This window comes from Flavobacterium cupreum, from assembly GCF_003996965.1.
GTDB classification, from domain to species: Bacteria; Bacteroidota; Bacteroidia; order Flavobacteriales; family Flavobacteriaceae; genus Flavobacterium; species Flavobacterium cupreum.
Map to the genome: position 1 here is coordinate 346,028 of NZ_QWDM01000003.1, position 103,538 is coordinate 449,565.

84 protein-coding genes and 3 pseudogenes (1 of these 87 cut by a window edge) are annotated in these 103,538 nt (G+C 35.4%); 32 read left to right on the plus strand and 55 right to left on the minus strand.

All coding sequences use genetic code 11. From position 1 onward, the window contains the following. The 12 genes from bglX to D0817_RS06330 all read right to left on the minus strand — a co-directional run. A protein-coding gene (gene bglX / locus D0817_RS06275) for a beta-glucosidase BglX (protein ID WP_127337550.1) crosses the window boundary here: on the minus strand, positions 1 to 159 show its beginning. Its footprint begins 2,142 nt before the window's first position; 159 of the gene's 2,301 nt are visible here — the first part of the coding sequence; the start codon lies at positions 157 to 159; the stop codon falls past the left edge of the window. A 10-nt stretch (positions 160 to 169) separates the two neighbouring features. After that, positions 170 to 883: a carboxylesterase family protein gene (locus D0817_RS06280; RefSeq protein ID WP_127337551.1), complete on the minus strand. Its 714-nt coding sequence runs from the start codon at positions 881 to 883 to the stop codon at positions 170 to 172. Positions 884 to 893: 10 nt separating this feature from the next. Further along, positions 894 to 2,282 (minus strand): glucoamylase family protein, encoded by a 1,389-nt coding sequence (locus D0817_RS06285; RefSeq protein WP_127337552.1) that lies wholly within the window; start codon positions 2,280 to 2,282, stop codon positions 894 to 896. 71 nt (positions 2,283 to 2,353) lie between these two features. Beyond that, on the minus strand, positions 2,354 to 3,331 hold the full coding sequence (locus D0817_RS06290; RefSeq protein WP_127337553.1) for a LamG-like jellyroll fold domain-containing protein: 978 nt from the start codon (positions 3,329 to 3,331) through the stop codon (positions 2,354 to 2,356). Positions 3,332 to 3,348: 17 nt separating this feature from the next. Continuing rightward, positions 3,349 to 4,803 (minus strand): RagB/SusD family nutrient uptake outer membrane protein, encoded by a 1,455-nt coding sequence (locus D0817_RS06295; RefSeq protein ID WP_127337554.1) that lies wholly within the window; start codon positions 4,801 to 4,803, stop codon positions 3,349 to 3,351. Positions 4,804 to 4,807: 4 nt separating this feature from the next. Then, complete coding sequence (locus D0817_RS06300) at positions 4,808 to 7,822, minus strand: SusC/RagA family TonB-linked outer membrane protein (protein ID WP_127337555.1); 3,015 nt, start codon at positions 7,820 to 7,822, stop codon at positions 4,808 to 4,810. Between the two features lie 244 nt (positions 7,823 to 8,066). After that, positions 8,067 to 10,811 carry a helix-turn-helix and ligand-binding sensor domain-containing protein gene (locus D0817_RS06305; protein ID WP_127337556.1) on the minus strand — a complete coding sequence of 915 codons (2,745 nt, stop codon included), beginning with the start codon at positions 10,809 to 10,811 and terminating at the stop codon, positions 8,067 to 8,069. Between the two features lie 99 nt (positions 10,812 to 10,910). Next, a complete protein-coding gene (locus D0817_RS06310) occupies positions 10,911 to 12,095 on the minus strand; it encodes an acetate/propionate family kinase (protein WP_127337557.1) in 1,185 nt (394 codons plus the stop codon). 369 nt (positions 12,096 to 12,464) lie between these two features. Then, positions 12,465 to 14,558 (minus strand): phosphate acetyltransferase, encoded by a 2,094-nt coding sequence (pta, locus tag D0817_RS06315; RefSeq protein WP_127337558.1) that lies wholly within the window; start codon positions 14,556 to 14,558, stop codon positions 12,465 to 12,467. 60 nt (positions 14,559 to 14,618) lie between these two features. Further along, positions 14,619 to 15,689 (minus strand): magnesium/cobalt transporter CorA, encoded by a 1,071-nt coding sequence (gene corA / locus D0817_RS06320; protein WP_127337559.1) that lies wholly within the window; start codon positions 15,687 to 15,689, stop codon positions 14,619 to 14,621. Positions 15,690 to 16,633: 944 nt separating this feature from the next. Next, positions 16,634 to 18,094, minus strand: coding sequence for a hypothetical protein (locus D0817_RS06325; RefSeq protein ID WP_127337560.1), 1,461 nt, complete (start codon positions 18,092 to 18,094; stop codon positions 16,634 to 16,636). A 12-nt stretch (positions 18,095 to 18,106) separates the two neighbouring features. Further along, complete coding sequence (locus tag D0817_RS06330; protein WP_127337561.1) at positions 18,107 to 18,331, minus strand: hypothetical protein; 225 nt, start codon at positions 18,329 to 18,331, stop codon at positions 18,107 to 18,109. A gap of 1,255 nt (positions 18,332 to 19,586) precedes the next feature. Between D0817_RS06330 and D0817_RS06335 the strand changes: the two are divergent. Further along, positions 19,587 to 20,059, plus strand: a pseudogene (locus D0817_RS06335) (IS982 family transposase); the annotation flags it as partial. Here D0817_RS06335 and D0817_RS06340 read toward each other — a convergent pair. The 10 genes from D0817_RS06340 to D0817_RS06380 all read right to left on the minus strand — a co-directional run bounded on the left by D0817_RS06340 (position 20,046) and on the right by D0817_RS06380 (position 35,741). Beyond that, entirely contained in the window at positions 20,046 to 20,315 is a 270-nt protein-coding gene (locus D0817_RS06340) for a GNAT family N-acetyltransferase (protein ID WP_127337562.1), read from the minus strand. The pseudogene D0817_RS06335 and the gene D0817_RS06340 overlap by 14 nt on opposite strands. A gap of 487 nt (positions 20,316 to 20,802) precedes the next feature. After that, the gene (locus D0817_RS06345; RefSeq protein ID WP_127337563.1) at positions 20,803 to 22,098 is read right to left on the minus strand and encodes an HlyD family secretion protein; all 1,296 of its coding nucleotides are present in this window, start codon (positions 22,096 to 22,098) and stop codon (positions 20,803 to 20,805) included. A gap of 2 nt (positions 22,099 to 22,100) precedes the next feature. Beyond that, the gene (locus D0817_RS06350) at positions 22,101 to 24,359 is read right to left on the minus strand and encodes a peptidase domain-containing ABC transporter (protein WP_127337564.1); all 2,259 of its coding nucleotides are present in this window, start codon (positions 24,357 to 24,359) and stop codon (positions 22,101 to 22,103) included. Beyond that, on the minus strand, positions 24,353 to 25,516 hold the full coding sequence (locus D0817_RS06355; RefSeq protein WP_127337565.1) for a JmjC domain-containing protein: 1,164 nt from the start codon (positions 25,514 to 25,516) through the stop codon (positions 24,353 to 24,355). Before D0817_RS06355 ends, D0817_RS06350 begins: the two co-directional genes overlap by 7 nt. Continuing rightward, positions 25,516 to 28,380 (minus strand): lantibiotic dehydratase, encoded by a 2,865-nt coding sequence (locus D0817_RS06360; RefSeq protein ID WP_127337566.1) that lies wholly within the window; start codon positions 28,378 to 28,380, stop codon positions 25,516 to 25,518. Before D0817_RS06360 ends, D0817_RS06355 begins: the two co-directional genes overlap by 1 nt. A gap of 84 nt (positions 28,381 to 28,464) precedes the next feature. Then, on the minus strand, positions 28,465 to 29,619 hold the full coding sequence (locus tag D0817_RS06365; protein ID WP_127337567.1) for a lanthionine synthetase LanC family protein: 1,155 nt from the start codon (positions 29,617 to 29,619) through the stop codon (positions 28,465 to 28,467). A gap of 15 nt (positions 29,620 to 29,634) precedes the next feature. Next, positions 29,635 to 32,037, minus strand: coding sequence for an erythromycin esterase family protein (locus D0817_RS06370; RefSeq protein ID WP_158286303.1), 2,403 nt, complete (start codon positions 32,035 to 32,037; stop codon positions 29,635 to 29,637). 244 nt (positions 32,038 to 32,281) lie between these two features. After that, positions 32,282 to 32,458 carry a hypothetical protein gene (locus D0817_RS25650; protein ID WP_158286302.1) on the minus strand — a complete coding sequence of 59 codons (177 nt, stop codon included), beginning with the start codon at positions 32,456 to 32,458 and terminating at the stop codon, positions 32,282 to 32,284. A 623-nt stretch (positions 32,459 to 33,081) separates the two neighbouring features. After that, positions 33,082 to 33,264, minus strand: coding sequence for a hypothetical protein (locus D0817_RS06375; RefSeq protein ID WP_127337569.1), 183 nt, complete (start codon positions 33,262 to 33,264; stop codon positions 33,082 to 33,084). A 764-nt stretch (positions 33,265 to 34,028) separates the two neighbouring features. Further along, on the minus strand, positions 34,029 to 35,741 hold the full coding sequence (locus D0817_RS06380; RefSeq protein ID WP_127337570.1) for an AraC family transcriptional regulator: 1,713 nt from the start codon (positions 35,739 to 35,741) through the stop codon (positions 34,029 to 34,031). Positions 35,742 to 36,096: 355 nt separating this feature from the next. On the opposite strand from D0817_RS06380, the gene D0817_RS06385 reads away from it, so the two are divergent. The 7 genes from D0817_RS06385 to D0817_RS06415 all read left to right on the plus strand — a co-directional run bounded on the left by D0817_RS06385 (position 36,097) and on the right by D0817_RS06415 (position 43,092). Beyond that, entirely contained in the window at positions 36,097 to 36,807 is a 711-nt protein-coding gene (locus tag D0817_RS06385) for a hypothetical protein (RefSeq protein WP_127337571.1), read from the plus strand. A gap of 11 nt (positions 36,808 to 36,818) precedes the next feature. Further along, positions 36,819 to 37,082, plus strand: a complete 264-nt coding sequence (locus tag D0817_RS06390) for a hypothetical protein (RefSeq protein WP_127337572.1) — start codon at positions 36,819 to 36,821, stop codon at positions 37,080 to 37,082. 53 nt (positions 37,083 to 37,135) lie between these two features. Further along, on the plus strand, positions 37,136 to 37,996 hold the full coding sequence (locus D0817_RS06395) for a helix-turn-helix domain-containing protein (protein WP_158286301.1): 861 nt from the start codon (positions 37,136 to 37,138) through the stop codon (positions 37,994 to 37,996). A gap of 42 nt (positions 37,997 to 38,038) precedes the next feature. After that, positions 38,039 to 38,887, plus strand: a complete 849-nt coding sequence (locus D0817_RS06400; RefSeq protein ID WP_127337574.1) for an RteC domain-containing protein — start codon at positions 38,039 to 38,041, stop codon at positions 38,885 to 38,887. 277 nt (positions 38,888 to 39,164) lie between these two features. Further along, entirely contained in the window at positions 39,165 to 39,482 is a 318-nt protein-coding gene (locus D0817_RS06405) for a helix-turn-helix domain-containing protein (protein ID WP_127337575.1), read from the plus strand. A gap of 81 nt (positions 39,483 to 39,563) precedes the next feature. Further along, a complete protein-coding gene (locus tag D0817_RS06410; protein WP_127337576.1) occupies positions 39,564 to 41,000 on the plus strand; it encodes a DUF3945 domain-containing protein in 1,437 nt (478 codons plus the stop codon). Between the two features lie 19 nt (positions 41,001 to 41,019). Then, complete coding sequence (locus tag D0817_RS06415; protein WP_127337577.1) at positions 41,020 to 43,092, plus strand: type IA DNA topoisomerase; 2,073 nt, start codon at positions 41,020 to 41,022, stop codon at positions 43,090 to 43,092. A gap of 119 nt (positions 43,093 to 43,211) precedes the next feature. Here D0817_RS06415 and D0817_RS06420 read toward each other — a convergent pair whose 3' ends face one another. The 7 genes from D0817_RS06420 to D0817_RS06450 form a co-directional block, all read right to left on the minus strand. Further along, positions 43,212 to 43,835, minus strand: a complete 624-nt coding sequence (locus D0817_RS06420; RefSeq protein WP_127337578.1) for a hypothetical protein — start codon at positions 43,833 to 43,835, stop codon at positions 43,212 to 43,214. Positions 43,836 to 43,893: 58 nt separating this feature from the next. After that, positions 43,894 to 44,121 carry a hypothetical protein gene (locus D0817_RS06425; RefSeq protein WP_127337579.1) on the minus strand — a complete coding sequence of 76 codons (228 nt, stop codon included), beginning with the start codon at positions 44,119 to 44,121 and terminating at the stop codon, positions 43,894 to 43,896. A 217-nt stretch (positions 44,122 to 44,338) separates the two neighbouring features. Continuing rightward, positions 44,339 to 44,776 carry a hypothetical protein gene (locus D0817_RS06430; protein WP_127337580.1) on the minus strand — a complete coding sequence of 146 codons (438 nt, stop codon included), beginning with the start codon at positions 44,774 to 44,776 and terminating at the stop codon, positions 44,339 to 44,341. 60 nt (positions 44,777 to 44,836) lie between these two features. Further along, positions 44,837 to 45,598 carry a restriction endonuclease gene (locus tag D0817_RS06435; RefSeq protein ID WP_158286300.1) on the minus strand — a complete coding sequence of 254 codons (762 nt, stop codon included), beginning with the start codon at positions 45,596 to 45,598 and terminating at the stop codon, positions 44,837 to 44,839. Between the two features lie 187 nt (positions 45,599 to 45,785). After that, complete coding sequence (locus tag D0817_RS06440) at positions 45,786 to 46,454, minus strand: hypothetical protein (RefSeq protein ID WP_127337582.1); 669 nt, start codon at positions 46,452 to 46,454, stop codon at positions 45,786 to 45,788. A 214-nt stretch (positions 46,455 to 46,668) separates the two neighbouring features. Further along, entirely contained in the window at positions 46,669 to 46,908 is a 240-nt protein-coding gene (locus D0817_RS06445) for a hypothetical protein (protein WP_127337583.1), read from the minus strand. Positions 46,909 to 46,995: 87 nt separating this feature from the next. Then, complete coding sequence (locus D0817_RS06450) at positions 46,996 to 47,289, minus strand: hypothetical protein (RefSeq protein WP_127337584.1); 294 nt, start codon at positions 47,287 to 47,289, stop codon at positions 46,996 to 46,998. Between the two features lie 609 nt (positions 47,290 to 47,898). Between D0817_RS06450 and D0817_RS06455 the strand changes: the two genes are divergently transcribed. From D0817_RS06455 to D0817_RS06465, 3 genes are all read left to right on the plus strand, one after another. Further along, positions 47,899 to 50,922, plus strand: coding sequence for a SusC/RagA family TonB-linked outer membrane protein (locus tag D0817_RS06455; RefSeq protein ID WP_127337585.1), 3,024 nt, complete (start codon positions 47,899 to 47,901; stop codon positions 50,920 to 50,922). 16 nt (positions 50,923 to 50,938) lie between these two features. Continuing rightward, the gene (locus D0817_RS06460; protein WP_164502521.1) at positions 50,939 to 52,357 is read left to right on the plus strand and encodes a RagB/SusD family nutrient uptake outer membrane protein; all 1,419 of its coding nucleotides are present in this window, start codon (positions 50,939 to 50,941) and stop codon (positions 52,355 to 52,357) included. A gap of 119 nt (positions 52,358 to 52,476) precedes the next feature. Continuing rightward, positions 52,477 to 55,026 (plus strand): S9 family peptidase, encoded by a 2,550-nt coding sequence (locus tag D0817_RS06465; RefSeq protein WP_158286299.1) that lies wholly within the window; start codon positions 52,477 to 52,479, stop codon positions 55,024 to 55,026. 62 nt (positions 55,027 to 55,088) lie between these two features. Here the strand turns inward: D0817_RS06465 and D0817_RS06470 are convergent, their stop codons facing one another. The 4 genes from D0817_RS06470 to D0817_RS06485 all read right to left on the minus strand — a co-directional run bounded on the left by D0817_RS06470 (position 55,089) and on the right by D0817_RS06485 (position 58,211). Continuing rightward, positions 55,089 to 55,373 carry a DUF6520 family protein gene (locus D0817_RS06470; RefSeq protein ID WP_127337587.1) on the minus strand — a complete coding sequence of 95 codons (285 nt, stop codon included), beginning with the start codon at positions 55,371 to 55,373 and terminating at the stop codon, positions 55,089 to 55,091. A gap of 101 nt (positions 55,374 to 55,474) precedes the next feature. Continuing rightward, positions 55,475 to 56,959: a MauE/DoxX family redox-associated membrane protein gene (locus D0817_RS06475; RefSeq protein WP_127337588.1), complete on the minus strand. Its 1,485-nt coding sequence runs from the start codon at positions 56,957 to 56,959 to the stop codon at positions 55,475 to 55,477. Between the two features lie 133 nt (positions 56,960 to 57,092). Further along, the gene (locus D0817_RS06480) at positions 57,093 to 57,683 is read right to left on the minus strand and encodes a helix-turn-helix domain-containing protein (RefSeq protein ID WP_158286298.1); all 591 of its coding nucleotides are present in this window, start codon (positions 57,681 to 57,683) and stop codon (positions 57,093 to 57,095) included. Between the two features lie 63 nt (positions 57,684 to 57,746). After that, positions 57,747 to 58,211 carry a DUF7793 family protein gene (locus D0817_RS06485; protein WP_127337590.1) on the minus strand — a complete coding sequence of 155 codons (465 nt, stop codon included), beginning with the start codon at positions 58,209 to 58,211 and terminating at the stop codon, positions 57,747 to 57,749. Between the two features lie 190 nt (positions 58,212 to 58,401). Here D0817_RS06485 and D0817_RS06490 point away from each other — a divergent pair, with 190 nt between their 5' ends. Together D0817_RS06490 and D0817_RS06495 are read left to right on the plus strand one after the other, a co-directional pair. Then, positions 58,402 to 58,836, plus strand: a complete 435-nt coding sequence (locus tag D0817_RS06490) for a DUF1896 domain-containing protein (RefSeq protein WP_127337591.1) — start codon at positions 58,402 to 58,404, stop codon at positions 58,834 to 58,836. After that, positions 58,823 to 64,165 (plus strand): annotated as a pseudogene (locus tag D0817_RS06495) (helicase-like domain-containing protein). Before D0817_RS06490 ends, D0817_RS06495 begins: the two are co-directional and overlap by 14 nt. Before the next feature lie 72 nt (positions 64,166 to 64,237). Here D0817_RS06495 and D0817_RS06500 read toward each other — a convergent pair. The 4 genes from D0817_RS06500 to D0817_RS06510 all read right to left on the minus strand — a co-directional run bounded on the left by D0817_RS06500 (position 64,238) and on the right by D0817_RS06510 (position 66,923). Beyond that, positions 64,238 to 64,867, minus strand: a complete 630-nt coding sequence (locus tag D0817_RS06500; protein ID WP_127337592.1) for a hypothetical protein — start codon at positions 64,865 to 64,867, stop codon at positions 64,238 to 64,240. 147 nt (positions 64,868 to 65,014) lie between these two features. Continuing rightward, on the minus strand, positions 65,015 to 66,019 hold the full coding sequence (locus D0817_RS06505; RefSeq protein ID WP_127337593.1) for a lysozyme inhibitor LprI family protein: 1,005 nt from the start codon (positions 66,017 to 66,019) through the stop codon (positions 65,015 to 65,017). A gap of 255 nt (positions 66,020 to 66,274) precedes the next feature. Beyond that, positions 66,275 to 66,403, minus strand: a complete 129-nt coding sequence (locus tag D0817_RS26415) for a hypothetical protein (RefSeq protein ID WP_262708216.1) — start codon at positions 66,401 to 66,403, stop codon at positions 66,275 to 66,277. After that, a complete protein-coding gene (locus D0817_RS06510; RefSeq protein ID WP_127337594.1) occupies positions 66,396 to 66,923 on the minus strand; it encodes a hypothetical protein in 528 nt (175 codons plus the stop codon). The genes D0817_RS26415 and D0817_RS06510 overlap by 8 nt, the downstream gene beginning before the upstream one ends. A gap of 135 nt (positions 66,924 to 67,058) precedes the next feature. Between D0817_RS06510 and D0817_RS26200 the strand changes: the two genes are divergently transcribed. Further along, positions 67,059 to 67,535, plus strand: coding sequence for a transposase (locus D0817_RS26200; RefSeq protein ID WP_238160829.1), 477 nt, complete (start codon positions 67,059 to 67,061; stop codon positions 67,533 to 67,535). A 143-nt stretch (positions 67,536 to 67,678) separates the two neighbouring features. After that, the gene (locus D0817_RS26205; protein ID WP_238160830.1) at positions 67,679 to 68,554 is read left to right on the plus strand and encodes a transposase; all 876 of its coding nucleotides are present in this window, start codon (positions 67,679 to 67,681) and stop codon (positions 68,552 to 68,554) included. A gap of 226 nt (positions 68,555 to 68,780) precedes the next feature. Here the strand turns inward: D0817_RS26205 and D0817_RS06520 are convergent, their stop codons facing one another. The 7 genes from D0817_RS06520 to mobA form a co-directional block, all read right to left on the minus strand. Beyond that, a complete protein-coding gene (locus D0817_RS06520) occupies positions 68,781 to 69,539 on the minus strand; it encodes a DUF2971 domain-containing protein (protein ID WP_127337595.1) in 759 nt (252 codons plus the stop codon). Positions 69,540 to 69,582: 43 nt separating this feature from the next. After that, a complete protein-coding gene (locus D0817_RS06525; protein WP_127337596.1) occupies positions 69,583 to 70,548 on the minus strand; it encodes a hypothetical protein in 966 nt (321 codons plus the stop codon). Positions 70,549 to 70,705: 157 nt separating this feature from the next. After that, a complete protein-coding gene (locus D0817_RS06530; RefSeq protein ID WP_127337597.1) occupies positions 70,706 to 71,377 on the minus strand; it encodes a DUF4145 domain-containing protein in 672 nt (223 codons plus the stop codon). A 157-nt stretch (positions 71,378 to 71,534) separates the two neighbouring features. Then, positions 71,535 to 72,254: a hypothetical protein gene (locus tag D0817_RS06535; RefSeq protein ID WP_127337598.1), complete on the minus strand. Its 720-nt coding sequence runs from the start codon at positions 72,252 to 72,254 to the stop codon at positions 71,535 to 71,537. A gap of 484 nt (positions 72,255 to 72,738) precedes the next feature. Beyond that, positions 72,739 to 74,745: a conjugal transfer protein MobC gene (gene mobC, locus D0817_RS06540; RefSeq protein WP_127337599.1), complete on the minus strand. Its 2,007-nt coding sequence runs from the start codon at positions 74,743 to 74,745 to the stop codon at positions 72,739 to 72,741. A 15-nt stretch (positions 74,746 to 74,760) separates the two neighbouring features. Further along, positions 74,761 to 76,065 (minus strand): conjugal transfer protein MobB, encoded by a 1,305-nt coding sequence (gene mobB / locus D0817_RS06545; RefSeq protein WP_127337600.1) that lies wholly within the window; start codon positions 76,063 to 76,065, stop codon positions 74,761 to 74,763. 1 nt (position 76,066) lies between these two features. Next, the gene (gene mobA, locus D0817_RS06550) at positions 76,067 to 76,504 is read right to left on the minus strand and encodes a conjugal transfer protein MobA (RefSeq protein WP_127337601.1); all 438 of its coding nucleotides are present in this window, start codon (positions 76,502 to 76,504) and stop codon (positions 76,067 to 76,069) included. Positions 76,505 to 77,236: 732 nt separating this feature from the next. Here mobA and D0817_RS06555 point away from each other — a divergent pair. The 5 genes from D0817_RS06555 to D0817_RS06575 are packed head-to-tail and all read left to right on the plus strand — an operon-like array spanning position 77,237 to position 80,226. After that, positions 77,237 to 78,004: a ParA family protein gene (locus tag D0817_RS06555; protein ID WP_127337602.1), complete on the plus strand. Its 768-nt coding sequence runs from the start codon at positions 77,237 to 77,239 to the stop codon at positions 78,002 to 78,004. A 4-nt stretch (positions 78,005 to 78,008) separates the two neighbouring features. After that, positions 78,009 to 78,425, plus strand: coding sequence for a DUF3408 domain-containing protein (locus D0817_RS06560; protein ID WP_127337603.1), 417 nt, complete (start codon positions 78,009 to 78,011; stop codon positions 78,423 to 78,425). A gap of 7 nt (positions 78,426 to 78,432) precedes the next feature. After that, positions 78,433 to 78,699, plus strand: a complete 267-nt coding sequence (locus tag D0817_RS06565; RefSeq protein ID WP_238160831.1) for a DUF3408 domain-containing protein — start codon at positions 78,433 to 78,435, stop codon at positions 78,697 to 78,699. Positions 78,700 to 78,701: 2 nt separating this feature from the next. Continuing rightward, a complete protein-coding gene (locus tag D0817_RS06570) occupies positions 78,702 to 79,337 on the plus strand; it encodes a conjugal transfer protein TraD (protein ID WP_127337605.1) in 636 nt (211 codons plus the stop codon). A 34-nt stretch (positions 79,338 to 79,371) separates the two neighbouring features. Then, entirely contained in the window at positions 79,372 to 80,226 is an 855-nt protein-coding gene (locus D0817_RS06575) for a hypothetical protein (RefSeq protein ID WP_127337606.1), read from the plus strand. 261 nt (positions 80,227 to 80,487) lie between these two features. Here D0817_RS06575 and D0817_RS06585 read toward each other — a convergent pair whose 3' ends face one another. Then, entirely contained in the window at positions 80,488 to 81,210 is a 723-nt protein-coding gene (locus D0817_RS06585; RefSeq protein ID WP_127337607.1) for a hypothetical protein, read from the minus strand. Continuing rightward, the gene (locus D0817_RS06590) at positions 81,167 to 87,451 is read right to left on the minus strand and encodes a P-loop domain-containing protein (RefSeq protein WP_127337608.1); all 6,285 of its coding nucleotides are present in this window, start codon (positions 87,449 to 87,451) and stop codon (positions 81,167 to 81,169) included. The genes D0817_RS06585 and D0817_RS06590 overlap by 44 nt, the downstream gene beginning before the upstream one ends. A gap of 192 nt (positions 87,452 to 87,643) precedes the next feature. On the opposite strand from D0817_RS06590, the gene D0817_RS06595 reads away from it, so the two are divergent. From D0817_RS06595 to D0817_RS06650, 12 genes are read left to right on the plus strand one after another with little or no spacing between them, the layout of a single operon-like run. Beyond that, on the plus strand, positions 87,644 to 87,949 hold the full coding sequence (locus D0817_RS06595) for a DUF4134 domain-containing protein (RefSeq protein WP_127337609.1): 306 nt from the start codon (positions 87,644 to 87,646) through the stop codon (positions 87,947 to 87,949). A 10-nt stretch (positions 87,950 to 87,959) separates the two neighbouring features. Further along, positions 87,960 to 88,289: a DUF4133 domain-containing protein gene (locus tag D0817_RS06600; protein ID WP_127337610.1), complete on the plus strand. Its 330-nt coding sequence runs from the start codon at positions 87,960 to 87,962 to the stop codon at positions 88,287 to 88,289. After that, the gene (locus D0817_RS06605) at positions 88,286 to 90,793 is read left to right on the plus strand and encodes a TraG family conjugative transposon ATPase (protein WP_127337611.1); all 2,508 of its coding nucleotides are present in this window, start codon (positions 88,286 to 88,288) and stop codon (positions 90,791 to 90,793) included. Before D0817_RS06600 ends, D0817_RS06605 begins: the two co-directional genes overlap by 4 nt. 24 nt (positions 90,794 to 90,817) lie before the next feature. Continuing rightward, positions 90,818 to 91,450 (plus strand): DUF4141 domain-containing protein, encoded by a 633-nt coding sequence (locus D0817_RS06610; RefSeq protein WP_127337612.1) that lies wholly within the window; start codon positions 90,818 to 90,820, stop codon positions 91,448 to 91,450. 3 nt (positions 91,451 to 91,453) lie between these two features. Beyond that, positions 91,454 to 92,449 carry a conjugative transposon protein TraJ gene (gene traJ / locus D0817_RS06615; RefSeq protein ID WP_127337613.1) on the plus strand — a complete coding sequence of 332 codons (996 nt, stop codon included), beginning with the start codon at positions 91,454 to 91,456 and terminating at the stop codon, positions 92,447 to 92,449. A 21-nt stretch (positions 92,450 to 92,470) separates the two neighbouring features. Continuing rightward, the gene (gene traK / locus D0817_RS06620; protein WP_127337614.1) at positions 92,471 to 93,094 is read left to right on the plus strand and encodes a conjugative transposon protein TraK; all 624 of its coding nucleotides are present in this window, start codon (positions 92,471 to 92,473) and stop codon (positions 93,092 to 93,094) included. Positions 93,095 to 93,105: 11 nt separating this feature from the next. After that, positions 93,106 to 93,534, plus strand: coding sequence for a hypothetical protein (locus D0817_RS06625; protein ID WP_127337615.1), 429 nt, complete (start codon positions 93,106 to 93,108; stop codon positions 93,532 to 93,534). Positions 93,535 to 93,552: 18 nt separating this feature from the next. Then, complete coding sequence (locus D0817_RS06630) at positions 93,553 to 93,840, plus strand: nitrogen regulatory IIA protein (protein ID WP_127337616.1); 288 nt, start codon at positions 93,553 to 93,555, stop codon at positions 93,838 to 93,840. Then, positions 93,827 to 95,158: a conjugative transposon protein TraM gene (gene traM, locus D0817_RS06635; protein WP_127337617.1), complete on the plus strand. Its 1,332-nt coding sequence runs from the start codon at positions 93,827 to 93,829 to the stop codon at positions 95,156 to 95,158. The genes D0817_RS06630 and traM overlap by 14 nt, the downstream gene beginning before the upstream one ends. Positions 95,159 to 95,183: 25 nt before the next feature. After that, positions 95,184 to 96,077, plus strand: coding sequence for a conjugative transposon protein TraN (gene traN / locus D0817_RS06640; protein ID WP_127337618.1), 894 nt, complete (start codon positions 95,184 to 95,186; stop codon positions 96,075 to 96,077). A gap of 24 nt (positions 96,078 to 96,101) precedes the next feature. Then, the gene (locus D0817_RS06645) at positions 96,102 to 96,662 is read left to right on the plus strand and encodes a conjugal transfer protein TraO (RefSeq protein WP_127337619.1); all 561 of its coding nucleotides are present in this window, start codon (positions 96,102 to 96,104) and stop codon (positions 96,660 to 96,662) included. A gap of 11 nt (positions 96,663 to 96,673) precedes the next feature. Next, the gene (locus tag D0817_RS06650) at positions 96,674 to 97,117 is read left to right on the plus strand and encodes a DUF3872 domain-containing protein (RefSeq protein WP_127337620.1); all 444 of its coding nucleotides are present in this window, start codon (positions 96,674 to 96,676) and stop codon (positions 97,115 to 97,117) included. 125 nt (positions 97,118 to 97,242) lie between these two features. Here D0817_RS06650 and D0817_RS06655 read toward each other — a convergent pair whose 3' ends face one another. The 9 genes and pseudogenes from D0817_RS06655 to D0817_RS06700 all read right to left on the minus strand — a co-directional run. After that, entirely contained in the window at positions 97,243 to 97,452 is a 210-nt protein-coding gene (locus D0817_RS06655; RefSeq protein ID WP_127337621.1) for a hypothetical protein, read from the minus strand. Between the two features lie 8 nt (positions 97,453 to 97,460). After that, positions 97,461 to 98,000 carry a hypothetical protein gene (locus D0817_RS06660; RefSeq protein WP_127337622.1) on the minus strand — a complete coding sequence of 180 codons (540 nt, stop codon included), beginning with the start codon at positions 97,998 to 98,000 and terminating at the stop codon, positions 97,461 to 97,463. Positions 98,001 to 98,424: 424 nt separating this feature from the next. Next, the gene (locus tag D0817_RS06665) at positions 98,425 to 99,231 is read right to left on the minus strand and encodes a PRTRC system ThiF family protein (RefSeq protein WP_127337623.1); all 807 of its coding nucleotides are present in this window, start codon (positions 99,229 to 99,231) and stop codon (positions 98,425 to 98,427) included. Next, positions 99,228 to 99,953: a PRTRC system protein B gene (locus D0817_RS06670; RefSeq protein WP_127337624.1), complete on the minus strand. Its 726-nt coding sequence runs from the start codon at positions 99,951 to 99,953 to the stop codon at positions 99,228 to 99,230. Before D0817_RS06670 ends, D0817_RS06665 begins: the two co-directional genes overlap by 4 nt. Before the next feature lie 2 nt (positions 99,954 to 99,955). Beyond that, positions 99,956 to 101,131, minus strand: coding sequence for a hypothetical protein (locus tag D0817_RS06675; protein WP_127337625.1), 1,176 nt, complete (start codon positions 101,129 to 101,131; stop codon positions 99,956 to 99,958). A gap of 17 nt (positions 101,132 to 101,148) precedes the next feature. After that, the gene (locus D0817_RS06680; RefSeq protein ID WP_127337626.1) at positions 101,149 to 101,367 is read right to left on the minus strand and encodes a PRTRC system protein C; all 219 of its coding nucleotides are present in this window, start codon (positions 101,365 to 101,367) and stop codon (positions 101,149 to 101,151) included. Between the two features lie 17 nt (positions 101,368 to 101,384). Next, positions 101,385 to 102,020: a PRTRC system protein E gene (locus D0817_RS06685; protein ID WP_127337627.1), complete on the minus strand. Its 636-nt coding sequence runs from the start codon at positions 102,018 to 102,020 to the stop codon at positions 101,385 to 101,387. Further along, complete coding sequence (locus D0817_RS06690; RefSeq protein ID WP_127337628.1) at positions 102,004 to 102,378, minus strand: hypothetical protein; 375 nt, start codon at positions 102,376 to 102,378, stop codon at positions 102,004 to 102,006. Before D0817_RS06690 ends, D0817_RS06685 begins: the two co-directional genes overlap by 17 nt. Positions 102,379 to 102,705: 327 nt before the next feature. Continuing rightward, positions 102,706 to 103,386: pseudogene (locus tag D0817_RS06700) on the minus strand (DUF932 domain-containing protein); the annotation flags it as partial. Positions 103,387 to 103,538 lie beyond the last annotated feature (152 nt).

Consider the following 103,538-nt stretch of genomic DNA (forward strand, 5'->3'; position numbering starts at 1 on the left):
ATTTAACTGTCCCAGTTTTTCGTCTAAAGTCATTTTTGAAATTAACTCGGCTACAAACTCAGATTTCGGTTTAATTTTTACTGCATTTTTAGTGTTCTTTTTTTGGGCATAACCCAAGACAGCACATCCTAAAAACAGTAAGACTAATTTCTTTTTCATTCTATTGTTTTTATTTATTTGTATTTATTTTAATCTGTTTAAACATCCAGCTGTAAATTTCAGGATTGTCATACACTCTTGTCCAGCTGTCGTGACCGGCATCATCAAAAATGGTCAGTTTAACATCTTTGGCATTACACTTTTTTAGTTCTTTATAAATGGTGGCAGCGTAATCTACGTTTACAACATCGTCCAGTAAGCCATGGTAAATTCTTGTTGGAATATTCGCAATTTGACAAGCGTTTTCCAACTCAATCAAATCGACAAAACCTGAAATCGGCACAATTGCCGCAAACAGATCGGGATGCGAAAGCGCTAAATTCCAGGTAGCCCAGCCTCCTGAACTTAAACCTGTAACATAAATTCGATCCGGATCGACACTATTCTCTTTTTGAACTTTTAAGATCAGTTGGTAAATAGATTCAATATCCCAATTTTCATCTTCTTTACATTGCGGAGCCAGGACATAGGCATCCAATACATGTGATTTCAGATATTTTAAAGGGCCGTTAATTTTTACTTTTTCAAGATCTGTCCCTTTTTCCCCATCACCGGATATAAAAACGATTAAAGGCTTTTTATCTTTTGTACTGGCCGGTTTGTGCAATGCATAACCAAGCTCGTAATTCGTAACCACAACGGTTTTAAACTTTCCGGTTGTCTCGGTTTGCGCAAAACTAATTGTTGAAAACAGCAGGATTATGAATGTTATTTTAAATTTCATTTAATGAATGTTAGAATCCATATTTAGTTGAACTAAATCCAAGTTTGATTAAACCTTGTTTGGTGTCTGACGCATTCATAAACAGCTTCCATAACAAACCACTTCTGTAGTTTTCGATCATAGGTGCAATGGTTCCCTGATCGATTGCCAGATAGCGGGCGGTTACCCAATTGTATTGTGGTGAAAAAGCATCATAAGGGCCTGCAATTCCGACATATTTTGCTTTATTGTCATCGTATAAATAATGCAAAAATTTCATAGACTCTATTGGTGTATATGGAAAAGAAGATAAGGCAGCAGTTGGTGAAATAACCCCGTTATCGTTGTTCGGCTGATGTGCCGTGTAGCCTGTGGTGCCATCCGGATTACGAGTGTAACTTGCTGTTAATCCCCAGCATTTATCGGAGTAATCCTTAAAGCCTTTTGGATTGGCAACACTGTACTGAACCATTATCTTTGCATGGTTTTGTGTCAATGCCCAATAATCAGCATATTTATCTTTTAGATTAGTTGGATCCAAACCTAAATATGAATAGTGGGACCAGAACATTGGCCCTACATTTCCTGTCGCGCCATTGTAATTTAAAATAACCGGAATTCCGTACTGAGATCCGGCATTCACAATTGCTCCGCTTCTCGCCCATGCTTTATGATAGGCTTCGGCAGAAATCGGGTGTGTTGGTGAAGAAGCTGCCATTACATAAGTAATAAGACATTCGTTATATCCTTCTAATTTAAAGTTCATTTCCCAACCATAGTTTGGTGACCAGTGCCAGTATAACGCATCCTGTCCCTGAGTGTACCAGTCCCATTCTACGCCTTTCCAAAGCACATCGGCTTTGGCGGCCAATTCTTTTTCGGCTGTACTTCCGTTTTTAAAATATTCTCTGATGGTGATTAAAGCCTGGCAGACAAAAGAAGTTTCTACTAAATCTCCTCCGTTATCTTTTGTTCCGAACGGAATTACTTTTCCTGCCTTATTATCCATCCAGTGTGGCCATGCACCGTGAAAACGGTCTGCTTTTTCAAGGAAATTCAAAGCTGTGGCAAGTCTAGAAACAGCTTCGGCCCTTGGCAAAAAACCTCTTTCTACTCCTACTACAATGCTCATCAATCCGAAACCGGAACCACCTGTTGTAATAATATTTGATTCAAAATTCGGATCTTCGGTAAGATATCTTTCGCGGCCAAGTTTTGAATTAGGATCAGCATAGTCCCAAAAATATTTAATGGCATCTTTTTGTACCTGATCCATAGCTTCAGCGTCTGTAAGAGGCTTGGTTGGTGTGGTCGGATTTGTTGGTAATGGTGTTCCTCCGCTATTTCCTCCATCTGGTGAAGAAGAGGAACAGGACATAAAAACACTTAACAAAAGGGGGATATAAAAACTGCTTTTCATTTTTTTAATTGTGATATTAATAGTAAAAAATACACCCGGAATTTTTTCATCCGGGTGTATTATAAAGATTTCTATCTTTTATCTTTTTCAAGTTTATACAAAGCTGAAACTTCATTACTTGCAAGAGCCGAATCATAAATTCTGAATTCATCCATCAACCCTGCGTAACTAGTAGCCCAATCTTGTTGCGAACCATTGTTTAACGGAGGTGTTGTTTCGAACTGATGATTTCCAAAAACAACTTTACCATTTGTGCCTGTCATTTGAAATGCACCATATTTTGGAGCATTTTTAACGTTAGCATAAGTACCCGGATCGTCAGCATACCATATGGCAGTACCTACAACTCCTTCTGCAGGAGCAAACGGGAAACCACCTACATTTGCACTTGGTGCACCGTTTGTATAACAATTGATAGTACTGGTTTTAGAATCGTATGCCAAAACAACATGTACCCATGTATTTAGGCTATTATCAAGGTTTACGATAACACTTTGTCCTTTCCACATTACTCCGGTTCTTCCGTTCTCTACACCAAGTTTTAATCTTAGTCTGTTTGGATTTGCGGTATCCGGATTTTCTAAAAACAAATTAATTCCTCCCCAAAATTCAGTTGGTCTCACGATTGAAAAGATACCCTGTGCCCCTTTTCCCTGTCCGGGGCTTCCGCCGTCCGGAACTGTATTCGCCGTATTCATCCAAAATGAAATGGTGTAATCATTTAAAGCGGTGATTTTTGCAGTAGCATTTCCTACAGCATAACGTGCAACAGCGCTGGAACCCTGATATGCATTTCCTTTTACACCGTCCGCATAAGCTACATTCATGCCTTCGAGACCTGTAATATTGCTTTTGCTATCGTTTAAATTGCCATCAAAACTAAATTTAGAAATCAGGTGAGTTGCAGCAACTTCATCAGAATTCTCATAACCTCCAATTGATTCATACGGAATTGGAGCATTGTCCTTATCTATACTATCTTCGCAGCCCACAAACACTGTTGCAGCCAAAACAAAAGAAACCAGGAAAACAGATTTATTTTTTTTCATTTTTATGGTCTTAAAAATTAATAAAGAGGATTTTGATCTGACAGACCGGCTGCTTGTTTGATAAAGGAAGCCGGAATAGGAAACACTTCGTTTTTACCTTCAGTAAAAACTTTTCCATCAATGGCAAAGGCAGCTTTAGCCTGACCTGTACGAACCAGATCAAAGAATCTGTCGTGTTCAAAAGCCATTTCCACTCTTCTTTCTCTCCAGATAGCCGTTCTGATATCACCCTGAGACGTATAGGGTGTATCACCTAAACCGGCTCTTTTTCTGATTTGGTTTAATAATGGAATAGCTTCCGGTGTCTGACCTAATTCATTCAGAGCCTCTGCTTTCATTAATAAAACTTCGGCATATCTTAAATATTTAATATCTACATCTGTTTCCCATGCATCTGTATAGGCAGAAGAATAGGCTTTGTAGTTATAGCGTTCGTTTTCAACTGTAGTCGGAATTACTCTTCCATCATACAAGGTTGTTCCTCTAAAGATAATAGTTGCATTTTTTCTTACATCACCCGGCTCGTAAGCGTTTACTAAACTTTGAGATGGCGTATTGAAGCCCCAGCCCCAACCACCGGCACCACGGGCACCCTGTGTGTTAGAATAGCCTTCAATTCCCTTAGCCGGTACTGAACCCTGAGCATAAATTTCAAAAATAGTCTCTGAATCAAATTTACCCGCTACTCTAAACATACTGGCGTAGTCATTAACAATTGAGTACCCTGTAACTTTATTACAGTTATCGACTACTTTCTGCCAGTTTTTCTGATACAAACTTACTTTTGCCAATAAAGCATAAGCAGCTCCTTTGGAAACCCTTGATCTCTCATTTGCAGCATATGCCCCTTTTTCAGGTAATGCGGCAATAGCATCATTTAAATCACTTTCGATAAAAGCGTAAACCTCTGCTTTTGTTTTGCGGGTTAACTGCATAATACGATCAGAATCTGAACCCGGAACCGGCAAGTGATCTACGATTGGAACTCCTCCATAACATTTCACTAAAGTAAAATACATAAAAGCTCTTAGAAACTTTGCTTCACCAGTTAATCTGGCTCTTAAAGCCGGGCTGGCTTTATCTAATTTCGGAAGAATATTTAAGGCCTGATTACATCTGTTTATTCCATCGTAATTAGCGTTAAAAGTACTTTCCGCAGAAGGGTTTGAAGCATTATACGTCAAAGCATCCAAAACATCCTTATCTGTTCCTGTGTCTCCCGGAGATGATCCTTTGTCGGCATCATCAGACGTGATACTTGACAAACCGATCCATCCGAATGAGGTCATGTCCCAGTTCAGGAATTTATTATAAATGGAGGTTACAAACTGGCTTGCTCCCGCGTCATTATTGTATAATTCAATATCATCTGTAGAAACCGATTCTGTTTGATCTACATCTAAATAATCGTCTGCACATCCTGTAAAAAAGAATGCTGATACTACAAACGCTGCTATATATATCTTTTTCATAATTTTAAAATTTTAAGTTAACTCCCATTACAAATGATCTCAAAGTTGGATAAGCATCCAATTCAACTCCCTGAGTTCCGTAAGGATTTCCATCTCCATTTAATTCCGGAGAGAACCCTGAGAATTTTTGTGTAATAAATGGATTTATAGCATTTACATAAATTCTGCAGGAAGTAATGAAACTCTCGCTTGGCAATGGCAATTTGTATCCAACGGTAATGTTATTGATTCTAAAGAAATCACCTGATTCTAAATAATAAGTAGAAGCAACCGGTACCTGATTGAATGGTGCAGGATTTGAAGCTGTCACATTGTTAAGTGTCCAAAAATCAACAGCAAGAGACTCTTCGATGTTTTCTCCTGCAAAACGCTGTGCTTTTTTACCATTGTAAACTTTTGCACCGTTGGTTCCGTAACCGTCTACAGAGACATCAAAGTTTTTGTAATTAAATCCTAAAGAAACTCCGTAATTAGATTTTGGCATGCTTGATCCTACATATTTTCTGTCTGTAGTGGCATTTAAGGCATCCTGAGTTACTTTATCGCCTGCAGCATTGTAATACAGCATTTTTCCATTTGATGCATCAAAACCGGCATAATCGTAGATGTAGAAACTTCCTAATGGCTGACCAATAGTAGTGTTATCTAATAATTTAGTATCTTGTCCGTTACCTAAACCTCCTCCAATAACCGGAGATAAAATAACATTTTTTAAACCTGTAAGTTCATTTTTATTATTCGAAAAGTTTCCGCCAATGAAATAGCTGAAATCCTCACCAATTTTATCATCCCAGCGTAAAGAAATTTCATAACCTTTGTTCGAAACCTCCCCTACGTGTGCCGGAGATACATTTGTTATTCCGGATGTCGAATATGGTTTTGTATTTAAAATGATGTTGTTTGTATTTCTGTCATACACATCAAGGGTTCCTTTTAATTTGCTCTCTAATAATTCGAAATCCAAACCAACAGAAGTCTCTTCTGTAACTTCCCAGGATAAACTTGGGTCAATTTGTGAGTTAATAGTCGTTCCTTCGTTTAAAATAGAACCACCTAAGTACCCATTTTGACCAGAGGTGTAACTTGCTCTGTTTAATGGTACATTTTGATTTCCTAATTTACCCCAGCCTCCTCTTAATTTCAATAAACTAATAACTTTTGAATCTGCTAAGAAAGCTTCTTTAGACATCACCCATCCTAAACCAAAAGCAGGAAAGGTACCCCAACGATAATCTTTACCAAAATTTGAAGATCCGTCACGTCTTACCGTTCCGGTAACTAGATATTTATCCATCAATTTATACTGGAAACGTCCAAGATATGACGCTAGTTTTACTTCATTGAAAACTTCATCTTTATAGCTCGTGATATTTGCAGCGTATTCTACATCTTTCAGCGCCCAGTAGTTCGCATCAGAATTTACATTTTTTCTTTTAATGGTAAGTTTTTCTCTGGCGCCTTTCACGCTTGTTTCAATACCTGCTACTACTTCAATATCGTGAATATCGTTAAACACCTTGTTATAAGTCAGGTAGTTCGCTAAATTCCAATTGTAATAATCTTCTCTTCCTTTGGTTAATAAATTAATATTAGCATTTGGGAATTCTTTTTCATAATCACTTGCTACTTTATTAGGATTTGCAGCAAGCCAGACATTTTTGGTGTCTTCAAAATTATATTGTTTCCAGGTATAGTACTCTCCATTAAACTGAGAGGTAAATTTTAACGATTTTAAAATATCATAATCTAATTTTAAACCTCCCTGCAAAGTCATGCTTTTTTGTTGTTCATCAAAAAAATCAAGTTGTGCAACCGGATTTCCAACATTGTTAAATGCTGATCCTGTTTCGTTTGCAAAGCCGTTTGCACCCACTCTTGGCACTCCATATTTTCCATCAGGAAAAAATACAGGAACTATTGGTGATTGTTTGTAGGCATTTGTAAAAGCTCCTAAAGGTTTCGGAGTAGATTTTGTAGACGTAAAACTGAAGTTTTGATTTAAGGTCAGTTTTTTAGAAATTTTGTACTCATTATTATTTCTAAAAGTGGTACGACCATAACCTAATCCGTTTAGGATTGCTTTTTCTTCGTAATTTCCTAAACTGAAAAAGTATTTCACATTTTCAGAACCACCGGAAACAGAAACGTTGTTTTGTGTATAGGATCCACTTCTTGTAATTTCGTCAAACCAATCTGTATTTACAGGCTGATCTTGTGAAAAAGTAGTGTTTTGCAAAGCGGCATTCGTATAATAGGCATACTTATTACTGCCCGCCATTTTAACTTTTTTAAGTGGCTCTCTTACACCTGCAAAGCTTTCTACTTCTACAGAAACTTTATTATCACCTTTACCTTTTTTGGTTGTAATAATGATAACCCCATTGGCTGCCCTGGTACCATAAATAGCAAGTGCAGAAGCATCTTTTAGGATATCATAAGAAGTAATATCATTTGTATTAATATTATTGATATTCTCGGTTTGCATTCCGTCAACTACATATAGGGGAGTTCTTCCTCCTAATGCAGTTCCCAAACCTCTAATAACAACAGAAGGTGTACTTCCCGGCAAATCTGACGAAATTACCTGAACCCCTGCCGCTTTACCCTGAATGGCCTGCGATGCATTCAATACTTTTGTTTTAGTAATTTCCTCCGATTTGATCGAACTAATTGAGGTAGTATTATCAATTCTCTTTCTGGTACCGTATCCAATTACGACTACTTCTTTTAAGGCAGTATCACCGGATTCTTTTAAGGTAATGGTTATTCCTGAAGTTGCAGGCAAGGAAACAGGTTCAAAACCCAACATAGAGATTTTTAACATCTCCCCTTCTTTGGCAGCAATAGTAAAGTTACCATCGAAATCAGCATCAGCAGAAGTTCTTGACTGAGGTGCACTAATAACAGCTCCCGGAACTCCCATTCCGCTGCTATCTAATACTTTTCCTTTAATTGTCTGCCCGGACATATAAGCAGGCAGCAACAAGAGCGCTAAAAAACTAAAAATAAAATTTTTCATACAGTTTGTAATCGTTTAAGTTAGTAGAGCCAAATTAAACAATTACAACGTTGTAGTACATCAAACAGCACTACTACACAGCTACATCACTACATCAAAAAACGTTATTAAAGAACTATAAATAAAGACTTTAACCCATTTTAATTTTTCATTAACATAACGTTATGATGTAGTAATGATGTATTGGAATTATATAAAAAAAGAATGGTAAAATTAAACTATGTTTAAAAAACACATACGAATCTTACACAGTCAATAAAAATTTTGACAGGTTTTCGTCCTGGGTGAGGTTTAATTTTTTTCTTAAGCGGTATCTGTGCAATTCTACACCTCGGAAAGAGATGTTCATCAGAGGTGCAATTTCCTTGGAAGAGAGGTTCATTTTAAGGTAAACACAGAGTTTTATATCTTTTGGGGTAAGGCTTGGGAATTTCTTTGTCAGATTAATAATAAATTCATTGTGAATCTGGTTCAGATTGGTTTCGAAAGTTTCCCATTCGTGTTTGTTGACTTCATTGATTTTAATGGCCTTTTTAATTTCACTTTTCAGTTTATTAAAATCTTTTTCAGAATCCAGAATGTTCTGTATGTTTTCAATCATTTCACTTTGCTTGGCTATCGACAGGGATTTTCCGGCAACTTCAGATGATTTTGTCTGTAATTCAAGTTCCAGGATGTGTTTTTCATATTCCTGAACATTTAATTCATTTTCTGCTTTCAGCTCCATCTCCAGAATTTCTCTCTGATGCTTAAGTTCCTCTGCCTGCAATTTTAATTTTTGGGTGTATCGAAGTTTGTTCCATTTGTAATACAAAAACAATACTGACGCAATTACAAATAAATAGAGCAAAATCATCCAAAATGAAAAATACCAGGGCTGGGCCACTTTAAAAGAAAACGCTTCTACTTTTTCATAACTGGCGCCATCATGTTTATAAATCACGATAGAATGATAACCGCTGCTTAAATTATTCAGTAAAATTACGCCATCAGAAACAGGCGTAAAATCTTTGCTTTTATTTAGTTTATAAAACAAGTTCGGCTTGCTGGCACCGTACATTCCGGAAATCACATTTATTTTTAACTCTTTATTGAATTTTATTTTAGAATCATCCGCAATTAGGACATTATCACTAAAGGCTTCTACTCTTAAGGCTTTATGCTGCTTGTTTTCATACTTTAACTGAAGGGAAATAAATCCGTCATCGAGATTTAAAAGGTAATGATTGTCGTTTTTAAATATTCTCAAATTTTCATTGATCAGCTTTCCTTTATAATATTTCTCCTGAATAATATTCCAGACAAATTTATTTCCGGTGGCATAAATATGATATAAAATCCCGTTTTGAAGTACCATAAAATGATCTTCATCTATGGCCACAACATCTGAAACATTTCTGAAATTTGCATTAAATAATTCGTTTTCTTCGAGTTTATTGGTGATGGAATTATAAGTGTACCAGGAATTATCGATTAGAAAGAGTATTTCCTTTCTAAATTCAAAAATCTTAATGCCAAAATCATTTTTTATTTTGGCTTGCTGCGTGACATTCTCTACTTTTTTTGTTTTATAATCATCGTCCAGCAAAACACGATATAAACCGCGATAATTATCCGCTGCCCAGATTTCATTTTTTTTATTCTGGGCTACATATTTTATGGGTTTGGTCAGATCCTTTATTATTTTGTAATGTGAAAGGTTTGATAAATCATCATACACCAGAATACCGCTGTAAGTGGACTGAAAATAGGTATTGTTAATACTGCTTTTGGATAAATTCCAGCCACCGCTTACCCCGTTAATTTTAGAGAGGGCACCATTATCATACGAAAATGTTCCGTCATTATGTCCAATAATATAGGTAGTACCGATTTTGGTAATGTTCCAGCCCTGTCCCTGCGTATTGGGCAGCATATTAAACCTGCCGGCTCCAAATTCAAAAATGCCGTGATTGGAAGCGATCAGATACCCGTTATTGGTGGTAGCCACCGAATAAACAGATCCTAATATTCCTGAATTATCATAGAAAAAGGATATCGGAGAATTGACTTCGACATGGGCAATTCCGTTGTCAAGGCCCAGCCATAAATCATCTTCCTTATCAAAACCAATACTCAGAATCGAATTGTTCATTAAAACATTATTGCGGTCAATGTTTTTATACAAATTGGAATCTAAGTCTAAAATTATAACACCCTTATTTCCGGTACCGATTATTAGTTTATTGCCTTTAATAAATTTGGCAACATTTATAGTGGTTGATTTTAAGGTTTCGTTCAATGGATTATTCCAGGGCCTGAGTCCATTCTTTTCAACTACAAAAACCCCTTTTTTCTGTGTAAAAATATACGTTTGGTTTTTGTATTTTTCGATAGCGTGAACTACCGTATTTTTGAGAACATTCCATCCTTTTGGATTTGCAATCTTTTTGCCGTTCATCTTAAAAATACCGTCCTGAACAGAAGCCACGTAAAGGTTTTTGTCTATAAAGAAACAATAGGATATCAGAAATGGAAATTTTATTTTTTTAATGGTTTTTCCATTGTAAATAAAAACATCATTGAAAGACTGAAAATAAAGCGATCTATTGAACCTGAATATTTTCCAGATTTCTTCATTGTCTTTTTCATCGAATAAGCGCAGGTTTTTGGTAATCGACACGTAATGCATTTTGCCTTCTTTACGGTACCAGTAACCAAATTCCTTATATGAACCGGAATATATTTTATCGCCTTCAATCAAAATAGAACGAATAATCGTTTTATTCGGCAAAGTGTATTTCTCCCATATGACACCATCGTAGCGCAACAGGTAATGATTATTGGCAAAATACATGGCATTGTCTTTTCCCTGTGCTACATTCCAGATCTGATTATCGCCCTGATAATCTGATTTACTGTAATTTTCAACAAAGGGAAGTAATTCTTGTGCCTGAATTTGTGAAGCTATGAAAAAGAAGAAAAGTAATTTTAAAAGTATCGATTTCAAAATATTCGGATTTATATTCAAAGATACTGACAAATATTTAATTTCTGAATGTAAAAAAAGCTCCCGGAGCGGGAGCTTTTTACGCATAAAATATATTTTTTAATTCTGAAGCAGCTGATAAACCTGACTGGCAATTTCATATTCCTCATCTGTGGGAACAACTAAAACTTTAGCTTTAGAATTGGGGGTATTGATTTCCCTGATTTCTTTCGAACGGACTGCATTTTTTTCATCATCCAGTTCAATTCCGAAATAATCCATATCCGTACAAACCAGTTTACGCATATAGGAAGAGTTTTCTCCAATTCCTGCGGTAAAAATAATCGCATCCAAACCATTTAAGGCAGCCGTATAAGAACCAATTGTTTTTTTAATTCGGTACGCATTCATCAGCAAAGCCAATTGACAGTCCTTATTTCCTTTTTCAGCTTCCGATTCGATATCGCGCAAGTCACTGTAGCCTGTGAGGCCAAGCATACCGCTTTGTTTCAGCAAAATTGCATTCACTTCATCAGCCGTATAATTTAGATTCTTGATCAGATAAAAAATCACCGACTGATCGATATCTCCGGCACGGGTTCCCATTATTAAACCATTTGACGGAGAAAAGCCCATCGTCGTATCAATACATTTTCCGTCTTTAATAGCCGCCATGCTGCAGCCATTTCCTAAATGAATGGTAATTATTTTTGAATTGTGCTCTAAAAAACCAATTGCTTTTTCAGAAACATATTTATGACTGGTTCCGTGAAAACCATACACCCGTACTTTATTTTCTGTTAAAAGGTAGTTCGGAATGGCATATTTAAAGGCTGTTTCGGGCATTGTCTGATGAAAGGCGGTATCAAAAACAGCAATTTGCTCTGCCGAATTAAAAATTTCCTCTGCCACATTAATTCCTTCTAAATTGGCAGGATTGTGCAAAGGTGCCAGTTCGAAAAGCTGTTTGATTTTTAATTTTACTTTTTCATCAATTTTTACGGTATCTGTAAAATCACTTCCGCCATGAACGACGCGGTGACCAACAGCCGAAATTTCCGAAGTCGATTTTATAACTCCTTTTTGCGGGTCTAAAAGCATTTCGGCTACTTTTTGCAACCCTACTTTATGATTCGGAATAGGAAGTAGTTCTTCTAAGGAATCCGATGCCGTTTTAAACGCAATATTTGAAATTTCCAAACCAATTCTGTCAATCATTCCGGAACAAATTACTTCGTTTTCCGGCATGACCATTAATTGATATTTGATGGAGGAGCTTCCTGAATTTATAATTAGTATTTTCATTTTTTTTTAAAGGTTCTAAGGTGCTAAGTTTCTAAGCTGCTGAGCTTCTTTTTTTTAAAATTTTACTTTCAACCTGAGCGAAATAGAAGGCTGGTGAAACAAAAAGGGCTTCGACTTCGCTCAGCCTGACATATCTTTTTTAATTTTATTGTTACCCTGAGCGAAATCGAAAGCTGGCCAAACAAAAAGGGCTTCGACTTCGCTCAGCCTGACATATCTTTTTTAGTTTTATTGTCACCCTGAGCGAAGTCGAAGGCTGGCCAAACAAAATGGGGCTTCGACTCCGCTCAGCCTGACATGCTTTTTTTAAGTAACAATCATAACACAAGACAAATAACTCATAACTCTTAACTAATAACTCATAATTAATTAAAGTCCCTGTGCCTGAATCGCTGTAATTACAACTGTGTTGATAATATCGTCCACAGTACAACCACGGCTTAAATCGTTTACGGGCTTGTTTAAGCCCTGTAACATTGGTCCGATGGCCAAAGCTCCGGTCTCTCTCTGAACAGCCTTATACGTATTGTTTCCGGTGTTTAAATCCGGAAAAATTAAGACACTTGCCTGACCTGCCACTTCAGAATCCGGCATTTTACTTTTTCCAACGGTAAGGTCAACTGCAGCATCATACTGAATGGGTCCTTCAATTTTTAAATCAGGACGTTTGGCTTTTACAATTGCAGTGGCCGCTCTTACTTTATCGACCTCATCTCCTTTTCCGGAAGATCCTGAAGAATAAGAAAGCATCGCTATTTTAGGTTCAATTCCGAAAGCCAGGCTTGATTCTGCCGACGAAATTGCAATTTCTGCCAATTGTTCGGCGGTTGGGTTTGGATTAATGGCACAATCTCCAAAAACGGAAACCCTGTCTTCCAGACACATAAAAAACACAGAGGAAACTACCGAAGAATTAGGTTTTGTTTTGATGAATTGCAATGCCGGTAAAATGGTATGCTGGGTGGTGTGTGCAGCTCCTGAAACCATGCCGTCTGCATGGCCTTTGTATACCATCATGGTTCCGAAATAAGAAACGTCTTCCATTAAATCCCTCGCCATTGTAATACTTACATTCTTGGCTTTTCGAAGCTCGTAATACGTATTGGCATAATCTTCATAGAGTGTAGATTCTATCGGATTGATGATATTAACTTTCGAAAAATCAAAAGTAATTCCGAGTTCCGCAACTTTACTTTCAATTTGTTTTTTATCTCCTATAATCGAAATATCTACCACATCCATATCTAATAATCGTGACGCTGCCATAATAATCCGGTCGTCATTTCCTTCCGGCAGGACGATATGCTTACGATGCTGTTTGGCTCTTTTCACCATATTGTACTGAAACATCTTTGGCGTCATTCCTTCTGCCACAAAAGTGATCAGTCTTTCCGACAAAGCGTCAACTTTTACATATTTTTCGAAAGTACTGATCGATGTTTCTATTTTATGCGTGTTGTTGGCATAGATTTCAGATCTGATACTGCCAATTTTATTGGTAATGTGGTAAGTTCCTCCATCCACTGCAATGATCGGTACAACTGCGGAAAGTCCTTCGATAAGTTTTAATATACTTTGTTCCGGGATTATATTTCCGGTAAGGATAATTCCCGAAATCGTCGGATAATTGGCAGACTCGTTGGCCTGTAATGCCCCTAAGATAATATCCGAGCGGTCACCCGGTGTAATGACCAAAGCATTATCCTGCAAATGTACCAGATAATTATGCAATTGCATGGCACCAACACTGTAATGTCCGATTTCATTGTTTAAGTACGTTTCTCCAAACAGTACTTTAGCATCCAGTAGGTTGACAATTTCCTGCATGGTTGGATTGTTAAGACTTGAAATCAGCGGAATGGTGTTTATCAAAACATTGGAAGGCAGACTTTTTTGGAGGCTTTTAGTCACCAGATCGATGTTTTCCGGCTGTACTTTATTCGCAAAAACAGACAGCACCTCAACTTCTTTTATTTTAAAGGAATCATAAACCAGATGCAGGCTGTCTACCAGTTCATCAAGCGTTTTTCCTATTCCGGATCCAATAATTATGGTTGGAATTCCGAGGTTTTTAGCAATTAGAACGTTGGTATCCAGTTCTATTGAAGTTCCTTCTCCCGTAAAGCTGGTTCCTTCTACCAGAACAAAATCAAAGCGTTCTTCAAGGCGTTTGTACTTTTCTATGATTAAGTCTAAAACCTCCCCTATCTTCCCTTTATTTTTCTTCTTGATCAGTTTGCTTTTCGTGATTGCGTATGCTTCTTCAAACTTAATATCAAGATTAAAATGGGAAAGAACGGTTTCAATATGGTTGTCTACCCCGCCATCTACAAAATCTTCAACAATCGGCCTGAAATAGCCCACCTTAGCGGTTTTCCCAATCAAAATACTCATTAAACCAAGTGTAATAATTGATTTCCCGCTATTCTGATCACTGGTGGCTATATATATCGCTTTACTCATAATGAATGTTTGATGTTAACAAATGTACTTAAATCGTCGTTTTTAAACTGGAAACAAACGTTAAAACCAACGTCTTTTTTTGAAATAGATAATCAGGGCAATGACCAATAAAAACATACTTCCCATAACGATAAAATAACCGTTTTTAGAGCGAAGTTCCGGCATATAGTCAAAGTTCATCCCGTAAACTCCAACAATAAAAGTCAGCGGAATAAAGATGGCCGAAATGATCGTCAGCGTTTTCATGATTTCATTCATTTTACGGCTTTGTTCCGAAAAATAGAAATTGGAAGCACTTTCCAGTGAACTCATATCAGATTCAATCTGTTCCAGAAGCTCTAAGCTTTTCTGATGCAACCTGATAAAAAAGTTAAAGGTGTCTTTTTGGATCAAAGTACTGGTATCATCGTCTTTAATCGTTTTTAAATAAAATAACGAATCCCGAAGCGGAATTATGGAACGTTTTAGAAAATTAAAATTATCCCTGTGGTTTTCAATCTTTTCCAATATAATCGGGTCAGCTCCTTTTTTGGTTAAATTGATTAATTCTTCAATTTTTTCTTCTTCATCTTCTATTGTAATGTAAAAGTTTTCGATCACGGCATCTAATAACAAATAGAGTAAATAATCTACTTTTTTCGTTCGTACAATTCCGGCATGCGTGCGAAGTCGCTCCCTAATGTGCGTAAAGAAATCGCTTCGTTTTTCCTGAAATGAAATAAGAACTCCATCCTTGAGGATAAAACTAATCTGCTCAACGCTAAGATTATCCGAATATTCGGAAGGCAGCAACGATTTTATATTAAAAAATAAAACATCCGGCTGTTCTTCCAGTTTCGTTCTTTTCGTAGTATTTAAAATATCGGCCAGTAAAAAATCATTTAGTTTGAAATGCGCTCCGATGGTTTTAAGCAGACCAATATCATTTAAGCCATGAACATTAAGCCAGTTATTCCTGGTATAATCAAAGCAGGAATTTAGTGCTGCTACGGTAAATTTTTCATATTCAACAACATCTGCATCATCATATACAAAAAGCTGCATCTCTGTTGCATGCTCTTTATGGGTTCCTGTGTACTCTAAAGTAATGTGTTGCAGCTTGCGCCCTTTCTTATATTTAATCTTTCTCATTCAAAAATATTTACCTAGTAATATTACAAAAAAGAATTTGAAAAGGAAATGACAATTGTCAGTTTGTCTCTTTATAATTGATAAAAGGGCATAAAAAAACCGGGCCATTTCTGACCCGGTTTTCAATCTTAATACTTTGTACTAATTCTTAGTACTAAAGAATTATTTTACTTCTTCAAAATTAACATCATATGTATATCAATACTTTACAAAGTAATGGTACAAATAAGGTACAAAATAAATCTAATTTATCTATAAGAAATAGTATACTGAGTAGAAAAAAACAAACCTATTAAATGAAAAATTTATCCCTCATCTAAACTTAGAAGGAATGAATTCCAACCTTTTACCTGAAGATTTGAAACTCTTAGCTGAAGCTTTTGAGGATGTTTTTGAGGATGTTTTTGTGATGTAACAGTACCTAAACTCAACCGCATGACCTTTCAAAAATGATCAGCTAGATTCTTTTTCAATCTTTTATACCTTGACAAGATTCTCCATCTCAACCCTTGTTGCAATAGGGATATAAAGATCTTGTGTGTTATCAGTCGTCTCAATAAAAACTATAAGGGAATATCCGATAGTGCTATTATACTTTACTTCTCGTTTAAGTTGTCCACCAACCTGAAGCTTGAGGATAGATAGCGAACTTGTTGCAAGAAGCTTTATCTGCAACAGTTCCAGTCCAATAATCACTGTGTATTGATCGCTTGAAAACATTGTCTGCCCCTAGTGACCACCTTTCGCTTGGACTTTATTCAGTATTTATACAGTATCTGCTTTTTAAACATAAATCTTAATCAGATAAAGGCAAACCCATAAAGTTTTAAAGCCGACATAAGCCGGCTTTTTATTGTGCCCGAAAAGACACTAAAATATATCGTTTTTTACAAGATAAATTATTTACGACATTTATATTTTAACTCAACTCTGTATTTCTTAATCTAGCTGCTCTTTTTTTTTACTCCGTTGCTCTGTAGCAGAAAAAAGGAGTAGCCGAACTGAAGCTGCGAGAAATTATTGTTGATATTATCCAGCTCATGGATCAATTTATACCTCAGGAACAGTTTCCCGGTGCTTGAAATGTCAACATTCACATCAACGTTAAAACTGTTCAGCCATTTATTTTTCGATGTCAGTTTCGAGTCTTCAATTGATTTCAGATTAATATTCGAATCAAAAGTGTCAAACCAAGAAAGCCTGTCCCCCAGAATAAAACTTACCCTTTTCTCCGGCAGCAGGTGAAAGTTACATTCAATTGGAATCTCCAAATTGCTTAAATAAGTACCGGTTTCTTGTAATGCGGTTTCCTTAATCCCGCTTCTTCCAAATAGGAACCCGGCGTTGAGATAGACATTGGCTTTGGCATTCTGGTTCTCAAGGGTCATCAGGTTGGCAATGCCACCGATTGCAAAATTTTTGTGCTGGTATAGTGAAAGGGGCGAATAATAATTTTCCGAAGAAAGCACATTTCCATTCTCGTCTTTTTCCTCATAGGTTTGAGGAAGCAGAAACTTATTATTTTTCTCAATTTTGGAATACTGGAATTTCGCATCAAAAAATTGGAAAAAACCGACTCCTTCAGCTAAAAAAAACGGAGGAAATAAAAGGCCCCAACACTTATTTCTCATATCAAACCTGCTAGTCTCTACATTGAAACGCTTATTGACTTCGGTCTGTATGATACCGTTTGGACTTGCTTCATCAAATACTCCGAAAAAATCAGTGTAGACTGTAGCCTCAAAAAGTTTCGATGATTCTTCTTTATACAGCTTGGCCGTTTTCTGGTTTTCATCCAGTAATACCAGCTGGGGAACCGGACTGATGTCATTTGCATTCACATCTACCTTCTTCACATATCGAATGACATCCGATGCGCTTATAAAAAGACTTCTCTTTTCGGCATCCTTATTATACTGAACCGGAGCTACTCCTTTGTTTCCATTTGCTGTAGCAAAAAATGCTTCCTCGAATCTTTCATTGCTGTAAAGCCTGTTGTCGGCAAACTGGCCTATATTTTTTGTTGCGCTGATACCTATGGAGAATTTATTATTGAAGGATACATCAGCACCTTTGACTTTACCGTTTACCTGTATTTTTTCTATAAACCCTCCATAAAAGGAAATTTCAACATTCACATCTGTAAGGGTGCCTGAAGGATTGAGATTCTTAAGATCTTCAGCTTTTTTTTTATTGAAGTAGACATTAATGAGATCTTCCTTTAAGTAGATTGTGGCAACTTGAGGTCTTTCATCCTCTGAGTTAACATACGACACAATCTGAGTAAACAGCAAAGCGATAGAGTTAGAAAGCACTGCAGAATCTATTGCATTGGCTGCCTTCAAATTATTTTTATCTGTAGCGTTATATCCAACTACTTCAATAATCTTAGGCTTCAGTTTCACTTCAAATTCAACCTAGGTCAGCGGCTTAAGTTTAAAATCTGATTTCTTCCCATCATAGGTCAATGTAAAATCATACAGGTTGTCGGCATCTAGTTTTACCTCGAGAATCATATCATATGAAGTAGGCTCTGTCCCTGCTTTAAAAAATGCAGCGATAAGGTCTCTCTTCACTAAATATTTCTGTGAAAACATACTGTAACACAGCAGCATGCAAATTAAAGTAATTATTCTTTTCATAAGGTCTAGTTTTTGGTTTATCTAAAATCTCTCGCAACCCCGCTTTTTTTGAAGAAGGAAGCTGCTACTCTAATTACTATGCTGCATAATCAAAAGTTTTAATCTCTTCACACCCTATAATCCCTTTTCTGCTTACTGCTTTTTCTAAAGCCGAAAAACTAAATCCGTCAGACTAATGTTTAAATAACTTATTTTTTAGCAATGAAAAATTGATTAAAAACCCTATTAATCGTTTAAATACTAAACTTCATATATTCTATAAATGACGTATTAATATTCAAAGGAAACTTAATCAGTAGAAGCTGATCCAAGCTTATTTCGATTCAATTTCATCACAAATAAAAAGGACAAAATATAGACAACCCATTTCTAGCATTTTTTGGGCTGGAGCTAAATTAGTTCTTTCACCTGCTTTCATTTACCATATCGAAATTAACTATAATCTGCGGATGCAAATCGCGTATAAATACTTGTTTTCTAAAAACTTTAAAATTCCAAACAACCTGATTTAAAGATTTCTAAACCGTAGATGATTATAGATGAACACCTTTTGAATTTAGCAGACAAAACATCATCAGAAATTATCTCTATGAGGAACATATTACAGGATTTACCTGAATTTAGAAAGCTACATGCAACAGATTAACTATAATACACTTGAAGGATTGCATTATTAGGATTATTAATATCGGAAGGTTGATGTTAAATTATGCGATCCAGCCTTAAGGGCAAATTGGCGAAAGCTGCCACAATCTTTATAAAATCTTTAAAATAATAAAGCGGTTCATCTAGTTTAAAACTTGCCTCAAACGGTATTTCGAGGCTAAACTGTTGCAGTTGGTTCATCGTTAGAAAGTTAATTGGTCGTGCTAAATTAAAAATTCACATACACTATTGCTAATTAACATATTAAACATAAAACCGCATAAAAAGTCAATAGATTTATTGGCATTTTAATCCTTTTTTTGACAGAAATTTTATATTTGTACGAAAATTTGAGATTTAAATTTGTACTGTACCTATGGGTGTATCAAGTTTAAAAAAAATCTAAAAACACAAGTAATTGCTGGGATCTATATATGGTTAGCGGTACCTCTTTCTCCGCGGAATAAAAAGCCCGTGCAAATACAGGGGGTTTTCTTGTTTTGATCCCAGAAGGCCAAAAGCATGAAAAACTAACCTTTTTCATTTTTTTCAAAAAGCCTCAAAAAGATGTCTTAAACCAGTAAATCCAAGGATTTACTGGTTTTTTTGCTTTATTCCCAATATGTTAGAGAAAAGTAGATTCAATAGGCGTCTTCATAAAATTGGAAAGCTTCTTTATGAGCTATTTGAGATTGTAAGTTCTTATTTAAAACCTTTTGCTGTGAAATGCAGTATATAATTGATTCTTTTCCAGTTGCGGTTTGTAATAATATGAGAATCACAAATTGCAAAATACTTAAGGAGAAGAAATGGAGAGGTTACACAGCAAGTATGAAAAGTTGTTTTTACGGGGTTAAAGTACAATTAGTGACCACAAAAGATGGAATACCAATAGCTTTTCATTTCACTCCAGGAAAAACAGCCGATGCAAAAGCACTTGGAAAAATGATAGATAAATTACCAGCTGAAGCTTCTATTTACGGCGATAGTGCGTATTTGGATTACAGTTTAGAAGATGCAGCATTTCAGAGAAAATGTGTGTTTTTGAAGATTCAAAGAAAATCAAACTCTAAAAGAATAGATGATGATTTGCAATAATTATAAATGCTCCTTCGCTGGGAATATTTAATAATTCTGAAGCATCAAATTGGACTTTCACACCAATTTTCGTTAAAACATAATTAGCAAAATCAGCACCCTCGAGATTGCTTCCCTCTTTTACAATAGTATTTAAATCATTGATTTTAAATACTTTCATTAAATAAGAGGAAAATCCAGGGATAGGAATTTTAGAAATGCCGGCTGCTTCAGAAAACTTTTCTTTGGATATCAAAGGCATGCGTATAGTTGTTAAGGTTGGATATGAAAATTAATAATAAAATATATTGAAAATAGCAATTGGTTATTCTTTATTTGAAATTAGTGCTGGTGCGTTAAAAAAAATTAAAATCATCAAAAATATTATATTATTAATCATTGACATTTTGATTGTTTTTAAATTCATTTAATAATTACCTAAAAGGAGTTTTGTCAAAATCTGATGTGATTAAAATTTGCATAATCTGATAGATTGATAATTCGCTTTTTTCATATTTTTCACACATACGCAACAATTAAATAGTTTCAAATGGCAATCCAAATGTGTATTTTGACAGCTTTTTATGAATATCCCTAATTTTTTATTACTGAATTTTGTTTTATCCATTTAAAGAATGTTACAATAGGGAATATTGATAATCATCACTGAAATAATCGATATTTCTTATAATATGCTCACTTAAAATATTCCTTCTTTTTTTAATTTTTGCCAATTCCCAAAACCTAATCTATACCTGTTCAAAAATACTTTTAAACTGATATAAGATTCTTTCGATTAAGCGTAAATCTTCTGTAACAATTTCAGCACTTCCTTTCATTTCCTGCTGAAATACGATTTCTTTTTTATAAGAAGTCTGTAATCCGTCAGGAAGGGCTACATCCAATAATAGATTCCCATCTTTATCGGGAACTAATGAAATATTCTGAATTTTGCCTTTTAAAACTCCAAATTCTCTGTCTGGGAAATTAGCTAATCTTATATTAACCTTTTGTCCCAATTTTATTTTTCCTGAGTTCAAAGCAGGTGCTTTAACTTTTCCGATAAATCCATTTTTAGTGACCGGAATAATAGAGAAAACATTATCACCAACATTTATAGTTTGGTTTTCTGTCCAAACCTGTAAAAAAGTAACCACTCCACTAATTGATGATTTTAGTGTATAAGTCATTTCCCAATCTTTTATTACTTTTTTAAGTTGGTAAAAAGATTGTGCCATGTTACGACCAAGGTTAACTTCCTCTTTAGTGCCGCTTATCTGCGAATTTTGACTTAATTTTGAATTGTCAATCAAAGAAGACCTCAACTGAGAAATAGACGATAAAAGTCCCTTGTAGTTCTTCTGAGCCTGAAGATAAACTAATTTTTTAGCTTCCATTTCCTGGGCCGAAATAATTCCTTTATTGAATAAGGTTTCAAAACGGGAAATTTCATTTTTCTGCAACTGCAATTCGCTTTCGTTAATAACTTTTTGCTGTTGTAGAATTTCCAGTCTTTCCTTGATCTGCACTTTTTCTGAAACCTGCGCTCTGTTTTCAACCTGAAAAGGCTGTAATTCTTTGTTTAATTGTTCAGCCTCATAATCTTTTTGAAAAACGGCAAAAGCAGTTTCAATTTCTCCCAATTGCGCATTTTTTAGCAAAGGAAAAGGAAAAGCTTTTTTTGAATCGTTGATATTATAATTATTAACGATTTTTTTTAATAAAAAAACATCATTGTAATTGGCTGTGCTTTCAATAATGGCCAAGGTACTATTTTTTGAAACTATCGATTTGTCTTTGACCAGAATAGCTTCGATTCTACCCGATGACTTTGAGACTATCTTCTCTGGTGGAATATTGGTTGTAATGACAATTTCGGTATTTACAACGTCCGGATATTTGATAAACCAGGACACGAAAAAAAGCATAAATATAATAGCAAATATCACAACAGTTCCCCAGCGTATCATCCAATGCGGTACTTTTGTTAGAATGTCCTGAACTTCTTCACTTCTTAATTCAAATGTAGTATTATCTTCAGCCATAATTAATTTCCTAATTGTAATTGATTTCGAACTAGCTCAAAATAATTTCCTTTTTGTTCTACTAAAGCGGAATGAGAACCAATCTCAATGATTTTTCCTTTATCCAAAACTACAATTTGGTCTGCATTCATAACTGTACTTAATCGATGTGCAATGACAACGACAGTTTTGTCTTTAAAGAAAATATCAAGTTTTTGCATAATTTCTTTTTCGTTATTGGCATCCAAAGCAGATGTTGCCTCATCAAAAAACAATATTTCAGGGTTTTTATAAACCGCCCTTGCAATAAGTAGTCTTTGTTTTTGTCCTGTACTCATTCCTAATCCTTCAGAACCTATCTTTGAGTTATATCCAAGAGGTAAACTGCTTATATATTCTTTAATATTAGCTACATCCGCAGCGTAAGCCAATCTTTCTTTATCAACCTTATCAACACCAATAGCTATATTATTGGCGATAGTATCACTAAAAATAAATCCTTCCTGCATTACTGTTCCAATATTTGATCGCCAGGCTTTTTGGGAAATGTTTTTTAATTTAGTACTCCCTATATTTAGTTCACCTTCATTAGGTTCATAAAATTTAAGAAGCAATTTCATCAATGTTGTCTTTCCACTGCCACTCGTTCCTACAATTGCGGTTATTTTCTTGGCTGGAATAATTAAACTGAGATTCTTGAGAACAGGAACATCAGAACCTAAATAACGATACGAAATATTATCAATTTTAATATCATCATTAAAAGGAACATCATTAGTTTGCAGAAATTCATGATCAGTTTCATCTTCTTTATCATGAATCTCAGATAACCTGGCCAATGCTATTTTTGCATCCTGAAGTTCTCTGACAAACTCTATAATTTGTATAATAGGCCCATTTAAACTCCCTACAATAGAGCTGATAGCCAACATCATACCAAGTGTAATCTCCCCTTCAATAACCAATTTAGCAGAAAGAAAAATTATTAAAATATTTTTCAATTCATTAATGACAGACGACCCAATAGTTTGGGTCTGCTCTAAAACTAAACCTTTTATAGAAACCTTAAAAAGCCTAGCCTGCACATATTCCCATCCCCAGCGCTTTTGTTTTTCAGCATTATGCAATTTTATCTCCTGCATTCCATTAATAAGCTCCATAACTTTACTTTGTTCTTCTGAAACTTGCGAAAATCGTTTGTAATCTAAATCCTTTCTCCTCTCTAAAAATAAAAGAATCCAGCCGAAATAGAGAATACTTCCTACAAAAAAAACAAAAAATATTTTGATGTTATAATAAGCTAAAACTCCGCCCATAACGAACATATTAATTACAGAGAACAAAACATTCAAAGATGAAGAAGTAAGGATTTTCTCAATTCTTCGATGGTCATTAATACGTTGCATAATATCTCCAGTCATTCGGACATCAAAAAATGAAATGGGTAAATTCATTAATTTAATGAAGAAATCAGAAATCAGAGAAATATTTATTCTTGTGGAAAGATGTAATAATATCCAACTACGGATAAGCTCCAAACCAGTTTTTCCTGCAAAAAGAAATAATTGTGCGAAAAGAATTAAATAAATAAAATTTATGTTTTGGTTCTGTATTCCAATATCAACGATACTTTGGGTTAAAAACGGAATGATTAATTGTAAAATACTACTGGCAAACAATCCGATAGCTAATTGCACCAAGAATGATTTGTATCGCAAGACATATTTTGACAGCATTTCAAATCCGAATCCTTTACGATCTTGTTCAAATTCCGATTCAAAAAATTTTGGAGTAGATTCAATTAATAAAGCAATTCCATCTTGGGTAAAATCAGTAGCATTATTTCCAATCCAAGATTTGGTAAATTCTTCTTTGTTATATTCCAGTAAACCACGTCCAGGGTCTGAAACTTTAAATACCTGACCTAACGACAAATCAAATTTAAATCCAATTCTACCTAACTTCTTTTTGATTTTTTCAAACTTTAGCTTCTTTACTTCATATAAAACTACATAGTGATTATTGTTCCAATGTAAAATGCAAGGCATTGGCATTTCATCAAGTTCAACTACCGATAATTTAGCCCCCAAAGTTCTAAATCCAATCTTCTCTGCAGCATCACTTAGCAGTAATAAATTACTTCCCTCACGGGTAGTTTCACTGTAATTCCTCAATTCCTGAATATTTACATTTTTACCGTAGTATTTGGAAATTATTTTTAAACAAGTTGGACCGCAATCCTTAGAATCTGCCTGAATAAAATTTGGGAATTTTTTTAACATATTCTATAGATGATACCTTCTTGTAATAATAAATAAAGTAATTCTTCGGATAATTCTTCTTCAAAATGAACTTTCATATTCTCTAAGTTAAGAACACTATCATTATTGAGAAACAGTTTTAAATTAGAAAAATCACCTTCAATTTCGACTTTTTTAGTTCCATATAGAATTAAACTTGTACCCTGAGAATAATTAATATTCGCATATTTTCTAAACTTAAAATCCGTTTTCTTAAAATCAACTTCTTCAAAAATACTATTTATAATATCTGTGTATTGGTAAAGTTCACTATATCTGTTTCTACTAATCAGTGTTTCTAAAAAAACAGTTAGTTGAGTTTGATCTAAACTATCTGTAAATAACTTTTTAATCTCCGTGACAGAAGACTGTTTAGTAATATTTTTACGAAAATTACTATCATTATTTTTGAGTGTTGTATGCATCAATTCAAAAAGGTCTACGAAAGTCTGAGGAAACAAACTTATAGTAAGATGGAGTGATGGTTCATCATTTGTATATACTTTGTGAGATACCCCTCGAGGCATATAAATCATATCTCCTGGCTGCAATGTAATTTTAATGCAGGAAGTATTTTCTGGGAGAGTATGGTTTATAGAATTCTTCAAAGGATAAACTTCCTTGGAATACTCATATAGCTCCCATGTTTTAGTTCCTGCTAATTGAATAATAAAAATTTCGGAAGTATCATAATGGAGAGGAAAAGCTTGACAATCTGACGGCGTGAGATATAAATTTGATGAAATATTTTTAATATAACCTATTTTTTTGCTAATCTCTATTTCAAGATCAAGGATATTACGACTGAACTTGGATATGTTATCAATAATAATAGAAGCCCCATCATTGAAAAGTTCCATCATCTTACCTATATTAATTTGATCTTCATTATAGAATTCATCATGAACACTATACTCTTTCTTAAGAATCTGTTTATCAATTTTAGAAACTCTCAAATTCTTTTCAGTCAAAATAGTAGATGTCAAAATTTCATCTAAAATTGAAGCAGATATTATCGAGTCATAGTAGCTAATGTTATTTCTTTGAATGTGCAGTGTCTTTTTGCCATAATAGTTCTCCATAAAATCCTGTAAACTAGAAGGGCTTATAATTTTTTCTAATAAATTATCGTTTATCATTACTCTATGTTTTTAGTTGTATATTTTAATTGATTCAAATAGCATTTTGCTAAATAGTACATTTTAAATTCATGAAATCTTTGATTCTCATTAAAAACCCTATTCACACCCATATGTAAAATAGCTGATATATAACTGTATTTTACCAGATAGCTATTATCCAAGGCATTATTAAGAACTATTTTAAATTCTGAATCATATAAAAAGTTCTTATAATCAAATAGATCTATTTCAGATTTAATTTTAGAAAAGTCTTTATTAAAAGATTTTCTCATATCTGCATTTAAATTAAACTCATTAGAAAAATAAAGTATATTATTCTCGCAAAACAATATCATTTCCTCAATATTAAGATCAAAAAACTTTAAATAATATTTTAGTTTCAGCACTGAGATAATAAATATTTCTTGTATCTCTAAGTCTTTCTTTAAAACATTTTCCAGTGTATCTATACTGTCTAGAGTGAAAAAATTCTCAGTAAGCAACATTAAATCCATTCCTCCATACCTGTAAAGTTCCTGTTTGTAAGGGAGTATCTGATATTTAATTACCCAATTCTGAACTTTTAATTGTTCCAATTTTGAGATAATAAATTTCTTTACTGCTGTTGAATTAGTTTTAAATCGTACTCTTAAATGATTATCAGGATTATTGTATCGAACAAAAAAGAACTGCTCTACTTTATTTTTCGAAATAATTTGATCATATATATAATTTAAGATTTCATTTTCTGCATATGTATTGCAATACAACTCAAAATACAGCCAATCTGCTAAAATTGGAGTATTATTAAACTCTGAAACATCTTCTGAAAAATTTAGATTTGTCTTTTTATTTTCAAATAGAGTATTTTTAACACTAACCATTAATTCATGAGAAAAATTATCATTATCTCTGGTAACTGCTGGGACAAACGAATCATACAGAAATTCTGTTACATATAATTTCTCCGTCTCTTTTAACCGTTCGAATAATAAGACTAAGTTATCTTCTCTTTCTAAGTCTATGATTATATTTCCTTTTGGGTCCTGCAGAGTTACTTTTGAAGTAAAAGAGTATCTTTTTATTATGCTCCATAAATAGTCTTTAAAATCTTTAAGATTCCAATTATCATGAACAAGCATAATTTGGGCAGGATGAAGTAGTATGTCATCCTGAAGATAAATTCTTGGCACATATTGCATTAATGTATCTTTATACAAATTAAAATCAAAATAAACAGAGTAAATCTCACCATCTTGTGATCTTAACTCATTTAAAAATTTATAAATTTCCGAAGAGGATGTTTTGTGGTTAATTGCTGAAGTAACTCTAGGAATAATTTCCTTGTTGTATTTTTTTGAGATAAGGATAAACTTTTTTCCATCATAACGTATAAAAATATCAGACAAGGGAATACTATTTGAGTTTACAGTACCCGAAGTATTTAATGCTACATTGTAATCATAATACTGTCGTTCTGCAAAAAGATTAATGCTTCTTGAATTAGAAATCATGTTGATTTCTGCAATAATTTTACCTTCATTAACCTTTTTTTCGTAGTTAACAATATCTTCAATCACTTTGTCAGTAACGTGACCAAACCTTGCTATTAAATTTATTGCAGAAGCTTCACCTAAGTGTTTAAAATAAATTATTTCTTTTCCAGTTTCTTTACAAAACAGAACTTCAAAAACAACTGTACAAGTTGCAGGAAGCCTTTTTCTGTTGTTTTCTATTTCTTCGCTAGCTTTTTTTGGCAATAAGAAGTGAACCTCACCTGTTTTAGCTAAAACAATTTTAGTAAGCAATTCCGAATTTAAAGTTTTATTTTTTTTGCTTTTAATTGAACTGTAATTTAAACCTGAATATGGATTAAATACCTTACCCAAAGGAACAAAACCATCATCAAAATTATGGTAAAATACACTTCCAAACTCAGTTAAACGTTCATTAATTGTATTACTTTTATTGTAATGGAGACAAAAATCAATGTAGTTTTTAATTTTATCTTTTATTTTTGAGTCTAGCACTCCAAAATTTTCTTCGAAAGAGGTTACATTATGCAATTGAGATCCTATATTATCTTCTTTTAAATCAGTATCTTGTTCCTTTATATATTCCTGAATAAAATTATCAAAATCATCAGATCTTTTCAAATGATGAACATTTTCACTGATTAAGGCAGACTTTATTCCTTTGAAATTAATTTTTAATTTCTTGTTATATGGAAAATAACTTACTTCATTAATGATAAGGCCAGCATTAATTATTTCTAAAAGGAAGTTATCTATTTCAGATTCCAGGAAACCATTTTCTAAAAGATCAATTACAACTTCTGCAATTTTAGCTCCTCTTTCAAATTTATTTATTAACCATTCTATATTTTCATCATAATCAATTTCAACAAAACTGGACTCAAAAAGTCCATTTGATTTAATCTCATATTTATAGAAACTGATTTTAGACTCACTTAAAAAGTGAATAGAGGGATTAGTGAAAAAAGAATAGTTTCTCCATTCCTCTTTTAATAAATTCTGAACTTTCTTTAAATAATAAAAACTATCAAAATCAACCTTTAATGAAAGAAAATCAGATTTAGATATATTTGTATTATCGCCCCATTTCAAACAGCTAACGCTGCTGAAAGTACCGAAAGGGACTGGATTAAAATGCGCTCTGGAAAAATATTTTCCTAGTGTGGAACTAATCTTAGCTGCTTTATTTTTTTTAATGTCTTCATATAATGTTCTTGAAGAAACCAAGAGAGATAAATGAAACAATTTATTTTCAGAGAAAAATTTAATCAAATCATCTCTATTTTTTTCATAAGACTGAATTGGTAAAGAAACTGCCCTTATAACTATGTGATCAAAAAACTGCATTTATATTAATTACTGATTTATAATGATTTTGTATCAATTGATAAAACACTACAAAGGAATGTCTAAAAACCTCGTTATTTTTTATCAGTAGATATTTAAACAGTTTAGCCAATCCGGCTTTATTCTATCATCTAATGAGAGTAAAACCAGACCTAATCCGGCTGACCCCTCTAATATATTCGTCTCCCCCAAGTAACCTTTATGATTCATCGCAAGAAAACTGGTGAAATCATTGGTTTGATCTCGTAAAATATCAAGCCATATACTGATGACACTCTGGTAATCTGACTCACTTCTTTTACCTGCCAGATAATACTGCATTATAATACCAGTAGTTCCATGACAGATACCGAAATCTTTAACTCCTGAATCGGTTAAGGAGATTTTTTTTGTAAATTCAATTAATTCAGCGCCTTCGATCTGCAATTTAGCATCTTTAAAAAACAACCCTGCGTTATATAGTGCATTACCTATTCCAAGATCTCCTTGACACCAAGATAGTCGAGATTGAGCAAAAGTTTTATTTTCTGTCAGGTAATGATTCGGATAAAATTGTTTTGATTTATCATTATAACCTTTGAATTTGTTTAAATAATCGATACATGTTCTAATTGATTCATCAAAATTATTTATTTGAACTTCTAAATTTTGTTTGATGTAAAGCATTATATTTATTACTCCTGCAATACCATGTGCCATACCAAAATAAATATAATGACACTTGTCTACACCATCTTCTCTAATCAATACTCCTTCTAAATTTTTAGATATTTTCCCGATTAATTCTGTTATATAATCAATCAAAATTCTTTTTATACTCTCATCTTTTGTTTGCTTAAATCTTTCAACAAAGTACATAGAAATACCTAAAGACCCATGCAAAAAATCATAGTCATCTTCATTAGCTTGTCCTGTCAATTCTTCTAGCAAAATTTCATCGAGTGACAAAAAGTAATCTTCATCTATATCAATTATCTCATTATTAATCCTCAATAAAACCCATCCATAACCTGCTAATCCTGAACAGAAAGATGGTAGAGAGACATTATCTGAGATGATATCATTAATCCTTTCGATAATTTTTATTAATTTTTCCTGAAACTCATTATTATTATCAATTTCTAAAAGTGAATTATAAAACAATGCAATCCCTGAAAGACCATTAAGTATACCTATTCTGTTTTCTTTGGGTACTGTTGCCCAAATTTGTTTTTCAATTTCAAAAACTATGTTCTGCATTTTCTTTATAAATATTTAAAACTTGATGTCTTCATCTTCCAAAAGAAAGTTATTATAATCCAAATTAACGGGATTATCTTTGATTTTAATATCTAATTTCAAACGGTCAATCGGGCGGGAAATTACCTCAACGTTATTGGTTAATATGTCTACCGACATCAAATCATAGTTAGTATTCAATTCGCTCAAAAGTTTCTTGTCTTTTTTGGATAAATATTTGTTTTCTACTTTTTCATTACAGTAATTCATAAAATATTTTCCATTCACTAATTTAAATGTCTCGGTAATCTTATGAGTTGATTCTATTATCACATTTTCCTGATCATTAGGTTGATCTGGATACAATACCACAAAATGTTCGAATTTCAATATAGCGAAGGACATTACATCTATATAAATATATCCTGTAGCTGACTTGGCAGGAGGGTTTCCAAAGCCAGTTGAAAATACATCGGGAGCTTTATTGATAAAGCTGATTACATAAACTTTTCTACCATTATACTCTATGATTTTTTCCTTTTGTAGATCAAATGAAGACGTCTTATAAAGTACATTTTGGTTGCTTAATAAGATGCTTCTAAAAATAATTACACCTAAATAACCAATTCCTTTCCAATTTTCCTTTGATTCAGTATTTGCAATATTCTTATATTGAAGTATCTCTCCAAAATAATTACTTGCAGGATCTTGAGAGACTTTAAAGCCATTGGGACTATAAGTATTTATAAAAGCTTTTTCATTAGACGTGAGACCACTTTGTTTTTTGGTTTGTGCTCTAAAAAAGAATTTCTGATTAAAAGGTGCCTGATAATAATTGTACTGGATAGCCGATTTAGCCTTTTTTAAGATTGTTTTCGCGGACAAATTATTCATTTTCTTTCTTGAAGAAGAAATCAAAACCTCATTCAAAGAAAATCCTATATCAGTTTCTTTCTTGAGCTTAATTTGCAATAATTCCTTATTGGATTTTTCTAACTGTGAAACTGATAGTGTATCAGAATAATAACCCATTGCTGAAATAATCAATTTATCATTAAAACTACTTTTTGGTATTGTAAAATGAAACATCCCTTTGTCATTGGCTACTACACTTTTATTACAATTCATTAGGTAGACATCTGCATTTGGAATAATTTTATCACTTTCTAAATCTAAAGTTTCACCAGATATCGAAAAATTCTGACTATCCGCAGAAGAAATGTCACGAGTTTTATAAGAGCTCAATGGAGGAGCAAATGCTGTTTTTATAAAAATCAAACCATCAAAAATGGAATTCCAATTTGCTTTTAAAGGCATATTTCCAAGTGCGGAACAATAATATTTTCCCATAAATTTTTTATCAAAATTAAGAAAGATTTTATCGTTGCTATCCTGAGCAAGAGTTTGCTCAACACTTTTTGCAGGTGGTGTTAAAATAGGATAAGACTTACCTTCCGCAATTCCGTATTCTCCTTCAAAACTCGAAAAAGCAATACTGTATATTTTACTTTTGAAATGATTCTTTAAAAACTCACCCATTGGATGTGCATCTCCAAGCATTTTTACATCTTCAAAAGTCGAAATGGGATTAACTGAATTTGTTTGCTCCAAAGCGACTTGCCTCTTTAGATAATCTTCGGTTATATCTGTATAATCAAAATCCTTGATACGATTTGAAAAATGATAAGAAGCTCCCCAACAAACCATTTTTTCGTTGGGATATAACTCTGTTAAAAATATAAGGTTTCTTGCCATCTGAGCATCTCTGGGATTTTGAAAAGCAATTTTATAGCCCTGTAAAACTTTGATATCAAAATCAACTTGAGCAATCTGACTCAGCACGACCTGCTTGATCATTTTCTCATCTTTACTAAGATTATGCATCTTTTGAAATGAACTTAATAGCAATTCATATTGTTGATATAAATAGATGGAATCTTTTTTATTATCAGCAAATTCTTTCAAATCCTTATCAATAAAAACTTTTTTTATTGTATTATATGTTTGATCATTAATAATAATTTGACGATCATTAAAAGTTTTTCTTAGATCATCAATAAAATATTTCTTAAACAATTCTCCTTTCTCTTGCGAATCAAAACCTATGATTTTAATTGAATCTTTTAAAATAGCTCTACGATCAATATGATCTAACAATTTTTGAAACGATTGAGTTGTTGACCATAAGGAATAAATGCTTTGATAATAAATTGATGAAGTTGCTTTCCCTGTAGAATATAATTTCCACGCCTTATAATTTTCATACATCCCGCTTTCAAAAACGATTGTATTAAACTTTCCTTTATTTGTTAGGTATTTAATAATTTTGACCTTTTCCTCGAAAGTAGCTCCATCGCCATGACTTTGTTCTCCTAATAAAACGACTTGCTTGTTTTTTAGAATTTTTTCCAAAAAAGAATAATCATTTTTTTCACTCATCGAATAGAGTTTAGAGCCAAAAGAATATTGGGCAAACATAGAAGTTGAATTCATTACAATTCCTGCAAAAATCATAAAAAACCTTATACAAAAAGTATGTGGAATTACTAATCTAACTTTCTGCAATAAAGTAGCACCTAACGAAAAAATATCCATAGAAAATAGTAAATAACATGTTTAAAAAAAGGAACTACCTAAATAAAGGTAGTTCCTTTAAACAATTGGTCTTTTTGTTATAATTATTTTATTGAAGATATGGCTCCATGTCACAGCTTGAACAAGATAGTGTAACTGTTTTTTCATTCCAACATTGAGTTGAATCACTACAGCTCCATAAAGATAGAAAACCACCTTTAACTGCTTTTTGCTCTTCTTTAGAAACTTTTTTAACTTTTAAATTTTTTAATGCTAATTTTTTCATCGTTCTTTTTTTAGATGATTAATAAATAATTTACATTTCTAAAATATTCACATTTTTCTCTAATTTTTCATCACGTGCACTTGATAATTATTAAGAAAACTATAGTGAGATTATTTTTACCAAAAGTAAAATTATAAATAACATAAAAAAATTTTAAGAATAAAAATTTTAAGAAAATACATTGTATTTTCTTAATTTTATAAAATAAAATATTTTTTTTAAGATATGTTACTAAGTTCTTTTATAATTTTTTACTTTTTCCTCGAAAGTAGTCTCATCTCTATGCGTTTGCTCTCCTAAATAAAACAATTTCCTTTATTTTCTAAAAGAGAATAATCATTTTTGCATTGATTAGATATGATTTGGAACTAAAAGTCTCCTGAGAAAACATAAATGTTTGAGTTCATTAAAAATACTGGTATAAATAATAAAATGTACGACATAAAATTATGTGATAAAACAGCTATAATTTTTTGCCATAAATTAGTACCCAAGCAAAGAATATTAATCAAGAGGATTTTAATATTCAATTTATAAGAAGGAAACTACCTAAATGAAGGTAGTTCCAATAAATAGATTTTATAAGTATTACCTTATTTACAAAACATTAATTGATTAAATCATTATGCTTGCCCAAAATCACAGCTAGAACAAGATAATGTAACTGTTTTTTCGTTCCAACATTTGGTTGAATCGCTACAGCTCCATAAAGATAAAAATTCTGCCTCTTGTCCACCTTTAACTGATTTTTGTTCCTCGTTGGAAACCTTTTTAACTTTTAAGTTTTTTAATGCTAATTTTTTCATCGTTCTTTTTTAGATGATTAATAAATAATTTACATTTCTAAAATATTCACATTTTTTTCCAAATTTTTTTATCACGTGCACTTGATAATTACTAAGGAGACTAAAGTGAGATTATTTTTGCCAAAAGTAAAATTATAAATAACATAAAAAAAAATTAAGAATAAAATTTTTTAATAAAACATAAAGTATTTCATAAAATAAAATATTTTTTTAAGATAAAAAATTAATATTAACCAAGTTAAGTTGGAGAAATATTTATCTCGTTTTTTTAACCCGATTTTGAAATCTTATTTGTTATATTCAGATTTATATATAGCCCGTTGAGTATAATTATTGAAAATTTTCTTAATACATAGAACATGTTTTTTATTTATAAAAAGAAAATAAAGAATATTTTATCTATTATTGGTCCACTCAAATATATCTGAAATTGACATCCAAGAGAACTTGAATTTTACATTTACGAACGTAAGAAGACTATTTATCAATATATATTTATCCGCGTTAAAATCCAAATTATATTAATTTAAAAGAATGAAATAGAGAAGTTACTGATTTAGAATAAATTCCCAGAGTTTTAATCCGTATTAGGTGCTATTATGCTCGTTTTTTTGAATTATAATACCCTAATATTACATCTAAAATAAAAAAAGTGCAATTACCTTATATTGTTATAATAGAAAATTCTAGTATAATTTTAATTATTGGTAAAACTGTTAATTAAATAGTAGAATAGTTTTTAAGTAACTTTTAATTAAATTATTTTAATTGGATTTCAAATTAGAATTCTGTTTTTCATCTAAATGAGTCATTTCTTCTTTTTTAATTTCCTGAATGAAAAAGGAAACTGGCATTCCGGTTCTGGCAAAGAAAGCGTTGGTGAATCTTTGTGTACTGCTGAATCCCACTTCCTCAGCCAAAGCTTTATTGGTATACTTTCTAACTGCTTTATCATTTTGCAGTTGAGAAATTAAATAGTCTACTTTGAGGTCATTAATGTAATCGACGAACTTTTTTCCTCTATAGTGATAAATTATTTTTGACAGATACTTTACATTTGCGCCAAAGGCTACAGCTAATTTGCTAGAAGTCAAGTCTTTTTCGAGGAATTTGTCGTCCTTTTCAAATTTCTCCAATTGCTTCAACAATGTTTTTATTTTATCCTGATTTATATCAGCAATTACATTTGTTATTTGTTTCTCTTCAACTTTGGGGGATTTACCTTTAGTCATTAGTTCTTCGTATTTTTGTCTGTATATACGCTTATTTCTTATATTCCGGTATAGTAAAAGGATTAAGGAAAAAAATAAGAAGGCAATAACCAAACCCTGAATCAAATCATTGTGTTTTCTTCTGTTAAGAATATTTTCTATACTTTTTTTATCTGCCAACAGCTTTTTGGTGTCATACTCTTTATGGATCTTATGGGATAGATATCGATACCTGCGATCTAATATCCTGTCTATGTTTAGTAACTTTTGTATGTAATAAAGCTGGTTGTTCAGATCGTCTTTAGACTTATAATAACGTATCATCAGCTCATAATTCTCACGAAGATCTGGCCGAATATAATTTTTAGTTTCAATAATCTGAACTACTTTTTTAAAGTAAGGCAATGCTGTTTCATATTCATTTAACTGCCAATAGCTTTTGCCAATGTAAAAATAACCAACAGCCTGGTTTGCAAAGTCCTTCTTTTCTTTTATAATAGCTAAAGAATAGTTGATTTGCTTGATAGCCTCCCTATAATTTTTGAGCGCATATTGATTAATTCCTTCAGAATGAATAAAATAAGAATCCATCGTAGTGATACCCAACCTTTTTCCTTCTGACAAACCCTTTTTATTTGTTTGGGAACATAAGCCATAATTCCCAATTCTGTTGTAGCACAATCCAAGTGAATGAAGTGAGTTTAGATAACCTCTTGGATCTTCTTTTTCAAAAAAAGCAATGCATTGCCGAAATAACGATATGGCTTCATCATAAAAACCTAGATAATATTTTATATGGCCTATTGTATACTTTACTTTATGAATTAAATAATTGTCTTTGGTTTTTGAAATAAAATCATTTGCAATGAGGTAATTGTCCAATGCCTGATCATGTTGTTTCAGTCCATAGTAAACGATCCCTTTTGACAAATAAGCAGAACCGATAAGATTATTCTCCTTAGACTGCTTAGCACTGTATATCATGCTGTCGGCATAAATGAGTTTTAGTTTATCGGGTGAATGATGGAGGTAATTTTTGTATCCATTGACTATCTCCTCGAAATTTTTTTCAGACTTCGATTTTAATAAAAATGATTTTAAATACAAGGACTGCCTGATAGTATCACCTTGCGATTGGTCAATCCTATCATAGAGATAGTCATAATCTTTACGTAGAAGTGAGTCCGGAATTTTAAAGGCACTTTCTTGTGCTGTAATCTGATTTCCCAGGCATAGGAAAAAAACGAGTAGATATTTTTTAATCATAGGTTAAGATAAAAGTGTATACTATTTTATTGTAAGATAATTTCTAAAGAAAGGGGTTTTGTCTTCCAGAAATGTTCTTGAACAGTTTTTCTAAAAAAAAGAACATCAAATATAATATAAACAATTGATAATGAGATGAATATTTTTAAAAAATAGGGTATGGATTTTCCGAAAATCGATATGCTATTTTCCGAAAATCGACAATACATCTTTTGCGAGATTGAAATCCAGCTTCTAGCTTTGTCCCGAATTCAAAAGCAAAAATGTTTGGCATCGTGCTAAATAAAAGTTCTGCTTCCCGGGGAAATGAACTGGCGAAAAAAAAAGTAGCCGGTCACATTTAACAAATTTAATCATGAAAAATTTATCATTATGGGTACTTACCATTACAATTCTGTCGATTTCCTGCACAAATGATTTTACAGCGGATAGCGAATTAAAAGAAATTAATTCCCTTGAGGGCTCAACCTCTAAGCTGAGTAAATCCAATGTATCCAGTTTCGCTAAAAATTCACTTACTCTGCAAATCGATCAGCTGCTATCACAATTTTATGATCAGAGTACTTTCGATTCTGAATCAATTCTTTCAATTAATCAGGCGATCCATCCCACTGGAAATACAACAGTATCATTGGTTGCGGGTAATTTAAACCTGACCAATTCATCAATCGATGCAATCAGAAATGCAGTAAACCAATCGCAGGGACTATTTGAATTAAACGTCGATAATCCTTCTATGACAGCAGCAGGGAAAGCCAGTCTGTCAAACTTTATTGAAAACATTATGGAATTCAATAATGGTGATTACCAAAGTATGCTCCAGTCAATAGCACTTTATCAATCTAATATTAGCACTGATACTTCCTATACATCGGAAGATAAGTGTGTCATACTCGCTATATCTTCGATTGCAGGCTCTTCCCTTTTTTACGAAAAAAAGCGTGGGGATAAAGATTGGGACACAGCTATTGGTAACAGGGATGATAATTTTATCCCCACAGATGAAATTACTTTTAAAACGGTAAGAATGGCTTTGCTGTCCGGAATTATTCAAAATAATTTATAAAAAGAGAAATCATGTATCTATCACCCAAGATTGAAAAAAGAATCGTAACTGTTTTTTGCGTGTTTTTAATCATTTTTAATCTTATCGAGCTTTATTTCATTTATGAGCTGTCGAAATTTGATGAAATGATTGGTTATCCATCCATAAATGAGGTTAAAACCCGTAATGTACGACCGCTGGCTTTTCTGTTTTTTACAGATAACCTTGCCAACTTATTATTTGTGTCCGTTTCCTTGATGTGGATATTAATGTCCAATAGTTCCTATCAAGACTGATGATCCAAAATTTTCTTTAGGGTTTATCACAGCAAATGTTTAAAATTAATGTTTTGATAAAGAAAAGTTTATTATACCGGCATTCAGACCTGCAGGTCTTTACTTTTGAAAGGTTTTGTTCGAAAGCTGCACTGGAACAATATTTTAACAGCAGTTACTTCATTATAATTTTGATAAATTCAGGATGTATAACCTTGCGGGCAAATCATGTGGAGTATTACTTATGCCAAAGTGAACTGCTTGTAATACCGGTTAGAACTTCTTGCGAGATTGTATTGATGAGTGAAACATTGGAGATTTCCCTACTTTCTTTTACACCAGGTTTTATCTTTAAGAATACAATAAGAAAGCCAAACATAGGTTTCTTTGAATTTTTTATCGCAAAATTTCCATCGAAAATAAAGCTCAAGGATGAGGATTCTCTTTTGCTGAATGATTTGTTTGCTTTAACAGGAAACAAAAGATACAAAACAAATGAATATCCATTTTATAACGAAGTACTGTCGCTGAGCTTCAATCTTTTGTTGTATGTGCTTGCTTCAATATACAGCAAAGATTCCTGTAATGTAAAAGAAAAACATACCCGAAAGGAAAAACTGGTATTCCAATTTTTACAACTAGTAGAGCTTCATTGTGCAAAAGAGCATAGTGTCAAGTTTTATTCTGATGCATTATTAATAACAAAAGGACACCTTAGTAAAACCGTACAGCAGGTCACCAATAAGACCGTTAAGCAGTTTATCGAAGAAGCACTTATTTTGGAAGCTAAAATTTTGCTTCAAAATGATGACTTGACCATTTTGCAGATTATTGAGGAATTACATTTTTGTAATTCCTCATCTTTTAGCAATTTTTTTAGAAAATCAACTTTCATGTCCCCCTCGGAGTACCGTTTAAGGCTGAGATCTGAATGAACCTGAAAGATGGAATTATATTGTTTGCATAATATTATTAATATGATACAATCCCCTTACAAAGATGTCCTTTACAGTATCGTAAAAAAAGAACAGGAAATCAGTTTGGAATCCGTGCATGTAATAGACGAGTCCTATCGTATGATTATTTTCCTGCAGGATTTATTGTCAGGAATGAAAAAGCAAGTTTTGGAGCATCATTTTACAGAGGCAAATGAAGAAATCGAATTCTTCAGAATTATTAAGCCACAAATACTTGGAAAGTTGATTTACTATAATAAAGTGTACAGGATAGAAACATCCTGTCCGGTAAATGGAGGAAAAATGTATTATAAATATTTTTCCGGTGAATTGCAGCATTTGAAGAATGAATATAAAGAACATATTTGCAATTCTGATTTTTACCGGTATTATCGGTCAGGGAGAACCGACAGAGACCATGACTTTTTTAAATTAGGAAAAATAAATCTAAACACTGGTCTTAACAGTTTTATTTTTGAAGTTGATACTCAATTTTCTACTTACTATGATTATAAAGTTTCCCGTATCATAGCGGATGAACTGCTCTACAATTACCTGATTATCAAAATTAATCCTGTTGACAAGCCCGATATGGTTTTGCAGAATGCTGAATCCACAAAAGATGTTTTCTGGACAGAATCGAAAAATGCACTGATAGAGTTGATTTATGCACTTTATGTATCGGGGGCAATTTCTAACGGTAAAACTGGAATCCGCAAAATCAGCTTAATCTTTCAAATCGTGTTTCGTATCCAATTAGGAGATATCCACCATGCTTTTCACCGTATGAAAGAACGCTCAGGTAATCGCACTTTGTTTTTAGACCAGCTCAAAACTTCCTTAGATCAGTATATGGATAAAGATCTATAAAATTCATACATATCATTCTTAGCTAAAGCAGTGTCATAAAAACACTGCTTTTTTTATTACCTGCCCATATCCACCCATTGGCAGAATACTCCTGCGGCCTTAGTTTATCAACCAACAAAAATGAACAAACGTTGATAAACAAGCCATTGTTTGTTTTTCTGAAATCTCAAAAAAAATACTTTTCAATTGGCAAGCCTTGGCAGAAAATGTCATTAATGCGTTCCAATTTTGCATAGATCATTAATCGAGAATTAGTAATTGATAAAACATAGCTATTATGAATATCGACAGAATGGAATTTATGTCATGGATGGAGCGTATAATGGATCGCTTCGATATACTGGGCGAACACTTTGAAAATACCCAAAAACAAAAGAGCGCTATTGATGGGGAAGAATTGCTGGACAGTCAGGACCTGTTTATGATGCTCAAGGTCAGCTCACGTTCTTTACAGCGTTACCGATCCTCGGGTAAGCTTCCTTATTATACCATTAGCGGCAAACTGTACTATAAACTATCTGATGTAAACCAGTTTGTCCGCGATAGCTTTTCTGCTCCACTTAGAAAACAGATTAAGACAATTCCGGACAAATAAAGCCTCAAAAAGACTTGAACAGTCTGGCTATTGAGCTTTGGTTTACTTTCGATCCTACTTTAACAAAACTGAAAATATATTATGAGTGAACAAGAGAAACCCAAACAAGAAACTCCAGAGCAACTGACAGACATTCTTTTAGTACTGGACCAGGAAAAAATGAAAATTGTGGATGTAAAAGGAATTGATAAAAATGGAGAATTGGAAACAGTTCCCGCTGATAAAAAAAATCAAAATCAATTTATGCGGGTTGATAAACAAGGAGATTTGCTGTCCAACTTCTTTTCCAATTTCTTTAGCCAGCTAAAAAATCCGACCCGTTTCAATTTTTTCAAAGTGCCACAATTGCTGTCTGTAGGTATTGCTGCAGAAATGCAAAAACAGATTGATAATCCAAAGCCCGAAGGCGAAAAACTAATGAAAGAATATGAAGTTAAGATGGAATTACAAAAAGATAACAAAGTAGAAAATCATAAAAACATGGAAACAACACAAACAACAACAGAAACAAGCGAGTATCGTTTTAAACCAGAACAAATCGATTGGGATACCATGAACAATCTGGGGCTCAGCAAAGAAAAACTAGAAAAGATGAATCTGCTTGAACCGTTACTTAAAGGCTACAAGTCAAATGAACTGGTTCCCATCAGCCTTAATTTAGGAACTGCTATCACACGAATGGATGCAAGGCTGTCATTACAGTCAAATGAAGAAGGACAGGTTGTAGTTGCCATTCACGGTATAAGGAAAGAACCAACATTAAATTTTCCATTTTTCGGGCATGAATTTAGCAAAGAAGATAAGGACAACCTGCTTAAAACCGGCAATATGGGGCGTGTTGTAGATCTTACCAATCTCAAAACAGGAGAACCAGTTCCCTCAATTATCAGTGTAGACAGGCTTACCAATGAATTAGTAGCCCTTCATGTGGATAAGATAAAGATCCCGGATGAAATCAAAGGAATCAAACTTAATGAAGAACAAAAACAAACCTTACTGGAAGGCAAACCGCTTTACATCGAGGGGATGATCTCCAAAAAAGGGGATCCATTTAATGCTACTGTCCAGTTTAATGCCGATAAACGATATGTCGAATTCCAATTTGACAGAACCCAGAGTACTGGTCAAACCCAAAATAACCAGCAGCAAAACCAAGAAGTTCCAAAAACCATACGAGGGAAAGAGCTCAGTGAGCAGCAGTACGAACAATTTGCAGCAGGAAAAACCATTTATGTAGACGGATTGGTGGATAAACAAGGTAAAGAATACAAAGGGTATCTGACTTTCAATAAAGATACCGGTAAAGCCGGGTTTTCATTTAGTAATCCTAACAGTGTGAAGGTTCAGCCAGCCGAAGAACATAAAACCCAGACAGCTGTTAATTCCGAAGGTAAAACCAATGAGGCGACTAAAAATAGCACAGAACCACTAAAATCAGGACAGAAAGAACCTGACAGCAAGAAACAACAGGAAGAGCAAGACAACACACCAGCCAAGAGCAAAGGTAGAAAAATGTAATCATAAAAAACATTAAGATATGAAAGCAGTGATTACTGAAAAACCAAGTGTTGCCCGTGAAATAGCCTTATTATTAGGCGCAACAAATAAGGAAAACGGTTTTTTTACAGGAAATGGTTATATAGTCACTTGGGCTTTAGGGCATTTAGTAGGACTTGGTTTGCCTGAAGATTATGGATTTTCAGGCTTTCAAAAAGATGTCTTACCAATATTGCCTAAGCCTTTTCTGTTAAAAGTTCGAAAAGTAAAAAATGAGAAAGGCTATGTTACTGATACAGGTGCTGCAAAACAGCTTAAAATCATCGCACAGGTAATAAAAAGCTGTGAAAGCATTATTGTGGCTACTGATGCCGGACGTGAAGGAGAATTGATTTTCCGTTATATCTACCAATACCTGCAATGTAAGAAACCATTTGAACGGTTGTGGATTAGCTCTCTTACTGAGAAAGCCATCAAACAGGGATTTGATAATCTTAAACCAGGCAGTGATTTTGATGGTTTGTATCTGGCCGCAAGGGCAAGAAGCCGTGCCGATTGGCTTGTAGGTATCAACGCCTCGCAGGCACTCAGTATTTCTGCAGGTAATAGTATTTATACATTAGGAAGAGTACAAACACCAACGCTGGCTTTAATCTGTAAACGATATTTGGAAAACAAAAGTTTTACAATTCAGACGTACTGGCAGCTGCAGCTTAGCCATCAAAAAGAGTTTATTAACTTTATTAGCCTCTCCAAAAACAAATGGGATGATAAAAAACAAGCTGATGCTATTTTCAAGTCCATTCAGCGAAGCAAAACTGCCAATGTTACTTCCGTAGAAAGTAAAACCATTACAGAGCATCCGCCTCTTCTTTTTGATCTAACGGGCCTACAGAAAGAGGCCAATAAAAAGCTGAACTTTTCAGCAGAAGAAACGCTCTCTATTGTCCAAAGCCTTTACGAAAAGAGATTCATCAGCTATCCAAGGACCGGAAGCAAATATATCCCGGAAGATCTTTGGGATGAAATTTCTAATCTGGTCAGAGCATTGGAAAACAAACCCTCTTGTAAAGAAGCCTTTGCCAGAATAAAATGGGGACGATTGAATAAACGCATAGTTAACGACCTGAAAGTGACCGATCATCATGGACTTCTTATTACAGAGAAAATACCCTCTGTATTACCTGCTAAAGAAAATTCTATTTATGATATGATTGCCCTACGGTTATTAGAAGCGGTTTCCGAGGCTAGCATAAAAGAAATTACAGACATAACGTTAAATGTTTTGCATTATGATTTTTCTTTGAAAGGTTCTAAAGTCATGCAGGCAGGATGGCGTGCCATTAAAGGAAGTTTTTTTGACGAAGACAGTGAACACATTCAGGAGCTGCCAGAACTAAAAGTTGGCGATGAAGTTAAAATCAAAGAAGCCGTTGTACTGGAAAAGAAAACGAAGCCTCCTGTTTTATATACAGAAGCGGGGCTTTTATCTGCTATGGAAACTGCCGGAAAGGAAATTGAAAGTGAATATGCACGAAAAGCGTTACAAAATATTGGAATAGGTACGCCCGCGACAAGAGCTGGTATCATAGAGATACTTTTTAGCAGAAAGTATATTCAGAGGCAAAAAAAATCCCTGATACCAACTGAAAAAGGACTGCAAGTGTATAATCTTGTGAAAGATAAAAAAATTGCAGATGTAGCAATGACCGGCGAATGGGAATTGGCTTTAGAAAAAATAGAACATAATCAAATTGATTTTGATGTCTTCCAAAAGGAAATTGAAGCTTATGCAACTTCTATCACTGCAGAACTTCTTAATGCTTCCATAGCAACTGAAAATTTACCTGCTCTTATTTGTCCTAAATGCAGAAACAACCAATTACTCATCAAAGATATACTTGTCAAATGTCCCGATGACAATTGCAAATGGATACAGTTTCGTAATGTTTGCGGAATCCATTTGAGCATAGCTGATATAGAGAAATTGGTCAATGAAAAAAGAACCTCCCTTATTAAAGGAATGAAAAGTAAATCTGGTAAAAAATTCAATGCTTATATTGCGATTGCTGGTGATGGGAAAACTGTCTTTGAGTTTGAAACAACTAAATAGCTTTAAACATATTCGCAGCTTACTATTATTAAATGTTTTGATGATAGAATATATTAAATGATATAAAAGTAAATAGTTACTTAAAATTCAAACAACTCTTTTACTCGTAAAGCACTCCGTTACCTATCGGCTATATTTTTTCTTTGTAAATCCAATTTATTAATAGCTTCTTCTAGTATTTTGGTTTCAGTCTTATCAAGAATTGCTTGTTCATATTCCTGACTAAGATTTGTAACAATAGAATTGTTCTTTGATTCATATAGATATCGAATTCCATCTTTTTTATTTTCGCCGGCTTTGCTGAGTATGGATTCAATTGCTAATTGCGAAAGTTTCTCAGCAGTTACTTTTCCGTCAATATTTTTCCCAATTGATGTATAAATAACTGTTTCAACATTTTCGAAATCTCTAATATACTTCACTACAACTTGGTTATTTGTTGGAGTTATAACTTCTACATATTTTTTATCATCAAAATTATGTCTTTCTCTCCTCCATAATATTGATTTTGCATGAGATAAATCGGTAGAATTCTCTAAAACTAGAATAACAGCTTTAACTTCATTTCCTGTCTCAAAAGGAATTAATGTTGGTGCACCACTCCTAGAGCTACTAGTGCGTGCAAATTCAACTTTGAATGGAGTTTTACAATTTATTCTATCGATAATTATAGGCTCGATTTCTTTTCCAGGATTGTCAATTAGAGAACCATATGCTAAAATTCCAATTTTATATTTAGTCATAGTTTTGCGATTTAATGAGTAAGATTAATTGGTCTAAGATAATAGCTATAGCTTAATTCTAATCATGATTAAATTCCCAATCATCCCCGTAAGTTTCATTATCATCAAAATCATCGTCATTACCGCTATTATTAGTTGGTGGAACATAACTATAATCGTCATCATCATCGAAATTAGTATTAGAATTATTTTCTTGACGAGACTTATCGTAAGCAGAATTATTTGGATTTAATTGATTAGAGCGATTATCCTTATTAGCTTTATTTGGATCGGAATTATTATTCATTTTTTTAGTTTTGATATTAACAATATTAATAAAAAAAGAAATATGATGAATAGTTTTTTATCTGAATATTGAGACTATAGCTTAACTGCTAAAACCTTAATCTTGCGAATCACTGTTATTGCTAGTATATTTATTTAGTTATTTCCCAGTGATCATCAATAACGATGTTTTTTTGCTTATAATTTCCAGTAAGATTTTTTACTCCTTTTATTAACCCCTAACCAGCAATTCCAGTTAAGATTGGAACTGCAGCTACAACTACGATTCCTGTTGCAGCACCAGCGCCAACAAAGCCACCAATAGCGGCTAGCCCAGACATTATTCCTGCACCAGATAAACCAGCAGTTCCTAACCCGCCAACTACAGCTGTAATACTTCCGAATCCAATTCCAGCTCCACTTACAGTTCCAAGTCTTTCAGAAAACTTTTCTTTTTCAGCATTACTTAATTTAGAATATTTGACAAAACCTAAAGTAATTAATAGTCCAGTTTGTTTTATCATTTCATTAGTCGGAGTAGTTTGATTGTTTAATAATCTTTCCAAAGTTGAAATCGAGCAATTTATTGCTTTTGAAACTTTTCGAACCTCTAATTTATTTTGACTTAAAAATGATTTTAAAACTTGACTGTAGTTATCAGGGGTAATTCTTTCCATTTATTTGTTATTTAACTTTATGAGTAATCCATCTATTTTGAATCCAAGAATACATTGCTTTTATTCATAAAATTCTCTTTTTAAATCTTCGGGTTCTATACATAAAGAATGACAGTTTTCTCTTTTAGAGTCATCATACATTAGAATCAATTGAAACTTTACATTGATTTTTTTTGCTAAAAGTATTATATAATCATAGGATTCTTTTTTTAAGCTTCTCGGAGTAAGATCAAATTCTTTATTTCTAGTGATAAATTCATTTGCTAGTTTTTTTGACAAAAATAACATAATTACTTTTGGAGTCTTTTCAAAGCTTACAATATGATAAGTTCCAGTTAATTCTCCATTATTATGCTCCATAAGTACATAAAATGGTTCTCCAATAATATGCTCGTTTGGTAAAAATATCTGCTTTAAACGACTTCCAACCAGATTGAAAAAATTTGGAAGATCATCTGTAGTCATAAGAATTATATCGTGTTCCGATGCATAACTTTTTGCTCCAGATTGAAAGCCACTATTAGATATAAATACACCAGTTATGTTTTGTGATTTTGAAATTTTAGCATGAAAATCTCTTATTTGGTTTATTGCTATCGGTGAGGAATGTTTTTTGCATTCAATTGCCACTCTATGGCGGACTCTCGCTTTTACAAATTCATATAAAATGTCAATCTCATCCGTGTAACCATTCCTCAGAAGCTTTACATTTCTTGAAATTACAACTGGTTCTTCATCCGTGTTTGTTTCTAATATCAGAAGTAGCCTATATACTTTTTCAATATAGTCTTCAAAATCCTTACCTTTTTTATAGTTTTCCACTCCAATTTTAAATATTTGTCGTTCTCTTTTAGCTGGTGATTTTTTAGGAAATAACCAAAATATAAGAGCTTATTGAATTATAGGTACGACTATTCATCAACATTTTATATTACATTTTTTAACATAACGAAACTTGTTGAAATAGTGGCCATTTAATAATTATTTATAAGTCACAGTCTATTTCTAATTATTTTCCTTTCTTACTTTTCTTTTTAATTTCTTTCATCACATCAATTTTAACCCATTTGTTATCTTTTTCAGAAAACTTCACAAAATCCGGAATTTGATAAGTAGTCTTGATCTTTTGATCTTTTAGGAAATCAAGTACTTTGTCTAATGAGTGTTCAATAACTTCGTCACTTAGATTTCCTTTTAGTTCAAAACTGAAACTTGTGTTTTCATCTAAATTAACTTTTAAACCAAATGTTATGTCTTTCTCTTCAACAGATGCAGAAGTCACTTTACTGATTTTCTTTCTCTTAATTTTATCTCTAGCGAAAAATATAGTTTCTTTAATAATATCCCAAGCTGCATTTGTCGCTAAACCTTTTAAAAGTTCAATAATTAAAGGTTGATTTATTACTAAAAATGTAATTAAAGTATAGCTTTCAATATTATTTTGCGCAATCCCACTATAATTATATGAACTCAATTCAAGTTCCGCTTTTTTTAGTATTTGATTTATATCTTCAATCTCTTCATTTTCAAAGACTCCTAGATATTGTAAATGGATAACATTATCGCCGGTTTTAATACTTTTTCTTCTTTCTGCAACAAGATTTTCCTGTTGCTTGAAAGTATCACTTGAAATTATCTTTTTCAGTAGTTCGCTTGATTTCTTTCTATTTTCGTTCATATTTTCTTCAATTGATTTAATTTTTGCTGCTTAACACTTATAATCTAAATAGTAGAGACATTGTTGACTATTTATTTCTACCTCCAAATTTATATTTCATATCATTATTTTTTATTGAATATTATAAAAATACAAAACAATTATAATTATCTATTACGGTTTTCCGTATAATAAAAAAAGATGCTCTTTCAAGCATCTTTATATTTTTTAGAAATTATTTCATTTTTACAAAGCTATTCGCAACCTCTTGAATTTGCTCGTCTGTCAACTTTCCAGTTGCATTAAAATCTTGAACTTTTTCGAATGATATATTCAATCCACCATTTCTAACCCGCACCCGATAATATCCGAAACTTAAATAATGCTCAATGTAATATCCGATTTCTGAATTCTTGATTCTAGCAAGGTTTGTTATAGCTTGAACTGCACTAGTATCTTTAGTTGTTTTTTGCATAGCTTAAATTTATGATGTTAAAATTATTCGAAGAATAAAGATGCTGACCAGCGTCTTATTTTATGAATATATTTTTTTAAGTCGAAATCAAGGCAACTCTTTTTGTTTCTGTTCATTTCCTAATGCCCCATCTAGATTCGCATAATAACTATCAAAATCAAACATTATATCAAATAACTCTTTTGGATGTATTCGCATTCCAGTTGCTATTTCAATAAAAGTACTTAATCTGCAATCTATCTTATTATTTGCTGCATTGCTAATTTTAGCCTGACTCGTATTGCATTTTCCAGCTATTTCGGCATATGAGGTAACTCCTTTTATCTCCTTTATTTTTGCAGCTACTAATTCCTTAATTCTTTCAGTTTGAAACTCTTCCATAATTGCACTTTTATTCTGCAATTTGTATTTTATAATGAATTATTTCATTACCGAAATCGGTAATTTAAAATATTTTCTTATATTTGTCATTACATTAAATATGAAAATGTAATTTTGCGATTCTTCAAAACAATATTGAAGCATTCGCTTTGAATCTCGTATAGGAAAACTGGCGTTTTTAAATACCACGAGAAGATAAGTAAGATGCTCACGCTTATGGCGTGGGCTCACTTATTTGTGGTAAAGGTACCGCCAGTACCTCCTATACAATATAAGCTGAGTTCCGCGCCTTTTTTTAGGTCTTAATTTTTCTCTGCTTTATTCTTAGCAATCTTCTTTATTTCATTAGTGTTGCATAAATTTTTTTGTCTAACAATTAATCATTTGCCTGCCTATGAAATAACCTTTGTGATATTTACTGCCTGTACTGTTTAAATTTATTTGAATTAGTAAAACAGTATGGGCTTTTTAAATCTCATGCTACTTTCTCATTTTCAACAAGGTTTCCTGTTGAAACTAAACAAAAAAAGGCCCTCTATCCACTGTTGACGCACGAATAGAGAGCCGGAGAATAAATAAAACATTGTTTCACTTAACTAATCCAAAATTATGAAAATTTTTTCATTTTACAAGGGTCGGATACTTCCTTGGTACACGTTTGTTTCAGTAATTTACCTGTGCTGCTATACCACAAGAGCCAATCCAACACTACTAAAATTGCCTAACCAGCAGCAACAAATTACAGGAACCATTACAGATGGTGTGATACCTTTGGCAGGAGTTACCATAAAAGTAAAGGGAACTACAACAAGTGTAGTTTCTGATTTCGATGGTAAATACGCTATCACCGCAAATACTACTGATATTCTTATCTTTTCCTATCTCGGATATAAAACCCTTGACATTTCCATTGGTAACCGCAAGATTATCGATGTAAAAATGCTTGATAACACTACTTCATTACAGGAAGTGACTGTAAATGCGGGCTATTATTCTGTTAAAAATAGTGAACGGACTGGAAGCATAGCCAAAATCACTTCCAAGGATATAGAAAAACAACCAGTAACAAATATACTTGCTACCATGCAGGGTCGTATGGCCGGGGTTGAGATAATTCAGGATGGAGGTACTGCAGGAGGGGCTTTCCAAATAAAAATAAGAGGACAAAACAGCCTGCGTACAGATGGAAACAGTCCACTTTATATTATTGATGGTGTTCCTTATTCCTCGGAGACAATAGGCTCCACTGAGACCTCTACAATAACTGCCAGCCAGACAAGCCCTCTTAACAGTATTAATCCAGCTGATATTGAAAGTATTGAAGTGCTTAAAGATGCTGATGCCACGGCAATATATGGCTCCCGAGGTGCAAATGGCGTAGTACTTATTACCACTAAGAAAGGAAAAGCCGGGAAAACAACAGTCACGATTACAGCTTCGTCAGGTATCGGTAAAGTAACAAAAATGCTTGACCTGATGAACACCACACAATATCTGGAAATGCGGCGACAAGCTTTTGTGAACGATGGAATTACAGTTTATCCAAATTCCGCATATGACATCAACGGAGCATGGGATCAAAATCGATATACTGACTGGCAGAAAGAACTTATTGGCGGTACAGCACAAATTAACAACACCCAATTAGGAATCGCAGGAGGTTCCAGTTCAACCCAATATCTTTTAAGCGGAAACTACCGAACAGAAACCACAGTGTTTCCGGGAAATTTTGGATATAACAAAGGGGCTGTTCATTTCAGTATGAACCATGTATCTGATGATAAAAAATTTAAATTAACATTTTCTGGAGGTTACACCTCTCAAAAAAATAACCAGCCCTCCACTGACCTAACTGGTATATCACGATCATTAGCGCCCAATGCCCCTGCTTTATATGATATTGATGGAAATTTAAACTGGGAAAACAATACATTCGAAAATCCTCTGGCTTCGCTGATTAGTAAAGGAGTAATAAAAACCAATGATCTTTTGGCCAATGCAGTGCTCAGTTATGAGATTATTCCCGGTTTGGAATTCAAGACAAATTTGGGTTTTACCGATCTTAAGAATAATGAAGTGCGTACGATGCCTTCCACAATGTACAATCCTGCTTATGGGATAGGTAGTAGTGAATCAATATTACTCACTAATACAACGCTAAGACAATCCTGGATAATTGAACCGCAACTGCGTTGGAACCGAACATTTACCAATGGAAAAATGGATATTCTGATTGGCGCTACTGCACAACAGCAAAAGAACAACCGTCTGTATCAAATGGGATATGGATTTGCAAGCAACAGCCTGATAAATGACCTTTCTTCGGCAAATTCTGTTTTTACATTTACCAGTGATGAGACTGTCTATCGGTATCAGGCTTTTTTCGGAAGGATCAATTACAATTGGCAAAAACGGTTTATTGTGAATTTAACCGGACGACGCGATGGATCAAGTCGTTTTGGTCCGGGTAAACAGTTTGCTGTTTTTGGGGCTGTTGGAGCAGCATGGTTATTTTCTAACGAAAAATTCTTAAAAGAGAATAATAGCATCCTGAGTTTTGGAAAACTGCGTACAAGCTACGGAACAACAGGAAATGATCAAATCGGTGACTATCAATTTTTAAATACCTACACATCCGCAGGAACGCCTTATCAGGGAACCATCGGATTAAATCCAGTAAGACTGTTTAATCCTGATTTTGGCTGGGAAATCAATAAAAAGTTTGAAGCAGCTCTTGAAACCGGTTTTTTTCAAGACCGTGTTTTTCTAACTACGGCATGGTACCTCAATAGATCCTCAAATCAGCTTGTTGGTATACCATTGCCGGGAACCACGGGCTTTTCATCCGTAAATGCAAATTTGGATGCTACTGTAGAAAATACAGGAATAGAATTGACGCTAAGAACGTTGAATATTGACCATAAAAATTTTGATTGGACATCAAATTTTAACATCTCAGCATCAAAAAATAAATTGATATCATTTCCCGGATTGGAGGCTTCCACCTATGCTAATAATTATGTTATTGGAAGTTCCTTAAACATTACAAAAGTATTTCACTATACCGGACTCAACACACAGACAGGTATTTATGAATTTGAAGACGTAAATGGAGATGGTCTTATTACAGCAGACAAGGACAGAAAGACAGTCGCTGATTTAACCCCACAGTATTTTGGCGGGATACAAAATCAATTTCGGTTTAAGAATTTACAGTTAGACTTTCTTTTTCAATTTGTCAAACAGAAAAACTACGATTATATCGCTAATGTACCAGCGGGGGCTTTTTACAATCAAACGGCAGCTATGACAAATTCATGGCAGCAGTCAGGTGATAACACTCCTTATCAACAGAGCACAACAGGCACAAATGGAGAGGCAGTAACATCATTTTACAATTACAGGTCAAGTGATGCTGCTATTGTTGACGGATCTTATATACGCTTGAAAAACATTTCCCTCAGCTATGATTTACCATTAAAGATGGATAAAAACTTAAAATGCAGACTTTTTTTTCAAGGACAAAACCTTATGACATTTACTTCTTATAAAGGCGGTGATCCCGAGTTTAAATACGCTGGGTATTTACCACCATTAAAAATGTATACCGTTGGTGTCCAATTGACTTTCTAACATAATACTTCTAAAAATGAAAACTATATATAAAACCTTTCGGTCTTTTTTAAATGAAAACCGGATAAGAATTAACACTTTTCCAATTTTGGTTTTGGGAGTTGTAATTACGTTGTTAATTTCGTGCGATAATTTTGTAGAAGTTGATCTTCCGGGTTCACAGCTTAATGGTGAAACAGTTTTTGAGGATGCGACTACTGCAAATGCTGCGATGGCTGGTGTGTATACGAAACTACGTGATACAGGATTATTGACCGGCCGCTCTACGGGTTTATCCTGTAGATTAGGATTGTATAGCGATGAGTTGGATTATTATCAGGCTAATGATCCCAATTACTTCTATACAAATTCGCTTTTTTCCGCCGAATCCGGAATACAGGATTTATGGAACCAAAGCTATAATGTGATTTATAGTTCAAATGCAGTAATTGAAGGCGTTTCAGCCTCAAAATCACTGTCTCAAAATGATAAGAATCATCTTAAAGGAGAGGCACTTTTTGTCCGAACGCTTATTCATTTTTATCTGCTCAATCTGTACGGTGAGATTCCTTATGTAAAAACAACAGATTATGTCCAAAACAGTAAGGTACATAAAATGCCAGTCTCTGAAGTGTATAATCAAATAGTAAATGATTTATCGGAAGCGGTTTTATTATTGCCTGAAGATTATATATCCTCAGAACGGGTTCGACCCAACAAAGCAGCAACTCATGCCTTGTTAGCCCGCGTGTATCTGTTTATGGGATTATGGGCAGAAGCTGCCAATAGCGCTTCAGCTGTTTTAAATAATCCCCTTTACACTTGGGAACCTGATTTAGACAAAATATTCCTTAAAGGATCCACAACAACTATTTGGCAGTTTATACCTGATAGTAATACGGCGAATTCTGCTGAAGGCAATCTGTTTATTTTTAATTCAGGCCCGCCTGCGAGCGTGGCATTAAATAATAATCTGATGAGCTCATTTGAGAGCAATGATCAGAGAAAAACGCATTGGACCAGAGCAATTACTGACGGAAATTTAACATGGTATCATGCCTATAAGTACAAGCTAGATTCAGGTGCAGGAATTTCCAGCGAATATTCGGTTGTTTTTCGTCTTGCAGAGCAGTATCTCATTCGTGCAGAGGCACGAGCTAGACAAGGTGACCTTATTGGGGCAAAAGAAGACCTGAATAAAATACGCAATACCGCAGGACTAAACGATACAAACGCTCTTACTTCAGCAGAAATTACAACAGCAGTACTTAATGAGCGCCGTTTCGAATTCTTTACCGAATTTGGGCACCGCTTTTTTGATTTAAAAAGGACAGGCATTCTGGACACCACATTAGCTTCAAAACCCGGATGGTCACATGACGATGCCCTTTGGCCACTGCCTGCACAAGAGCTGCAGGCAAATCCAAATTTGAACCCGCAAAATTCCGGTTATTAATTCAATCTGAAATGAAAGAAACGAACATAATAAAGCGGAAAAATGCTCATTTGAGTATTTGCGAAATAATAGTCTGCATCTTTTTTTTGATTTGCAGTACTTCAATAGCAATAGCGCAGGTGAGACAGAAAAAACACCTAAGTGAAAATGAATATTATAAATGGGGCAATTTAAGAGTTACAGCCTTATCTGGAACAGGAAGCTGGGTGAGTTATAAAGTGAGCTATGAAAATAATACAGATACCCTCTTTGTTAAAAGTACGGTTGGAAATAAAATATATTCTTTCCCAAATGGCAGCAGCGGTATATTTTTAAATGCAGATATTTTCACCTGCATGATGCCTGACCAGAAATTAAATATTGTTGATCTTAATTCCGGGAGAAAAGTAAAAGTACCTGATGTAAGCCGATTTGAGGTTGCTTACAGTGGAAAGTATATTATTACTCTAAACCAGACTTATGGTCTTAAAAGCAACATGCAAATCAGGGATAAAAATGGAGAGATACTCGATAGTATCAATGGTGTTTCAGAATACATCCTTAATAGTAAAGCAGATGCTTTAGTCTATAGTAGTGAGTTGTCTGATAATCAAACTGTGGGGCTTATAGATTTAAAAAAATATGCCAGACATACTGTCATTTCTGGAAAGCAGCATCGTTTCCACACGCTCACATGGCAAAAAAATGGAGATGCAATAGCTTTCTTCAAGGAAACAGACAGTATTACAAAAAATAATAAGTTGTATTTATGCCAGTTATCGAAGCGAAGAATAATCCAACTGATACAGCAGAATTTTAAAGAAATAGCAGAATTGAATCTTGTAAAAGATTTGGGATTAAATATCTCCGATGATGGCTCAAAGGTATTCTTTGGTATTAAAAATAAGGAACTTGCGCCTTCTGTAAAGGAAAACGAGGTAGAAATATGGAATGGCAATGCGCCCTTTGTTTATCCTTTGGAAAAAAAGATTGGAAACTTTCAAGACATTGCCAAACTCTGGGTTTGGTTTACAGAAACCAACAGTTGCCAACCAATATCCTCAAACGATCTGCCATACGTACAGTTAACTGGAAAGCAGGATTACGCGCTCCTTTCAAATCCCAAATCGTATGCTCCACATTACAAAGAGTATGGAGATGTTGATTATTATATTACGGATCTAAAAAAGAACACCCGTTCGCTTTTTTTAAAGCAGCAGACCACAGACCATAATGACCTTATTATTTCTCCTTTGACAAATCAAATTGCCTATTATCGTGATGATAACTGGTGGCTGTATAATCCTGATAAAAATAAAAGTGTTAATCTTACGAGCGGCATCGCAACAGTATGGGATTCAAGGAATGATGCTCTAATGCCTCCTATTTCACCTTATAATTGTCCCGGCTGGAGTTCAGATGGCAAGTATCTATTGCTTTACGACACCTTTGATCTGTGGATAGCAGACCTTGCACAAAATACCTGCAGAAGAATTACCCATGGCAGGGAAAAAAATATTGTTTTCAGGATAAGCCAGTTTGAATTTTCTAATCTATTTTCAGCAAAGTATGATGGAAAAAGTACTGCGGTATTTGATTTGTCAAAAGATTTAATTCTGGAAGCTACCGATAAAGATGACTGTTCTAAAGGATACTTTATTTGGAATACCAGAGAAGGAGAAAAACCATTGGCTTTTAACGAGAGTGCTATTGATCAAGTGCATAAATCAAAAAATGGCTCTTACGTCTTCATTGAGCAGAAATTTGATAAGTCATCTGTTTTGTTATTTAAACCCAATAAAAGTGCAAAAAGTACAGAAGTATTTGCCAGTAATCCACAGCAAGAGCAATACAATTGGGGCAAATCAGAACTAATCCATTATAGAAATAAAAAAGGTCAAGAATTGAAGGGGGTATTATTATATCCGAGCGATTATGATAAGGAAAAGAAATATCCAATGGTAGTAAATATTTATCAAACCAAGTCAGGCATACTGCACGAGTATACGAATCCTTCCCAATACAGTGAGGAAGGTTTCAATCCCACCAACTATACTTTGAATGGCTATTTTGTTTTGCTGCCGGATATTGTTTATGAATTGGGAGATCCTGGCCCTTCAGCCACAGACTGTGTTATAGCAGCAGTTAAAAAAGTAATTGATTTTGGATTTGTAGATCCTCAAAAGATAGGTCTCATAGGACACTCTTTCGGAGGATATGAAACAGATTTTATTATTACACAAACGGATATTTTTGCAGCAGCAATATCAGGTGCAGGAATAAGTGATACTGTTTCGTGGTATTTTAGCATGGGCAAAGATATTGAAATACCTCAAGCCTGGAGATTAGAAAATCAGCAATTTAGAATGGGTAAATCTTTTTATGAAGATGCGCAAAGCTACTTTCGCAATTCTCCTTTAATAAATGCAAAAAATATAAAAACACCATTACTGCAATGGTCAGGAAAAGAGGATACAAATGTTTGCTGGGAACAAAGTGAGGCTTTTTACATAGCACTGCGAAGACTCGAAAAAGAACATATGATGTTGGTATATCCTAATGAATCCCATGCCATTTATAAAAGAGCTAATCAAATAGACTTAACAATACGAATACAACAATGGTTTGATTGTTATTTAAAAAAGCAGCCTGCCGCCTTATGGATTACTATGGGTACAAAAACTAAATAGAATGATAAATATAATGCAGTTCCAGAATCCGGAACTGCATTACATTTCAATCCAATTGAAAATTATTGGGGTCTAAACAATTGAAGATTACAGGGAGCAGCAGCAGATGCTTTTCTATATACCTGAAAGTTACTGCTACCGTTGTTGTACATACAAGTAGCACCATTAGTGGGAGTACAATCTACCTGTACTTCCTGACAGCTGTTTGGTTGTGGATTATGAATATAACCCGAAATTAATACTGTGTCAGTTTTGCTTTCTTTTGACACATTTGTGCTTACAGCACCTGCGCTTGCCAGAGCAAATGCTGCAATTGGCAATACTAAAGCTTTTACAATAGTTCTCATAATATTAAAATTTAAATTAATGATCTACTCTTTTTTACAGGTTTTCGATCTTACCCCTGTTACCGGGCCCGGTGGCAATGAATCAATTAATTGATTTATTTTTATTTTCTAATAGCTTTTTTAATGGTGTTTCCCAATGAAAACCGCTGCAGGACCAAACCTGAAATGGTATACAGACTGGAATCATTAACTAGAAAATATTTCATCTTTGATTTTCCAATATTGTAAATATAAAAACTGGAAACATATTCATTTTTAGAGATGTCATAAACATCAATTATGGAGGCCTGATCCCAAACCTCTTTACTTTCAAATCTTCCCTTAAGGGAGGAATTCACAAAAAGTAAATTTTTAAAAACAGCCGTGTTTTTGTTTACCGTATAAGGAGGTGCTCCCAATTTGGTATCACCTGACAGCTTTATTTTTATTACTTTTAATTTAGCTTTTGTGGTGGTATCTATTGTATTACCTCTGTAGCGTACCTTCAATTTATCATCAGTAACAATATATTGGTTCCTGTAATAGTAGGTATAAACAAAACGTTTAAGTCCGTAGCTATATTCAAATGTACCGTCAGTATCAAATATGCCGTCAATTTGTTTTTCCAGAATATCGGGATTATATGTAATGCTGATATTGTTATTAAAGTATAAGACTCCCATCAAATTCTCCCCTGTATTTTTTTGCTGGCCGCGAATGGCGATACTATTGGAATCGATTACAGCTGCTTTGGTAAAAAAATGATTACCGTTGTAAATAACCCCTGCCTTCCAGTCTGTTATTTTACCTTTGTAAATTACAGGAACCATACCATCATACAGGTAAAAATAAGGGGCTTTTATTCTTACTTCTGCTGATCGAAACGGAAAATCATCTCGATCTAATTGTATGGTATACTGCTTTTTGTTTTTGAAAACAGTATCAAAAACTTGTATTTGTAAAGGGGCAGCAAAATTCCCTAAATATATTTTTCCATTATCAGAACCCGCCAGATAAAATGAGGGGTTTTGTAAACTGGTTTGGTCCATTTTTGTTATGGCATATTGGTCAAAACGTCGGATAAATGGATTTTCTTTGGCAATAATATCTTCGGATGTAAAGAATAATACAATCATGATTCCAATCGCGGCTATATCGGTAATCAACAGTACTCTTAAGGTTCTCTTCCCATGGTTCAATAATAAAATGGCCACTGTACCCAAGAGAATAAAGACACAATTAAAAACAAGGTGTTCGTGCCATCCTAACTTTTCCAGAATACCACCGCATGAACAGGGAATAAAAGAACTATAATTTAAAATAATGATAATATAAGCAGTAAACATTGTCATCAATCCAACTGCCAGATATAAGGCCGGCAGTCGGAGTCTTGGTATACTAAGTAAAATCGAGATCATGATTTCTACGAGCAGTACACCAAAAGATACATAAACTGCAAATGCACTTAAGAGCGGCGACTGCCCTAATTGTGTTTGAAAATTTTGAAAATCCAAAAATTTGCTTCCTGCTGCATAAACAAATAGCAGTATATACAGGAAACAAACTACTTCTACAAAAATATACTTATGGCGCTGGCTAAATTTCATGATAAAAGTTATTGGTGATTTGTGATGTAAAATTCTATAAAACAAATAAATAACACTTGTCAATTCAGGATAATCGTATGTCAAAAACGGACAGCAAAGCCCATGACTATAATTTTTCAAAAGAAAATCTTATTTATATGTTCTTAGCCGGCCTCTTAACGCGGTTGGGTGCATAATCAAATTTTTTCTTAAATGATTTTGAAAAATTAGCATAGGTTGAAAAACCGCTTATGTAGGCTATTTCTTTTAAAGGCAGAATACTTTGTTCTATTAAGAGATGCGCTCTTTTAAGTCGCTGTTCATTATAAAACTGGTATATAGTTGTCCTGAATAATTCCCTAAAGCTCTGCTTTAATTTGAATTCATTGATGCCGAAAATTTGCGATAATTCCTTTAAGGACGGCAATGGGGAATCCAAATGTCCTATAATGTAATCGTAAACATTCTGAATCAGGCGGGCTTCCAATGATCGAATTATAACATCTGAATTTTCGGGTAAAGATTTGATCAAAGCTTTATAATCTTCTTTGGTTTCAGTTATGTGATTGTGAGTGTGGTTTTTATTGATGTATCCATCAGGGAAGATTGCCTCTTTCATTTCTTCTGCTAACATATTGATCAGAACCGCTAATCCCTCTAAATTATCGTCATTTTCGGTACGAGGTATACGGTACGTAAAATTACCTACTGACATCTCCAGAAGCATATGGTATATGTTTCTCATTCGCTGTTGATCTATTTCCCTTTCCATATCCAGAAATTGAGAATCGATGCAGAGATTTATGAGCTATATGAATGTATTTAAAAATTCCATCGCCTTTAATTTTTCTGTAAAGACCTTGACCGGAACTTCAGCTGTATACCTTTTAAGATAAAAAGACGTTATGACTGATGAAACTCCTGGATTAACAACGATAACTACGGCTTTGGTGAGCATAAAACCATATTGGGCTAAATAATCACGGCCTGCTTTGTCAGAATCTGTTACACCTCTCATATCTAAAAATAAAGGGTAGACTTTTTTCGCCTGTAATTGTAATCTCGTTGCAACAATATTTTGCGCAGCTGAAAGATTAATAACTGTTTTAGACTTGAATTCTAAAGATATAATGCTATTGCTGATTGACAGGATAAAAAGTTCATTTTCATAAAAAATCATGCATTTAAATATTCTGTTCCAAGTTGCAAAGTAGGAAGAATTAAAAGAAGAACACTTACAAAAAAACGGCAAAGTTAAATCGTTTACAATCATTTTTATTTAATAACTGCGCATAAAAAAAATTAGCAAAGAGAAAGCTAGTGCTTCCTTTGCTACCATTTAAACCAGTCAATTAAAGCCGTTACCAGTCAAATAATGCCTTAAAAATATTCAATAGCTCCTTCGTTATATTTTTGCTTTTGTTTTAATAAAGTAAATTTACCATCCCTAATACTCATTATTTATGAAGGCAGAGAATAAAATATCCTATTACGCACTACGATTAAAGGAATTGCTCAACAGCAGTTTTCCTGAGTTATCCACAGACAAAGAATTTATTGAACGACGTGGACAATTAGCTGCTAAAGTCTACAATGATGCTTTTATAGCAGGCAATAAAATTGAGCAGTGCAATGAGATTGCTGAGTATGTACTATTTGAAGGATTGCACTTCTCCAAATTCGACACTGTTTTTAAAGTGGTCTGCAGCGAGTTCGACACGATCATGGCTGATGAGGAATTAAGACCATTTGCCTTAAAAATGCTGCCTGTCAGCATCCCTGTATTTGAACAATACCAACTTACGGATGACTTTGCGGACAGCCCTGAATTTGAACTGCTCTACACCGAACTCACCGGCACTATTCAAATCTGGATAGAAGATAATGGCCTTCAATAAACGAGAACATTTAAAGAAGAATATTGAGGCGTTGCAGCTTGTTTTCCTGCTGGAGAAAGAAAAACGCCAAGCTACTGAAAACGAGCGCCAATTACTCATGAAATATAGTGGTTTCGGTGGTCTTAAATTTGTCCTCAATCCGGCCGATAAGGCAGATGACCTTCACCGCTGGGTGAAATCTGAACAGGATTTATTTGCACTTACCCAGGAACTTCATCAGGTTTTACGTGAAAATGCGCTTGACGAAAAACAATACCATCGTTATCTCGACAGTATAAGAGCTTCCGTACTGACGGCTTTTTACACCCCGCCTGCAATCATTGATGCCATTGCAAATTCCTTTCTAGAAAACCAAATTCCTATAGAGCGCTTCCTGGAACCATCTGCAGGAAGAGGATCCTTTATCGAAGCCTTTAAGAATGAAGGTATATCACATATAGCGGCATACGAAAAGGACTTACTCACAGGAAAAATACTAAAACAACTTTATCCTGATAATAACATCAGGGTTGCCGGATTTGAAGAAATCCCGGACAGCGGTAAAGAAACCTATGATATCATTGCCAGTAACATTCCTTTTGGGGATACATCGGTTTTTGACCTTTCATTTATACGCAGTAAAAATTCTGCAAGAATGCAGGCTGCCCGAAGTATTCACAATTATTTCTTTATAAAATCAGTTGATATGCTCCGTGACGGCGGGATATTGGCATTTATTACTTCACAAGGAGTGCTTAACAGTGCCAAAAATGAACCAATACGTGAGGCTTTGATGCAAAGCTGTAATCTGGTTTCGGCTATCCGTTTACCCAATAATTTGTTCACCGATTATGCCGGTACCGAAGTGGGCAGTGATTTGATTGTACTGCAAAAAAACAAGTCTAAATCAGGGATTTCCCAAATCGAGCAGCAATTCTGCAAAGCCTATATTACTTCTGAAAATATCAACAATAACCTGCTTTTTGCAAAGGGACAGCGTATTGTACATACTTCATTGTATGAAGGAACCAATCAATATGGTAAACCCTCGTGGATTTATGAGCATAAGGACGGCGTGTAAGGAATCGCAAAAGATTTAAAAAAAATGCTGTCTGATGATCTCTCCAATTATTTTGACCTGGACTTATATAATGGACTTAGGGCAGAAACTATTTCTACGATTCATATATCTGAACCCATAATACCAATAATAGATATTGAAAAAGAGAAACTGGATAAAATCCATTTTGTAACCCCAAATGACTTTTCAGCAGCTTCCCAATTGAGCCTTTTTAGTTTTTATGAAAATACTCCTGTAATAAAAAGTACACCTCAGAAAAAGAAAAACTTTCCCCAATCTAAACGCAAAATAGTTCCACCAGTTCGACAGGGAAACTTATTCGATTTACCCATCAGGCAAAATGAAACTACGCCATCAGTTCAAAAAGTACACAATGGTGAAAATAAACAGATAATGGGGGATTTGTTCTCTGATACTGCTGAACTAAAAACTTTACCTATTGCCGAAGTAAGTATTTATCAAGACAAATTGAAGTCTTTTTATAGAAATGAATGTCTGGTGCTTCACAACGGGCATGTAGGCTATCTGAAAGATATAAATACGGAAGAACAAAAAGCATTATTTCATCCCCTTACCCTTGCACCAATTCAAAAAATAAGAGCTGAATCCTATATCAACGTTCGTGATGCTTATCAGGAATTGTATGAGAAAGAAGCTCAAATACAAACCGAACACAAACAGGAAAGAGAAATATTAAACCATTTCTATGATGCCTTTTCGAAGAGATATGGAAGCCTGAACAGTGCAGAAAACATCCAACTTATTAAGACAGACAGTGCCGGAAACGAAATTCCATATCTCGAACGTGTAGTTGGCGGTGTGGTCCACAAATCGGATATCTTTCATCATCCAGTCAGCTTTTCAATCACTGCCATGACAACCGATAATCCTGATGAGGCATTAACCGCGTCACTCAATAAATATGGAGCTGTCCGTTTGGATTATATGTCGCAGATCAGCGGGTTATCGACTGATAATCTGAAAGAGGCACTTCACGGACGTATTTTCTATAATCCTTTGGAAAAAGAATATGAAATAGCAGAACGGTGGATTGCAGGAAATGTAGTTGAAAAAGCCCAGGCAATACAAAACTATTTAGAGCTAAACCCAGACGATACCCAAACCAGAGAAAGCCTTCACGCTCTTGAACAGGCCTTTCCCAGACGTATTGAATTTGAAGAACTGGATTTTAATTTAGGCGAGCGCTGGATACCAATGGGAATCTACAACCATTTTGCTTCGCATCTGTTTAATACGGATGTACGCATTTATTACAACGAGAATACAGATGATTTCTCAATTAAATGTGATACCAAAAATATACATATTACCGAGAAATATGCTATAAAATCGCAAAGCCGGTCTTATGATGGAATTACGCTGCTTAAACATGGTCTGGTCAATACCACCCCTGATATTACCAAAAAAGTAATGCATGGTGACCAAGAGATAAAAGTACGGGATATGGAAGCTATCCAGATGGCCAATACGAAAATTGATGAAATCCGTAAAGCGTTTTCCCAGTGGCTGTATGCCCAGAATCATGAATTTAAAAAACGTCTGACCGATAAGTACAATGATACCTTTAATTGCTTTGTCCGTCCCCAATACAATGGCAGCCATCAGGACTTTCCCGGACTGGACAGAAAGGCATTGGGGATTGAAGACCTGTACTCCAGCCAGAAAGATGCAGTATGGATGATCAAACTGAGCGGCGGAGCGATATGCGATCATGAAGTCGGTGCCGGAAAAACGCTCATCATGTGTACCGCCGCTCAGGAAATTAAACGTCTGGCACTGGCACATAAACCCATGATTATTGGGCTGAAAGCCAATGTTCATGAAATAGCGGAAACCTACCGAAAAGCATATCCTCATGCTAAAATATTATATCCGGGCAAAGAGGATTTTACACCTCAAAAACGCATGCGTATTTTCGGGGAGATTAAAAACAATGACTGGGATTGTATTATCCTGACCCACGACCAATTCGGGATGATCCCACAATCGGCTGAAATGCAAAAAGAAATATTGCAGACGGAACTCGATAGTGTTGAAGAAAATTTATCGGCCCTTGAATCCCAGGGCAAAGAAGTATCACGCGCCATGCTCAAGGGCGTTATCGTACGAAAGCAAAATTTGGAAGTCAGGCTAAAGACCCTGCAGCACGATATTGAAAACCGCAAGGATGATGTGGTCGATTTTAAGATGATGGGCATTGACCATTTATTGGTGGATGAAAGCCACCGCTTCAAGAACCTGATGTTTAATACCCGCCACGATCGTGTGGCGGGACTCGGAAATATGCAGGGAAGCCAAAAGACGCTGAACCTTTTGTTTGCCATTCGAACCATTCAGGAACGAAGCGGAAAAGATTTAGGGGCTACTTTTCTTTCCGGGACCACCATTAGTAATTCGCTTACTGAATTGTATCTTTTGTTCAAATACCTTCGCCCGCAGGCATTGGAAAAACAGGGCATTAATTGTTTTGATGCCTGGGCAGCTATCTATACAAGAAAAACTACTGATTATGAGTTTTCAGTAGCCAATAATATCGTTCAGAAAGAACGATTCCGTTTTTTTATCAAGGTACCGGAACTGGCCCAGTTTTACTCAGAGATTACCGATTATCGTACTGCAAAAGATATTGGCATCGACCGGCCGGAAAAGATGGAGATACTGCACAATATACCGCCAACACCTGAGCAGGAAATATTCATCAAAAACCTGATGGAGTTTGCCAAATCAGGAAACGCAACGCTTCTTGGACGTGCTCCATTATCGCAAAGTGAAGAGAAAGCGAAAATGTTGATTGCCACGGACTATGCCCGCAAGATGTCGCTGGATATGCGGATGATTAGTAAGAAGTATGATGACCATCCCGATAACAAAGCTTCCCATTGTGCGGCAAAGCTGGCCGAATATTATTTTCGTTTTAATGCCCAAAAGGGAACCCAGTTTGTATTTTCCGATTTAGGCACCTACAAACCCACTGAGTGGAATGTATATTCGGAAATCAAACGCAAGCTGATACAAGACCAAGGCATTCCTGCCAATGAAATACGTTTTATCCAAGAGACGAAAACCGACAAGATGCGCAAAGAATTCATCAGCATGATGAACGAAGGAAAAATCAGGATACTGTTCGGATCAACCGATATGCTGGGGACGGGAGTCAATGCTCAGAAGCGAGCTGTAGCAGTACACCATCTGGACACGCCGTGGCGACCAAGTGATTTAGCCCAGCGGGACGGCAGGGCTATCCGTAAAGGCAATGAAATTGCAAAATTCTTCGCAGATAATAAAGTCGATGTGATTATTTACGCCGTCGAAAAGTCCTTGGACAGCTATAAATTTAACCTGTTGTATAATAAACAGCTGTTTATTGATCAGCTCAAAAACAACAGCCTTAGTAAGCGTACCATCGATGAAGGTGGTATTGATGAAAAATCAGGAATGAATTTCTCAGAATATGTCGCCATACTCTCCGGAAATACTGATTTGCTGGAAAAAGCCAAACTGGAAAAAAAAATTACATCACTTGAAAACGAAAAACAGGCTTTTACCCGTTCCAAATCCATGTCAAGATATAAACTCGAAGACTGCATGGCAACTGTTGAAACTTCAAAATCGATGGTAGAAAGATTTTCTGTTGATTGGCAGAACCTAGAAAAACGCATTCTTGCAGATAGTGATGGTTCAAAATTAAATCCGGTTGAGCTTACCGGCCGGCCTGCAAATGCTGATATAAAACAGATTGGAGAAAAACTTAATGTGCTTGCCATTAAAACCAGAACAGAGGGATTGTATGAGGAAATCGGTACTTTGTATGGGTTTACACTTTTAGTAAAAACGGAAATGTCGGAAAAAGAAGGAATGGATATTAGAGACAACCGATTTTTTATTCAAGGTGAAGGAAATATAAAATATACATATAATAACGGGCAGATTGCAGGCGATCATAAACTTGCTTCGCTGAATTTTTTGAATGCATTGGAAAAAATACCCGGATTGATCGAAGCCGAGCAAAAGAAAATTACGGCTATTGAGAAAGATATTCCTGTACTGCAAGAAGTAGTAAACAGTGTATGGACTAAAGAGAATGTACTTGGTGAATTGAAAAATGAATTGGCGGCAGTTGACAGGAAAATACAATTGTCTATCACTCCAGAGAATAAAGAACTCATAGCTGATGAGTCGAAAAAAACAATTCAAATTGATTATGTTCAGGTTCAGGAAAACACTCCTATACGCTTAAAGACTATCTAATTAGTAATTAAAGTGCTTAACTTGTGTTACTTGTTGAATCATATATTCTGTTGGTGTTAGCTGATGTATTTTTTATTTAATCACATAAATTAAATTCGGAGCACCTCCGTCATGTTCTCCAACAGCTAAATAAAGAGGTGTTTTAAAATTCAATTTACTAAATACTTTTTCTTTATCTGCTCTCAAAAACATTTGATATGCTTCAATGTATGAACTTGATTCGAAAAGGTTATAAATATCCATTACATCATCCCAATCGTCAAAGTCGTCTTCTTTTCCTTGTATTTCTCTAGTTAAGTCGTTAAGCAATGGAACTATACAAGCAGGAAAGCAAGAAATGTTTTCTAAATAAGTAATCCTTTTATCCATAATTTCAAACTTTGGAAACTTATCATTGATATAGTTAAAATCAATGGCATAAGATTCAAATTCTCCTCCGTAAAGGCCACTATGTTCAAAATAGATCATATTGAATTCCTTTTCTATCTCTTTATTATATTTCTCGTTTAGCCAGTATTTTTCAATGTTTAATTTTAAATCATTGAACATTATATTGATATATTGTTCAGAATCATGATTCTTCCACATATTGAAAAATTCAGATTGAACTTTGTTTTCTGTCTCTTTTAGACATTCAACCACCTTTATTTCTGATTGAATTTCTACTTCTCGTAATCTTTCTAAAATTGTTTTGTTTTCCATAGGTTTTTAAAAATATAACCGCTAAAGTTCGGATGCTTCTATCTATTGTGGGGTTTTGAAAATGAGTACTTTCTGCTAAACGTAAAAGTGATAAAAAACGCGAATTCCACTAAATCCCCAATCTCGCTAAGCTGCTGGCAGCAGGTTTTATTCGGTTAGTCTGCTTAAAATTTCTTCAAGTTCTAATGTTCTTTCCCTTATTTTATTCATAAAGTTTGTAGCCGTAATAAATATTCCCTCTCGTCCAATTTTAAATTGTAAGTCCTCAAAGGAGTACACAAAATCCTTTTCCATCTCAAATTGTTTAATCCAATTAACTTGCGTTTCTATGAGTTTCTGTTTTTGTTTTTCGGAGAGTTTTTTTAATAAAGATTGATAAATATTGTCCATCTCTTTTTCCCATAGTTCATTATGTTTTTTAATACATTCTCCCCATTCAAAATTGGTAGTCCATTCACAATTAGTAAATGATTTGTCAATCCAATGTTCTTTTTCGTCTGTACTTCCAGCGGAAAATCTACCACTTCTACTTTCAAGTTTTTCGTCTAAACTGTCTAAGATTTTTGGGCCGTTTTCAATTACCCAATTTGCATTTCTAATATCATAGTCCATTCCATGTGCAGCATAGTTAAGCGTATGAATAATATCTTTTAAAGATTTTGTTTCTGCATTGTTAATGATTTCCTTGTTGTGTAATGCATCGATGAGTTTCGAAATTGAAAATTTATTACTTTCAATACTATATTTATCTGCTAAACTTCTTAATCTTTTTTCAACTTCTATTCTAAAACCTACCAATGCTAACTCTTGATTCTTTTCAGCTATTTCAATAAAGGAATATGTTTCTGAATTTGAAATTGAATTCATTTCATTTTCAGGCTTAATCAAACCTGCTTTTTTTGCTTCATCTTCAATTTTTTTCAAATCTTGAAATTCTACTTTTAGCCCTCCAGGAAGTTCAACAGACTTAAACAAAGGTTCCAACCAAGGAATTATTGCTACAATAATCAAAGTAATAAATATTGCATCTATCTGTAAATCAGGAAATATTAAATGCGTTAGTCCAACAAGAATTGCAGAAACTGTTATAAATATTTGTGTTTTTCTTTTTAATGTCATATTTCCATTTTCTGCTGTATGCTTTACTGCCAACGTCTCGTGGCTTTTAGATCTTGAAGGGTTTTAATTAACGTAAACTTTAAAAATAACGTTTATTCCACTAAATCCCATGGCTGTTACAGGAAGTAGCTTTTTTAAGTCATCGTGTTTTTATAGTAGTAGAATCACCATTTCTTTCTATCATGTCGGTGGGCAATTTTGGTAGTTCAGGTTTTTGTGTTTCTATCTTAGGTGGCTGGCTTTTTGATTTGTCATCACTAGTTATCATAAATCTGAATTTAGAAATTATTATTTTCTTTCCAAATCTGGAGTTTCACCTTTTTCAATTCTGTCCACTGGCATTCTTGGAGCTTCAGGTTTTGGACTCTCTGTTGGTTGAGTCGTTGGTTCATTTGTCTGTTTGTCGTTGTCAATCATGAATCAAATTATTAATTGTTAAAAATATTAAATTAAAAACTACAAGAATAAATGATATGATTATATACTTTCTTGCTAATTGTAAATCTAATGCTCTTTTGTCATTTATTATGGTATGATTATCAGAAAAGGTAATTATTTTTTCAACAATTTTTGTTTCAAAATCTTCTCTCTCTTTTTCTTCAACTTGTTCGTTATAGACCTCTAGTTTTTTTTGGACATCACGATAATCACTAAGAAGACCAAAATTTTTGTATTCAAAGCCTTTTAAAAGATTATTATTTGATAAGAAAATAAAATACAAAGAAATCAAAGTAGTAAAAGTAGAAAGTATTAGGTTGAAAATTATCCAATAATCTGCTTTGTCAAGGTGTTTAAAATTATTATTTTGAATGATATACGATGTTAGTCCAACAATAATAGTAATGCCAAGTATAGGGTTGTTAATAGCATTATCAAGGTCATTACGTCTTGAAAGTTCTCGGTCTAATTTACTTTTATAAAAATTATAGTCTTCCATTAAGATTTTTGTAAGTTTTGTAATGTCTCTTATGCTATTTCCTGTAACGTCAGTCTGTGAATAAACCTCCGTTTTATTAGTAACCAAATATAGCAAAAGAATTGCATTGAAAAGAGAAAGGTTGTATCTTTAATAATGCAACATATCACAGGAATTCCCCGTAATCAAATGTGTTTTTCTTCTTTAGAAGACACTATTTCAGCAGATAATCCCATTCGTTTTATTGATGCTTTTGCAGAAGCTGTTGCCCTGGAATCTCTTGGTTTTACGGTTCAAACACTTAAAACCGAAGGCCGTCCCAGCTACAATACCAAAGTGTTTCTTAAAATCTATTTATACGGTTATTTAAATGGCCTTAGAAGCTCCCGGAAGTTAGAAAAAGAATGTGTCCGCAATATAGAATTACAATGGCTTTTGTGTGCAATAGCTCCCAATTATCATAGTATATCCGATTTTAGAAAAGACAATCCAACAGGACTTAAAAAGCTATTCAAACTCTTTGTTTCGTTCTTAAAAGATGCCGAGTTGATCGCAGGAGAAACCATTGCTATTGATGGTACAAAAGCCGGGCGCACAATAGCAAGAAAGCCAATTTCAATCAAAAGAAAATAGACCAGCATCTGGAATATATTGAAACTAAAACCCAAGAATACCTTGATGCTCTGAAGGAAAATGATACCAAAGAAAATCAGCCTAAAATTCAAAACATCCAACAAAAAATAGAACGATTAAAACAAAATAAAATTCGCTATGAATTGCTGGAAGAAAAGCTAAAAGCCAGTGGCGAGCCTCAAATAAGCACTACCGATAGCGATGCCAGAGCTTTGTTGGTACAAGGGCAAGTGGTTGAAATTTCATTTAATATTCAGGCTGCAGTAGATGCCAAACACAATCTTGTAATAGCTACGCATACTATCAACAAAAATGACCGCAGTGCCTTGTCGGCAATTGCTATTGAAGCTAAAGAGAATTTAGGCATTGAAACCTACACGGCTTTGGTGGACAAAGGCTATCATAACGGTAAACAAATAGAAATCTGCAAACAAGCCAATATCACTACCATTGTGGCACAACCCGAGCAGGGAAAAAGTAACGAAAACGGTACGACCAAGGATTATTTGGTAGCCCAGTTTCAATACGATCAAGACACCGATACTTACACTTGCCCACAGGATGAAACGCTTAAAACTACAGGAAGCTGGCACAAGAAAACCACGGAAAGAGACAGTTATGAGTTTAAAAAATACCGAACACCTAAATGCAGGGAATGTCCCGTAAAACATTTATGTACTAGTAGAGCAGGCGGCAGAGAAATCGACCGAAGCCAATATGCTGATGCAGTAGAAGAAAACAACAAACGCTATCATGCAAATGCGCAGTTGTATCGCAAGCGACAGGAAATCAACGAGCATATCTTTGGAACTATCAAACGGCAATGGGGGTACAATCATACAAATTTAACGGGATTGGAAAAAGTAAACGGAGAACATAGCTTGATTATGTTGGTCTATAACATTAAACGCAGTATCAATATTCTTGGAGTTCCCGAGCTGATTGCCAAACTCCAAAAATGGAACTCACCTTACAAGGTAAAAGTCTTGTTTTTACTAAAAGCGATGTATTTAAAGTAGAAATTAGAGTGCTTTTTTTATCAAACCAAGTTGGCAGCCTGAAAATTACGCCCCGTTAAATGACTTCTATTTGCGTTCTACGGCAAGATAATTTAAAGATTTAATTGAAAAATGAGGTTTTTTCACAGCCTGACGTTCTGGCACTAGAAGAGGTTTTGGGGTTTTGAAAATGAGTTTTTCGGCTAAAAAATCACTCAATAGACAAAACGATTATTACCAGATGTATTTATTCTCTTTCCATATCGAATGTAGTTTCAGCTATTTTCGATTTCCATAATTTTATTTTTTTGTCAGATGCAAACTTTCTTATTTTTTCTTCGTTTTCGACGTTTATATTTGCGCCCAAGACTATTTCATTTATTGCCGAATGAGGAACTTTGAATAAATAAATATCTAAAGGTTTTCCATTTATTAAATGTTCACGAGAATTCAGAGTAGAGATTATTCTAACTTCTTCTTCATATTTCCAATCTAAACTTTTCGTTATATATGGTTCAAAATTGAGCTTTTCTTGTCCTAAAATCATCGGAATTTCAACTCTTTTTTCGGAATATATAACTTCTCTAATAGTTTTGGAAGTTTCTTTATCAGGACATAAATAATTTGTAAAGAAATTGTGTTGTGAATCAAAGCCAATACAAAATCCTTTGTGAGATTCAGTATAATGAGCCCACATAAGTGAGTTTTTCCAATTTTTAGACAGTGATAAAATGCCTATATCTTGATTCACTTTTCCATACTGAGTTTCGTATAAATTGCTTAAAAAATTTGAGTCAAATTTTTCTCTCACTATTTTTCCCTTCATTTTATTTGTATTTGTAGGAATTAACGAATCTATTAAAGCATTTAATTTTTCGATACTGGGTTTTTGTGGCAAACACTCAAAAGGATCATTTAAATCACTAGCTTGAGTAAATCTTAATAATTCATTTTCAAGATAACTTATTCTGCTAGTTGGCAAATATTTATAGTAGTTTTTGCTCATTTTTTTCTAATATTGCTTATAGGAAGTGTTAATTGTAGTGCTTTTAATTTTTTCCTAATACTTCTTTATGATCATGTTTTTCCTCAACTTTTATATTTTTTGATGAACGAACGCAATCATTGTATTTTGAAATCCCATTTGATACTATTCGACCAAAAATCTGAAAAACGTTTTCCATGTCGGGGGAACATTGTTTTTCTTCAGTGTAAATGGTGAAAATTACTCCATCAGGCGGACAATCTTCACAAACATTTGTTATTGGAGAACATATAATTGTCAAGTTTCGAGTACTTAACGTTAATCTTTTACATAGATATTTATCAAACTTTTTCGACTCCATTATAGCTGTCTGTATTTGAAAATATTCTTCTTCCTCAGATTCCATGTTAAATAAAGATTCAGGAAACTGATCGTTAATTTCTAAATCATCTCTCAATATGAAGAATTTTTCAGAGGATTGTAACTCTCCAATTTTGGAATTCCTATCATGAATATTTTCTAAATAAACACCAACTGTAAATTTTGTTTCATCAATATTGAGAAAATAATTTGGTCTCTCTACTAAGTCTGTAAGTACACCTAGAAGTCCAGAACTTAAATCTTGATGACAAAGGTCATTTTCTGAACCTCCTAAAATGGGACATGTATTTGAATTTAGCGATTGAATGGAATTATCAATGTATTCGTAAATTTTAATTTTTCGACTATAAAGGTTGCGTAAGTTTTGTAGTTCTTCTGAGGCTTTTAAGTGTTCTAATATTGAAACAGGAAAATTTCTTTCTTTTTTTAATCGTCGATACTCAATATACATACAAATAATAACCCCTATAACTGCATATATAAGATGATTAAATCTGTAAATTGCCGGTTCGGAATTAATCTCTTTTAGAAATAATCCAAAATAGGCTCCTGAGATTATTAATAGAATTGATTTAGAAATTGAAATAACAATGGAATCTGCTTTTTCAAATTGAAAGTAAGTTTCTAATTTATTGTAAAGTTCATTCATAAGTATTTGTGTTTTAGCATTACCACGAATGCCCCCTTGCTAGAAGAGGTTTGGGTTGAATTAAGCCTTATTTTCGAATTTGCAAAATCATTGCAAATACAGAAACAACTTTTCATTGAGTCAATTGCACAAATCCGTTGTAGCTATTATGAGTCGTTTATTTTTTTGTTCGAATTTGTTTTTTCATTTGAATTTTCATTGCTTTATGATGTAATTCGTACATATCATCGATTGTTGATTCCAAAATTTCAATAGCTAATTTGATTTCATCAACACTTGGTTTTGATAGTTCGTGAAGTGCTTCATTTCCAATAAATCTTAATTCATGTAAACTAGTTGCACTACTCTTTGTCAAAAAGCCACTTTCAAATAATCCTTCAATTTTACCTTCTAAATTTTCCTTTAAAACATCATTACCTTTTCTGTCTTTTACCATAATTCCCTTTATGGCTTTATCAAGACATATACCTTCAATTAATGCACGTAATCCTCCACAACAAAGAATAAGTTGTTCATTATTAAAAGCATCAATAGTCTCGCGATATAAGCTTTTTAGCTTTATTGTGAGATTACTAAAATTCTTTATTGAAATGCTATTTGGACCACGTTTAGGATAAAGCTCTTGCATATACTGTGGAATGTCATCATACGATTGTATTTGCGGATTTGTTTCCAATCTTCTGAATGAAATTTCATCGCAGCCACTACATTGTATAATTTGATAGTCAATTTCTTCCCACCAACCTTCGCCGTCGTCATATGAAGTTTTTTCTTCTTTCACTACAACTTGATTAGTAGGTCTACTACATTTATTACAATAACTTTTCATAATGGTTTTTTGCTAAAAGATTTATAACGTTTTGGCACTTGCCGTGGTTAGGACTTTTAAAACCAAGCATCTCGGCTAAACGAAAATACAAATTAAAACGGTAATTTCACTAAATTCGCAAACCGCTACAGATGTGTCTTGTGTGTCGTTGCTTTTACTATCCTATTTTTATGAGGCAATATTTAAAGGTTGTTTTCTCAATTACTGAAAAATCTTTCCAAGTTATTTCATAATCTTTTAGTAAGTCCAATTTATAAAAATTTTCTTTACTGCATGTCCAATGTTCTTTTGACTTAATGTTACACCAAACTTTATTTTCATTAAATATGAATCTACTTTTATCAAGTTTGCTATAATTCCAACTTAAATCAGAACGATTAAGAATTACGCCATTATGGAATGAAAAATGTTTGTCAATATTGTCTTTTTTAAAAACATTTTTTTCAAAATATGCATTATCATTAGTTAGAATTAAAACATAACCATATTTATAATTCAAATTACTTGATTTATAATTTTCAATTCTATAAATATCTTTTCTAAAGCTATATCTTCCTGCGTCTTGTGCGCCATGTTCCGCTAAAATGTAATTTTCGTTATTATGAAGAATATTTGCTTTTCTTGTTTTGTATTTTAATTCAATTGGATAAGAATCTCCACTAGTATCCATTACTATTATATCTATTGGAGCACGAACAGCTATTCCTTTCCCATTTCGATTAATCATTTCTAGTTGTACAGGTCTTTCAAGACGAATTTCAAATTCGGGATTATTTTTTTTGATATTAAAAGCTAAAGCTAATTTTAAATCATCTTCAGAATGAAATATTGGTCTTTGATTTTGCAGTTCGATAATTGATTTTTCAAAAAAATCCATAGTTATATTTTATGTCAGTTTCCGTTTTTTTTTGCGATGACGCACAAATTGTATATAGTCGAAACAAACATTCTTTTACACACACACACACACATTTTTGGGTAGATTGGCGAAGGTTGTTTCGCTTTTATCTATCTCAAATATAAATTATTTATTTTACAAATCATCAAATGGAGTTTTTATTTATTGAATACTTTTCTTACTTACATCAGCATATATTTAGATTGTGGACTTTAAGAACTAAGTACCATTTGTTAATAAATAAAAGTTGTCTTTAGTAGTCGTAATGAATCTTGCACGAAGTGTTTTGTAATGTATTGGCCAAATAATGTTACAAGTAGCTAAATCAGCTTAGTTCCTCTGTAAATGACAAAACTTATTAGAACAAATACTTTTTTTTAAAATATAAAAAATCTATTGTTTGAAGGAAAGATTGCTTATTCGGATTGAAAACTGACGATAAATTTATATTTATACATTGCCTTTAGGCTTCTCTTTTTGGTAATAAATGCTGTAGATTTGGATCGTTCTTGATGCGCTCCATTTCATCGGACACTATCCCGATAATATCCTGTTTGATTTGTTTGTAGTTGGCCTCAATTTCAGCTTTCATCGTATCTTCTCCCTGATCATTTACAAATGAAAGTATTTCTGGGATTTTCTGGTAGGTTTTAGTTTCAGCAGCCACTTTCTCATTATCGACCACAATCTCTGCATGAAAGATCTTTTGTTCGATACGCTCCTCAAAATTATCGGAAACGGCTCCCACAAACATTCCCTGTGTCAGGGTAGATATTTTGGAGGCCGGTATGAGACTTTCCAGTTGTGTGGAAATGGAAGTTGATTTATCATTGCGATTGATAGTCATACTCTGGCGCTGCTGCAATATTTTACCAAAACGTTCCGAAAGGCTTTTTGCCGTTTCTCCCACTACCTGTCCGCTGAAAATATTACCTACCGTATTTTGAATTACCTTACTTTCTTTATCCCCATAATCGCGGGTCAATTGTGAATAATCCTGAAACCCTAAACATACAGCTACTTTGTTGCTTCGTGCTGTCGCAATAAGATTGTCCAGTCCCCTGAAGTAAATAGTAGGCAGCTCGTCTATGATTACCGAACTTTTAAGCTGTCCTTTTTTATTGATGAGTTTGACAATACGTGAATTATATAATCCCAAAGCTGCCGAATAAATGTTTTGTCTGTCGGGATTATTACCTACGCAAAGGATTTTAGGTTCGTTAGGATTATTGATGTCCAGTGAAAAATCATCACCGGTCATTACCCAGTAAAGACTTGGGGAGATCATACGGGACAATGGTATTTTTGCTGATGCGATCTGACCTTGCAATTGGTCTTGTGCACCTCCCTGCCAGGCATCCATAAACGGCGATAAATAATTCTCCAGTTCGGAATATGTCGTCAAAATGGTAAATACATCGGCATACTTTTTATTTAATAATTCAATTGCGTGAGGGAAAGTGCAGTATTTCCCGTTATCATAAATCTTTAAAAACCAGATGATGGCAGCCAAAAGGATAATCGGGCTTTCCACAAAAAAATCACCCTGCTTCTGTATCCAGGAACGGTTCAGGTTGAGCATGATGGTATAAGCAGATTCATAAGCATCGGATATGTCAGTCATAAAATCAGGATTGATCGGATTGCAACGGTGGCTTTTTCGCGGATCGTCAAAATTGATCACGTAAAATTTGGGCTTTACTTTGTACTTATCCGTATGCTTCAATAAATGATTATAGGCAATTGTAGAGAGATCATCGAACTTAAAATCGTAGATGTACATGGAAAAACCTTTCTCAATCTGTTGTTTGATATAATTGTTTACGATGGCATAGGATTTACCTGAACCCGGAGTACCTAAAACAATGGTTGCACGAAACGGATTTACAATATTAATCCAGCCGTTGTGCTGTTTTTTATGGTACCAGAATTTAGTTGGCAGATTGACAGAATACTCATTTTGCATTAGCTCGGTTTCTTGCATGAAACTTTCATTCTCGGTATTAAATACATCATCCATAAGGCTGTTTTTGAGCAGCCTGCTCATCCATACACCTGCCATCAGCAGGGCAATATATCCCAAACTCAGGGTGAACATATATAAAAATGCTGCCATTTCAACAGGAAGACTGAGTAATGGGGTATTGAGAAAGAAAAAAACAAAGCCTATTGTGAGCGCTGTATAGATTTTGCCCCAGGTAATCTTTTCGTTTTTCACTCCCTTACTGCCCAGACAGCTTAACGCCAGAAGAACTAAAGCAAATAGTTTCGTATACAGCGTATGTGAAAACAGTCCTGCAGTCCGCTGAAAGTTCCCCAGTATTTTATCAATAATAGATAATGTCCACCCTTCTTCTTTGAAAAACCCGTAACAAAACCAATAACAGTGCATCAGTACTAATAAAATACTGACTCCTCTCATAAACTCCATAATCTTGGCTAATCCCCTTAAGTCATCTTCTCCCTGCATAGCTGTTATTTTTAATTATTTATTATTGTTTCTTCGCTTTTTCTTTTTCCTTAGACGATCTGCAAAGGCTTGTTCCTCAAAATCTTCTCCCTGAGCCTCAGGCAATAATCCGCCTAAACCTTCTATAGTACTATGACTGTCAACAGCATATGCAGGACTTTCATAATGTAGAAAATCAAACAAATCGTGAACTTTGTCCGTTGGTAAGCTTTCGGATATTGCTGCTTGGGTGGAAATTGTTTGTGGTTCTTCTGCATTTATGATTTCCGGTTTTTGTCCCTCGTTCCACCAATGGTTAAATACATTGGCTAAAAATTCTTTTCCTAAACGCGAACCATTCCATACTGATTTAGAATTGTGGTCAATGAATGTAATGCCATAAATGCGGCCTGTTTCATTTCGGCGGACAACAACATTAATTCCTTTCTCAGCCAATTGCTTTTTAAAGTCTGGTTCGTCAGTGGCACATTGCAGGGGCGTTTCAATTGCTTTTCTAATTGTAATTCCCGCATCACTTTTTTTAAGAGACGCTGCGGAAACTGTAAAATGATTTAGCAGCTCGATATAACCTGCACTTTTTCCAAAAAGAGAGGCTTTAAAAGGGGTGCTTGTTTTTTCTCCGTTTTCATTCAGGACAAAATAGACCAGCCCTTGTTTGGGCTTTCCATGTAACTCTCCTCTGACTTCTTCTGCTGTAATATTAAACAGCGATAACAAAGCATTATATTCCCCTAAACTTTGGAACTGATAGGATTTGGGCAGGTACCGTATCACTGAAGCGATCTGTACTTTAAGATCATTGCTCTTGTAATTCACTGGGCGAAATGCCCTCTGGTTCTGTTTGGGATCTTTCTCAGCAGCGCAGGCTAATTGGTGTTTTTGTTCCAGCTCCCGGCATATATCCATCGAGCGTCTACGCTCATAACTGTCGGAAATTTTCCGGCCTTCTTCATCTATACAGACCGATACAATATGAATGTGGGTGCGTTCAATGTCGGTATGTTTGAACACTACATAAGGCTGCTGGCCGTATCCCATTTTTCCCATATACTCCTGCGTAATAGCATTAAATTTTTCATCACTGACATTATCCTTTGGGTCCGGATTCAGAGAAATATGCAGAACCGTTTTCTCCGTTTTACGATTCGCCAGCAAATAAGGTTCAAAAGAACGCAGTAGCTGGGCAACAGAATATTGACCATCAGGAGTTTCCAGCATCTTATTGGTAAAGAGAATCTCCGCATTTTCCTTCTCGACTTTGAGTTGATTATAGGAAAGTACACCGGTCAAATTTTGTCCTCTGCCAATTTTAGCTACCATATCACTTGTTGTTTTTACTGTATTTTGCTTCAAATTCCCCTGTTAGCTGTATGATTTTTTGACACAATACTGCCATTTCTGCGGTATGCTTTTCGAGCTTATAGAGATAAGCGGCGGCTTTTTTCTCGGAGAAATTGCGATAAAGCAGCTTTACGATTTGATTGTAATTCACTCCAACGCTCCGGAATTGCCCGTAAAAAGTGGTTAATCGCATATAATAATCCATTGTGGCTTTGTCTACTTTTACGGTCTTAATGGTCTTCTGAAAGATACAGGCAGTGATAAAATGGGCCATTACTTTCATTTGTGACTGCTCAAAAAGAGAAAGGAAACGGGCGTTTTCTTCCGCATTTAAGGATATGGAATAACGAAATACAGCGGGATCCGTTTTAGGATTGCGTCCAGATTTCTTTTGTGGTCTGTTAGTATTTTCGGTCATAAAAAATCCATTTATAATTTTATAAAACATCGACTTTGGAGAATGTTTTCCAGCCCCCGGCGGGGCAAGTTGTTTTGAGCGGCGGAATTCATTTCCAGCAGCTCAAAACACAACTTGCTCCTTTCTGGTGAAAGGAAAATCCGCTCTTACAGGCGGATTAATGTTAGCAGGGAAAAACGGCTTTTGGCCGTTTACTTTCTTACCCGATATATCATCTTGTTTTTGCATCAGGCGTTTAATAAAAATTATTTTACAAAGTAAAACACTCTTTAACAGAGTAATGCAGTGTGCTGCAATGCCAAAAACTGCCTTTGGATGCCAAGCAATACCGTAGTAATAAAAGCACATAGATATCTCTATTCCTTTGTATAAGAAAGTAGATGCATGGAGTTTTAAAATCACCTCTGTATCTATCTACAGAGTAATGTAGATACCGAAATTGGAATATAGATAAGCTGCTAATTGTCTATAAGAGTATAAGGAAAAGTAGTCCGCTGATTACCCACTTAAACATTGGGCTATATGTACGCAGATGTAATTGAAACAGTATCTCACTATGCGCACTGCTATCTGAAACGGTAGTACTATACCCAGATAGTTTACTAGGATAATACAAATGTAATCAGGTACGCAGGCCAAGACAAAATTACTTGTGTACTGTAAAAGACATACAATTAACTGTCTGATTATCTACACAGATAAATAAGTACAAATAATTAAAAACAGTAAGAAATGAAAACAGAAAACAAACCCGTATTTATTGCCTTTTCTTCCCAAAAGGGGGGTGTGGGCAAAAGTACTTTCACGGCACTTGCAGCCAGTACGCTTCATTATCGTTTGGGTTACAATGTTGTAGTATTCGATGCCGATTTCCCACAGCTCAGCTTAATGAAAATGAAGACCCGTGACCTGGCGATGGTTATGGAAAATGAGGTTTTAAAAAGGATGGCATACACACAGTTTACCACGATCAACAAAAAAGCCTATCCAATCATTCAGCATAAAGCGGAAGGTGTTTTGGAGGCAGCAAATGATTTTTTAGAATCCTCAACAGTTCCAATAGACGTTATCTTTTTTGATCTTCCCGGAACGGTAAATACACCAGGGATTTTGAAAGCATTGGCAGGGATGCATCACATTTTCACCCCCATTACTGCTGATCGTGTAGTGATGGAAAGCACCCTTGTTTTTACACAATTGATGCGCGATGTCATTATGAAAAAAGGAGAAACGTCCATTAAAAGTATCAACCTGTTCTGGAACCAGGTAGATGGCCGGGAACGCTCCCCTTTATATGGCATCTATAACAAACTTATCAATGATTTGGGATTTAGCCTTATGCAGTGCAGCATCATGAACAGCACACGCTTCCGAAAAGAAAGCGAACTCGATACAAAGTCTGTTTTCCGCTCCACTTTAATGCCTCCGGACAAATACTTGATGAAGGCTTGCCGGTTAGACCAGTTCATGGCAGAATTTTTAAAGATTGTTCAATTATAAAGCTATGGAAAAAGATAATAAGAAAAAAATCACTCCTAACATCGACGAAGCGTTGATGATGGATATAATGGCGGATGGCGTTAAAAAGGAAGGGCTAATACCTCCGGTTGAAGAACACAAACCTTCATCAGAACCGGTACAGGAGAAGCCTTTAACAAAGGAACGCATAAGAATTAAAAGAGGAACTGATACGGACTATGAATCCATTTTTTTCAAGAAAACTGATACCAATGCCCGAGATGGCAAAACGGTGTACATCCAGCCTGATTTTCATGAAAAATTATCCCGGATCGTTCAGGTTATCGGTGAGGATAAGCTGGCGATCTATGCCTATCTAAACAATGTACTGGAATATCATTTTCAAGAATTCGGAGAACAGATCACCAAAAGTTTTAACGAGAAATACAAACCTATTTTATAATGTAACCATGAAGATAAAAATTAAAACTCACAAGAACCGTAAAGAACAATTTAAAAAATTGTTTATGGTCAATCGCTTTTCCTCAGGACGAAGCGGAAAAGTAGTATACCTACGCCCCGAGTACCATGAACGTCTGCTGCGCATTGTGCAATTATCGAGAGAAGAAAAAACTACGCTCTATTCCTACATTGACAATATTATGGAACATCACTTCAGGGAATTTGGCCAGGACATCACGGATTATTTTAATGAACGCAACAAACCAATTCTTTAGTTATGGAAACAATCATTGTGATATGCCTGCTTATCATTATTACCCTGTTGGTACAGGATAAAATTATTATTAAGAAAAGGAAGGAGCAAAACCCAACAGAGGAAAAGACAAATCCAAATCTTCCCGAAATTATGGGGCAGCCTAGACCTATGAGAAGCCATTCAGTGCCAAAGAATGACACTGAGCACCAGATTCAGGAACTGGAGTTAAATCCTGATAATTTAGACATTGAATACGACGAAAACGAAAACGTCGGTATTCAAATTCCGCAAGAAGAACTGGACGAAGTATTCAGTAGAATGCCTGATTTTGAGGAAGAGGAAGAAGAATGGAACAGGTATGGGATATCGGCAGGGAATGACGGTTTTGCCCAGGGGGTTACCTTCGAAGAACTAAGCTCCGTGGCGATGCTGCTCCAAAAAGAAAAATTGGAGCCATCCCAAAAGGAAACAGCGGCCGCCATCGTTCAGAAAATACAGGGAACCGAATTATTCAGCCTGCTGGAAAATTCCATGGAAGGTGCTTCCCGAAAGATAGCTACGCTATTGGAGGGAAGCCTTTCTTCTGAAGCTGATTCCGGTTCTTCTATTTTGCGGAAAAATGATTTGAGTGATTTTGATATTGGGGAGTTTCTTTAGACTTCCCTTTGTCATTCTATAAAAAGAAGGAATTATGGAAAGAGAACTGCCCGAAATTGAAATTGAGGGAACACAATACCTGTTCGACATCGACCAAATGGCTTTGTTTGAAAAAGTAAGACCTGACTACAGAGTACTGCTGGAGGATATGAAAGATTGCGGTACACATTATGAATTTGTATATGATAGAAATTCCAAACGTCTTGACGAATCAAAGACGACCTACGGAATAGATGCATCCGACATAGCAAATGAAATCTTTACAACTGTCAGAATACCCAGAATTTCCGATATGGATCCATTGGGTATATGCAGGAAGTACAATTGCTCGCCTGATGCTATCGGCCATATGACCGACTTTGAAATAATGGTGGATCAGAAAGCTTTTGATTTACGTATAAATAAGGGACTGCTGCCCACTATAGAAATTGCAGGGCATACTTTTTATGTTGATGTACGAATGGACAAGCTAAGACCCAAAGATGATTTCCTTTCACAAGGCATTGTATTTTCCGATATCGAAAGCTACTATGACGGAGATAAAAGAACCTATACCATTCCATACAACCCAAAAACGCATGAATTCCAGGAGCCTGATTATAACAGTATAAAAGCATATCCAAAGGATTTAATAGCTGTTGAATTTCCATCTGAAAGATTATTGGACAGGATAGGTTGGAATCGGAAATATGGATTGGATATTAGCCACGGACTGGTAAAGCAAGGATTAAAATTGCAGTTTACTGCAAAGAATGTTCCGTGGGAAAAAACGTTTCTAGTCGATTTAATTAAAAGCAACCTTAAAACAGAAAAGAGGCTAAAAAAAGCTACCGAAAAACAACTGTCAATCCAGCCAAAACAAAGTAAACAAAAAGGACGCAAAATGTAAATCGAAAAATGCTAAACAGTAAAAGGTTGGTACTTTTCATACTCAATTTCCGCTTAAAAACCACAAATAGCTAATATTCAGACCGCTAGAAAACTCTATAAAAGCTGAGCTATTGGATGAGAGCCTTTCCTCTGAAATTGATGCCAGTTCTTCCACTTTGCGGAAAAATGATTTGGGGGAGTTTGACATTGGGGACTTTGTATAGACTCTTTCCATATCTTGTTAAGGACATTAAATTATTATTTTGACTAATAAATATCATTATTTTGTGCTGCTTAATTTTTTTAGTTCATCTTCATATTTAGCTAATAAAAATGTATTTAACTCTGAGTATTTTTTGAGTTCAGAAACCCTTTTTTTTAATCTCTCAGTATTATATTTTTTTGAAAAATCATCTTGATCGTCATCTTCAAAATCAAAAAATGGACGTTCTTCCACTAAAGAATTGACTATGGTTACCTCAATATTATCATTTGGCAGGTTTATCGTACTTTCAATCCATTCTTTTGTCTTTTCATTTTTAGCATTATTTGTTGCCTGAGTTAAAGCATATTCAATCCAAATTCTGGATGTCTTATCAATTTCTGTTACAATATTTAACCAGGCTTCTACAGAATTGAAATCTGAAATATCAGTTTTTAATTCCGTTAGGTCTCTATTTTGGAAAGGATTAAAAAAATAAGGCTCCTCATTATCAGGATTTAATTTAGATAATGTGGCTAAAATCGGTTCAAAACTTTCTAAAGGTCTTCTTCCTGACGGAAGAGACCGTCGGTGCTCCCATAATTTTAATATTACTTCAAAACACTCTTTTTCAGCAGCTTGTTTTACACTTCCTTCTGATTCTTCAGCAATAACTATTTTTTCAGCAATAAAATGAGCCATCCAACGCGAAAAAGTGTCAACCCCTGGTTCTAATTTAAGCTCCTTAACAAAAAGTTTACCTAAGTTTATAATTTTTTTCTGTAGTTCTAAGTTCTCCATTCGATGATAGTATAAATAGTTTGTGTTTAGGTTTTAAATATTCGTACTTCTCCTCACTTCTTCTATATTTATAGGTAATATCCCTTTTTATTTCAACTTCCAGTAATAAATCACAATTAAAAGTTGAACATAGATGTTTTAAAAAATGTAATGATGCTTTCAATCGTTTACCACTTTGATCTGGATTCTCATCCCTCTCCATTCCCCTATGACTGCTCCATATTTCGCATTTCAAATCAGGATAAGATGATGTTGGCAAATACCAGCTTTTCCCTTCACTTTCTCTAGACAAATTTAACTTGTTTATAAATTCGTCCCCTATTAAATAAGAAGGATAGTCTACATTATCCGCATAAGGATCATATTCATCTAATCCCTTTGAAGCAGTTTCATTCATAAGCCACCCCTTAAGTTCGAAAGGATCTGATTTTATTTCCATTCTTCTTTCTTTATAGTCAGGAAGTTTATAATCGTGAGGATCACTGCAGGTTTCTAGTGCTCTCATTAATGCATTGGAAGTATATTTAGAAACTAAAGCAGAGGTAATTGAAAAACTTTCAGTTCTTTCTCCATCCTTTTCTGTCCACCCTCCTTTAACATTAAGCCACGGATCATCATTATCCCCATTTACAACGAGTAATGCTTCGTAGAAGGATTCTTCCGGCATATCTTTCCTCCAGTTATCATTCATATTTTGAGAAATCCATTTAGGCCTGTCTAATGGAACAGCATCACGATAATCAGAGAGCCATCTACCATTAGTACTAGTTAGTGAATGATCTGAAATCCATTCCTCTAATTGATTATCTTCCCAATCTTCTTTTAAAACCACGGGCATTTTTTCAAGAAGCTTTGCGGCTGCAACCATCATCGAATGATAAGACAAATAAAAATCAAGATTGTCTGTTCTTGGATAATTTCCGTGATCATGCCATGTTTCCCGTTCATTGGAGTATTTATTCCATAAAGAAACACGAGGATCTTTATCATATCCATTCTCTTCTTTTATACTCCATTCCTTAATGAGTACGTCAGCAGCGATATCTTGTGCTTGTTTCCAAGGTATACCAAATACTTCACCCAACGGTTCAAACCAGTAGCTGTCGAAATCCAATCCAAAATAAAAATCATATTCAGTGGCAACTTCATTATTGATATGCCAAGGGCTTTCTATTCTCTCATTATCGCTCACTTTCAAAACGGGCAATTTACTTTTACCAACAGCATTTATTTTAATTAACGTTTCCTCATCGTAGATATCTTCTAAATAAACTGAAAGATTAGCTGCTATTTCAGCTGAAATTTTTTGGATCAGTATATGAGGTTCTCCTATGGAATAATGAACAAATACATCCTTAAAAGGAATCAATAAATCAGGTTTATCAAGAGATATTCTCGCTATAGCGATTAATAAATACTGCCGTGCATGAAGATTATAAAAAGGGAATTCGCAACTGCCAAAAGCATCGGTTTTATCATGTTGCATCCATTTAAACAGTTCTTCAATAACCTTAATACAATTAAACTCAGCCAGCATTCGTACACAATGGGCAGCATTCCATCGCTCAGCCGACCTTGGAGATCCAAGTGCGGACCAAATGAAACCTGCTATTTGATTATTGACATCCATAGATGTGTTAAGCCAATTATTCCATTGCCCATCACCAAAACCTGTCTCAATATGCAGTTCAAATCTTGATATGGCAAAATCAAGAAGATCTCCTGCTTGTACAGCGTCTATTAAAGGAGAAGCAATAGTTACAAAGCCAAAGAATATTTCTGCATTGGAAAACTCATATCCATTTGCCAAGCCTTCAAATATCCCTTCTTTTAGTTTATCTATTTCATCAGGATTTAGATCAAGTTCTAATGCATAGGATTTAATGGAATATGGAGCCGACAATTCCTGAGCATACTTTCTTCCTAGCTGCCTGACCAGATTGGGCCAATTTTTCTTAAAACTAACCTTATTCTTTATTTCATTCGGAAGGGAAGCGAAAAATGAATTTACTTCATAACGGTCTAATTCAGATTCAAGTACTAGATCGATAAATTTCACAACATCTTTTTTGTCTAATCTTTTTAAACCTTCTTTCCAAAATATTTTAGTAGTCCTGTAAATTTTTTTATCTGAGATCACATAAAAGGAATGAAGGCACTTTTCAAAATCAGTAGCATTCAGAATATTCAAATCCCCAAATACATCTTCCCAATTTATATCAGAGCCTTTCTGATCGAATTTAAAAATATCTTTCTCTTTTTTATCTTGTAATAATATTAATTTTTCATTTTTTTTATGGCTAACCAATATACTCTCTAATATATCATTTTGAATATTCTGAATGTGTCCTATATCTCTAATTTTTTTCCAATATTCTGCTGTAGTTCCTTCTCTTTGAAGAAGACAGACGACGTCGGCAAATATTTTCTGCTTTAATTCTAAATCAGATTCCTTTTCTAAGCAGATTGAAAGAAAGTGCTCCTTTTGATGATGTGAAAAGAATCGTGACATAGTCCATCCCAATGAAGGAGAAATTTTACTCGATCCAACCATTTCAATCATCAAGGCTTCTAACTGGTACTCAAACCTTCCAATATTCCTTTCTCTCCACCGACTTAATGCAGCAATTGCTGTTCCACTGGACATTTTAGCACAAACAGCAATTGCTTCACTTCTATCCCAATACTTTTCACGATCTACGTATTCGCCAACAACTTCGGCACATCTAATAAACCGGTAAGCCAATTCATTTGAGATATTATTTTCGATACATGTCTCTTCACTAAGAGATATAAAAGCTTCCCATCTCCTGACTATCTCATCACCAAATTTAGAGACAATATTTACGGCTTCTTCAAAATAAATACCAGCATCATCTGATGCGGTGTTCAATACAGCACGACTAAGACATATATATTTTTCTGCCGCTTCCTCCGGAGTACCGTCATTAATACTTTTAATACGGTAATAAGCCCGTTCTTCAAGGCTCTCTTTGATAAAATATAAATGCGGCAATCTAAAAGCTGCCCTGACTGTGTTCAGTTCAACAGGAATCCACAAAGATTTATTATCCTTAAGACAGGAATCATACAACCAACTAATTTCTTCTTTATTTCCTTTGTTATATAATATTAAAATGGATGACCAGAGCGAAGTAATCTCGTAGGGTAAGCTATCATGAGATTGATATCTATTCGATCTGGCTTTACCTGATTTTTCTTTCGCATTTTTTACTTCCTCTTGGATATTGAAATGATGGGAGCTTATTACTTTAGCTCTTAAAAAATACAAAGGAAATAAGCCACCGATTATTTCTTTGAATTCGTTAATCTCATTATCACGATCATAGTTCTTCTTTTCCTTTTTTTTAGCAAGTTCTTGAGGTAAGATAGCATCAATATCTAATTCCGGCGTTCCATCTATCAAACTTCTGACTGCCAGCGCTTTTAAATAAATAGTACGCTCTGCAGATTGATGTCTGCTATGCACCATCTGTGGTGCCTTTTCAGAAACATAATACCGTAATACATTTAAAATCAGTTCGTAAGATAGATTTCTGTATAAACAAGCTTCTATAAAGGAAACTATTGCTGAAATTATATTTTCACTATTGTAATATTGTTTTGGCTTTTTAATTCGGGACTTTGAACCTGTCATTAGTTTTAAACAAGTTTCAATGAATTTCTTTTCTGGAAATATGCCAATTTTAAACAGTTCACTTACAATTGCTACTGTACAATATGGCTTTTTGGTACAGGCTGCCAAAAAACTATTAACAGCTTCAAAATTTCCAATATCAATAAGTCTTTTTGTCAGATTCTGCATCACATTGAAAACAAACTCTTTGGATGTAAATCTGTTTAGAAAATTAACACAATCAGCTACTCCTTCGATGTTGAAAAATGCATATGCTAATTCTAAAACATCTTCTTTTGTGACTTCGTTTTCAGGACGTTGCTTATCACTTATCTTAAGTTCTTCAAAGTAAATTTGCATCCAGTTTACAGCAGCCCTTAAATACCCTCTGGCTTCTCCTTTGTATTCATCAATTCCTGACAGTAATGAAGCGGTATAAGCATTCTCTGAACCATTCCATCTTCCTTTCAATAAACGTTTAAATGCAATATCCTGAATTTTTTGTTTGTCCTGCAACGCAACAAGCAGATCAATATTGGTCTGAAAAAGTTCTATCTGCCTTTGGTTACCAGCCATTTCTTCACCAGCCCGCATCGCAATCTGAATCGCATCATTGTATTTTTTTGCCCTTAGTGCCGCACGAAAAGCAAATTGCAACCTGTAAACACGTACGTTTCTTGCATCAATGGGATTATCTTCCGGTAAATAACTATCCGAGAGTACTATTTCAATTAGTTTTTCATATTTCTCCGCTTGAAGATACATGTTCGGCAGAACCTCAGCCACATAAGTATAATGATTGGCTAAAGGTTCCAATATATTTATATAGGTTTCAAAATTTTCTTTCTTTGCTAAGAAAGTTTTTCTAAACCACGTTTCCGTTGGCTCATCTCTGAACTGTACAGATTCATCTGACAACCACAATGAGCGGCCAATATCGGCTACAAAACTTTTTATTGTCTCAATGGTTACAGTCGATGTCTTTGCTAAAATCTCTATTGGAATATGTGGTGGTAAACTAGCTAATCCTAAACATATAGCTTCTATTTGTTCTTGGAAAGAATCTGATAGGGAATCTTTTATTGCCAATACAGCTGTACTTAATTGCATCTCAATCTGCTCTTCAACAGTAATTACTGAAGGGCCTAAACGACTTAGTAATTCATAAACAGATGAAGTATTGACACTTAACGCATTTGCTTGTACACGTGGATTCCCGCTTGTTAAGCGGTGAAATTCCTCGGCGTCTTTCTCATCAGCTTCTGGGAACCATCTCTTTAAATTTATGAATGTCTCAGTTTTAGAAAATCCTTCTAATTTGAGCTGCTCAATTTTAGAAGGTGGCTTTAATAATTCAATACGTTCTGTCCTGCATAACAGAATAAGCTTACATCCATCTGGCATATCCTCACGAAGCAATTCCTTGGCAAAACAAGGATGACTATATTCCTGGGCTGCCATTTCTGCATTATCAGCCGCATCAATTAAAATAAATAGCATGGCAGATTTACTTGTCTGCCTTAAGATTTTTAAGGCCGATTCAATACGCCATAAGAACTTCTTCATAATATCGCTATCCTGAGAAGTATCTTGTACAAGTAATGGATCGCATAACCCTTTTACAGCAAGTTCATTTACGATTTGTACCAACGCATCTCTATGCCTGTGCCGGGGTTCACTACGATTTCTATAGCGTCCAGCTCCAAAACAATCATAAGCTATACCCACTGAATCTGAAGGTAGTGAATTCACTAGCTGCCTACAGAATATGGATTTACCAACACCCCCAGGAGCATGCACTATTGTAGCATATAGGGAATTTGAAACATTCGTGATAAGCTCCCCGTGTTGCTCTCTTTCAATAATATTTTCAGCAGTCTCCCATATAGCAGGAGCCGGAAATAGATCTTTTTCATAGTATATCCCAAAACGCTTTAAAATATCCTCACGTGTAATTGTTCCATCAGAGTCCGGTAAAACTCTTTCCTGTACAAGGGCAACAATACTTTCAATTTGTGCATTATCAACGGCTCCAGCTATAAGCTGCGCAATTTCTAATTTGAGATCATCCTTTTGAATATTGTAGTCTCCTTCACCATCTTTAAATTCTAAAAGTTGGCAGAACTGAGATAGTTCACTGGAGGTAAGTCCGGTGTATTTTTCAATAGTTGTTTTAAACCTGTTGGGAACCTTCTTGTCCTGTGCCAGGAAAATTATATTTTGTTTAAAAGAATTTTCAATCGGTCTGTTGGTAACTACATTAAACGAGAAAGCAAGAGCATTCTTCTTCTGCAAATGCTGAGAAAATCTCTTTGAAAAGCCTTCAATAGTATCTTTTAAATCACTTAAAACAAACGGAACATCTTTTTGAACTGTTGTATGTTTTAATTGATAATACTTGACGTGTTTTTTGTCATTTAACTCTTCATAGTATTCTGAGACATCTATGACATACTCGCCTGCCTTTTCATTTTCCTTGGATCCTTCAATTACAATGCTGCGTAACGAGGCGTTAGGATAAATCAATCCTAAACAACGCCTTGCTGCCCATCTGTAATGAAATACATCACCTGCTCTTGAATATGCGACTAAATTATTTGACATTATTCTAATTTTTAAGACACAAAGCAATTATATACAATCGACTAATATAATACTTTTCTTCATTGTAAGCGCCCATCAGCGCCAAACAATTCCACTCATAGCCACTTTCTTAAAACACATGAAATTCTATAACATCTTTGTCTCTAAACTCGCTAAGTGCGGGAAAAGAGTAACAATTTAACGTGTTTAATTATGGAAAAACAAAGAAAAAAAAACCTGTTGGCAACAATGATAATTCTGACAGGCTTCGGTGCGTTGGCACAAGGCAACGGTACAGCAGGTATTAATGAAGCAACTCAGATGGTCACCTCTTATTTTGATCCGGCAACTCAGCTCATCTATGCTATTGGGGCTGTAGTTGGTCTAATCGGAGGTGTTAAGGTGTACAACAAATTCAGCAGCGGCGATCCAGATACCAGTAAGACGGCCGCAAGCTGGTTTGGTGCCTGTATCTTCCTTATTGTAGCGGCTACGATTCTTCGCTCTTTCTTCCTTTAAAAACTGATATATGAACAATTACAATATCAATAAAGGGATTGGAAATACAGTGGAATTTAAAGGACTCAAAGCGCAGTATCTATTCATTTTTGCAGGCGGCCTGCTGGGTATTCTTGTCCTGGTGATGATCCTGTATATCATTGGGATGAGTTCCTATATCTGTTTAGGGCTTGGTATCGGCGGCGCATCACTTATTATCTGGAAGACTTTCTCGCTGAATAAAAAGTATGGAGAACATGGTCTCATGAAAGCGGGCGCAAAAAAAAGGCACCCACGATACATTATTTGTCGCAAGCCCATCTACCGCTATGTTTCATCAGTAAAAACCAAACCGCTATGAGAAATACCTCAAAAGCCGCCACACTCGAAAATAAGTTTCCTTTACTGGCGGTAGAAAACCATTGCATCCTTTCTAAAGATGCTGATATAACGGCTTGTTTTCAGGTGCATTTACCCGAGCTTTTCACAGCAGCTTCTGCGGAATATGAAGCCATTCACTCCGCCTGGCATAAAGCAATTAAAACACTGCCAGATTTTACAGTGGTACACAAGCAGGATTGGTTTATTAAAGAAGACTATGCTTCAAAAATGGATCAGGAAGAAATAAGTTTTTTAGGGAAATCCTATCAGCAGCATTTTAATGAGCGCCCATTTTTGAATCATTACTGTTATCTCTTTTTGACCAAAACCACTAAAGAAAGAATGCGCACCCAGAGTAATTTCTCTTCCTTATGCAAGGGCACTTTAATACCAAAAGAAATTAGCGATAAAGAAACCATTCATCGTTTTATGGAAGCCGTATCGCAATTTGAAAGAATTCTTAACGATTCCGGATTTGTAAAACTTACAAGGCTGAGTGAAGAAGAAATAGTCGGGACAGATGAAAAACAGGGATTACTAGAGCAATACTTCACCCTCTCAAGAGAAGCCGGAACACCGATGCAGGACATTGTCCTGGGTGCTGAAGAGGTGCGAATCGGGAACAAAAGACTATGTCTGCACACCTTGTCCGACACAGACGATCTGCCTGGTACAGTATCGGCAGATACCCGTTATGAAAAGCTTTCCACAGACCGAAGCGACTGCCGGCTTTCGTTTGCGGCTCCGGTAGGATTGTTATTGAACTGCAATCATATTTACAACCAATACCTGTTTCTGGATAACAGTGATGAGAACCTTAGAAAATTTGAGAAGTCCGCAAGGAATATGCATTCCCTGGCCCGCTATAGCCGAAGTAACCAGATAAACAAAGAGTGGATTGAGCGTTACCTGAACGAGGCACATTCCTTCGGACTTTCTTCTATAAGAGCGCATTTCAATGTGATGGCATGGTCGGATGACCCCGGGGAATTAAAACAAGTAAGAAACGATACCGGGAGTGCACTGGCACTCATGGAATGTAAACCAAGACACAACACTACCGATACAGCAACCTTGTACTGGGCTGGTATTCCTGGTAATTCCGGTGATTTTCCAAGTGAGGAAAGTTTCTATACTTTCATCGAGCCTGCTTTATGCTTTTTCACAGAAGAAACCAATTATCAAAATTCACTATCGCCTTTCGGAATCAAAATGTCAGATCGTCTGACCGGAAATCCCATCCATTTGGATATTTCCGATCTGCCGATGAAAAAAGGAATTATTACCAACCGTAACAAATTCATATTGGGCCCATCAGGAAGCGGGAAATCTTTCTTTACCAACCACATGGTACGGCAGTATTACGAACAGGGAGCCCACGTGCTTTTGGTAGATACCGGAAACAGTTATCAGGGATTATGCGAGCTTATTAAAAGTAAAACCAAGGGGGAAGACGGCGTGTACTTTACTTATACGGAAGACAATCCGATTGCCTTTAATCCTTTCTATACCGATGACGGGGTATTTGATATTGAAAAAAGAGAAAGTGTCAAAACTCTAATCCTTACGCTTTGGAAAAGGGATGATGAACCGCCAACCCGCTCGGAAGAGGTAGCGCTGTCCAATGCAGTAAGCGGTTATATCGAGCGAATCAAACAGGAAACAGCAAAACCTTCATTTAATGGCTTTTATGATTATGTACGCACTGATTACCGCAAAGTACTCGTAGAAAAACAGGTAAGGGAAAAAGATTTTGATATTGCCAATTTTCTCAATGTACTGGAGCCTTACTACAAAGGCGGTGAATACGATTACCTGCTGAATTCCGAACAACAGCTTGATTTATTGTCCAAACGTTTTATCGTTTTTGAGATTGATGCCATCAAGGATCATAAAATACTCTTCCCAATAGTGACCATCATCATTATGGAGGTATTCATCAATAAAATGCGAAGACTAAAAGGGATACGCAAACTGATATTGATTGAAGAAGCCTGGAAAGCGATAGCCAAAGAAGGAATGGCAGAATATATCCGCTATTTATTTAAGACTGTGCGCAAATTTTTTGGAGAAGCGATTGTAGTGACTCAGGAAGTCGATGATATCATTCAGTCACCGATTGTCAAGGAAAGTATTATCAACAATTCCGACTGTAAGATCCTGCTGGACCAGCGCAAGTACATGAACAAGTTTGATGATATACAGGCCATGCTGGGCCTGACTGACAAAGAAAAGGCGCAGGTACTTTCTATCAATATGAATAACGATCCTTCAAGGCTTTACAAGGAAGTATGGATAGGTCTCGGCGGTACACACTCGGCGGTATATGCCACAGAGGTCAGCCTTGAAGAGTATTATGCCTACACCACCGAAGAAACTGAAAAACTGGAAGTGATGAACCTTGCTGCAGAACTGGACGGCAATGTAGAACTCGCCATCAAACGCATTGCAATGGCAAGGCGTGACAAAAAAACAAATAATTAGTAACAAATTTTAAAATCAAAAACAATGAAAAAATTAACGTTTTTGGTGTATACGGCACTTATGCTTGCCGGAGCACCTTCTGTAAAAGCCCAATTTGTAGTTACCGATCCGGCAAATCTGGCATCAGGTATTCTCAACAGCGCCAATGAAATAGTACAGACCTCTAACACGGTGTCGAATGTCGTAAAAAATTTCAAGGAAGTGGAAAAGGTATACAAGCAGGGCAAAGAATATTACGACAAACTCCAAGCGGTAAACAATCTGGTGAAAGATGCGCGCAAAGTGCAGCAGACCGTCCTGCTGGTGGGTGATGTATCGGAAATGTATGTAAAGAATTTTGGCAAAATGATGAATGACCCCAATTTTTCCGCCCAGGAACTGGCTGCTATTGCCAATGGCTATTCGGCACTTCTGGGAGAGAGTACCGAGCTGCTGAAAGAACTCAAACAGATTGTAAATTCCTCCAGCCTGTCCCTTAATGACAAAGAGCGCATGGATATTATTGACCGTGTGTACAAAGAAGTCAAAGAATACCATAGCCTGGTGCGCTACTATACCAATAAGAATATTTCGGTAAGCATTCTAAGGGCAAAGAAGCAGCACAATACAAAAAGAGTACTGGAACTCTATGGAACACCAAACCAAAAATACTGGTAAGCCATGGAATTTAATAACCTTCATCAGGTATTGCGCTCTTTGTATGATGAGATGCTCCCGCTGTCCGCCGATATGGCGGCAGTGGCTAAAGGGGTGGCTGGTCTTGGAGCCTTGTTTTATGTGGCATTAAAAGTTTGGCAGGCACTCAGCCGTGCAGAGCCCATTGATGTTTACCCGCTGCTCCGCCCATTTGCTTTAGGGCTTTGTATCATGTTTTTTCCCACCATTGTACTGGGAACCATCAATGCGGTCTTAAGTCCCGTGGTTACAGGTACCCACTCCATCCTCGAAGACCAAGTGCTTGACCTGAACGAGCTGCAGGCAAAAAAAGACCAGCTCGACCGCGAAGCAATGCTCCGCAACCCGGAAACTGCCTATTTGGTGTCAAACGAAGAATTTGACAAAAAACTCGATGAATTAGGCTGGTCGCCTGCCGATGTCGGGACAATGGCAGGACTGTATATGGACAGGGAGGCTTATAGGATAGAGAAAGCAATAAAGGAATGGTTTCGCAATCTGCTGGAAATACTTTTTCAGGCAGCAGCACTCGTGATCGACACCATTCGAACTTTTTTCCTGATTGTACTGTCCATACTCGGACCAATAGCATTTGCCATATCGGTATGGGATGGGTTTCAATCGACACTCACGCAGTGGTTCAGCCGATACGTCAGCGTTTATTTATGGCTTCCGGTAGCAGACCTGTTCAGTTCGATGCTTGCCAAGATACAATCGCTGATTGTTGAAAGGGATATTGAAATGCTAGCCGATCCGACTTTCATTCCCGATACCTCAAACAGTATTTATATCATCTTTATGATTATCGGTATTGTGGGCTACTTCACTATTCCTACGGTGACAGGCTGGATCATCCAAGCCGGCGGTGCTGGAAACTTTACCCGCAACGTAAACCAAACGGCAATGAAATCCGGAAATATTGCCGGAGCCGGAGCGGGTTCGGCAGTTGGAAATATCGGTGGCAGGCTGATAAACAAATAAAACAACTAATTATTCAAGAAAATGGAATTTAAAACGCTAAGAAATATCGAAAACAGTTTCAGGCAGATACGCCTGTATGCTATTGTGTTTGCTGTGCTCTGCACAGGTGTTGCAGGATATGCGGTATGGAAGTCCTACAGTTTTGCCGAGCAGCAGAGACAGAAAATTTATGTACTGGACAATGGGAAATCACTCATGCTGGCACTCGCTCAGGATGCCTCAATCAACCGTCCCGTCGAAGCACGAGAACACGTAAGGCGGTTCCATGAACTCTTCTTTACACTTGCTCCGGATAAAAACGCGATTGAAAGCAATATGAAAAGGGCATTTAATCTTGCCGATAAAAGTGCCTTTGACTATTACAAAGACCTTTCGGAAAAAGGATACTATAACCGTATTATATCGGGCAATGTGCAGCAGCGCATCGAAATAGACAGTGTGTCCTGCAGCTTTGAGACCTATCCCTATTCAGTACATACCTATGCCAAACAGTTCATTATCCGTTCGAGCAACGTGACAAAACGTAACCTGGTTACGTCCTGTTTTCTGGTAAACTCCGTTCGTTCGGACAATAACCCGCAAGGCTTCAATATCGAAAAGTTCGCCGTGACAGAGAACAGGGATATTGAGGTCGTTAAACGCTAAATTAAAAAGACATGAAACAGATAATTGATTTAGAAACATTCTCAAAAAGCCTTTCGGATAAAGGCTATAACGGCTATTTCCATACGCAGTCTGCACATCCCGGCAGGTTAAAAGAAAGTATCAGTGACTATCTGGAAAGCTGCCAAAAAGGAAAGGAAGTTTTTTCTAACAGCGAATTTACGCTCATAGGCTATCTTAAATGGACAGGTGATGAACACCCGAGAATTGAATGCCGTATGCGGGTGAAACATGAAAACGGAAATTTCGAGCTTCAAAAAATGGAAATAACCCAAAAAGACCAGTTCGGCCAACTGTTAAAGCAATCGAAATTAGAAAATCTTTCAGTAGATACTATGCCAAAAGCGAGTGAAGCAATTGCTATGGTTAGTGATGTTATTGAGCAGGAAACTGTGTCAGCCCGCAGGCATTTCAAACTATAGCTAGAAAACAATATGATTATGAAAAATCTAAGAACCAATATGAGCGAGTGGTTTGACAGGTTGGATCATCGCTGGAAAGCACTGCCAGTAGAAAAACAACACAGCTGTACACTATACTTTTTTGCAGGATATGTACTGATTACTGCAGGGGTCATTTTTAAAACAGTACTCGATACGGCGGGATCCGATAATGATATGGAGATCAGGCATATTGAAAACCCTGCCCTGAAAAAGAAAGAAAGTCCTCCGACTTTAGGGGACAGTTTGATCACAATTCTAAAAAATAAAAATTATGAAGGAAAATGAAAAAAAGGTCAGCCTTCTTATTGAAGAAGGGGGCCAGAACAACACATCCAATCTTGCTGATGATCAAAAAAGCAAGCAGGAACGGCTTAAAAAACCACTGGTATTCGTTTTAATGGGCATCCTATTTTTAGGCTGTATGTACCTGATATTTAAACCGTCTTCCTCGGAAAAAGAAATCGAAAACATCGGACTCAACGATGCCGTACCGCAGGCAAGTGATGCAATAATGCAGGCAGACAAGCAAAAGGCCTACGAACAGGAGATGCTGGAAGAGAAAGACCAGGAAAAACAGAGTGCCCTTACCACGCTGTCGGACTATTGGAACGAGGGCAGTTCAGCCGATAACTCAACAGCAGTACCTGATGAAGAAGACCCAGACAATGGAACTGGCGTCGGTACTGGAAAATCCGGCAACCCGGCACTCAACAGCTATCGCAACGCACAAAGTACATTAAGTTCTTTTTATAAGGACGATAACAGCGAAACACAGGAACTCCGCAGGCAGCTCGATGAGCTAAAGGAAAAGCTGGCTGAAAAGGAAATACCCGCCGGAGTAACGACAACTGACCAACTGGCACTCATGGAGAAATCCTATCAGATGGCTGCCAAGTACCTACCCTCAGGAACCGTTACCAATCAGGTCCCAAACAGCAATAGCACTAGTACTGTTACTCCTGCGGCTATACAGGAAGGAAATTTTGCACCGCTCGTCCCAGCAGGAAAAAGCCCAGTATCATCGCTGTACCGCGAACCCAGTGATAGTACTTTTTTGGCAGAATGGAGCGGCGCCAGAAACCGCAGTTTTTATACGGCTGGTTCGTCCAAGCAAGTGGTAAAGCCAAAGAACAGCATCAAAGCCTGTGTACAGCAAACACAGACCATTATCGGTGAAAGCTTGGTACAGCTGCGTTTATTGGAACCTGCCCAGACTTCTGGCCGTATCATTCCCAAAGGTACCATCTTAACGTCCGCGGCTAAGATTCAGACAGGGCGTTTACAGCTAAAAGTTACTTCCATAGAAGTGGACGGTACTGTCATCCCTGTCGAAATCACCATCTATGACCTTGACGGACAGCAGGGCTTGCCCGTGCCGTATTCACCGGAAATGAACGCCCTTAGCGAAATGGCCGGCAATATGAGCCAGCAATCAGGAACAAGCCTCATGCTGACCCAATCGGCAGGACAGCAGATAGCCGCAGAGATGAGCAAAGGAGTGGTTCAGGGGATTTCCGGTTACTTCTCCAAAAAAGTAAGGACACCGAAAGTTACCCTAAAATCTGGGCATCAGGTTTTTCTTGTTTCAAAAAATAAAAAATAATAGTAAACTTAAAATCAATTACATAATGAAAAATCATTTAAAAATCTTTTGGGCTTTTGCCTTAATGATCGGCTCTATTGTGTCCTCTATGGCACAGGATGCTGTACAATCGCCACTTACTATGGGCGCTATACAACCCTATCAGATGGAAGTAACTTATGATAAGACTTCCCATCTGATTTTCCCCACTGCCATCCGTTATGTGGATCTCGGAAGTGAATACCTGATTGCCGCAAAGGCTGAAGATGCAGAAAATGTGCTTCGTGTAAAAGCATCGGTAAGGGAATTTGAAGCTGAAACCAATTTTTCGGTGATTACCGATGACGGCCGCTTTTACAGTTTCAACGTGTATTATAATCTCTCTCCCGAGACATTAAGCTACAGCCTTTTGACAATGCAAAAAGCAGTAGATAAATCTGCAACAAACGATGCGCTTTTTGAAGAGCTGGGCAATAATTCGCCATCTCTGGCAGTACTGCTGCTGGAAACCATCTATAAAAAGGACACACGTTTTGTAAAGCATATCGGGGCGAAAAGTTTTGGTATTCAGTTTATCCTTAAAGGAATTTACATCCATAACGGTAAATACTATTTCCATACCCAGCTGGAAAACCGCACCAATGTTCCTTTCCAGATTGATTTTATCAATTTCAAAGTGGCGGATAAAAAAATAGCCAAACGCACCGTGATACAGGAAAGATCACTGATACCACTTCGAACCTATAAGCCGCTGGATGAGATTGGCGCAAAAGCAAGCGAACAAAACGTTTTCCTAATGGACCAGTTTACCATTGCCGATGACAAGATTCTGCAGATCGAGGTTTTCGAGAAAAACGGTGGCAGGCATCAGGTACTTCAGGTTGAAAATTCGGATCTGATAAAAGCGCGACTCATTAATGATATGCACCTGAAATTTTAGTAATCCATTAAACGACAAAATAAAATGAAAAAATATATCTATACTGTAATGCTTATTTTGATGGGCATCACAATAGCACAGGCACAACGCATGCTGGCAAAACAAAAAGGACTGGAAGTAAATGCAGGTGTGTTATCCAATGATAAAATTGGCAATGATTATTACCTCAATATCGGTATGACCGTAAACGGCAAAAATGGTCATTACCAGCTGTGGTCGTTGGAATATACGCACCAATACCACGATTATAAAGACCTCATTATACCGCAGGAAACCTATACCGCCGAGGGCGGGTACAGTTTTTTCCTACTGGGAGATGCTCATATGAACATTACCCTCAATGCCGCAATAACCGGCGTAGTCGGTTATGAAAGCATCAATCGGGGTGAAACTATCTTGTATGACGGAGCAAAAATACAAAGCGAGGATAATTTTATCTACGGAGTTGGTGGACGTTTGACTATTGAAACCTACCTGTCAGACCGATTTGTATTAGTGCTGCAGGGGCGTACAAAAGTCTTTTGGGGTACGGATCTGGAACAGTTCCGGCCATCGGCAGGTGTGGGATTAAGATTTAATTTTTAAAACGAAAAACTATGAAAACATTTTTTAATAAGTTCACAATAGGATTACTGCCGTTAATACTGGCAGTGCTGATAAGCTCTGTTACACTCTTGTCCTGTGATAAGGGCGAATTGGAGATACAGAATGATTTCCCTTTTGAGGTAAAGGTGATGCCCATATCTAAAGACATTGCTAACGGCGATACTGTGGAAATAAGGTTAACCATACAGCCAGCGGGTAATTACACGGGCACGCAGTATTTCATCCGCTACTTTCAATTTGACGGGCAGGGAACCTTGCGGTATTACAATGAACCGCCTTACCAGCCCAATGATCTGTACGGGATACCAACAGCTCAATTCAGGCTGTATTACACTTCAAATTCCACTGTTTCCCAGTCTTTCGAAGTATGGATTTCGGATAATTTTGGAAATGAAAAACAAGTGAGTTTTGAATTGAACAGCATAAATAGATAAAATCAATAAGGATTGCTTTATAATAAAATGACCTGCTGCATTATAGCAGGTCATTTTTATAATTTACTTTTTATGATAGAAATCTTTAATCTAACCCCCATCGTTCATTATTCTAAAACAGAAAATTATGAAATACCTATAATGTACTGTTGCTTTTCCTGTACTAATATCTCCACCCTGTGAGAACTATTATTTCCCTGATGTGCCAAAGCATCCTGAATCGCTTCTTTTTTTGTCGATCTCCATTCAGATTTAAGATCTTTTTCTTTACAAACAGCTTTATATTGACGCTCAGATGTAAAGGCATTGCTTTTTAAAATAGTACTTTTTGCCATAATATAAATTAATTAGAGTTAAAACTTATCGGGAAAACTAAACGTACTCCAACGTTGTTTCTTTCAATTACTGTATAATTTGAATCTCTGGAATTGAAAATATCCGTAAAATTGTAATACAATTCAGCATTGATGGTTGATTTATCCTTTTTCTTGTCTAAGAATGGAAATACCACTCCTACACCAGCATTGTATACCGGTTTTATGTTTTGTGTATATTTACTTTTTGGAAAAATATGAAATCCTATTTCACTTTTATTAAATGGAAAATGATAAAAATCAACATCAACATTCAATTCGGTTATACCTGTTTTATAGGTTCCCGAATAGGCAAAGAATTTTTCAGCATTTTCTCTTGTTTGATTTGAATCTGATCCAATAAAATTGGTTTGGGTTACTTCCACTTTCTTTAAATCAGAAAAATTACTTTTATATTTCATGGCTAAAGAAGACGTAAAGTAGGTTGTCTTATTATTGCCCGCATTTAAATGAACATAAGTAGTAGTAGTAGTAACTAGCGTTAACAAAATGAGTAAAAGTTTTTTCATAAGTTTTTATTTTTAATCCACACGTAATAAACAGGTTAAGTCTGATTAAAAAATTAAATCTTATTTTTCAATCAAAATTTTTTCTTCTAAATTAAAAAAGATTTCTTTCCTAGGATTAGGTATTTATACGTATTTTTTTTACAAATATTTCTTATGATTCCGAAACAATAAAAAAGTAAAAGCGGTTACATCCAAAACGGCCTTCTTTTGCTTTTCTTTGGCCGCTGATGTGGAAAGAAAAGAAGCCCAAAATCTAGTTGAGGGATGTGTATCCCTGCCAAAAACGTCACAACCGCTTTGGTAAAATGTAAGGAATGAGGAATGGGAAAAGGTACATTTTTCCAATGTGGTTGTTCCACTTTTATGCAAAAAGACTGTCCCGACCATCGGAAGGGTCTGTCTTTTTGCCGCCGAAAATTGGTTTTCAGCCAACTTTTATCGGATGGGTTCGGAAATCCTTCAGATTGTGAAAAAATCCCCTGTATCGGGTCATTCCGTTGCGGAACAATCCCCAAAGCAATGAGCATCCCATCTGGGTCAATGAAGAATTGATAAACAAATCCTGTTTGTCCAATGCTTCTGCTAAACTGCAACTTGGCGTGTCGTCCTGCTGTTCGGACTCTTTGAGCACTTCTGCAAATTCATCGGTCACCATTGGCAGGCTTGCCACCGTTTGGTATTTCTCTGAACTGGGCTGTTTTATCTCTGTGATAGTAGATAGCAGGACTTGCCCTGTGTGCTGGCTGTTGCCAAAGTCCAGCCAATATTTTGGCTCATCCCTGTGATGTCTGCGATTGCTTATTTCTTTTAAAATTTCAGCCACCCCAAACCTTGATTGTACGTTGTCCACACAAGTAATAGTAATAATTGCCCTTACATTTTCGGGTAATCTGCCAAACTTGTCCTTTTCAAATTTTACCGTTTCGGCTTTCCAATTGGTGCCTGAAAAGCGGTTGACGCGATTGATTAAAGCAACGGATTTGTACAATCCTGTTTCGCACTCTGCAAAACGCTGTCTTCCTAAATTGGCATTCGTTATTATATCATCATCCCAAAGGCGAACGGATAATCCTGCGTGTCCGAGTTCAATTAAACTATGGTTCATTTCCATCAGGGCAGTCAATACCTTTGAGCCTGTGCCACCTGCACCGATTAAATTTACGGCAATTGGATTGCTGGGATTAATAAGATAATTGTCAGTAAAATGGACTTTTATTTTTTCAGTGTTCATTTGAGCAGGTTTTTAATTGTTTTGTTATTTGGTTTTAATACTTCCTTAGGAAAGGTTTTATCTGTTCCAATAAGGTCTTTGCATAGGGTTTCACAATTTCCTTTTATCGGATTGTAATTTCCTAATAAATGGCTGAAATAGCTGTTGAAAAAGTAATGTTCCCAAGCAGTAGTAAATTCCTCTACCGAAGCTGAGTTTTTGATATCGATACTTACCGTTCCCATACATACGTTACCGTTTTCATAGACATTGAAAAAAGGTGCATAATATAATGGTGTTTTCTCTGTGGGTCTTCTCTCGCTTGCAAGGGCAAATACAAAGAGGCTGTTTTTATTGGCATACCAAACCATTGGCGGAACTTGTGCCATTCCGCTCGAAATGTCCAAACCATTCACAAAAAACAATTGTCTTTGCTGTGCTTTGGTGTACCAGAGTACCGTTCCTTTTTCGCTCGGATTGATATGCAGAATGTTGGTCGGCAAAATTCCCTTTGGCTTTAAAAAGGCTTTGCTTTTTTCTTCATCACTCTGCAATGACTTTGCCAATACACTGGCTTCCTTTACGCTCAAAGGATGAGCATTGATGGGATTTCCGTTTTTGTCCATATCAAAATGCTCCACATACATATTGGTGTCAGTTCCTTTGGTTTCATAAAAAACCAAAGCGGATTTCGGGTGGTACAATGTTTCGAAATTCTCGGTGATGTCGTTTAAATTGTTCATTTTTATTCCGTTTTATATTCATATAATAAACCGCATAAATCGTTCAATAAGGGAAACAGGCGGTTCTCGAAATCAAGGCTTCCCGCTGTTATTGCACTTGCGTCAAAATGTTTGCAAATGGTGGGTTCTTCCATTGCCCCGTACTCATTAAATTCATTGTTGATGCTCTCGGAAAGGCTTTCATAGAGCCATCCTTTGGTATCGGCTATAAAGGAAATGTACTTTTCCATCCCGATGGTTTCATAGTCATAGTCATCCTCATTATTATCGGGGTCTTGTTCGGAAATGGAGGCATTTCGGAAAATGCCTGCTGTGGGATATTCCGTAAAAAGGGCAAAGGCATCACGGGCAATCTGCCTGCATTCCTGGTCAAAGGCATCAAGGCTTTTGAAACTATTTAAACGCTGTTCAAATAATTGCAGATTGATACGGTTGAATAGTTTCTGCTCTATCTTATCGCCAACCTCTTCGGCTTGCCTTAGCTCACTTTTACAGCTGTCGGTTTCGTCCGTTTCATCGTACTGTTCCACCCAATCGTTCATCATTTCATACATCCAATAGAGGTACGTGTTTTCCTGTCTGTAATACGGAATGTCGGCAATATGGTACAGATAACTGCAAACCGACAGAAGTAATTGGGCGGTCTTTTTCCGCTTCGGGTCGTGGAGCATTTTAAAGAGCGGTACTATGGGGATATAATACAGGGTAGTTCCTGTATTGTATCGCTCCTCACTTACCAAAAAGGTTTTGTTACTGTCCTGTACCAATCGCAAACTATCCCAATTGGTATGGGTTCGTTTTAATTGGGTTTCCATATCCCACATCGCCAAAGCGATATTGCAGGGATAGCCGTAAAGCTGTGTCTGCATCGGTTCAATGCTATAATGCTCGGAAAGTTTTGAGAGGGACTTATAAAAATCCCTTTCCAGTTTTGCTGTTTTCTTACAAGCCTGTACGGATGGTGCCGTTTTCAGTTTGGGCAGAAATGTACACTTTAGAATACCATTGGTAACATGGCTATCGGTACGGCTTTCTGTTTGTCTTTGCGCACCTCGTCTGCATCTTTGGGTCTTTGCATCAATTGTGCGAACTCGCCCAATTGTCGGTGCAACTGCTGTTGCCGTTTCTGTTCGGGCAGACTGATAACTCCCGATATGATGTTGCGCTTCATAATTCATCGTTTTTGATTTTTGGTTTAACCTTTTGTTCCCATTATGCTCTCCAATTTGTACTCCACTGCATCGTCCCTGATTTGCGGTGCAGATACTTTTGCAGTGGTCAGTATTGGGTACGTATTGGCATAGAAATTCATTACAGCTTCCACGCTCCAACGTGGTTCGGGGTCGGTCAGTCTGATGTCCTGACCTTTATCTTTGAGTATAAATACTCGTTCCAATTGCGTTGCTAATAACATAGTTTCTGATTTTGGGGTTAATATTCCTGCTCATCCTCGTTCTCTAATTCCTTTTCCTTTTCCACCTCGTCCGCTGAATAATCGGGATAAAGCCCCTCTTTTGAATGCTCGGGTTTTACTTCTTCCATTGTCCCGAAAAGGCTCGGTGTAGCAAACTTGTCGGACAATGCAGTCTTGCGTCTGCGTATCTCGTCCGCCTTTTCGGGAAACTCCGCCATCTCGGGTACTTTCATCCATGCTTCACGGAATCTGCTTTCTTTTTCGAGTTCGTCCGCTTTTGCCATTGCATCATTAAACTTCTTGTCTTTGGCTTCCTGTTCTTTCTTCTGCCTGTCGGCTTTTTCCTTTTCCATTGCCGATTGCTTTTTGGCTTGTTCCAACTGCTTCATAAAGCCTTCCATATTGACCATCAAACCCGAAGCGGTCTGTATGGGCGTAGTTATGGTCTGAAAAAAACCGTTGTCAAGTTCTTCGGCTGTTCCCCGAAGACTAAGGGGCGGTATGATGTTCTTTGCAGTATCTGCGCACCCATCGTTTTGAAGCATTATCGATATTATAAGGTTGTTTTCTGCTCCCTTTGCTATGGTCAGTTGCAGGTTACCTGTAAAATTCAACTGCGCTATCTGATTGAAAAAATTAGTTATCGTTGCCATAATTCAATTTTAATTTTTTAATGATTAATTCTATGATACTTTGTTCATCATGCCCTAACGCCCAAAGGCGTTTGATGAATTGCTCCATCCGCTGTTTGTATTCCTGTTCTCCATGCTCTCCTTTAAGGAGTAGCAGATGGGTATTCCAATCCCTTACGGCTTCGCCGATTATATTGGAAAGCTTTTGGGCATATTGTCTTTCCTCTGTCTGATTTTCTTTTGAAAGACCAAGTTTTATATAACTGCCCAACACATACCAATACAATCTGGCATCTTTACCATGTTTACGGTGGTTCTCTACAAATTCATTATAGAGATATTCCGCAAATTCAAAATTGTCTGCGTCTTGCTGTACCATGATTTTTATTTTTAGGTCATTCAAGTTAATTAAGTCTCATTATTTTCTCGTACTATCCCTGTATAGCTTTATAAGGGTGCTTTTTCTGACGTATAAACTCCATTGTTTTAGTAGCCCAAAAGCTGTTCCCAAACTCGTATTAAGCTATCGGTATCTACATAGAAATTTCCTGTTCGGTTACAATGGATGATATATAAAGTCTTGTGTTTGTATTTCTTTTCAAAACTTTTCCCCTTAGCGTTGCTTTTCGCTCCTTCTAATGATTTTAATTTTTTTATAATTTGAATTTAAAGGCTACCACTGATTAAGGAGGTAGCCCGTGGTTAATTAATTAAGGTTTAGGATTTCCGCACCGTCAGTTGCAAATGAAGTACACAGTTCAAAAGCCTTTTGGGACTTTAGCTGTGCGGTACCCCCCAATACAATACTCTGCAATTTGGCTTCATCGTTCTTGTAATTTCTTACGTTCTGATAGTAGCCAGTGACCGCATTATACGCTCCAAACAAAGTGCCTTTTGTGGTATCCATCTGCTGGGTGTCGCTTATCATCGCATAGGAAAAAGCATCATCAACGGTGTTTTTGAATACAGTGGAGATTTCATCTTGTGCACCTTTTTTGATAAGGTCAAGGGTTTCCTTGTTCGGGCAAAGTGCCAATTGTATCAGCTTTCTTACTTCTTTGTCAGTAACCTTGACCTTTGCCCACTCATTGAATATGCCCTCCAATTGACTGCTTAGTGTATTGGCGAGTCCCATTATCTTGTGGGCGTTCTCGATACGCTGTTTTGCCCCCGAAGTATGTTTGATACGCACTACATTGGTCATCGAACGTAATGAAGCATTAAGGGTATTTTGACAGACAATCCTAATGGGTGTAAATGCTGCGGTGATACTTCCACTACCATCGTGTGAAGTCGTTAGGAAAATGTAACGCTCGGTTACGTCATCTCCATTGCCCACACGGATATAATCAGGCAGTTTGGCTGTGATAAATATGCGTTCCCCTTTGTTATGTAAAGCTTTACATAAAAAAGGTTATGGAAAGTAAAGAATAATGTAAAGTAGAATATGACTAACCATTACTTTTGTGATAATTAAGACATTCTACTTTACATTATATCTTATTTAAAATTCTTGAGCCATTCTAAAAGATTTTCATT

Coding starts and splice junctions, on each gene's coding strand:
- D0817_RS06280 (WP_127337551.1), bottom strand. CDS start 883: ATGAAATTTAAAATAACATTCATAATCCTGCTGTTTTCAACAATTAGT.
- D0817_RS06285 (WP_127337552.1), bottom strand. CDS start 2,282: ATGAAAAGCAGTTTTTATATCCCCCTTTTGTTAAGTGTTTTTATGTCC.
- D0817_RS06290 (WP_127337553.1), bottom strand. CDS start 3,331: ATGAAAAAAAATAAATCTGTTTTCCTGGTTTCTTTTGTTTTGGCTGCA.
- D0817_RS06295 (WP_127337554.1), bottom strand. CDS start 4,803: ATGAAAAAGATATATATAGCAGCGTTTGTAGTATCAGCATTCTTTTTT.
- D0817_RS06300 (WP_127337555.1), bottom strand. CDS start 7,822: ATGAAAAATTTTATTTTTAGTTTTTTAGCGCTCTTGTTGCTGCCTGCT.
- D0817_RS06310 (WP_127337557.1), bottom strand. CDS start 12,095: ATGAAAATACTAATTATAAATTCAGGAAGCTCCTCCATCAAATATCAA.
- pta (WP_127337558.1), bottom strand. CDS start 14,558: ATGAGTAAAGCGATATATATAGCCACCAGTGATCAGAATAGCGGGAAA.
- corA (WP_127337559.1), bottom strand. CDS start 15,689: ATGAGAAAGATTAAATATAAGAAAGGGCGCAAGCTGCAACACATTACT.
- D0817_RS06330 (WP_127337561.1), bottom strand. CDS start 18,331: ATGAAAAGAATAATTACTTTAATTTGCATGCTGCTGTGTTACAGTATG.
- D0817_RS06340 (WP_127337562.1), bottom strand. CDS start 20,315: ATGCCTTTGATATCCAAAGAAAAGTTTTCTGAAGCAGCCGGCATTTCT.
- D0817_RS06345 (WP_127337563.1), bottom strand. CDS start 22,098: ATGGCTGAAGATAATACTACATTTGAATTAAGAAGTGAAGAAGTTCAG.
- D0817_RS06350 (WP_127337564.1), bottom strand. CDS start 24,359: ATGTTAAAAAAATTCCCAAATTTTATTCAGGCAGATTCTAAGGATTGC.
- D0817_RS06355 (WP_127337565.1), bottom strand. CDS start 25,516: ATGATAAACGATAATTTATTAGAAAAAATTATAAGCCCTTCTAGTTTA.
- D0817_RS06360 (WP_127337566.1), bottom strand. CDS start 28,380: ATGCAGTTTTTTGATCACATAGTTATAAGGGCAGTTTCTTTACCAATT.
- D0817_RS06365 (WP_127337567.1), bottom strand. CDS start 29,619: ATGCAGAACATAGTTTTTGAAATTGAAAAACAAATTTGGGCAACAGTA.
- D0817_RS06370 (WP_158286303.1), bottom strand. CDS start 32,037: ATGAGTGAAAAAAATGATTATTCTTTTTTGGAAAAAATTCTAAAAAAC.
- D0817_RS25650 (WP_158286302.1), bottom strand. CDS start 32,458: ATGAAAAAATTAGCATTAAAAAATTTAAAAGTTAAAAAAGTTTCTAAA.
- D0817_RS06375 (WP_127337569.1), bottom strand. CDS start 33,264: ATGAAAAAATTAGCATTAAAAAACTTAAAAGTTAAAAAGGTTTCCAAC.
- D0817_RS06380 (WP_127337570.1), bottom strand. CDS start 35,741: ATGATTAAAAAATATCTACTCGTTTTTTTCCTATGCCTGGGAAATCAG.
- D0817_RS06385 (WP_127337571.1), top strand. CDS start 36,097: ATGAAAAATTTATCATTATGGGTACTTACCATTACAATTCTGTCGATT.
- D0817_RS06390 (WP_127337572.1), top strand. CDS start 36,819: ATGTATCTATCACCCAAGATTGAAAAAAGAATCGTAACTGTTTTTTGC.
- D0817_RS06400 (WP_127337574.1), top strand. CDS start 38,039: ATGATACAATCCCCTTACAAAGATGTCCTTTACAGTATCGTAAAAAAA.
- D0817_RS06405 (WP_127337575.1), top strand. CDS start 39,165: ATGAATATCGACAGAATGGAATTTATGTCATGGATGGAGCGTATAATG.
- D0817_RS06410 (WP_127337576.1), top strand. CDS start 39,564: ATGAGTGAACAAGAGAAACCCAAACAAGAAACTCCAGAGCAACTGACA.
- D0817_RS06415 (WP_127337577.1), top strand. CDS start 41,020: ATGAAAGCAGTGATTACTGAAAAACCAAGTGTTGCCCGTGAAATAGCC.
- D0817_RS06420 (WP_127337578.1), bottom strand. CDS start 43,835: ATGACTAAATATAAAATTGGAATTTTAGCATATGGTTCTCTAATTGAC.
- D0817_RS06425 (WP_127337579.1), bottom strand. CDS start 44,121: ATGAATAATAATTCCGATCCAAATAAAGCTAATAAGGATAATCGCTCT.
- D0817_RS06430 (WP_127337580.1), bottom strand. CDS start 44,776: ATGGAAAGAATTACCCCTGATAACTACAGTCAAGTTTTAAAATCATTT.
- D0817_RS06440 (WP_127337582.1), bottom strand. CDS start 46,454: ATGAACGAAAATAGAAAGAAATCAAGCGAACTACTGAAAAAGATAATT.
- D0817_RS06445 (WP_127337583.1), bottom strand. CDS start 46,908: ATGCAAAAAACAACTAAAGATACTAGTGCAGTTCAAGCTATAACAAAC.
- D0817_RS06450 (WP_127337584.1), bottom strand. CDS start 47,289: ATGGAAGAGTTTCAAACTGAAAGAATTAAGGAATTAGTAGCTGCAAAA.
- D0817_RS06455 (WP_127337585.1), top strand. CDS start 47,899: ATGAAAATTTTTTCATTTTACAAGGGTCGGATACTTCCTTGGTACACG.
- D0817_RS06460 (WP_164502521.1), top strand. CDS start 50,939: ATGAAAACTATATATAAAACCTTTCGGTCTTTTTTAAATGAAAACCGG.
- D0817_RS06470 (WP_127337587.1), bottom strand. CDS start 55,373: ATGAGAACTATTGTAAAAGCTTTAGTATTGCCAATTGCAGCATTTGCT.
- D0817_RS06475 (WP_127337588.1), bottom strand. CDS start 56,959: ATGAAATTTAGCCAGCGCCATAAGTATATTTTTGTAGAAGTAGTTTGT.
- D0817_RS06480 (WP_158286298.1), bottom strand. CDS start 57,683: ATGAGAAACATATACCATATGCTTCTGGAGATGTCAGTAGGTAATTTT.
- D0817_RS06485 (WP_127337590.1), bottom strand. CDS start 58,211: ATGATTGTAAACGATTTAACTTTGCCGTTTTTTTGTAAGTGTTCTTCT.
- D0817_RS06490 (WP_127337591.1), top strand. CDS start 58,402: ATGAAGGCAGAGAATAAAATATCCTATTACGCACTACGATTAAAGGAA.
- D0817_RS06500 (WP_127337592.1), bottom strand. CDS start 64,867: ATGGAAAACAAAACAATTTTAGAAAGATTACGAGAAGTAGAAATTCAA.
- D0817_RS26415 (WP_262708216.1), bottom strand. CDS start 66,403: ATGATTGACAACGACAAACAGACAAATGAACCAACGACTCAACCAACA.
- D0817_RS06510 (WP_127337594.1), bottom strand. CDS start 66,923: ATGGAAGACTATAATTTTTATAAAAGTAAATTAGACCGAGAACTTTCA.
- D0817_RS26200 (WP_238160829.1), top strand. CDS start 67,059: ATGCAACATATCACAGGAATTCCCCGTAATCAAATGTGTTTTTCTTCT.
- D0817_RS06520 (WP_127337595.1), bottom strand. CDS start 69,539: ATGAGCAAAAACTACTATAAATATTTGCCAACTAGCAGAATAAGTTAT.
- D0817_RS06525 (WP_127337596.1), bottom strand. CDS start 70,548: ATGAATGAACTTTACAATAAATTAGAAACTTACTTTCAATTTGAAAAA.
- D0817_RS06530 (WP_127337597.1), bottom strand. CDS start 71,377: ATGAAAAGTTATTGTAATAAATGTAGTAGACCTACTAATCAAGTTGTA.
- D0817_RS06535 (WP_127337598.1), bottom strand. CDS start 72,254: ATGGATTTTTTTGAAAAATCAATTATCGAACTGCAAAATCAAAGACCA.
- mobC (WP_127337599.1), bottom strand. CDS start 74,745: ATGCAGGGAGAAGATGACTTAAGGGGATTAGCCAAGATTATGGAGTTT.
- mobB (WP_127337600.1), bottom strand. CDS start 76,065: ATGGTAGCTAAAATTGGCAGAGGACAAAATTTGACCGGTGTACTTTCC.
- mobA (WP_127337601.1), bottom strand. CDS start 76,504: ATGACCGAAAATACTAACAGACCACAAAAGAAATCTGGACGCAATCCT.
- D0817_RS06555 (WP_127337602.1), top strand. CDS start 77,237: ATGAAAACAGAAAACAAACCCGTATTTATTGCCTTTTCTTCCCAAAAG.
- D0817_RS06560 (WP_127337603.1), top strand. CDS start 78,009: ATGGAAAAAGATAATAAGAAAAAAATCACTCCTAACATCGACGAAGCG.
- D0817_RS06565 (WP_238160831.1), top strand. CDS start 78,433: ATGAAGATAAAAATTAAAACTCACAAGAACCGTAAAGAACAATTTAAA.
- D0817_RS06570 (WP_127337605.1), top strand. CDS start 78,702: ATGGAAACAATCATTGTGATATGCCTGCTTATCATTATTACCCTGTTG.
- D0817_RS06575 (WP_127337606.1), top strand. CDS start 79,372: ATGGAAAGAGAACTGCCCGAAATTGAAATTGAGGGAACACAATACCTG.
- D0817_RS06585 (WP_127337607.1), bottom strand. CDS start 81,210: ATGGAGAACTTAGAACTACAGAAAAAAATTATAAACTTAGGTAAACTT.
- D0817_RS06590 (WP_127337608.1), bottom strand. CDS start 87,451: ATGTCAAATAATTTAGTCGCATATTCAAGAGCAGGTGATGTATTTCAT.
- D0817_RS06595 (WP_127337609.1), top strand. CDS start 87,644: ATGGAAAAACAAAGAAAAAAAAACCTGTTGGCAACAATGATAATTCTG.
- D0817_RS06600 (WP_127337610.1), top strand. CDS start 87,960: ATGAACAATTACAATATCAATAAAGGGATTGGAAATACAGTGGAATTT.
- D0817_RS06605 (WP_127337611.1), top strand. CDS start 88,286: ATGAGAAATACCTCAAAAGCCGCCACACTCGAAAATAAGTTTCCTTTA.
- D0817_RS06610 (WP_127337612.1), top strand. CDS start 90,818: ATGAAAAAATTAACGTTTTTGGTGTATACGGCACTTATGCTTGCCGGA.
- traJ (WP_127337613.1), top strand. CDS start 91,454: ATGGAATTTAATAACCTTCATCAGGTATTGCGCTCTTTGTATGATGAG.
- traK (WP_127337614.1), top strand. CDS start 92,471: ATGGAATTTAAAACGCTAAGAAATATCGAAAACAGTTTCAGGCAGATA.
- D0817_RS06625 (WP_127337615.1), top strand. CDS start 93,106: ATGAAACAGATAATTGATTTAGAAACATTCTCAAAAAGCCTTTCGGAT.
- D0817_RS06630 (WP_127337616.1), top strand. CDS start 93,553: ATGAAAAATCTAAGAACCAATATGAGCGAGTGGTTTGACAGGTTGGAT.
- traM (WP_127337617.1), top strand. CDS start 93,827: ATGAAGGAAAATGAAAAAAAGGTCAGCCTTCTTATTGAAGAAGGGGGC.
- traN (WP_127337618.1), top strand. CDS start 95,184: ATGAAAAATCATTTAAAAATCTTTTGGGCTTTTGCCTTAATGATCGGC.
- D0817_RS06645 (WP_127337619.1), top strand. CDS start 96,102: ATGAAAAAATATATCTATACTGTAATGCTTATTTTGATGGGCATCACA.
- D0817_RS06650 (WP_127337620.1), top strand. CDS start 96,674: ATGAAAACATTTTTTAATAAGTTCACAATAGGATTACTGCCGTTAATA.
- D0817_RS06655 (WP_127337621.1), bottom strand. CDS start 97,452: ATGGCAAAAAGTACTATTTTAAAAAGCAATGCCTTTACATCTGAGCGT.
- D0817_RS06660 (WP_127337622.1), bottom strand. CDS start 98,000: ATGAAAAAACTTTTACTCATTTTGTTAACGCTAGTTACTACTACTACT.
- D0817_RS06665 (WP_127337623.1), bottom strand. CDS start 99,231: ATGAACACTGAAAAAATAAAAGTCCATTTTACTGACAATTATCTTATT.
- D0817_RS06670 (WP_127337624.1), bottom strand. CDS start 99,953: ATGAACAATTTAAACGACATCACCGAGAATTTCGAAACATTGTACCAC.
- D0817_RS06675 (WP_127337625.1), bottom strand. CDS start 101,131: ATGAATTATGAAGCGCAACATCATATCGGGAGTTATCAGTCTGCCCGA.
- D0817_RS06680 (WP_127337626.1), bottom strand. CDS start 101,367: ATGTTATTAGCAACGCAATTGGAACGAGTATTTATACTCAAAGATAAA.
- D0817_RS06685 (WP_127337627.1), bottom strand. CDS start 102,020: ATGGCAACGATAACTAATTTTTTCAATCAGATAGCGCAGTTGAATTTT.
- D0817_RS06690 (WP_127337628.1), bottom strand. CDS start 102,378: ATGGTACAGCAAGACGCAGACAATTTTGAATTTGCGGAATATCTCTAT.